The 115343-nt window shown below is 32.3% G+C and carries 133 protein-coding genes, 5 pseudogenes and 1 riboswitch (1 of these 139 running past the window's edge); of the genes and pseudogenes, 96 read left to right on the top strand and 42 right to left on the bottom strand.

All coding sequences use genetic code 11. The annotated features are described in order from the left end of the window. From ACWCL1_RS05295 to ACWCL1_RS05280, 4 genes are all read left to right on the top strand, one after another. On the top strand, positions 1 to 577 hold the 3' end of the coding sequence (locus ACWCL1_RS05295) for an APC family permease (protein WP_454545870.1). Its footprint begins 1031 nt before the window's first position; 577 of the gene's 1608 nt are visible here — the last part of the coding sequence; its start codon lies off the left edge, out of view; its stop codon occupies positions 575 to 577. Positions 578 to 582: 5 nt separating this feature from the next. Continuing rightward, a complete protein-coding gene (gene yaaA, locus ACWCL1_RS05290) occupies positions 583 to 1359 on the top strand; it encodes a peroxide stress protein YaaA (RefSeq protein ID WP_454545869.1) in 777 nt (258 codons plus the stop codon). A 3-nt stretch (positions 1360 to 1362) separates the two neighbouring features. Then, positions 1363 to 2148 (top strand): alpha/beta fold hydrolase, encoded by a 786-nt coding sequence (locus ACWCL1_RS05285; RefSeq protein ID WP_454545868.1) that lies wholly within the window; start codon positions 1363 to 1365, stop codon positions 2146 to 2148. Between the two features lie 78 nt (positions 2149 to 2226). Beyond that, positions 2227 to 2988, top strand: a complete 762-nt coding sequence (locus ACWCL1_RS05280) for a DUF1003 domain-containing protein (RefSeq protein WP_454545867.1) — start codon at positions 2227 to 2229, stop codon at positions 2986 to 2988. A gap of 118 nt (positions 2989 to 3106) precedes the next feature. On the opposite strand, the gene ACWCL1_RS05275 is transcribed toward ACWCL1_RS05280, so the two are convergent. Continuing rightward, positions 3107 to 3466 (bottom strand): tyrosine-type recombinase/integrase, encoded by a 360-nt coding sequence (locus ACWCL1_RS05275; RefSeq protein ID WP_454545866.1) that lies wholly within the window; start codon positions 3464 to 3466, stop codon positions 3107 to 3109. 88 nt (positions 3467 to 3554) lie between these two features. On the opposite strand from ACWCL1_RS05275, the gene ACWCL1_RS05270 reads away from it, so the two are divergent. The 6 genes and pseudogenes from ACWCL1_RS05270 (at position 3555) to ACWCL1_RS05245 (ending at position 8668) form a co-directional block, all read left to right on the top strand. Next, positions 3555 to 4880: a hypothetical protein gene (locus ACWCL1_RS05270; RefSeq protein WP_454545865.1), complete on the top strand. Its 1326-nt coding sequence runs from the start codon at positions 3555 to 3557 to the stop codon at positions 4878 to 4880. 375 nt (positions 4881 to 5255) lie between these two features. Further along, on the top strand, positions 5256 to 5402 hold the full coding sequence (locus ACWCL1_RS05265; protein WP_454545864.1) for a hypothetical protein: 147 nt from the start codon (positions 5256 to 5258) through the stop codon (positions 5400 to 5402). A gap of 1063 nt (positions 5403 to 6465) precedes the next feature. Then, on the top strand, positions 6466 to 6897 hold the full coding sequence (locus tag ACWCL1_RS05260) for a hypothetical protein (protein WP_454545863.1): 432 nt from the start codon (positions 6466 to 6468) through the stop codon (positions 6895 to 6897). Positions 6898 to 7091: 194 nt separating this feature from the next. Next, positions 7092 to 7379: pseudogene (locus tag ACWCL1_RS05255) on the top strand (hypothetical protein); the annotation flags it as partial. Between the two features lie 784 nt (positions 7380 to 8163). Then, a complete protein-coding gene (locus tag ACWCL1_RS05250) occupies positions 8164 to 8367 on the top strand; it encodes a hypothetical protein (protein WP_454545862.1) in 204 nt (67 codons plus the stop codon). A 73-nt stretch (positions 8368 to 8440) separates the two neighbouring features. Continuing rightward, positions 8441 to 8668, top strand: coding sequence for a hypothetical protein (locus ACWCL1_RS05245; RefSeq protein WP_454545861.1), 228 nt, complete (start codon positions 8441 to 8443; stop codon positions 8666 to 8668). A 391-nt stretch (positions 8669 to 9059) separates the two neighbouring features. Here ACWCL1_RS05245 and ACWCL1_RS05240 read toward each other — a convergent pair whose 3' ends face one another. After that, positions 9060 to 9335 carry a hypothetical protein gene (locus ACWCL1_RS05240; RefSeq protein WP_454545860.1) on the bottom strand — a complete coding sequence of 92 codons (276 nt, stop codon included), beginning with the start codon at positions 9333 to 9335 and terminating at the stop codon, positions 9060 to 9062. 1 nt (position 9336) lies between these two features. After that, entirely contained in the window at positions 9337 to 9663 is a 327-nt protein-coding gene (locus ACWCL1_RS05235; RefSeq protein ID WP_454545859.1) for a hypothetical protein, read from the bottom strand. Between the two features lie 150 nt (positions 9664 to 9813). Between ACWCL1_RS05235 and ACWCL1_RS05230 the strand changes: the two genes are divergently transcribed. From ACWCL1_RS05230 to ACWCL1_RS05210, 5 genes are all read left to right on the top strand, one after another. Further along, on the top strand, positions 9814 to 11292 hold the full coding sequence (locus ACWCL1_RS05230; protein ID WP_454545858.1) for a DUF5677 domain-containing protein: 1479 nt from the start codon (positions 9814 to 9816) through the stop codon (positions 11290 to 11292). Next, positions 11289 to 11555, top strand: a complete 267-nt coding sequence (locus ACWCL1_RS05225) for a hypothetical protein (protein ID WP_454545857.1) — start codon at positions 11289 to 11291, stop codon at positions 11553 to 11555. The genes ACWCL1_RS05230 and ACWCL1_RS05225 overlap by 4 nt, the downstream gene beginning before the upstream one ends. A 135-nt stretch (positions 11556 to 11690) precedes the next feature. Then, positions 11691 to 13427, top strand: coding sequence for an ABC transporter ATP-binding protein (locus ACWCL1_RS05220; protein ID WP_454545856.1), 1737 nt, complete (start codon positions 11691 to 11693; stop codon positions 13425 to 13427). Next, entirely contained in the window at positions 13420 to 15294 is a 1875-nt protein-coding gene (locus tag ACWCL1_RS05215; RefSeq protein WP_454545855.1) for an ABC transporter ATP-binding protein, read from the top strand. The genes ACWCL1_RS05220 and ACWCL1_RS05215 overlap by 8 nt, the downstream gene beginning before the upstream one ends. Before the next feature lie 13 nt (positions 15295 to 15307). After that, the gene (locus ACWCL1_RS05210; protein WP_454545854.1) at positions 15308 to 16690 is read left to right on the top strand and encodes a class II fumarate hydratase; all 1383 of its coding nucleotides are present in this window, start codon (positions 15308 to 15310) and stop codon (positions 16688 to 16690) included. A 38-nt stretch (positions 16691 to 16728) separates the two neighbouring features. Here ACWCL1_RS05210 and ACWCL1_RS05205 read toward each other — a convergent pair whose 3' ends face one another. Then, complete coding sequence (locus ACWCL1_RS05205) at positions 16729 to 17901, bottom strand: class I SAM-dependent methyltransferase (RefSeq protein ID WP_454545853.1); 1173 nt, start codon at positions 17899 to 17901, stop codon at positions 16729 to 16731. A gap of 196 nt (positions 17902 to 18097) precedes the next feature. Beyond that, a riboswitch (SMK box riboswitch) is annotated at positions 18098 to 18191 on the top strand. Between ACWCL1_RS05205 and metK the strand changes: the two genes are divergently transcribed. From metK to ACWCL1_RS05140, 13 genes and pseudogenes are all read left to right on the top strand, one after another. After that, positions 18189 to 19385 carry a methionine adenosyltransferase gene (gene metK / locus ACWCL1_RS05200; RefSeq protein WP_454545852.1) on the top strand — a complete coding sequence of 399 codons (1197 nt, stop codon included), beginning with the start codon at positions 18189 to 18191 and terminating at the stop codon, positions 19383 to 19385. (Overlaps the previous riboswitch by 3 nt.) Before the next feature lie 167 nt (positions 19386 to 19552). Next, on the top strand, positions 19553 to 20848 hold the full coding sequence (locus ACWCL1_RS05195) for a uracil-xanthine permease family protein (protein ID WP_454545851.1): 1296 nt from the start codon (positions 19553 to 19555) through the stop codon (positions 20846 to 20848). 180 nt (positions 20849 to 21028) lie between these two features. Beyond that, positions 21029 to 22309 (top strand): APC family permease, encoded by a 1281-nt coding sequence (locus ACWCL1_RS05190; protein ID WP_454545850.1) that lies wholly within the window; start codon positions 21029 to 21031, stop codon positions 22307 to 22309. Positions 22310 to 22534: 225 nt separating this feature from the next. Next, on the top strand, positions 22535 to 23761 hold the full coding sequence (locus ACWCL1_RS05185) for a NupC/NupG family nucleoside CNT transporter (protein WP_454545882.1): 1227 nt from the start codon (positions 22535 to 22537) through the stop codon (positions 23759 to 23761). 127 nt (positions 23762 to 23888) lie between these two features. After that, the gene (locus ACWCL1_RS05180; RefSeq protein ID WP_454545849.1) at positions 23889 to 25262 is read left to right on the top strand and encodes a DHA2 family efflux MFS transporter permease subunit; all 1374 of its coding nucleotides are present in this window, start codon (positions 23889 to 23891) and stop codon (positions 25260 to 25262) included. An 81-nt stretch (positions 25263 to 25343) separates the two neighbouring features. Then, on the top strand, positions 25344 to 25955 hold the full coding sequence (locus tag ACWCL1_RS05175; RefSeq protein WP_454545848.1) for an NADPH-dependent FMN reductase: 612 nt from the start codon (positions 25344 to 25346) through the stop codon (positions 25953 to 25955). 467 nt (positions 25956 to 26422) lie between these two features. Further along, complete coding sequence (locus ACWCL1_RS05170; RefSeq protein WP_454545847.1) at positions 26423 to 26683, top strand: hypothetical protein; 261 nt, start codon at positions 26423 to 26425, stop codon at positions 26681 to 26683. Positions 26684 to 26906: 223 nt separating this feature from the next. Next, positions 26907 to 27359: pseudogene (locus ACWCL1_RS05165) on the top strand (MFS transporter); the annotation flags it as partial. A 36-nt stretch (positions 27360 to 27395) separates the two neighbouring features. Beyond that, positions 27396 to 30257, top strand: a complete 2862-nt coding sequence (locus tag ACWCL1_RS05160; RefSeq protein WP_454545846.1) for a DEAD/DEAH box helicase — start codon at positions 27396 to 27398, stop codon at positions 30255 to 30257. Between the two features lie 219 nt (positions 30258 to 30476). Next, positions 30477 to 30671 carry a helix-turn-helix domain-containing protein gene (locus tag ACWCL1_RS05155; protein ID WP_454545845.1) on the top strand — a complete coding sequence of 65 codons (195 nt, stop codon included), beginning with the start codon at positions 30477 to 30479 and terminating at the stop codon, positions 30669 to 30671. Between the two features lie 311 nt (positions 30672 to 30982). Beyond that, a complete protein-coding gene (locus ACWCL1_RS05150; RefSeq protein WP_454545844.1) occupies positions 30983 to 31153 on the top strand; it encodes a hypothetical protein in 171 nt (56 codons plus the stop codon). Between the two features lie 127 nt (positions 31154 to 31280). Then, complete coding sequence (locus ACWCL1_RS05145; RefSeq protein WP_454545843.1) at positions 31281 to 32099, top strand: SDR family NAD(P)-dependent oxidoreductase; 819 nt, start codon at positions 31281 to 31283, stop codon at positions 32097 to 32099. A gap of 21 nt (positions 32100 to 32120) precedes the next feature. Then, entirely contained in the window at positions 32121 to 32624 is a 504-nt protein-coding gene (locus ACWCL1_RS05140; protein WP_454545842.1) for a YbhB/YbcL family Raf kinase inhibitor-like protein, read from the top strand. Positions 32625 to 32798: 174 nt separating this feature from the next. On the opposite strand, the gene ACWCL1_RS05135 is transcribed toward ACWCL1_RS05140, so the two are convergent. The 5 genes and pseudogenes from ACWCL1_RS05135 to ACWCL1_RS05115 form a co-directional block, all read right to left on the bottom strand. After that, positions 32799 to 33026, bottom strand: coding sequence for a hypothetical protein (locus ACWCL1_RS05135; protein ID WP_454545841.1), 228 nt, complete (start codon positions 33024 to 33026; stop codon positions 32799 to 32801). A gap of 69 nt (positions 33027 to 33095) precedes the next feature. Continuing rightward, positions 33096 to 34052, bottom strand: a pseudogene (locus tag ACWCL1_RS05130) (amino acid permease); the annotation flags it as partial. A 60-nt stretch (positions 34053 to 34112) separates the two neighbouring features. After that, positions 34113 to 35201, bottom strand: coding sequence for a site-specific integrase (locus ACWCL1_RS05125; RefSeq protein WP_454545840.1), 1089 nt, complete (start codon positions 35199 to 35201; stop codon positions 34113 to 34115). Positions 35202 to 35272: 71 nt separating this feature from the next. Then, entirely contained in the window at positions 35273 to 35998 is a 726-nt protein-coding gene (locus tag ACWCL1_RS05120) for a hypothetical protein (protein ID WP_454545839.1), read from the bottom strand. A 63-nt stretch (positions 35999 to 36061) separates the two neighbouring features. Further along, on the bottom strand, positions 36062 to 36736 hold the full coding sequence (locus ACWCL1_RS05115; RefSeq protein WP_454545838.1) for a LexA family transcriptional regulator: 675 nt from the start codon (positions 36734 to 36736) through the stop codon (positions 36062 to 36064). Positions 36737 to 36901: 165 nt separating this feature from the next. On the opposite strand from ACWCL1_RS05115, the gene ACWCL1_RS05110 reads away from it, so the two are divergent. From ACWCL1_RS05110 to ACWCL1_RS05085, 6 genes are read left to right on the top strand one after another with little or no spacing between them, the layout of a single operon-like run. After that, entirely contained in the window at positions 36902 to 37129 is a 228-nt protein-coding gene (locus ACWCL1_RS05110) for a hypothetical protein (protein WP_454545837.1), read from the top strand. A gap of 30 nt (positions 37130 to 37159) precedes the next feature. Beyond that, positions 37160 to 37882 (top strand): Rha family transcriptional regulator, encoded by a 723-nt coding sequence (locus ACWCL1_RS05105; protein WP_454545836.1) that lies wholly within the window; start codon positions 37160 to 37162, stop codon positions 37880 to 37882. A 13-nt stretch (positions 37883 to 37895) separates the two neighbouring features. Further along, complete coding sequence (locus ACWCL1_RS05100) at positions 37896 to 38114, top strand: hypothetical protein (RefSeq protein WP_454545835.1); 219 nt, start codon at positions 37896 to 37898, stop codon at positions 38112 to 38114. Positions 38115 to 38125: 11 nt separating this feature from the next. Next, positions 38126 to 38491: a hypothetical protein gene (locus ACWCL1_RS05095; RefSeq protein WP_454545834.1), complete on the top strand. Its 366-nt coding sequence runs from the start codon at positions 38126 to 38128 to the stop codon at positions 38489 to 38491. Positions 38492 to 38505: 14 nt separating this feature from the next. Further along, positions 38506 to 38733 carry a hypothetical protein gene (locus tag ACWCL1_RS05090; protein ID WP_454545833.1) on the top strand — a complete coding sequence of 76 codons (228 nt, stop codon included), beginning with the start codon at positions 38506 to 38508 and terminating at the stop codon, positions 38731 to 38733. Positions 38734 to 38747: 14 nt separating this feature from the next. After that, positions 38748 to 38903, top strand: coding sequence for a hypothetical protein (locus tag ACWCL1_RS05085; RefSeq protein ID WP_454545832.1), 156 nt, complete (start codon positions 38748 to 38750; stop codon positions 38901 to 38903). On the opposite strand, the gene ACWCL1_RS05080 is transcribed toward ACWCL1_RS05085, so the two are convergent. Then, positions 38900 to 39103: a hypothetical protein gene (locus ACWCL1_RS05080; protein WP_454545831.1), complete on the bottom strand. Its 204-nt coding sequence runs from the start codon at positions 39101 to 39103 to the stop codon at positions 38900 to 38902. The two genes, ACWCL1_RS05085 and ACWCL1_RS05080, sit on opposite strands and share 4 nt — an antisense overlap. 141 nt (positions 39104 to 39244) lie before the next feature. Further along, the gene (locus ACWCL1_RS05075) at positions 39245 to 39601 is read right to left on the bottom strand and encodes a DUF2513 domain-containing protein (protein WP_454545830.1); all 357 of its coding nucleotides are present in this window, start codon (positions 39599 to 39601) and stop codon (positions 39245 to 39247) included. Positions 39602 to 39657: 56 nt separating this feature from the next. Here ACWCL1_RS05075 and ACWCL1_RS05070 point away from each other — a divergent pair, with 56 nt between their 5' ends. The 51 genes from ACWCL1_RS05070 to ACWCL1_RS04820 all read left to right on the top strand — a co-directional run bounded on the left by ACWCL1_RS05070 (position 39658) and on the right by ACWCL1_RS04820 (position 75416). Continuing rightward, positions 39658 to 39930 carry a hypothetical protein gene (locus tag ACWCL1_RS05070; RefSeq protein WP_454545829.1) on the top strand — a complete coding sequence of 91 codons (273 nt, stop codon included), beginning with the start codon at positions 39658 to 39660 and terminating at the stop codon, positions 39928 to 39930. 294 nt (positions 39931 to 40224) lie between these two features. Continuing rightward, complete coding sequence (locus ACWCL1_RS05065) at positions 40225 to 40416, top strand: hypothetical protein (protein WP_454545828.1); 192 nt, start codon at positions 40225 to 40227, stop codon at positions 40414 to 40416. A gap of 3 nt (positions 40417 to 40419) precedes the next feature. Then, on the top strand, positions 40420 to 40932 hold the full coding sequence (locus ACWCL1_RS05060; RefSeq protein ID WP_454545827.1) for a host-nuclease inhibitor Gam family protein: 513 nt from the start codon (positions 40420 to 40422) through the stop codon (positions 40930 to 40932). A gap of 2 nt (positions 40933 to 40934) precedes the next feature. Continuing rightward, a complete protein-coding gene (locus tag ACWCL1_RS05055) occupies positions 40935 to 41651 on the top strand; it encodes an ERF family protein (RefSeq protein WP_454545826.1) in 717 nt (238 codons plus the stop codon). Further along, on the top strand, positions 41651 to 42325 hold the full coding sequence (locus ACWCL1_RS05050; protein ID WP_454545825.1) for a putative HNHc nuclease: 675 nt from the start codon (positions 41651 to 41653) through the stop codon (positions 42323 to 42325). The genes ACWCL1_RS05055 and ACWCL1_RS05050 overlap by 1 nt, the downstream gene beginning before the upstream one ends. After that, the gene (locus tag ACWCL1_RS05045) at positions 42315 to 43085 is read left to right on the top strand and encodes a conserved phage C-terminal domain-containing protein (protein WP_454545824.1); all 771 of its coding nucleotides are present in this window, start codon (positions 42315 to 42317) and stop codon (positions 43083 to 43085) included. The genes ACWCL1_RS05050 and ACWCL1_RS05045 overlap by 11 nt, the downstream gene beginning before the upstream one ends. Before the next feature lie 2 nt (positions 43086 to 43087). Next, positions 43088 to 43861, top strand: a complete 774-nt coding sequence (locus ACWCL1_RS05040) for an ATP-binding protein (RefSeq protein WP_454545823.1) — start codon at positions 43088 to 43090, stop codon at positions 43859 to 43861. 230 nt (positions 43862 to 44091) lie between these two features. After that, positions 44092 to 44310, top strand: a complete 219-nt coding sequence (locus ACWCL1_RS05035) for a hypothetical protein (RefSeq protein WP_454545822.1) — start codon at positions 44092 to 44094, stop codon at positions 44308 to 44310. Next, positions 44307 to 44774 (top strand): class I SAM-dependent methyltransferase, encoded by a 468-nt coding sequence (locus ACWCL1_RS05030; protein ID WP_454545821.1) that lies wholly within the window; start codon positions 44307 to 44309, stop codon positions 44772 to 44774. Before ACWCL1_RS05035 ends, ACWCL1_RS05030 begins: the two co-directional genes overlap by 4 nt. Then, positions 44774 to 44986: a hypothetical protein gene (locus tag ACWCL1_RS05025; protein ID WP_454545820.1), complete on the top strand. Its 213-nt coding sequence runs from the start codon at positions 44774 to 44776 to the stop codon at positions 44984 to 44986. The genes ACWCL1_RS05030 and ACWCL1_RS05025 overlap by 1 nt, the downstream gene beginning before the upstream one ends. 2 nt (positions 44987 to 44988) lie before the next feature. Further along, the gene (locus ACWCL1_RS05020) at positions 44989 to 45417 is read left to right on the top strand and encodes a RusA family crossover junction endodeoxyribonuclease (RefSeq protein ID WP_454545819.1); all 429 of its coding nucleotides are present in this window, start codon (positions 44989 to 44991) and stop codon (positions 45415 to 45417) included. Next, positions 45410 to 45700 carry a hypothetical protein gene (locus ACWCL1_RS05015; RefSeq protein ID WP_454545818.1) on the top strand — a complete coding sequence of 97 codons (291 nt, stop codon included), beginning with the start codon at positions 45410 to 45412 and terminating at the stop codon, positions 45698 to 45700. Before ACWCL1_RS05020 ends, ACWCL1_RS05015 begins: the two co-directional genes overlap by 8 nt. Further along, positions 45701 to 46366, top strand: coding sequence for an NUMOD4 domain-containing protein (locus tag ACWCL1_RS05010; RefSeq protein WP_454545817.1), 666 nt, complete (start codon positions 45701 to 45703; stop codon positions 46364 to 46366). A 948-nt stretch (positions 46367 to 47314) separates the two neighbouring features. Then, positions 47315 to 47692, top strand: coding sequence for a hypothetical protein (locus ACWCL1_RS05005; protein ID WP_454545816.1), 378 nt, complete (start codon positions 47315 to 47317; stop codon positions 47690 to 47692). Beyond that, on the top strand, positions 47673 to 47942 hold the full coding sequence (locus ACWCL1_RS05000) for a hypothetical protein (protein ID WP_454545815.1): 270 nt from the start codon (positions 47673 to 47675) through the stop codon (positions 47940 to 47942). The genes ACWCL1_RS05005 and ACWCL1_RS05000 overlap by 20 nt, the downstream gene beginning before the upstream one ends. Beyond that, complete coding sequence (locus tag ACWCL1_RS04995; protein ID WP_454545814.1) at positions 47935 to 48162, top strand: hypothetical protein; 228 nt, start codon at positions 47935 to 47937, stop codon at positions 48160 to 48162. Before ACWCL1_RS05000 ends, ACWCL1_RS04995 begins: the two co-directional genes overlap by 8 nt. Then, positions 48155 to 48370, top strand: a complete 216-nt coding sequence (locus ACWCL1_RS04990; RefSeq protein WP_454545813.1) for a hypothetical protein — start codon at positions 48155 to 48157, stop codon at positions 48368 to 48370. Before ACWCL1_RS04995 ends, ACWCL1_RS04990 begins: the two co-directional genes overlap by 8 nt. Positions 48371 to 48611: 241 nt before the next feature. Then, positions 48612 to 48998: a YopX family protein gene (locus ACWCL1_RS04985; RefSeq protein WP_454545812.1), complete on the top strand. Its 387-nt coding sequence runs from the start codon at positions 48612 to 48614 to the stop codon at positions 48996 to 48998. 1 nt (position 48999) lies between these two features. Then, the gene (locus ACWCL1_RS04980) at positions 49000 to 49368 is read left to right on the top strand and encodes a YopX family protein (RefSeq protein WP_454545811.1); all 369 of its coding nucleotides are present in this window, start codon (positions 49000 to 49002) and stop codon (positions 49366 to 49368) included. Between the two features lie 208 nt (positions 49369 to 49576). Next, a complete protein-coding gene (locus tag ACWCL1_RS04975) occupies positions 49577 to 49852 on the top strand; it encodes a hypothetical protein (protein WP_454545810.1) in 276 nt (91 codons plus the stop codon). 84 nt (positions 49853 to 49936) lie between these two features. Continuing rightward, a complete protein-coding gene (locus ACWCL1_RS04970; RefSeq protein WP_454545809.1) occupies positions 49937 to 50119 on the top strand; it encodes a hypothetical protein in 183 nt (60 codons plus the stop codon). A 13-nt stretch (positions 50120 to 50132) separates the two neighbouring features. Next, positions 50133 to 50351, top strand: coding sequence for a hypothetical protein (locus tag ACWCL1_RS04965; RefSeq protein ID WP_454545808.1), 219 nt, complete (start codon positions 50133 to 50135; stop codon positions 50349 to 50351). A 74-nt stretch (positions 50352 to 50425) separates the two neighbouring features. Further along, the gene (gene pnuC / locus ACWCL1_RS04960) at positions 50426 to 51193 is read left to right on the top strand and encodes a nicotinamide riboside transporter PnuC (RefSeq protein WP_454545881.1); all 768 of its coding nucleotides are present in this window, start codon (positions 50426 to 50428) and stop codon (positions 51191 to 51193) included. Between the two features lie 245 nt (positions 51194 to 51438). Next, positions 51439 to 51600 carry a hypothetical protein gene (locus ACWCL1_RS04955; RefSeq protein ID WP_454545807.1) on the top strand — a complete coding sequence of 54 codons (162 nt, stop codon included), beginning with the start codon at positions 51439 to 51441 and terminating at the stop codon, positions 51598 to 51600. 12 nt (positions 51601 to 51612) lie between these two features. Continuing rightward, entirely contained in the window at positions 51613 to 52500 is an 888-nt protein-coding gene (locus ACWCL1_RS04950; RefSeq protein ID WP_454545806.1) for a hypothetical protein, read from the top strand. After that, a complete protein-coding gene (locus ACWCL1_RS04945) occupies positions 52500 to 52952 on the top strand; it encodes an HNH endonuclease (protein WP_454545805.1) in 453 nt (150 codons plus the stop codon). Before ACWCL1_RS04950 ends, ACWCL1_RS04945 begins: the two co-directional genes overlap by 1 nt. A gap of 204 nt (positions 52953 to 53156) precedes the next feature. Beyond that, the gene (locus tag ACWCL1_RS04940) at positions 53157 to 53420 is read left to right on the top strand and encodes a hypothetical protein (protein ID WP_454545804.1); all 264 of its coding nucleotides are present in this window, start codon (positions 53157 to 53159) and stop codon (positions 53418 to 53420) included. A gap of 20 nt (positions 53421 to 53440) precedes the next feature. Then, a complete protein-coding gene (locus ACWCL1_RS04935) occupies positions 53441 to 53617 on the top strand; it encodes a helix-turn-helix domain-containing protein (protein WP_454545803.1) in 177 nt (58 codons plus the stop codon). Between the two features lie 28 nt (positions 53618 to 53645). Next, entirely contained in the window at positions 53646 to 54290 is a 645-nt protein-coding gene (locus ACWCL1_RS04930; protein WP_454545802.1) for a hypothetical protein, read from the top strand. Between the two features lie 289 nt (positions 54291 to 54579). Beyond that, on the top strand, positions 54580 to 55107 hold the full coding sequence (locus ACWCL1_RS04925) for a phage terminase small subunit P27 family (protein WP_454545801.1): 528 nt from the start codon (positions 54580 to 54582) through the stop codon (positions 55105 to 55107). After that, positions 55107 to 57002: a terminase TerL endonuclease subunit gene (locus tag ACWCL1_RS04920; protein WP_454545800.1), complete on the top strand. Its 1896-nt coding sequence runs from the start codon at positions 55107 to 55109 to the stop codon at positions 57000 to 57002. Before ACWCL1_RS04925 ends, ACWCL1_RS04920 begins: the two co-directional genes overlap by 1 nt. Before the next feature lie 10 nt (positions 57003 to 57012). Further along, entirely contained in the window at positions 57013 to 57192 is a 180-nt protein-coding gene (locus tag ACWCL1_RS04915; RefSeq protein WP_454545799.1) for a hypothetical protein, read from the top strand. Beyond that, positions 57192 to 58325, top strand: a complete 1134-nt coding sequence (locus ACWCL1_RS04910) for a phage portal protein (RefSeq protein ID WP_454545798.1) — start codon at positions 57192 to 57194, stop codon at positions 58323 to 58325. Before ACWCL1_RS04915 ends, ACWCL1_RS04910 begins: the two co-directional genes overlap by 1 nt. A 28-nt stretch (positions 58326 to 58353) precedes the next feature. Continuing rightward, positions 58354 to 60117: a phage major capsid protein gene (locus tag ACWCL1_RS04905; protein ID WP_454545797.1), complete on the top strand. Its 1764-nt coding sequence runs from the start codon at positions 58354 to 58356 to the stop codon at positions 60115 to 60117. A gap of 65 nt (positions 60118 to 60182) precedes the next feature. Further along, the gene (locus ACWCL1_RS04900; RefSeq protein WP_454545796.1) at positions 60183 to 60479 is read left to right on the top strand and encodes a head-tail connector protein; all 297 of its coding nucleotides are present in this window, start codon (positions 60183 to 60185) and stop codon (positions 60477 to 60479) included. Further along, positions 60460 to 60834 (top strand): phage head completion protein, encoded by a 375-nt coding sequence (locus ACWCL1_RS04895; RefSeq protein ID WP_454545795.1) that lies wholly within the window; start codon positions 60460 to 60462, stop codon positions 60832 to 60834. The genes ACWCL1_RS04900 and ACWCL1_RS04895 overlap by 20 nt, the downstream gene beginning before the upstream one ends. After that, positions 60821 to 61243: an HK97 gp10 family phage protein gene (locus ACWCL1_RS04890; RefSeq protein WP_454545794.1), complete on the top strand. Its 423-nt coding sequence runs from the start codon at positions 60821 to 60823 to the stop codon at positions 61241 to 61243. Before ACWCL1_RS04895 ends, ACWCL1_RS04890 begins: the two co-directional genes overlap by 14 nt. Continuing rightward, entirely contained in the window at positions 61244 to 61618 is a 375-nt protein-coding gene (locus ACWCL1_RS04885; protein WP_454545793.1) for a DUF806 family protein, read from the top strand. 12 nt (positions 61619 to 61630) lie between these two features. Continuing rightward, on the top strand, positions 61631 to 62320 hold the full coding sequence (locus ACWCL1_RS04880) for a phage tail protein (RefSeq protein ID WP_454545792.1): 690 nt from the start codon (positions 61631 to 61633) through the stop codon (positions 62318 to 62320). Positions 62321 to 62395: 75 nt separating this feature from the next. Continuing rightward, on the top strand, positions 62396 to 62779 hold the full coding sequence (locus ACWCL1_RS04875; RefSeq protein WP_454545791.1) for a phage tail tube assembly chaperone: 384 nt from the start codon (positions 62396 to 62398) through the stop codon (positions 62777 to 62779). 14 nt (positions 62780 to 62793) lie between these two features. After that, positions 62794 to 63012, top strand: a complete 219-nt coding sequence (locus ACWCL1_RS04870; RefSeq protein WP_454545790.1) for a hypothetical protein — start codon at positions 62794 to 62796, stop codon at positions 63010 to 63012. A gap of 37 nt (positions 63013 to 63049) precedes the next feature. Next, entirely contained in the window at positions 63050 to 66676 is a 3627-nt protein-coding gene (locus ACWCL1_RS04865; RefSeq protein WP_454545789.1) for a tape measure protein, read from the top strand. Positions 66677 to 66906: 230 nt separating this feature from the next. Then, on the top strand, positions 66907 to 67758 hold the full coding sequence (locus ACWCL1_RS04860; protein WP_454545788.1) for a phage tail domain-containing protein: 852 nt from the start codon (positions 66907 to 66909) through the stop codon (positions 67756 to 67758). 12 nt (positions 67759 to 67770) lie between these two features. Further along, positions 67771 to 69192 (top strand): prophage endopeptidase tail family protein, encoded by a 1422-nt coding sequence (locus ACWCL1_RS04855; RefSeq protein WP_454545787.1) that lies wholly within the window; start codon positions 67771 to 67773, stop codon positions 69190 to 69192. A 13-nt stretch (positions 69193 to 69205) separates the two neighbouring features. Continuing rightward, positions 69206 to 70474 carry a family 43 glycosylhydrolase gene (locus ACWCL1_RS04850; RefSeq protein WP_454545786.1) on the top strand — a complete coding sequence of 423 codons (1269 nt, stop codon included), beginning with the start codon at positions 69206 to 69208 and terminating at the stop codon, positions 70472 to 70474. Between the two features lie 67 nt (positions 70475 to 70541). After that, entirely contained in the window at positions 70542 to 71759 is a 1218-nt protein-coding gene (locus ACWCL1_RS04845; protein ID WP_454545785.1) for a hypothetical protein, read from the top strand. 143 nt (positions 71760 to 71902) lie between these two features. Beyond that, positions 71903 to 72085, top strand: coding sequence for an XkdX family protein (locus ACWCL1_RS04840; RefSeq protein ID WP_454545784.1), 183 nt, complete (start codon positions 71903 to 71905; stop codon positions 72083 to 72085). Positions 72086 to 72101: 16 nt separating this feature from the next. Next, positions 72102 to 73520: a pyocin knob domain-containing protein gene (locus ACWCL1_RS04835; protein ID WP_454545783.1), complete on the top strand. Its 1419-nt coding sequence runs from the start codon at positions 72102 to 72104 to the stop codon at positions 73518 to 73520. A gap of 16 nt (positions 73521 to 73536) precedes the next feature. After that, complete coding sequence (locus tag ACWCL1_RS04830; RefSeq protein WP_454545782.1) at positions 73537 to 73842, top strand: hypothetical protein; 306 nt, start codon at positions 73537 to 73539, stop codon at positions 73840 to 73842. Between the two features lies 1 nt (position 73843). Beyond that, complete coding sequence (locus tag ACWCL1_RS04825) at positions 73844 to 74254, top strand: phage holin (protein WP_454545781.1); 411 nt, start codon at positions 73844 to 73846, stop codon at positions 74252 to 74254. Then, positions 74238 to 75416, top strand: coding sequence for a GH25 family lysozyme (locus ACWCL1_RS04820; protein WP_454545780.1), 1179 nt, complete (start codon positions 74238 to 74240; stop codon positions 75414 to 75416). The genes ACWCL1_RS04825 and ACWCL1_RS04820 overlap by 17 nt, the downstream gene beginning before the upstream one ends. 439 nt (positions 75417 to 75855) lie before the next feature. Here the strand turns inward: ACWCL1_RS04820 and ACWCL1_RS04815 are convergent. Beyond that, positions 75856 to 76545, bottom strand: a pseudogene (locus ACWCL1_RS04815) (amino acid permease); the annotation flags it as partial. Positions 76546 to 76797: 252 nt separating this feature from the next. Beyond that, the gene (locus ACWCL1_RS04810; protein ID WP_454545779.1) at positions 76798 to 78729 is read right to left on the bottom strand and encodes a hypothetical protein; all 1932 of its coding nucleotides are present in this window, start codon (positions 78727 to 78729) and stop codon (positions 76798 to 76800) included. Between the two features lie 223 nt (positions 78730 to 78952). On the opposite strand from ACWCL1_RS04810, the gene ACWCL1_RS04805 reads away from it, so the two are divergent. The 6 genes from ACWCL1_RS04805 (at position 78953) to ACWCL1_RS04780 (ending at position 85843) form a co-directional block, all read left to right on the top strand. Then, on the top strand, positions 78953 to 79645 hold the full coding sequence (locus ACWCL1_RS04805) for a response regulator transcription factor (protein ID WP_454545778.1): 693 nt from the start codon (positions 78953 to 78955) through the stop codon (positions 79643 to 79645). Positions 79646 to 79755: 110 nt separating this feature from the next. Next, positions 79756 to 80424, top strand: a complete 669-nt coding sequence (locus tag ACWCL1_RS04800) for a VTT domain-containing protein (RefSeq protein ID WP_454545880.1) — start codon at positions 79756 to 79758, stop codon at positions 80422 to 80424. Between the two features lie 19 nt (positions 80425 to 80443). After that, a complete protein-coding gene (locus ACWCL1_RS04795; protein WP_454545777.1) occupies positions 80444 to 82393 on the top strand; it encodes a hypothetical protein in 1950 nt (649 codons plus the stop codon). Positions 82394 to 82398: 5 nt separating this feature from the next. Beyond that, on the top strand, positions 82399 to 83760 hold the full coding sequence (locus ACWCL1_RS04790; protein ID WP_454545776.1) for a sensor histidine kinase: 1362 nt from the start codon (positions 82399 to 82401) through the stop codon (positions 83758 to 83760). 775 nt (positions 83761 to 84535) lie between these two features. Next, positions 84536 to 85141, top strand: coding sequence for a PepSY domain-containing protein (locus ACWCL1_RS04785; protein ID WP_454545775.1), 606 nt, complete (start codon positions 84536 to 84538; stop codon positions 85139 to 85141). Positions 85142 to 85276: 135 nt separating this feature from the next. Beyond that, entirely contained in the window at positions 85277 to 85843 is a 567-nt protein-coding gene (locus ACWCL1_RS04780) for a redoxin domain-containing protein (RefSeq protein ID WP_454545774.1), read from the top strand. Positions 85844 to 85898: 55 nt separating this feature from the next. Here ACWCL1_RS04780 and ACWCL1_RS04775 read toward each other — a convergent pair whose 3' ends face one another. The 4 genes from ACWCL1_RS04775 to ACWCL1_RS04760 form a co-directional block, all read right to left on the bottom strand. Then, complete coding sequence (locus tag ACWCL1_RS04775) at positions 85899 to 87233, bottom strand: M20 family metallopeptidase (protein ID WP_454545773.1); 1335 nt, start codon at positions 87231 to 87233, stop codon at positions 85899 to 85901. Positions 87234 to 87249: 16 nt separating this feature from the next. Continuing rightward, positions 87250 to 88758, bottom strand: coding sequence for a YfcC family protein (locus ACWCL1_RS04770; protein WP_454545772.1), 1509 nt, complete (start codon positions 88756 to 88758; stop codon positions 87250 to 87252). A gap of 166 nt (positions 88759 to 88924) precedes the next feature. Continuing rightward, entirely contained in the window at positions 88925 to 89170 is a 246-nt protein-coding gene (locus tag ACWCL1_RS04765) for an ArsC/Spx/MgsR family protein (RefSeq protein ID WP_454545771.1), read from the bottom strand. Next, positions 89074 to 89301, bottom strand: coding sequence for a glutaredoxin domain-containing protein (locus ACWCL1_RS04760; RefSeq protein WP_454545770.1), 228 nt, complete (start codon positions 89299 to 89301; stop codon positions 89074 to 89076). The genes ACWCL1_RS04765 and ACWCL1_RS04760 overlap by 97 nt, the downstream gene beginning before the upstream one ends. A gap of 234 nt (positions 89302 to 89535) precedes the next feature. Here ACWCL1_RS04760 and xerS point away from each other — a divergent pair, with 234 nt between their 5' ends. After that, positions 89536 to 90588 carry a tyrosine recombinase XerS gene (gene xerS, locus ACWCL1_RS04755; RefSeq protein ID WP_454545769.1) on the top strand — a complete coding sequence of 351 codons (1053 nt, stop codon included), beginning with the start codon at positions 89536 to 89538 and terminating at the stop codon, positions 90586 to 90588. An 87-nt stretch (positions 90589 to 90675) separates the two neighbouring features. Here xerS and ACWCL1_RS04750 read toward each other — a convergent pair whose 3' ends face one another. The 8 genes from ACWCL1_RS04750 to ACWCL1_RS04715 all read right to left on the bottom strand — a co-directional run bounded on the left by ACWCL1_RS04750 (position 90676) and on the right by ACWCL1_RS04715 (position 95014). Next, positions 90676 to 91074, bottom strand: coding sequence for a DUF3021 family protein (locus tag ACWCL1_RS04750; RefSeq protein WP_454545768.1), 399 nt, complete (start codon positions 91072 to 91074; stop codon positions 90676 to 90678). Further along, entirely contained in the window at positions 91071 to 91280 is a 210-nt protein-coding gene (locus ACWCL1_RS04745; RefSeq protein WP_454545879.1) for a LytTR family DNA-binding domain-containing protein, read from the bottom strand. Before ACWCL1_RS04745 ends, ACWCL1_RS04750 begins: the two co-directional genes overlap by 4 nt. Next, complete coding sequence (locus tag ACWCL1_RS04740; RefSeq protein ID WP_454545767.1) at positions 91202 to 91525, bottom strand: ATP-binding cassette domain-containing protein; 324 nt, start codon at positions 91523 to 91525, stop codon at positions 91202 to 91204. The genes ACWCL1_RS04745 and ACWCL1_RS04740 overlap by 79 nt, the downstream gene beginning before the upstream one ends. 147 nt (positions 91526 to 91672) lie before the next feature. After that, entirely contained in the window at positions 91673 to 92263 is a 591-nt protein-coding gene (gene lepB, locus ACWCL1_RS04735) for a signal peptidase I (RefSeq protein ID WP_454545766.1), read from the bottom strand. A gap of 35 nt (positions 92264 to 92298) precedes the next feature. After that, complete coding sequence (locus ACWCL1_RS04730; protein ID WP_454545765.1) at positions 92299 to 92691, bottom strand: hypothetical protein; 393 nt, start codon at positions 92689 to 92691, stop codon at positions 92299 to 92301. 71 nt (positions 92692 to 92762) lie between these two features. Next, positions 92763 to 93593, bottom strand: coding sequence for a sugar phosphate isomerase/epimerase (locus ACWCL1_RS04725; RefSeq protein WP_454545764.1), 831 nt, complete (start codon positions 93591 to 93593; stop codon positions 92763 to 92765). A 76-nt stretch (positions 93594 to 93669) separates the two neighbouring features. Further along, a complete protein-coding gene (locus tag ACWCL1_RS04720; protein ID WP_454545763.1) occupies positions 93670 to 94545 on the bottom strand; it encodes a DegV family protein in 876 nt (291 codons plus the stop codon). Between the two features lie 31 nt (positions 94546 to 94576). Beyond that, complete coding sequence (locus ACWCL1_RS04715) at positions 94577 to 95014, bottom strand: MarR family winged helix-turn-helix transcriptional regulator (protein WP_454545762.1); 438 nt, start codon at positions 95012 to 95014, stop codon at positions 94577 to 94579. Between the two features lie 152 nt (positions 95015 to 95166). On the opposite strand from ACWCL1_RS04715, the gene ACWCL1_RS04710 reads away from it, so the two are divergent. Further along, positions 95167 to 96879 carry an NFACT RNA binding domain-containing protein gene (locus ACWCL1_RS04710; RefSeq protein WP_454545761.1) on the top strand — a complete coding sequence of 571 codons (1713 nt, stop codon included), beginning with the start codon at positions 95167 to 95169 and terminating at the stop codon, positions 96877 to 96879. A gap of 44 nt (positions 96880 to 96923) precedes the next feature. On the opposite strand, the gene ACWCL1_RS04705 is transcribed toward ACWCL1_RS04710, so the two are convergent. From ACWCL1_RS04705 to ACWCL1_RS04645, 13 genes are all read right to left on the bottom strand, one after another. After that, positions 96924 to 97481, bottom strand: coding sequence for a hypothetical protein (locus tag ACWCL1_RS04705; RefSeq protein ID WP_454545760.1), 558 nt, complete (start codon positions 97479 to 97481; stop codon positions 96924 to 96926). A 363-nt stretch (positions 97482 to 97844) separates the two neighbouring features. Next, positions 97845 to 98792, bottom strand: coding sequence for a DMT family transporter (locus tag ACWCL1_RS04700; protein WP_454545759.1), 948 nt, complete (start codon positions 98790 to 98792; stop codon positions 97845 to 97847). Between the two features lie 97 nt (positions 98793 to 98889). Beyond that, positions 98890 to 99756, bottom strand: a complete 867-nt coding sequence (locus tag ACWCL1_RS04695; protein ID WP_454545758.1) for a metallophosphoesterase family protein — start codon at positions 99754 to 99756, stop codon at positions 98890 to 98892. Between the two features lie 640 nt (positions 99757 to 100396). Next, positions 100397 to 100951, bottom strand: a complete 555-nt coding sequence (locus ACWCL1_RS04690; RefSeq protein ID WP_454545757.1) for a YfbR-like 5'-deoxynucleotidase — start codon at positions 100949 to 100951, stop codon at positions 100397 to 100399. A 140-nt stretch (positions 100952 to 101091) separates the two neighbouring features. Beyond that, entirely contained in the window at positions 101092 to 102000 is a 909-nt protein-coding gene (gene era / locus ACWCL1_RS04685) for a GTPase Era (protein WP_454545756.1), read from the bottom strand. Positions 102001 to 102012: 12 nt separating this feature from the next. Beyond that, a complete protein-coding gene (locus ACWCL1_RS04680; protein ID WP_454545755.1) occupies positions 102013 to 102408 on the bottom strand; it encodes a diacylglycerol kinase family protein in 396 nt (131 codons plus the stop codon). Then, the gene (gene ybeY, locus ACWCL1_RS04675; protein WP_454545754.1) at positions 102392 to 102862 is read right to left on the bottom strand and encodes an rRNA maturation RNase YbeY; all 471 of its coding nucleotides are present in this window, start codon (positions 102860 to 102862) and stop codon (positions 102392 to 102394) included. The genes ACWCL1_RS04680 and ybeY overlap by 17 nt, the downstream gene beginning before the upstream one ends. Positions 102863 to 102877: 15 nt before the next feature. Continuing rightward, positions 102878 to 103846, bottom strand: a complete 969-nt coding sequence (locus ACWCL1_RS04670) for a PhoH family protein (protein WP_454545878.1) — start codon at positions 103844 to 103846, stop codon at positions 102878 to 102880. A 122-nt stretch (positions 103847 to 103968) separates the two neighbouring features. Continuing rightward, positions 103969 to 104568, bottom strand: coding sequence for a DUF308 domain-containing protein (locus ACWCL1_RS04665; protein ID WP_454545753.1), 600 nt, complete (start codon positions 104566 to 104568; stop codon positions 103969 to 103971). A 49-nt stretch (positions 104569 to 104617) separates the two neighbouring features. After that, complete coding sequence (locus tag ACWCL1_RS04660; protein ID WP_454545752.1) at positions 104618 to 105181, bottom strand: 5-formyltetrahydrofolate cyclo-ligase; 564 nt, start codon at positions 105179 to 105181, stop codon at positions 104618 to 104620. Continuing rightward, positions 105178 to 106494: an APC family permease gene (locus ACWCL1_RS04655; RefSeq protein WP_454545751.1), complete on the bottom strand. Its 1317-nt coding sequence runs from the start codon at positions 106492 to 106494 to the stop codon at positions 105178 to 105180. The genes ACWCL1_RS04660 and ACWCL1_RS04655 overlap by 4 nt, the downstream gene beginning before the upstream one ends. A gap of 81 nt (positions 106495 to 106575) precedes the next feature. Next, positions 106576 to 107895, bottom strand: a complete 1320-nt coding sequence (locus tag ACWCL1_RS04650; RefSeq protein ID WP_454545750.1) for a threonine/serine ThrE exporter family protein — start codon at positions 107893 to 107895, stop codon at positions 106576 to 106578. A gap of 62 nt (positions 107896 to 107957) precedes the next feature. Further along, the gene (locus tag ACWCL1_RS04645; protein WP_454545749.1) at positions 107958 to 108380 is read right to left on the bottom strand and encodes an OsmC family protein; all 423 of its coding nucleotides are present in this window, start codon (positions 108378 to 108380) and stop codon (positions 107958 to 107960) included. Between the two features lie 84 nt (positions 108381 to 108464). Here ACWCL1_RS04645 and ACWCL1_RS04640 point away from each other — a divergent pair, with 84 nt between their 5' ends. Further along, positions 108465 to 109799 (top strand): MATE family efflux transporter, encoded by a 1335-nt coding sequence (locus tag ACWCL1_RS04640; protein ID WP_454545748.1) that lies wholly within the window; start codon positions 108465 to 108467, stop codon positions 109797 to 109799. 48 nt (positions 109800 to 109847) lie between these two features. On the opposite strand, the gene ACWCL1_RS04635 is transcribed toward ACWCL1_RS04640, so the two are convergent. From ACWCL1_RS04635 to arcA, 4 genes are read right to left on the bottom strand one after another with little or no spacing between them, the layout of a single operon-like run. Further along, positions 109848 to 111275, bottom strand: a complete 1428-nt coding sequence (locus tag ACWCL1_RS04635; RefSeq protein WP_454545747.1) for a basic amino acid/polyamine antiporter — start codon at positions 111273 to 111275, stop codon at positions 109848 to 109850. A 58-nt stretch (positions 111276 to 111333) separates the two neighbouring features. Then, positions 111334 to 112275 carry a carbamate kinase gene (gene arcC, locus ACWCL1_RS04630; RefSeq protein WP_454545746.1) on the bottom strand — a complete coding sequence of 314 codons (942 nt, stop codon included), beginning with the start codon at positions 112273 to 112275 and terminating at the stop codon, positions 111334 to 111336. Between the two features lie 27 nt (positions 112276 to 112302). Further along, positions 112303 to 113340: an ornithine carbamoyltransferase gene (gene argF / locus ACWCL1_RS04625; RefSeq protein WP_454545745.1), complete on the bottom strand. Its 1038-nt coding sequence runs from the start codon at positions 113338 to 113340 to the stop codon at positions 112303 to 112305. Positions 113341 to 113372: 32 nt separating this feature from the next. After that, positions 113373 to 114602: an arginine deiminase gene (gene arcA / locus ACWCL1_RS04620; protein WP_454545744.1), complete on the bottom strand. Its 1230-nt coding sequence runs from the start codon at positions 114600 to 114602 to the stop codon at positions 113373 to 113375. A 150-nt stretch (positions 114603 to 114752) separates the two neighbouring features. Between arcA and ACWCL1_RS04615 the strand changes: the two genes are divergently transcribed. Further along, a complete protein-coding gene (locus ACWCL1_RS04615) occupies positions 114753 to 114983 on the top strand; it encodes a hypothetical protein (RefSeq protein ID WP_454545743.1) in 231 nt (76 codons plus the stop codon). 193 nt (positions 114984 to 115176) lie between these two features. After that, positions 115177 to 115316 (top strand): annotated as a pseudogene (locus tag ACWCL1_RS04610) (IS3 family transposase); the annotation flags it as partial. Positions 115317 to 115343: the final 27 nt, after the last annotated feature.

The raw sequence follows: 115343 nt of genomic DNA, 5'->3' as shown, positions 1-115343 counted from the left end.
TGCTTTAATTATTGACGCAGTCATCAGCATCATTATGGTTTCGCTATTTAGAAATTGGAGTGTACTTGCAAGTGTTATTTCAACAGCGACTTTAATTGCTTTCTTAACTGGACCTGTTTCAGTAGTATCATTGCGTAAAATGGCTCCTGATTTTGTACGTCCAGTGAAATTAAAACATTTGAATATTATTGCTCCAGTTTCATTTGTATTAGCTAGTTTAGCTGCGTATTGGGCAATGTGGCCAACTACAATTGAGGTTATTTTAATTATCTTAGTAGGTTTACCAATTTACTTTTTCTACGAACATAAACTTGGATGGACCGAAACAAAGAAACAAATTAAGGCGAGTTTATGGTTAATTTACTATTTAATTGTATTAGCCATTCTTTCATATCTTGGAAGTCATCAATTTGGGGGAATTGGCTTAATTAAATATCCATGGGACTTCATTGTCTTAATTAGTATTTCACTTATTTTTTATAGATATGGAATTCGTTCTCATTTTAAATCTGAATATTTTGAACAAGCAAAATTGAGTAACTCACATGTAGACTTAAAAAATTTTAATGAGGACTGAGTATAATGAAAATAATTATATCACCAGCAAAACAAATGCAAGTTGATACTGATACATTTGATGTTTTATCTCAAGCAGCATTAATCAATAAAACAGTTGAAATTGAACAATATTTAAAAAGTTTATCTGATGATCAATTGCGTAAATTATGGAATACTAATGACAAGTTATTTGACTTGAACTTGAAGCGCATTAGAAAGATGAATTTGAACAGTAAGCATCAAACACCAGCTATTTTAGCTTTTTGTGGCCTTCAATATAAATATATGTCGCCAGATTTATTTACTCAAAATGCACTTGATTATATTCAAAAAAATTTGCGAATTTTATCAAGTTTTTATGGTGTTTTACGTCCATTTGACGGAGTTGTACCTTATAGACTAGAAATGCGAGCTAAAGCACATGTCAATGGTACTAAAAACTTACATGCTTTTTGGAGAGACAGTTGGTTTAAAAACTTAACTAAAAATAATGACTTAATCATCAATCTTGCTTCTGAAATGTATGCTAGACAAGTTTCACGCTACATTAAAAATGATAAAGTAAAGATGATTACATGTGTGTTTGGATACTTTAATAAACAAAAAAATAAAGTAGTTTCAGATAATACTTATGCCAAAATGGCACGTGGAGAAATGGTTCGTTATATGGCGGAAAAAAATATTTCAAATTATCATGAATTAATTAAATTTAATGACTTTGGTTACCAATACCACTCAGAATTTTCAAGTGATACAAAATTAACTTTCTTACGTGATCCAGAAAAGAAGGGACTTATTTAAAATTTGAAGTTACAACTACATGATCAAACTAATATTGACTACCATGATTATGGGAATGGACAACCCGTTATTTTAATTCATGGATTTGGAGGAATTGCAGAAATTTGGACTGGTCAAATTAATGATTTAATTACACATGGTTATCGCGTTATTGTTTACGACCAACGCAATCATGGCAACTCTAAAACAAAAAATCCAGCCAATATTCATTTATTAATTGACGATTTAGCTGAGATAATTAATTTATTAAATCTTGATAATCCATTTTTAATTGGTCATTCAATGGGAGCTGCCGTAATCTATGGTTTTCTTCAATTTTATCCGCAAATTAAAATTAAAGGAGCTATTTGCATTGATCAATCTCCTAAAATGCTTAGCAATGAACACTGGAAATATGGTTATTTGGATGTTACCGAAACAAATTATTCCGAAAAATTATTTGAAAAAAGAAAAGTTCATGAAACATTACATGGACTTGATGATACTGTATGGCAAAAATACCATGGCGCAAAAATTCAAAAAGAAGTTACATCAATTGACAATTCAAACTTATTATTAAGTCATGCGCAAGCTGATTGGCGTGATAGTTTACTACAAACAAAAATCCCACTATTACTTGTAGCTGCCAAGCAAAGTCCTTATTTTGATTATCATTATGCAATTGAAATGCAAAAAAATAATTCAAAATATATTGAAGTGAAACTTGTTAATAATTCTGGTCATGACATTCAAGCCGAAGTACCAAATGTTTTTAATGAAATCATGTTAATTTTTTTAAAGACCTATTAAAGTAGTTATTTTATTATTTTTTAATATTTATGTTACAATTCAAGTTACTTAAAGAAATAAAAAGAAAAGGGTGGTCATATGGCAACTAAGAAGAACGCAACTTGTATTATTTGTGGCAAACATTATTCGATTCTTGAAGGTTTTTATCTTCATAATCTGGGTTCTGATTTAGTTGAGCAAATCAAAGAACAATATAAAAATGTTAAACCATCCTCTTTTATTTGTTTAAGTGATCTTCAACACATTCGCTTAAGTAATCTCGAACGAACAATTAATGAAGATTTAGAATCTAATCGTAAAATTAATGCCAATTTGGAAAAAAATTTAAATAGTAATCACTATGTTGTTAAAAACACTAATAATATGAAACTTACTAAAGGACAAAAAATTGCTGATGCGTTGGCTAAATATGCAGGTAGTTGGGGATTTATCATTGCATTTTGTATCTTTTTATTTATATGGATGTCTGTAAATACCTTACATCCTTTCGGAATTCACTTTGATCCGTATCCATTTATCTTATTAAATCTATTTTTAAGCTGTTTAGCTGCATTACAAGCTCCTGTCATTATGATGAGTCAAAACCGACAAGCTGAACGTGACCGCTTTGATGCAGAAAATGATTATAAAACTAATCGCAAAACCGAAATGGAATTACGTAATTTACACCAAAAAGTTGATCAACTTAATGAAGTTCAGTGGCCACATTTGTTAGATATCCAAAAAACTGAAATTGAAGTTTTAACTGAAATTGAATATGAAATTCAACAAATGAAAATTCGGCAAAATGAACTACTAAAAGGGCGACAACATCAAACTAGACATCGTAGTAGAAAATAGAAGGGTTTATAGGGTGTTGTAACAGGATTAATTAGGTAGGGGCTTTAGAAAATCTTAATAAAATTTCTTAAAAATCTCTACCCTAGAAAAATAAGTGTAGAAAAAAGTGTAGTTTTTATTAGTTAATTTGATTTAAGTAGTTATCAAATTTTTCTAGTGATTGTTTTTCTAATTCTTTTGAATTAAACAAATAATAGTTATCAGTAGTATCTATTTCAATATGCCCTAATCGTTTACTGATATATGTTAAGGGTACACCTGCCTCTAATAATAACTGACTGTGTGTACGTCTGAAAACATGACTGGTAATCTTTTTATTTTGCATGTCAGATGGTAAATATTTTTTAATTGTCTTAATCCAACTATTGACATGAGCAGAACTATATAATCTATTATTTTTAGCAAATACATATTCACTTTTAGGATATTGAATTTCATTCCATTGCTCTAGTATCTTAACTAATGGCGGTTTAGACAAGATTAAGAACGGTTGGAACAAACTTTGGGAAAATATCATTAATGGTATTAAGTCAGCAGTAAAAAATGTAGGTCAACAAGTAGCCAACTTGGTAAACAATGTTATCAAACCTATTAATAGCATGCTTGATAAAGTTAAAGATGGTGTAAACTGGGTACTCGATAAGTTTGGTGCTGATAAGTGGAAAGGCTATAAAATACCAGAAGTTCACTTTGCTACTGGTGGTACAGTTGGTAAAGGTGGAACAATGGCAGTTGTTAATGATAGTGGCACTGCTAACTATCGAGAAATGTTTGCAACCCCTGATGGACGCATTGGAGCGTTCCCTAAAGAACGGAACTTTAGAACATTCCTACCAGAAGGAACTCAAGTTCTCGATGGAGAAAACAGTAAAGCACTAGCTGACATGATGGATATACCACACTTTAAAGACGGTACAGATAACAAAAACTTATTTGAAAAAATCTTTGATAAGACCTTTGATATTGTTAAGGATATTGGTAACGTTATCGCACACCCCGTTAAATTCTTAGAAAAGGTATTGTCAGATAAAATCAAAGTTAGCACGAATGTTAAATTTGCTAGCGACATGATAGCTAAAGCTCCTTCCTTCTTTGCTAAGCAAGGTGGTAATTGGTTAAAGAAACTTGCAGAAGATTTTAAGAAGAAAAAAGACAAAGAAAATAATTATGATGGTAAGGGTAGTGCTAGTTCCAAGAATGGAGTACTGAGCAAAGAAGAATTTGCTAAAATTGCTCGTGAGGCTGCGAAGAACATGCACCAAATCCTATCAGACCATGATATAGATTTACTTTATCATCAAGCTATGATTGAAAGTACCGCTAACCCTGCGACTGGTGGAGGATATGACGACCACGATGGAACAGGTTTGCCTTATGGTTTATTCCAGTACAAAATAGGTACGTGGAAAGCATGGGCAGTTCCAGGACATCAAAATATCTATAGTGCCCTCGACCAAATAATGGCTGTGCTTAACGATAGCTCATGGCGGTCTGACTTTGCACCAATGGGAGTAACCAGAGGTTGGGGTCCAACTGGTCATAAAATGATGGCAAACGGTGGCTTTGTCAACGGTTGGACTAATGCGGTCATTGGAGAAGCAGGACCAGAAGTTGTTGTACCTTTAAGTGCGAATAAACAACCTAGAGCCATAGCACTACTAACTCAAGCTGTTAATAAACTCAACCGTAACGCAGGCAACAGCACTCAAATTACTAATACTCAAGCTGAAAGTAATGTAGAAGCTAAATTAGATACCATGATAGGTTTGTTAGCAAATATTCTTGGCGTTAATCAAGAACAATTAAATAAAGCCTCTAATAATGGTAATTTAAATGCTTTTTACCAACAGATGCAAAGAGACCAGTCAATAAATAACTATCAAACGTTTTAATCCTTTGTTATACTAAAAGTGTACTATTTAATCTATAGTACAAATTACCTCTTTAATGAGAGATATTAGTCGTTTATCTTTTTTTTTAGCAGGTATTAGATTGCCTACCATATTAGAACATAGTATAGACCCTATGGTTTTAGGTAAGATTATACTAGGCTTTTCCAGACAGTCATTTAATGGCTGTCTTTTTTTTGTGTTATACTATAAATGCACTTATTAAAGTGCACATTCCTACTCCTTTTTAACGAATATTGCACGAAAGTATATCGTTTTTACACTTATTATGACAGTCGCTTAGGTGGCTGTCTTTTTTTGTGCTCTTTTTTAAAAAATTCGTTATAAATCTAGAAATCAATAAAGGAGGCAGGGAACATGAGTCTTAACGACTACTGGCTAAAGGTTAAAGTTGGTAATCAAGATGAGATTGATATTAATACAATTACACCAGATTTACATTTCGTGGAATTGACAACGCAACCAGCTTTTACTAATTCATATCAACAAATTACAGGGACTTAGCAAAGAAAAATAGCATTTCTAATTATAACATTGTATACGCAGGTCAAACATTATACTATTAATATGTAGGATATTTAAACTATCCTATTCTTTTTATTATTAATTATTCTTCACAGTCAAAGTCTTGTACCCTAATGACGGGTACAGGGCTTTTTTGTTTACGTTTATTGACATTTATATATAATAAAATACAGACAAGTTTTATGGACCTATTTTCCAAGTTTACTTATATATTTTGTATTAAGTATTATTGTATATGTACTTTTTCTATTGACTGTGAACGACAATTAAGGTAGTTCTATTATAGGTCCCTAAATTTTAATTATACCTTTTACTTAAAGCTCTACAGTACGTAGGGCTTTTTTATTTACGTTTTTAGTAGTTTATGTATAATTAAAGTATAGTTAAAATTTTTACAAAACCTTACTTTCTATCAACATAATCCATGTATTTTATTTAGATAAAATATGTGGATTTTTTTATTGACTGGAAATGACAAAACCTATACTATACATACATGGCAGAATTACTTCAATAAATTAATTACTTACTTTTTACTCTCACTATAAAGGTGGGAGTTTTTTTATGCTAAAATGAAAGCTGTATCCCTTGTGTATCAAGAAGTACAGCTGATTTTCTACACAAATAGGCTCTTGTGTAGTTTCCTGTGTAGTTTTGTACACTTATTTTAATATTTCGACACCTATAAAACCCTGTTAAATCAACGTTTTTTAAACCCAGAACAGTTTTAACTGAAATTGAATATGAAATTCAACAAATGCAAATTCGGCAAAATGAACTACTAAAAGGGCGACAACATCAAACTAGACATCGTAGTAGAAAATAGAAAATTTTCAATTATTTTAAGACTAATTTCATTATTAAAAACTACACAAAACTAATTTTATATAGCTTTGTGTAGTTTTTTTGCAAACTTTTAGCTTTTTGATAAATAACTATTTAACTTTTCTAAAAAAATTAGTGAAAGATTTGTCAGAAAATAGTAATATTGTAAACGAGATATTAAAATTTATAAAAATAATCATTAGAAAAGGGATAATTTATGAAAGAGATTGCAGGAATTACTTTAATTTTAGATATATGTATTTTTATAGTTACTTTACTCGGAACGTTTTTTAAAGACGATGCATTTAATTTTAAAATACTTTTTAATAAATATAAAACAAATACTTGGGTATTTATTCTTACTTCAATTTTTATTTTATTAATCTGTAATTTTAATATTTACTCTGGCTTATTTTACATTGAGTGTCTCGTTGTAGCTTTTATATTAATTTTTATCGCTATTCTTATAGGGAATAAGTTTGATGCTTATTTTAGCAATAGAAAACTAAATGTTTTTACTAAAATTGTGAAATTTTGCATTTATTTATTTTTGATTTTAATAATTGTTTTTGCAGTGCTGATTGTTTTGGAATTCCTATTTCTTTCAATTTTGCTTCTTTGTTCAATGGGAGGGGCTGAAATTTTTTAAGACTCATACTAGATTAGTTACTTATAACTTTACTGATTATTGTTATATATCTCTTTACTATTTGTTATAATTAAATTCGACCCAAGTCACGTCATAGAATTATCAACTAAATTTAAATCAATTATTTAATAATATATGATGGAGGACTTTTTATTGATTTTAATTAAAAGTAGTAACAAGTACATAAAGATAAACTAGTTAAAGAATACCAACAATTAGAGTGGGCGATTTTTGATCTTGAAAAATCACTTACAAGTCAAGATGAAGAAATATTAGCCGAAAAAGAATTGTTACAAAAACAATTAGACTCTATGAAAGAATGTCAAAATATTTTAGCAAAGCGCATTAACAAACTGCAAACTTCAGCTAGTTTTTTTACGTTTATGGCGACTTTACCATTGATGGTGCTACTTATAGCGTATATAAACTACTTGAAAATTGTAGAGTTATTACAAATTATCATAATCCCAAAGGTAAGTTAAAACCTAAAGAATCTTATTGTGTAGTAGATGAATCGAATAATGTTCAAATACTTAGTCCAAAAGAAGGTAAAAAGATGTTTAACATTTAACTTAAGGACTTGTATAATTGAAAAACTGTAACATAAGTTATAGTCTTTTTTATTGATTTTATATTTTTAAATGTGCATTATACTAGATGTAAGGAAATGAGAAGGTGAAACATAAAAAAGAGTCCTTAACCAAGATCGAGAAAATAATGGTTATGCTTTCAATCGTACAAATAATCATTCAACTACTCAGCATGGTTAAAGGCTAAAGAAACTATACCTAGTTTTATCAAATGTTTCACATTTTTCATGACTAGAGAAGAAAAGATTGTAATTTTAACTATTAGGTGATAACATGGCTATTTCAGAAGCTAAAAAAGAGCAAATGAAAAGTGGAAGAATAATAACAAAGACAAACAACGCAAATATCAAGCACAGTCAACTGCCAAAAAATATATTTTAAATTATGCAGATGAAAACGATTTGATTGCGTTAGAGGATTTGATTAAACAAAAAAGGCAAAAATTAAAAGGTTGAGTTCTTCTCAACCTTTTTTGTGTGGTTACCCACAAACCAACCCACATTAAAATAAAAACTAAACGTAATGACAATTATTGTGATGATATAGAAAACTTTGAATACATCTTTATCATATCTTTCTTTAAAGAAAATTAATAAATATCGATTTGCAAGTGTTTATATTACTACTAAAAATCTTTTTATTGTATACTTAAGATGTACTTAAGGAGGGATTGGTTATGAATAAAGACTATAAAGAATTAATTTCTGATTTAACAAAAGATGTTGAAGAAATTAATAAAAAGATCAAAGAATTGGACACTGTTACCGACAAAGTTGATTTACCAGAAGACGAGATGGAATTAATTGATCGTCAAGAAAAAATCATGCAAGACTATGCCGATATTATGATGGAAAGAGTTGAATTATATAAAACAAAATAATTGTTTTATATAATTACTTTAAGGTTGTGATTCAATTTCACAACCTTATTTTATTAATCGGGAAGTGAACAAAATGACAAAAATTGATTGGAAAACATGGGTTATGATTATCATTGCCTGTTTACAATGCTTTATTATGGGATTAAAAGCAGGTGGAGCTATTAGTGTTAGTTGGTGGTGGATTATGCTTCCAACTATCATTGTAGGAATTTATTTATTGTATGTTTTCTTTAAATTAACAGTTTTTACAACTAAAGTTGAGGAAGATAAATTCAAAGAAAATCATGAAAAAAAAGAATAAAAAAATGGAAATAGTCTTGATTGGATAAATTCTTGCATGCTGAATAAAAAGACTATTTCCAAAGGACAACCAATAAACATGTATGAGGTTGTTAAGTTAAGCAAGGAAAATTCCTTACATTCTAATTTTAAATGGCTATATTTTTGTTTTCAACTAGTACTAATATAATTTGCTTTAAAGTAAAAATAACAAAATCACATCTATCTTTTAAGTAGTTATTGGATATAGTAATTAGATTAAATGCGATTTTGTTATTTTAATATTAATGATGATGAATTGTAAGGTTTGAAAGAGGTGATAACCTTACATTTAAATTTTATGATATTAAGCACAAGCTTTCAATTAATTCAGGTTAGATGCAAATATACTTTGTAGCAACTAATTTATCAAATTATTTTTTCATTTTTATACTAGAAAAATACACTTTATGACTCCGCGGAAATTCTCGACTAAAAGCCGTTTTTAATAAGTGTTTAGCATTTGAACTATCTAAATTAATCGTTTCATTATGATACCCACTTTCAATTAATTGAGCGGATGAATCAGTTAATTGAACAATTACTGAGCGGTCTTTTTTAAAAGTATAAAATTGTAATTCTTCAAAATGCCTTTTTTTCAAATTTGAAAGCGCGGTTTTTTGTGCTTGTTTCAATTCTATTAATTTCATTTTATTTTCCACCTAAAAAATGTTCTAATTCATGTGTAAAATCAGCTTTTACAATATTAGTAGTCATGTAACACACCATGACTGTATTTTGGTCACGAATAAAAGCAATTCGAAGAGGCGGCAATTGTGGCGGATTGACCCTACATTCATAACATTTGTGACCTTTAACTTCAATGCGCGTAGCAAGTTTAACTTTAGCAAAATCGGTTTCTAATTGTCGAATTAACTGTTTTTCAATTGATTTCTTGATTACTTTTTCTTGATGTTTATATGTTTTAAAGGTTTTGCGACAACCTTTATTATCATAATTAATTTGATAACTTGCCATGTATATCCTTCCTTTACCAATACTACATTTAATTTTAGCATTTATATATCTATTCCACTATTAATATTGCTTTTAGCTAAATAAGCCTTTTTAATAACAAAATTAATGCAATTCAATTAAAATATTACTTAGAAAATAAGGTGAAACAATATGAACAATTTATTACAACAAATTCGAAAATTAACGACTGAAATTAATCAACAATGGAATCAAATTGATAGTTTAGTCAGTAAAACAATTACTCAAATGAGCTTATTAAATATTGATTTAGTTGAAGATTTTTTCACATTACTTGAAAATAACAAATCCATCGCTGCATGCATTGTTGCACGTCCCGTATATGAACGTAGTGTATTTCTTCAATTTATCTTGCATGATCGCCGTGAAATCAGTTCTAGAGCATTGTTATTTTATCACTCTAGTCGTTTACGCCAGTATTTATGGTTAAATTATATTTTGCGTGATGAAAATACATTTAAAAATTTTCACGCTGAATATAATTTCTTTGAAAAACAAAATCAAAAATTAGCGCAAAAAAATAATCAAACTTTAGCACAGTGGGTTAGTGATCAAATTGAAAAGGAAAAAGAAGCTTTCAACCGCATCGAACATTTAGTTCATTACTGTGATATAAGTATTTTTGATAGGGATGTCAGACGAAAAACTTGGTATCGCTTAGATCCTGAAACTTTTGGTGGTAACTTGAAACTTTCAACACTTTCAGATGTTTCTAAGTATGTTTTAAATGATTCTCAAAATTATTACTATAATTTATTTTATGGAATAGACTCCTTGTTTACCCATGGATACTTAGTACCTGAAATTTTCTTGAAAAAAACTGATGAATTTAAAATTGCACTACTGACACTTCTAATTGAAAATTTAAAAGCGTTATCTCAATATTTAGATTTAACTCAAAATCAACAAAAGCAACTTGCAATGCTTTCATCAAAAATTAGTCGCTTACGGTTTAATCCTGCTCCTATTAACACTCAATTTTTGGAGCAGTCTTTAAATGCTACTAATATTGCTCAGAATTTAAAAAAACAAATTGAAGAAAATTTTGCAAGCTACCATTTTCTAGCTAATAAAAAGCGTAATTATGCTTTATATATTTTATTAAGAACATTAAATGAACAAGTTTTAAGTTGGAAGTGGATGCACTTGAATCATCCTGAGATTCGCATTAAATTATTTGCACTAACCAGTCAAATTCAAGCAATCAATGATTTATATCGCTTTACACCTGATGGATCAACTTTGCAAACAAAATTGTCAGAATTACGGCAAAATAAAAAAGATACTTATGATGAGCTTGCTATTCCATTGATGCGTGAACATACAATCCATAAAGATAAGCAAAAACGTCGCTGGTTTGTATTAGAAAGTGAAGACAAAACCGTACATTCACTTCATCAACTTGAACAGTGTTTATTACCCAATGGAAAGTTTATTTATTTATATGCTAATGGCTTTCTTTCAGTTCACGTTCATGGAATTAATTTAGAACTACCATTTAAATTACATCAACAAGATGTATTTTTACTTTCTGGAACTTCTGATGCAAGTACTTGTCATCATGTAGCTTGTCATTTATGGAAATTATTTACATCGGAGGAACAAAAATGAAAGTTTTAAGTCCTACATCCTTAAAGAATCAACTTGAAAAAACATTTAAGGCACATTCAAATTGCCATGTAATTATTACTAATTTTAAGCATGATCGTCAAATTGATATCATCAAAAATAAAGATGACTATATTTACCATGAAAAAGGATTTCAAAACTTAAGAAAAAAGAATTTAACTAAAGGTAAGTTAATAAATTTAATTCAAAAACAACTTCTAGTTGAATTTGCTAATAGTAAAAAATTACATTATCAATTAAAATAAAATGTCATAAACTTCAAAGACTATGGTAGCATAGTCTTTTTATTTTTAATTCATAATTTTTTCAATAATTCTATGGTTTTGTGATGCATAAAAGAGTAAAATTTTATGTAATATGTTAATGAAAGGAGTTACCAAATGCTTCGTACACTAGCAAAATCTATTCGTGATAATAAAAAATTATCAATTCTAACGCCGATCCTAGTCATTTACGAATCATTAGCCGGTGCATTAATTCCATTTTTAATGGGGGATCTAATTGATAAAGGATTAATGCAAAAAGATCTTCCATACATTTTAAAATTAGGAACTTTTTTAATGATAGTTGCGTTATCAGCAATTATTGCCGGATGTTATGCAAGTTGGTTTGCGGGTAAGGCTGCTGCTGGATTCGCACAAAATTTGCGTCATGATATGTTTTATCATATCCAAGATTTTTCCTTCAAAAATATTGATCAATTTTCAAGTGCTAGTTTAGTAACACGTCTTACTACAGATACTAATAATCTTCAACAAGCATACCAAGGAATGTTAAGAATTGCTGTGCGTGCACCATCTTTACTAATTTTTGCATCCATCATGGCTTTAATTGTCAGTGTCAAAATGTCATTAGTTTTTGTGTTTACAATCCCACTATTAATTATTGGATTAGCCTTGATTATTAAACATGCACGTCCTTTATTTAGAAAAGTTTTTCAAAGGTATGATAAATTAAATCGGGTCATTCGCGAAGATGTACGCGGAATTCGGGTTGTAAAATCATATGTTCGTCAACAACAAGAAATTAATAAATTTGATGAAGCTGCAGCTGGCATTTATGGCGTCTTTTCAAAAGCACAACAAACAATGGCTTTAAATATGCCACTTGTGCAACTAACTGTCAACTTTACGATGTTACTTTTGTGTTGGTTTGGTGCTAAATTAATTGTCGGAAATCAATTAAAAGCTGGTCAATTAATCAGTATGTTTTCATACACTATGCAAATTTTAATGAGTTTAAACATGCTTTCGATGATTTTTAATCAATTATCTATGGCTCAAGCATCCGCTGAACGCGTTTCAAAAGTATTAAATGCTAAAAGTTCAATCATTTCTCCAACTAATGGATTGACTGCTGTAAAAAATGGGGATATTGATTTCGATCACGTTAACTTTAGTTATCTTCAAGATGAAGAGGCATTACAATTGACTGATATTGATTTACATATAAAAAGTGGTGAAGTCGTTGGAATCATTGGTAAAACAGGATCTGGTAAATCAACACTAGTTTCATTAATTCCACGCTTATATGACGCATTAAATGGAAAAGTCTGTGTTGGTGGACAAAACGTTAAAAAATATGATTTAAAAGTTTTACGCGATAATGTCTCAGTCGTCTTACAAAATAATGTTTTGTTTTCTGGAACTGTTAAAGACAATTTAAAATGGGGAAATCCTAACGCTACTGATGCTCAAATTGTTCAAGCATGTAAGCGGGCACAAGCAGATGAGTTTATTAAAAGTTTACCTGAGGGCTATGATACTGAAATTGAACAAAATGGAACGAATGTATCTGGAGGACAAATGCAACGCTTATGCATTGCACGCGCACTTTTAAAAAATCCCAAAATTTTAATCTTAGATGATTCAACCAGTGCAATCGATACTAATACAGATGCTCAAATTCAAAAAACATTTAAAGAAGAATTGCCACATATAACCAAAATTATTATTAGTCAGCGAATTTCTTCAATTTCATCAGCTGACAAAATTATTGTATTAGATCATGGCAAAATTATTGGTTGTGGAACCCACCAAGAGTTATTAAAAAATAACTCTTTATATCATGATATTTATGAATCTCAAAATTATGAAGGAAGTGAAGAGCATGCCTAAAAATAGTTCATCCCAAAGAACATTGTCAGCCAATATGCCAACTTTAAAACGGCTTTTAAAATTAATCTTTACTTCTCATCCAATTATCATTTTGATTTCTTTTTTAGGAATCATTTTAAATGCTATTTCTGGTGTAATTGGTTCACTTTTTATTCAAAAACTTTTTGATGATTATATTACGCCACTTGTAAAAAGTAATAATCCTAACTTTATTCACTTAATTCACGCAATTTTTGTGATGGGCGGAATTTACTTATTAGGCGTTATTGGTGCATTTGTTTATACACAATTAATGGCTATTTTGGCGCAAAAAATTCAATTAAATTTGCGCAAACAAATGTTTAACCATATGCAAACATTGCCAATTAGTTATTTTGATGAAAATAATTTTGGAGATATCATGAGTCGTTATACTAATGATATTGATGCATTATTACAAATGATTATGCAAAGTTTTCCTCAATTTGTAAGTGCAATCTTTAGTATTACATTTGTAACTGCTGGAATGCTTTATTTAAGTCCTTTTTTAACAATTTTTTCATTAATTATTTTTGGAATTAGTATTGTCTTTATTAAGTTTTTAAGTAAACGTAGTTCTCATTATTTCAATGCTCAACAAAAATCAATTGGAGCCTTAGATGCACAAATTGAAGAAGTGTTAAACGGACAAAAAGTAGTTAAAGTTTTTTCTCATGAAAAAGAAGTTGAGCAACAATTTGATGATTTAAATCAAACATGGGCAAATGCTTCTGGAAAGGCAAATGGTTATGCAACAATGCTTTTTCCTTTCATGGGTAATTTAGGAACCATTTTATATGTATTAATCGCCATTATTGGTGGTTTTGTAACGATTAAACATTTGGCGCCACTAACTTTAGGAACAATTGCTGCATTTTTACAGTTAAGTCGTTCTTTTAGTCGGCCAATCGCGCAAATTTCCCAACAATTAAATAATATTATTTTGGCACTTGCAGGCAGCAAACGTATTTTTGAACTTTTAGATGCCCAACCAGAAACTGATGAGGGATCAATTTCACTAGTTCGAGTTAAAACTATTGATAATAAATTAATAGAAACTAATGATCAGTATTATGATCATTGGGCATGGAAAAAACATGATCAATATATTCCTTTAAAAGGTAAAATCAAATTTAAGCATGTTGATTTTGGCTATAATAAAAATCAATTGATTTTGCATGATGTTAATTTAAAAGCAAATCCTGGACAAAAGGTTGCTTTAGTTGGACCTACAGGAGCAGGCAAAACAACTATTACTAGCATGCTTAATCGTTTTTATGACATTGATCATGGAGAAATCACTTATGATGGAATTGATATTAACCAAATTAAGAAAAATGATTTGCGCCGTTCATTAGGGATTGTTTTACAGCAAACTAATTTATTTTCGGGGACAATTATGGAAAATATTAGGTATGGACGTTTAGATGCTACTGATGAAGAAGTTATTGCTGCTGCTAAATTAGCTAATGCAGATTCATTTATTCAATCTTTGCCAAATGGATACCAAACAGTTATTACTGGTGATGGTTCGGATTTATCTCAAGGACAAAAGCAAATGCTTTCCATTTCAAGAGCTGCTTTAGCAGATCCACCAGTAATGATCTTAGACGAAGCAACGTCAAGTATTGATACTCAAACAGAACGTAGGGTTCAAAATGCAATGGATAACTTGATGAAAGGGCGTACTAGTTTTGTAATCGCTCACCGTTTATCTACAATTTTCAATTCAGATCTGATCGTTGTAGTAGAAGATGGAAAAATTATTGAAAAGGGTAATCACCAAGAGTTGATTAAACAAAAGGGAAAATATTATCAACTTTATACTGGTGTTTTAACCCTTGAATAAGGAGGAGATTTTTATGCAAAATTATCGAATTGAATCAGATACATTGGGAGAAGTTAAAATTCCTGCAGATGCTTTGTGGGGACCCCAAACTGAAAGAAGTCGCCATAATTTTTCTACCGGAGAATTAATGCCCCTTCCAGTAATTAAGGCAATGCTTAATATAAAAAAAGCTGCAGCTTTAGCAAACTTTGAATTAAATAATTTAGAAAAAAATAAAGCTGACTTAATTGTTGCAGCGGTTGATTTACTTTTAGCATTACCTGATTCAAAATTACGTGCGGCTTTTCCATTACATATTTATCAAACTGGTTCTGGAACTCAAACTAATATGAATGTAAATGAAGTAATCACAAATCAGGCTAAACAATTAGATTCAACTATTAAGATTTTACCTAATGATGATGTTAATCGTAGTCAAAGTTCTAATGACACATTTCCAACCGCGATGAATATTACTAGTTTTCTTGCTATCAAAAAACTAGAAAAAGAAGTTCAACATTTAATTGACCTCTTAAATGAAAAAAAAGCGCAATATTGGAAAATTGTCAAAATCGGTCGAACTCACTTACAAGATGCAACTCCACTAACATTTGGCCAAGAAATTGGCGGGTGGAGTAGTACGCTAGAACACGACTTACAATATCTCCAAGAATTGACGGGAACATTAACTGAGTTAGCAATTGGAGGAACTGCGGTTGGAACTGGCTTAAATGCTCCTAAAGATTTTGCATTTAAAGTAACGAAACACCTTAATCAAATTTACAGCGAATCTTTTACAAGTCGTTCAAATAAATTTTATGGTTTGACTTCACATTCTGGAATTAATGTTGTTCACGGCGCATTAAAAACACTTGCAAGTGATTTATTAAAAATTGCAAATGATGTGCGTTTTCTCGCAAGCGGTCCAAGAGCAGGGTATAACGAACTAAATATTCCTGCCAATGAACCCGGATCGTCTATCATGCCAGGAAAAGTTAATCCTACTCAAGCAGAAGCACTTACCATGGCTGCAGTTAAAGTAATGGGAAATGATACTACCATTACGATTGCAAGTTCACAAGGAAATTTTGAAATGAATGTATATAAACCTGTAATCATTGCTTCATTTTTAGAATCAGTTGAACTGCTTATTGGGACTATTCAAGGATTTTCCGATAAAATGATTAAAGGATTAACAATTAATCAAAAACGAATGCAACAATTAGTTGATCAATCCTTAATGACAGTAACATCTTTGTCACCTCATATTGGATATCATGCTAGTGCTGAAATTGCTCAACTAGCAGAACATGAAAATCTCACTTTAAAAGAAGCAGCATTAAAATCGGGTAAGGTATCTGAAAAACAATTTGATCAATGGGTTAATCCTTTAAAAATGACTAATATTGAAAATTAAAAAATGAGACTGTAGCTTACTTACTACAGTCTCATTTTTTAATTCATATATTCACGCGTCATTGGCATATTAATTTCACTTGGACCATTTGTTAATTGATACTGAATAACATCAATATTGCCTTCTTCAAAAGATGCCGCACATGCTTGTAGGTATAAATCCCACATACGAGCAAACCGTTCACCCATCATTTGAGTAATTTTTGCACGATGTTCATTGAAATTCTTATCCCAAATTTCAAGAGTCTTTTGATAGTGACGGCGTAAGCTTTCTAAATCGGCCACCTGTAATTTAGCATCAACAATATCACTGATATTTTCAACTAATCCTGGAATATAGCCACCTGGGAAAATATATTTGTCAAGCCAAGCGTTAGAAGCGCCACCTTGTTGTCTTGTAATCCCATGAATCAAGGCAGTTCCATTAGGTTTTAAGTACTTTTGAATAATTTTAAAGTACTTTGGTAATTCAGCATGACCAACATGTTCAAACATTCCTACACTTGTAATGTAATCAAATGGTTCATGTTTTAATTCACGATAATCTTCTAAAATTACTTCAGCTTGACCAACTAAACCGAGTTCTTTAATTTGTTGATTTACATATTCATATTGTTCTTCACTTAAAGTAATTCCTGTAACCTTAACACCATATTCTTTAGCTGCTGTTAACATTAAGGTTCCCCAGCCACATCCAATATCTAATAATGACTTTCCTGGTTTAGGATCAAGTTTTTTCAAAATATGATGAACCTTATTCATTTGAGCTTGTTCTAAAGTATCATTTGGATTTTCAAAGTAAGCACATGAATAGGTCATCGTTTTATCTAACCAAATTTTATAAAAATCATTCCCAATATCATAGTGACTTTGAATATCTTCTTTATTTTTACTTTCAGAATGATTTTGATGCGGATGATATTTAAGAAGTTTAGTGCTCCGTAAGAAACTTCCTTCAGAACGGTATGCAGATGCGATTACTTTTTGAATCGATCCTTGGATATCAATAATACCGTCCATATATGCTTCCCCTAAAGCAACTGATGGACTTTTAATAATTTTTTTGATCGGAATGTCATCATGAAAGGTAATTTCAACATCTGGAAGGCCTTCACCGCCATATTGTTTCGATGTTCCATCTGCATAGTTAACTTTTACTGGAAAATCGAACGAATGCTTCAAAATTTTCTTAAAAAGCATATTATCTAACATATAAAACGCCCCCGATGAGTTTAATAAAAAAGTTAATTATGTATAATAAAAAAGTAATGAATTCAATTCAAATTTTTTAATATAATAATTATTGTTCATTCTAACACTTCTGCCAAATCATGACAATTATATTTATTTTTGGGAATACTCTTTGCATTTTTAGAATTTTCAAGCTAAAATAGCAAGAGTACCAGTAAATAGTTACAATAATTCATTCCCGATAGGATTCACAATTGTGAAGATGCCTTGTAACCATTTAAATAAAATTTCAAATGGGGGACGTTTATATGTCAGAAAAATATTTATTTACTTCAGAATCTGTATCTGAAGGTCATCCAGATAAAGTTGCAGATCAAATTAGTGATGCAATTTTAGATGCTGTTTTAAAACAAGATCCGCAAGCTAGAGTAGCTTGTGAAACAACTGTTACGACTGGATTAGTAATGGTTGTTGGTGAAATGTCAACATCGGCATATGTTGATATTCAAAAAATTGTGCGCCAAACGATAAATGAAATCGGCTATGTCAATGGTAAATTCGGCTTTGATGGCGATTCATGTGCTGTTTTGACTGCAATTGATGAACAATCACCTGATATTGCTCAAGGTGTTGATGAATCAATCGAACGCCGCGAAGGTGATCATGATTCACTTGATGAAATTGGTGCTGGTGATCAAGGAATGATGTTTGGTTATGCAATTAACGAAACACCAGAACTAATGCCAATGCCAATTATGCTAAGTCACAAACTTATGCGTAAATTAACTGAATTACGTAAAAATAAAACGTTAGATTATTTAGGACCTGACGCTAAAGCTCAAGTCACAGTTGAATATAGCAATCAACATAAACCTCAACGTGTAGATACGATTGTGTTATCAACTCAGCATCTTGCAGATGTAGATTTAAAGCAAATTCGTCGAGATGTTATTGAAAAAGTTATTAAACCTGTCATCCCAGCAGATTTGCTTGATGATCAAACTAAAATTTTTGTAAATCCAACTGGTCGTTTTGTAATCGGTGGACCACACGGTGATTCTGGCTTAACCGGACGTAAAGTTATTGTAGATACTTATGGTGGAGCTGCTCATCATGGTGGCGGCGCTTTTTCTGGAAAAGATGCCACTAAAGTGGATCGTTCTGCTAGTTATGCAGCACGTTATATTGCTAAAAACATCGTAGCGGCTAACTTAGCTACTGAAGCTGAAGTTCAAATTGCATATGCAATTGGAGTGGCACGACCTGTTTCAATTTCCGTAAATACATTTGGAACAGGAAAAGTTAGTGAAGCTAAACTTGCTCAAGCAATTCGTCAAGTCTTTGATTTGCGCCCAGCAGGAATCATTAAAATGTTAGATTTACGTCGACCAATTTATAAACAAACTGCTGCATATGGCGCTTTTGGGCGAGATGATTTAAATCTTCCATGGGAAAAAACAGATAAAGTTGACGCATTAAAAGAAGCAGTCAACGCTTTAGACTAATTGACAAATAAATTTTTATATAGTAAACTACTGTTCAGTTAAAGTTCTTTTAATTTGGTCCTGTGAGGCCTCAAAAGACATGTACGGTATAAGAAATATATATGTGCAAAATAGCTTTTGGGTATCATAGGATACTTAAAAGCTATTTTTTGTTAGGAGGAAATCGCATGTCACATAAAAAACGTGATGTTGTGTTAGATGTTAATGAACGTCCGACTCCAGGTAAATGGTTAGGATTATCAATTCAACATATGTTTTCAATGTTTGGATCAACTGTTTTGGTCCCAATTTTAGTCGGATTAAATCCAGGAATTGCTTTATTTAGTTCTGGTATAGGTACGTTAATGTACATATTAATCACTAAAGGTAAAATTCCTGCATATATGGGGTCAAGTTTCTCATTTATTGTACCAATGATGGCTTTAATGAAAACAGTGGGATATCCTGGAATTGCTCAAGGTACAATCGCTGTTGGTCTTGTTTATTTAGTTGTTTCACTCATTGTAAGTTGGATTGGTTCAGATTGGATCGATCGGATTTTACCACCGATTGTAGTTGGACCAATTATTATGGTAATTGGTTTATCATTGGCTGGAACAGCGGCAACCGATGCAACAATTAACTCAGCAACTGGAAAATATGACTTAAAATTCTTCTTAGTTGCATTATTAACCTTGATGATCACTATTTTCTTCAACATGTATCTTAAAGGATTTATGGGATTAATTCCTATCTTATTAGGCATTGTTTTTGGTTATGGGGTTGCTTGTATGTTTGGATTAGTTGATTTTACACCAATTATCAAAGCTCCATGGTTTAGTTTACCAGACTTTGAAATTCCATTTATTAGTTATAAACCGCATTTATATTGGGGTGCGATCTTAAGCATGGCTCCAATTGCATTTGTTACAATGACCGAACATATGGGACATATTATGGTATTAAATGAACTTACAGATCGTAATTTCTTTAAAGATCCTGGATTAAATCATACCTTAGCAGGAGATGGAACTGCGTCTATCATTGCTGGGTTTGTAGGTGGTCCGCCAGTAACAAGTTATGGCGAAAACATTGGTGTATTAGCAATTACCAAAGTTCATAGTGTGTATGTGCTTGGGGGAGCGGCTTTATTTGCAATTTTATTTAGTTTTGTTGGTAAATTAAGTGCATTAATCGAATCAATTCCTAAACCTGTAATTGGCGGAATCTCGTTCTTACTTTTTGGTGTAATTGCATCAAATGGATTAAAGGTTTTAATTGACAATAAAGTTAATTTTGAAAAGAAACGTAACTTAATGATTGCGTCAACAATTCTTGTAATTGGAATTGGAAATGCTTATCTAAAACTTGGACAATATGAATTTTCTGGATTAGCAGTTGCTTCTGTCATTGGAATTATTCTTAATTTAATTCTTCCAGAACATGCTAATAGTGAAAAAGAACTTCAAGAGAAAAAAAAATAACAATATAACCGTCAAAGTTTATTTTTAAACTTGACGGTTATTTTATCAAAAAACCATTCATAACATTTACTTATATATCCTAAAGATATTGTAATATATTTATTTTTCTTATAAAATGTAAGTAACCTTTTGATGACACTCTCTCCTTAGCGCGAAAAAGATGGAGAGAAGGGATTTTTTATGAAAACCACCCATGAAAAAATGGGATACACTAGTATTATTTTATTTGGAATAAACGCAATTATTGGTTCTGGGATTTTTCTTTTGCCTAACCAAGTTTATTCTATTGTAGGCACATCTAGTATTTTTATCTTTATATTTGATGCGCTTGTTGTACTCGCTATAGCCTTATGCTTTGCAGAAGCAGCTACACTTTTCAAAAAGGATGGTGGACCATTCTTATATGCCCAAGCCGCTTTTGGAGACTTTTGGGGATTTGAAGTCGGCTTTGTAAAATGGATCGCTAATATGATTGCATGGGCAGTCATGTCAAATGGACTTGCAACTACTCTTGGAACTATATTTCCTGCACTCAAATCACATTTATCGCAACAATTGATTTTAATTGTCTTAATTACTGGATTAACTCTTGTTAATTTAGCCGGAGTTAACTCACTAACTTGGTTAAATAACATCTCTACAGTTTCAAAATTAGTCCCACTAATTTTATTTGTAGTAATTGGGATTTTCTTTATTCAAGGTCAAAATTATGTTCCAGTGATTTCACCCAAGTTAAATTTCAATAGTTTTGGTTCTGCTAGCCTTGTAATTTTTTACGCATTTGCAGGATTTGAGTCTTTTGCTGTTCCAGCTGAAGATATGGAAGATCCGGAAAAGACACTGCCACGTGCTATTATTATTGTAATGATTATCGTGCCATTATTCTACTTACTTCTTCAAATTGTTTCAATTGGAATTTTAGACAAAAACTTAGGTAGCTTCGATACTCCCATTCAAACAGCAATGCAACAAATTATGGGACAAAAAGGGTATATTCTAGTTGTGATTGGTGAAATCATTTCAATCACTGGAATTAGCACCGCTTTATCATTTTATACTCCTCGTTCTGCCGTTATCTTAGCAGAATACCAAATGTTGCCTAAATTTATGAATAATCGTGATAAAAAAGGTACTCCATACTGGTCAATTATTATTAGTGGCATTATTACTCTTGTAATTGCATTATCTGGTACATTTAAAACTTTAGTAGTAATTGTAGTTGTTTCTAAATTCGCTCAATATATTCCAACCATTTTATCAATTCCCGTTTTACGGAAGAAATATCCTAATCGGAAAAATTCTTTTAAAATTCCAGGTGGATTAATTGTGCCTGCATTTGCTTTAATTACAAGTATTTGGCTGCTATTTCATGCAAGTGCACGTGAGTTAATCTGGGGATTAGGCGGATATTTAATTGCAATCCCGTTTTACTTTATTGCCAAATCCAAAATTAAAGCTTAATTAAATTTCTAATGATCGTCTTTTTGAGATTGGTGCTTACCATTCATCTTAAAAAGACGATTATTTAGATCAAATGAACGGTATATACCAAACATTATTTATTCAAACCACCAAAAACGTTAACAAAATTTCCTTGCAAAATTTCTTTGCATTGAGTAAAATAGTGTTAGTTAATCAATTGATATAATTTCATTTTTATATTAAAAAAGTAGAGGAGGAGTCGTTCTGTATCTCGCAATTAATATAGTTGGGTTAGTTACGTTCTTACTAATTGGTTGGCTATTTTCAAAGGATCGTAAAAACATCAACTGGAAAGCAATTATTATTATGGTAGTCTTCAACTTATTGATGGCTGTATTTTTCACTAAAGTCCCATTTGGGCGTGATATTATCAAAGGACTAGCAACTGGTTTTGATGAATTAGTTCAGGTTGCTTATAAAGGAATTGCATTCTGTATTCCAAGTATGGTTAATGTTAAGAACATGGATTTCTTCGTAAGTGCTTTATTGCCAATTCTTTTAATTGTTCCTTTATTTGATATCTTGACATATATTGGAGTTTTACCATTTATCATTAAATGGATTGGTAAAATTTTATCATTCATTACGCGGCAACCTAAATTTGAATCATTTTTTGCTGTTGAAATGATGTTCTTAGGAAACACTGAAGCTTTAGCTGTTTCAACACTTCAATTAAAGCAAATGAGTGCAGCTCGCAATGTTACTTTAGCAATGATGTCAATGAGTTGTGTTACGGCTTCAATTTTAGGTTCATATATGCAAATGATGCCTGCTCAATATATTTTAACAGCTGTTCCAATTAACGTGATCAATGCATTAATTGTTACATCAATGTTAAATCCTGTGAATGTTCCTGAAGAAGAAGATACAATTGCTACAATGAATGGTTCAGCAGCTAAAGAATTAGGTGACATTGAAGCTGATGGCAAAAAAGAACCTTTCTTCTCATTCTTAGGTGATTCAATCTTAGGAGCAGGGCGCTTAGTATTAATTATTGCTGCTAACGTTATTACTTTCGTTGCTTTAGCGGCATTAATTGACAAAATTTTAGCTAGCGTTCATTTATGGTCAATGGAAAAGATCTTAGGCTTCATCATGTATCCTTTTGCATGGTTACTAGGAATGAATCCACATGATGCTTTACAATTAGGCCAATACATGGGAACAAAATTAATTACAAATGAATTTGTTGTTATGGGTAAAGTAGCACCAATCATTCATTCTTTTGCCCCACACTTTAAAGCAGTATTGACAGTTTTTTTAACATCATTTGCAAATCTTTCAACAATCGGAATGATCATTGGATGTTTCAAAGGAATTGTTAACAAAGAAAAGAATGATGCTATTTCAAAAAATGTAGGTTACATGTTACTTTCAGGGATTTTAGTATCACTTCTTTCAGCTGCAATGGTTGGCTTGTTCGTTTGGTAAAACCTTATTTTAATAACATTAAATTTTTAAGAGGCTGCGACTTATGTCATAACCTCTTGTTTTTTTTTTCTATAAATTGCTATAATACATAATTATGTGAAAAATTAAATTAGAAAGGGAGATTTACTTGAATAAAAAAACAATTGGCTCAATTTTAGCAACTGGAATTTTATCCTTTGCTGGAATTGTAATTGAAACCGCAATGAATGTGGCTTTCCCAACTTTAATGCGCGAATTCAATGTTTCAGTTGCATTAGTTCAATGGCTGACAACTGGTTATTTGCTTGTTTTAGCATTAATCATCCCAACATCATCATTCTTAAAAAGAAGATTCAAGACTCCTACATTATTTATAACTTCCAATCTATTATTTATTGCAGGAACGCTTTGTTCAATGTTTGCTCCTAGTTTTGGAATAATTTTATTAGGAAGAATTATTCAAGGATTAGGAACTGGAATCGCGTTACCATTGATGTTTAATATTATCGTTGAACGTGTTCATCCTTCAAAAATCGGAACAGTGATGGGCTTTGCTAATTTAATTATTGCCTTTGCACCTGCTGTAGGTCCTACAATGGGGGGATATATCGTTAAAACATTTGGCTGGCGTGTTATTTTTCTCGTCTTACTTCCATTATTAATTATTTCATTAATAATTGGTTGGAAGTCAATCGAACAAATTTCTGAACTTGAAAAATTAAAATTTAACTGGTTAAGTTGGTTTACTTTAGCAATTGCATTTAGTTGTTTAATTTTTGCAACTAATGACGCTTCTAGTTTTGGCTGGTTAAGTTTCCACGTATTATCATTACTTGTAATTAGTATAATTGCATTAGTTGCATTTTATTTTCATTCGAAAAAAAGTCAACACCCACTTATTCGCATTAACGTTTTTTCAAATTGGCGCTTTGATTTAAGTACAGTAGCATTAATGATTTCTCAATTTAGTATTTTAGGAGTCAGTTTATTAATTCCTAACTTTGCTCAACTTGTTCTTCATCAAAATGCATTTATAGCTGGTTTCTTACTTTTACCTGGAACTGCTCTAGGAATTATTATGTCTTTAGTTGGCGGAAAGACTTTTGATTATTTAGGTCCACAAAAACCAATTATGTTTGGCTTTAGTGCTTACGCAATTGCAATGCTTTTATTTAGTATTTTTCTTCCCCAAATTACAACTGGTTTAATTATTATTTTCTTTATAATTGCTGTAACAGGACAAGCGTTTAGTTCTGGAAATACATTAACAAATGGATTAAGACAACTTCCGCAAAACTTAAATACTGATGGAAATGCAGTCTTAAATACCGTACAACAACTTGCTGGTGCATTGGGAACTTCTATCGTTGCTACAGTAGTTGCAAGTGCTCAACAAACTGTTTCAAACTCTATTTCAGGAACTTTGTTAGGATCACGTAATGCATTTATTTTACTTTTTGGATTACAAATTGTTGCTTTAATCTTAAATCTTTTTATCTTTAGTAAAAAGAAGGATAATTAATTTTAACTGAAAACTAGTATTTTTTAGTTTTTGCATATTAATGCTATACTTGTCTTGATATCTGTAACAGGAGATGATTTTATGATTACAGTTAATGTAATTTTGGGAAGTACTCGAGAAATTTCAATTGGAAAGCGTTTGTTTAAATATCTTGAAAAAATGATCGCACCGGTTGTATCTGAAAAAGAAGAAATTAATTTTAAATTTATTACTTTAGATCAATACAACTTGCCATTTTTCTATGAAGACATTCCACCTGTCAATAACTCTAAAAGAAATTTAAATCCAAATGAACAACAATGGGTTAATGATATGAAAAATGCCGATGGCTATCTTTTCCTTACTCCAGAATATAATCATGGAATTCCAGCAGTTTTAAAAAATGCCATTGATTTTTTGGCACTTGAAGCTTCAGGAAAGCCAGCAAAAATCATTAGTTATGCTGATAGTATGCGTGCTGGTCAAATTGCTGCTGAAAGTTTAAAACCAATTTTACAACGATTAAATATTTTCACTTTACCAATGGTTACATCGGTTGGTAAAGTAACCACTAATTTCACTCCCAATGGATTTCTTGCGGAAGACGCTCCATCTGGGGCTTATTATCAAAAGAAGTTACTAGAAACACTTCATGAAATTGGCTTTTATAGTAAGTTATTTGCTGAAAATCCATATTTTCCATTTAATGATTAAAATCTAAAAAAGAAGTTGCAAACAGCAACTTCTTTTTTACTATCTTATTACTCTCAAGTCATAATAATATATTTAACTGGATAATCGTTTTAAAATAATGATGAATTTTATGTGAGGGTGATTAGTAATGAAAGTTTCAAAACAAAATTCTTTAGCAGTCACTTGTGGCAGTTGTTTAGGATTTATTGGAACATCTCTAGTGGTAACTTTTCCCACGTTAATTAAAGAGTTTCAACTGCCATTAACTATTATTCAATGACTTTGTCTGGATACTATTTAACTGCAACAATCATTATATGAGTACAACTGCATATATTATGAGCCATATTTCGCTTAAAAACATTTTTATGGTCTGCAAATCTGTTTATTATTGGATGTACAATTAGTAGCAGTGTACCGAATTTTATCATCCTTCTTTTGGGTTGCTTATTAAATGCAATTGCAACGAGGGGCTAGCAACGCCTTTAATGTATCAAATTGTTTTCTTCTTAATTCCTAAATCACAATTTGATAAATACAAGGAAATAGTTACAATAATTAAATCATTTGTCCCAACATATGGTGGAATTTTAACTTATTCGCTATCATGGCGCTTTATTTTTATTGGTGCCTTAATCTTATTAATAATAGTTTTAGCGCTTGGAATTAAAGTTATTCCTAATAATCGACCAACTTACTTACATCATAATTTTAATTATTGGAGTTTTATTTTTTTAGTAGTTTTTTAATTCTATTTAGTTTATTCATTAATAAGGTTGAAACTAGTCATCATCATGATAATTTACTAATCACTTTAATCATAACTGCAATACCTAGTTTTATTTTCTTTGTTATTATTCAAAGCTTATCTAGATTTTACAATCTTAAAAAAGCCAATTATTGCGATTCGTGGTATTAGTTTCTTTTGTCTTCAATTTATGAATTTAAGTTTAGCATTTATTTGCAGAAGAAGTTTTGCATTTCAACTCATTAATTGCATGCTTACTGTTACTTCCTGGAGCAGTAATTGGGGTACTGTTATCTCCATTTGCTGGCAAAGTTTATGATCAAAAGGGAGCATTTTTCACCTTAATGATCTTTTCTTTATTTTTAAGTGCCGGAGTAATTTTGTTTAATGTTTTTAAAGCCCTTAATATTATTTCAATTGTATGGATTTATACTGTCTTTAGGTTAGGGTATAACCTTGGATTTGGTAATATCATGGCAGATGTTGGACAATATGTAACTAATCAACAACATTCATCCTTAAGTTCATTATTCAATACATTTCAACAATATTCTGGAACGATTGGAACAAATTTAATGGCTACAATTATTGCATTATTTGAAAGAATCAATCGCTTTACTCAAAGGTGGAAAATTAGGCATGTTTTTGCTAATATTAGTTTCTGTAATTATTATTAGCATTACAATTTTAGGAAGACGATTAAAGAGAAAATAATGGAAAAAGAATACTTTAATAACTTTTTACAACATAGTTTAATTAACCAAGACATTACTACTGAAAATCAATTTTTAGAACCAAAATTAATTACTAATAATAAAAATAATACATTATGGGAACATTTAAAATTTGAATTACTTCATTGTAAATCATTTACTTGGACAGTAGCTTTTATTACTGCAGATATGCTTGTGCCATTAAAGGCAATTATGCAAGATTTAATCTCCAAAAATGTACATGGAACCATTATTACAGGAACTTATTTAGGATTTAATTCTCCTACAATTTTTCAGGAACTATTAAAGTTGCCTAATGTTGAAATTAAAATTTCACAAGATGAAGGATTCCATCCTAAAGGATATCTTTTTAAGTATGATCATTATCAAACTGCATACATCGGAAGTGCCAATTTTACCCGAAATGCACTCTTGAAGAATGTAGAATGGAATATGCGAATTACTTCACTAAATAATGGAGCTTTTCTTGCAAAATTAACTCAAGAAATTGAAGATATTACTGAACGCACTGAATCACTTTCTTTAAAATGGATTCATGACTATGAAAGAAATTATCAAAAGCCTTTGTTACAAACGTCATCTTCTCGTTCTTCAAAGCAAGCAATTAAACCTAATAAAATGCAGTTCGCTGCTTTAAATGAACTAAGTCATTTATATCAAAATCATGCTAAAAAGGCACTAGTTGTTTCTGCAACTGGTACAGGAAAAACGTACTTAGCTGCATTTTGGGCAAAGAAATTTAAACCAAAAAAATTTTTATTTCTCGTTCATCGAGAACAAATTTTGCAAAAAGCAAAGCAAAGTTTCCAGAAAATTATTCAAAAACCAAATACAGACTTTGGAATATTAAGTGGTCAACACCATAATACTCATGCTAAATATGTTTTTGCGACAGTCCAAACACTTTCACAAAATCAAACTTTAAATCAGTTTGATCCTGCTGAATTTGACTTAATCATTATTGATGAAGCTCACCATGCAAGTGCAACGAGTTATCAAAAAATTATGCAATACTTTACTCCAAAATTTTATTTAGGAATGACCGCTACACCTGAAAGAATGGATGAACAAAATATCTTTGAACTTTTTGATTATAATTTAGCATATGAAATTCGTTTAAGAGATGCTTTAGATGCAAAAATGCTTTGTCCTTTTCATTATGTCGGAGTGAGTGATTTTGAATACCAAAACCAAATTATTGACGAATTAACTCCGCTCAAATATTTAACATCTGATCAACGAGTAAACTATATTCTTGATGAACTTAATTACTATACCGATTCATCAATGGACATTCATGGACTTATTTTTTGTAGTCGAACCAAAGAAGCTGAAAAACTTGCTGAAATATTCAATCAGCATCATCATCCTGCCAAAGCATTAACTAATAATTCATCTGCAAAATTTCGTCAAAAAGTTGTTCAAGAACTTGAAAAGGGAAAAATTGAATATATTATCACCATTGATTTATTTAATGAAGGAATTGATATTCCATGTTTAAATCAAATTATTATGCTTAGAAACACTCAATCTAGTACTATTTTTACTCAACAACTAGGACGAGGATTGCGAAAATATCCTGGTAAAGACTTTGTTACAATCATTGATTTTATTGGTAATTACAAAAATAATTACTTAATTCCGATTGCCTTATATGGCAACACTAACATGCAAAAAGATGATATCAAAAAAGATTTACTTACACATACTGTAATTGATATTTCAACGATCAACTTCACAAAAATTGCTCAGAAACGCATTTTAGATTCACTTGAAAAGATTAAATTAAATTCATTAATGACTCTTAAAAATGCATATATTAACTTATCAAATAAATTAGGCAAAGTACCTACATTACTTGATTTTGAAAAATATAGTGATATTTCTGCATCCTTATTTATTGAAAATCAACGTTTAGATAACTATGCTAAATTTCTTTTAAAAATGAATGTTGAAGTTGAATTATCATCTTATCAGCAACAAGTTTTAACTTTCATTACTAAAGAATTAGCAAATGGAAAGCGGGTACAAGAATTACTATTATTACTTTACTTAATTAAGCATCAAACTATTTCATTTAATGAATTTCATGCCTTATTAAAGGAAAGAAGAATTTACTTCAATCATGATTTAATGGAATCAATTATTAGTGTTTTATCACTACAATTTTTTGATGTTAAAGCGGGTAAAACTACACGTAAAGCACTATATGGAGACACTTCTTTAATTGAATATAATTTATTTGAAATTTCATTAAGTTCAAAATTTCAAACTGCATTACATGATGCAGCATTTAAGGCATTAGTTCTTGATACATTACAAACGGGATTACTTTTAAATCAAAAATATGATAACTCAGCATTATTTACCAAGTATCAAAAATATTCTCGCAAAGATGTTTGCCGCTTATTGAATTGGCCTAAAGATGTTAGTGCACCATTGTATGGTTACCGGGTAACTGATACAGTTTGTCCAATCTTCATTACATTAAAAAAAGATGATCTAAAGAAAAGGAATGCACGCTATCAAAATAATATTAGTGCTAATTCAATTATTAAGTGGTATACACGTAGTCCACGGCATTTGTCTTCACCTGAAGTACAAAAACTTTTAGCAGGAGTTGATCAAGGAAATCCTCAAGTTAAAATTTATCTTTTTATAAAGTCAAGTGATTCTGAGGGAAAAGACTTCACCTATGTTGGAACTGGTCATATTTTACCGCATTCTGCTAAAGAAATTTCTCTTACTGACTATAAAGGTAAAGCTAAATCAACAGTTGAAATGCAAATTAAAATTGATCCACCGCTAGTTTTAAGTGAAATTCAAGAGTTATTTGAATAAGAAAACTTATTTATTAATACAGCTTTTATATTGCGTAACATCTATAATAAAAAAATTATCGTAATTAAAAGTATTTTTGATTGATTATCTCTAAGTTTTCATTCATAATATTCTATATAGTAGGGGTATAATTTAAGGGAAATTCAAACAAGCATGCTTGTTTGGGATTCAACTATAAAGTTTGTGGAAATTCACAGTTAATTTGGAAAGGGGTATATAATGAGGCTTGGAAAAAATTTAAAAGCTGCACGTATTAACTGCGAGTTAACTCAAGAAGAAGTATCTAAAACGCTTTATGTATCTCAACAAACTATTTCTAATTGGGAGAAAGAAATCAGTACTCCCGATATCAATAATTTAATTAAAATAAGTGAGTTATACCATGTTTCGATTGAAAGTTTGCTAAAAGAATAGCATTCTTTCTTCAAAACACAATGTGAATTCTTACAAACTTCAAGGGATTTAAGAGGTTGTAACATATTAGATGTAGTATGTTACAACCTCATTTTTGTATATCCATAATTAACTTTTTAATATAAAATGATCACTTGCAAATCTTTTTTGTATTGATTAGCTTTTAATATACATTATTTAAAATAAATGTTAAAACAGTTATATAAACTAGAAGATATTCTAGATTTGAAGGGCAAGTAAGTAGTTTTTTCAACATAATGGGGAACTTTTTTAATTGTTACTTTCAGGTTTTTATAGAAAGAGTGATTGAAATGTGGTTAATGATAGGATGTCAATCAGGTAAGGTTTACTTAAAGGCTAATACAAAAGCTGAATTGAACCAACTAGCAATTACAAAATATAAAAGAACAGATAACGCAACAACTCGGTTTCGGCAAGAATTATATCCCGAACCAATGCGTTATATGAGAGCTACACATTAAATTTAATCATTAATGAGATGATGTTTTTTTAGCATCATCTCATTTTTTGTATATGTGTTTTATTTTAATTTATATATTACAAGTGTTATATTAACTTACGTAATATCAATTGAAAGAGATGATTTGTATGAGTCAAAATATTATTAAAAATCGCTTCAAAGATAAAGTCATCATCATTACTGGAGCTGCTGGAGGGATTGGTAAAGCAACTGCAATTCGCGCTGCCAAAGAAGGAGCAAAGTTAATTTTAGCTGATAAAAAAGAAGAAATGAGTCACGAAACATTAGCTGAAATTCAAAATATTACACCAAATGTTAGGTTTATGGTCGCTGATTTAACCAAAGAAGAAAATTGTAAAAAATTGGTTGATTTAGCTGTTGATACTTTTGGCACTATTGATATATTAGTAAACAATGCTGGAATTACTGGAACACCTGCACCAGTTGATCAAATGCCACCTTCAATGTTTAAATTGGTAATTGAAACTAATATTTTTATTGCATATTACATGTCTCACTATGCAATTCCTGTGATGAAGCAAAATGACGAAGGGGCCGTTATTAATGTTGCTTCTGTTGCTGGATTAACAGGATTCCCTGGACATAGTGCTTATGTTACTTCCAAACACGGACTTAACGGATTAACTCGTAATATGGCATTAGATTATGCTAGCGATCATATTAGAGTAAATTCAGTTAATCCTGGTACCACAGCAACTCCAATGTTAGATGAAGCTATGGAATTTTTGAAAAATAAGCGCCAAAAAGCAGCTCAAAATGGCGATGAAAGTGGTCAAGAAATTGTTTCTGGAAAAACAACTTCTCCTCAAAATCGAGTTGCCCGTGCAGATGAAGTTGCAGATGTGATTTTATTCCTAGCTTCAGATGAGGCAAGTAATATGACCGGCGTATTTGTTCCCGTTGATGGTGGATTTACTGCATTTTAATTAAGAAAAGGGTGAGAAAAAATGAAAATAGAAGTTCCATTAAAAAGGGGTTTTTTGCCTGATAAGTATGGTGCAAAAACAGCTCCAGAGTTTCAGTTAGATGATCATCCAATTGTTTCATTTCCACTTGTTATTGAAGATGCTCCACTAAATACTCAAACTTATGCACTTACTTTAGTTGATTTTGATGCAATTCCTGTATGTGGTTTTGCTTGGATTCACTGGACTGCCGCAAATATTCCAGTTGAATTAAATCATTTACCTGAAAATGCTAGTCAAGAACTACATAACTTTATTCAAGGTAAAAATAGTGCTGCGGGAGCACTAGTAAATGGACCAACTGAGATTTCTCAAGGATATATTGGTCCTAAGCCACCTGAAGGAGTACATAATTATACTCTTTCAGTTTATGCACTAGATACCGCATTACCATTGGATAATGGTTTTTGGATGAATGAATTATTAGATGTAATGCAAGGTCATGTTTTAGCAAAAGCAAAAATTCAATTGCCATATGAATTATAAAAAAAGAGGCTGTGACGTAAGTCCAGCCTCTATTTCTATATCCATATAATCGTGCTCCAAAACAAACGGGCATGCCTGTAAGTTCAACCCCCTCCGAATCTTTACTACGTGATTCGTTCGGATTTTTTCTTACAGCATACTCGTTTCTAGTGTTTTGTCACAACTTCTTTTTATTTATTCAAAATCATCTTCAGTAGCTGTAATTTTTACAATTTTTAAATTGTACTTTTTAGCTAACTTTACGGGAGAATACTTTCCATCTTTGTCACCATCAAAATCCATAAATGGCTTGGCGTCCATCCAAAAATCACTGTACGTTAACTTTTCATTTCCTACTTCTCCAGTTATGTTACTAACATAACCTTGATTTCCTTTAAGAACAAATACACTATCTAAATTCATTACTCAAATCTCCTTTATTAGTTTATCTTAATTGTAGATAACTATGCTTAGTTATCCAAACAATCTTACTTATTTTTTTGTATACTCTTTTTTACCAATCAAAGCAATTAATCCTAACCCAATGATTGTAATTGCTAAAATATACCACCAACGCATTGCTAAATCAGTTCCACCAAGGTAAAAACTACTAATCATTGCAACTAATAAAACACTAAGCATTCCAAACCATTGAAGTTTAGTAAATGCTTCTCCGATTTTACTGCGTTGTTCTCTTCGCGTAATATAAGGCATAATAGCACCTAAGCCAATTAAAACAATAATAGAAATAATATTAATTACCAATTCATACCACCATGTATCCGAAAACATCGCTACGTCTTGAGGAGCTATTCCTAAAATAGTAGCAGTTGCTGTAACAATTAACATCCACCAGCCAACAGTTAAAGCAAATTTTCTATTTTTTATAAATACATAAGCAGAAGATAATTGTTTTTCGTTTTGGCGAACCTTTATAAATGCATAGAAAATCCAACATGTTACTCCTGGAGATACAATTCCATTTAAGTTAAGCAACCAATTAAAAATGTCATTCATATCAGGGAGAAAAATTCCTAATCCAATAATAAAAGCACTTAAGAAACAAGTTAAAAGATAACCATTAATAGGAAGTCCATTAGCATTTGTTTTTCTTAAAACCTTAGGCATATATTTAGAACCGGTATCTGAAATTAAAATTCGAGTCATTGCATCAAGTAAAACTGCAAGAAGGGCACATAAGTAAAAAACTTCAGTCCAAGCAAAACAATACATAAAGAAATTACCTACATGAAATTCTTGTCCTAAAGCTTGAAATGCATAATATGACCCATTCATTTTTAAGTCATTTGGTAAATTATGAGCATTAAAGAATACTCCCATTGAAAATGAACCAAAGATTGTTAAAAATGCTGTCATTACCGCAAGCATAATCATCGCTTTAGGGAAATCAGATTTAGGTTTCTTCATTCTAGTAACAAATGTATATATAGCTTATAATCGTTGATATATAAAGATTTATTAGAAAACAACCCACGAAGTAACCCACATTTACTCAAAATATCGATCTAGCAAATCGACCACTTCATTTGTTTTATCTTTGGTTATATGAGTGTAGATATCTAATGTAACGTCCACATTAGTATGACCTAATCGTTTCTGAACCTGTTTAATGTTTGCTCCAGCTTCAAATAATAAACTAGCGTGAGTGTGTCTGAAACCATGTATTCTGATTTGTTTCAACTCTTTATGTTTGTTGTAGAAGTTCCGTAGTTGCGTTCTAGGATACCAATAAGGAGTATATCCACCTTTATATTTAAACAAAATGCCATTGTGCTTTGATAATATATTGGCGCACTCATTATTGAATGAAACCTCTCTAATCGAACTTTGCGTCTTAGGCGCAGTAATAAAAGTCTCTTTAGTCCGCTCGTCATAGGCTACAGTATGACGCACTTTAATAATTTTGTGAGTATAATCTATATCATCATCAGTCAGCGCTAACAATTCCCCAATTCTCAACCCGGTAAAAGCTAGAAGGTAACAAACATCATATATGTATTGGTTGTCTTTTTTGGCTGCTGCTAAAAATTGTTTTAATTCTTTCTTTGAATAAAAATTAAAATCATGTTTATTAGTCTTAATAGGCGGATATTCTACTTTATCAAAAATGTTGCTGTCAATAAGTCCTAGTCGATAAGCATAATTAAACGCTTGCCTTAAAACGTTTATATATACACGATAAGAAGCTGGGTGGTTGTCGGATAATTCGTTTATTAATTGCTGCAAGTCGTAAGGTTTTACGGATTTTATTTTATTTTGCCCAAAGTGATTTCTAAAAAGTCGGTTATAATTGTTGAGGTTTCGAGCGTAAGTTTGTGGTTTAACTTTCTTTTTATAAGACACCAAATAATCATCAACTACATCATTAATCGTTAAGTTGTTATTTCCAGCATTCCAACCATTGACGTTATATTCAGCTTTAACAGCGTCTAAAGCTAACTTTGCCTCACGTTTTGTTTTAAAACCTTGACGTGATGTTTCAATCCGTTTTCCAGTTACTGGATCCAGTCCTAAATACACCTTAAACCTATATCTCACTTCGTTTTTTGCGTTTTTATATTTAATAAACTGTGCCATTTTATATCCTTTCTGGAATATACGTTCGATTAATGTGTTAAATAATAACCCTCCGAAGAGGGTCAGAATAATTATTCGGCTTGTAATTTTACGCCTTGTAGAGTAGAGTTGATAACTTCTCCATTATGTAATTGAACAGTTACAGATGTTACTTGTCCAGCGTCGCTATCTTCGCTTGTTCCTAAAATTTCATTAATATCGCCATTGGTAGATGAAAAATTACCACTTCCTGCAGTAGCGACAACTTTGTAACGTCCAGGTTTAATATCTTTACCTACAACCCATTGTCCCGCTGTTAATTGAGTTAAGTATTCTCTAGATGTAACAGGAGTAAAACTCGTTTGGTTAATGCCAGATATTTTAATTTTTGTTCCCTTTTTAAGATTTGTAGTATATGAATCAACTTGTCCCATATCGTTATCAACTTGTTGACCCAAAATTACATTAATATCGCCGCTTTCTGACGTTAAATTACCGCTACCACTAGCGGCTTTGATTACATAGCGTCCAGGCTTAATTTGATCTCCAACCGTATATTCTCCAGCTCCTAAAGTAACAGCTTGCCCAGTTTCTTCTTTTGAAGTTTTTTCTGAGTTTTCGTCAGTTTTTGCGTCAGAACTTTTTTGCTCGGTTTTTGCTGAACTATCAGATGAGCTACTATCGGATTCGCTGCCGCCAAATGCTGCAATGGCAATGATTGCAATGATTAACCAAAACCACCATTTTTTATAGAAAGGTTTTTTCTCCTTTACTGTATATGTTTTACCATTTTCGTCTTTAATGGTTTTTTTCGACATGAGTATCACTCTCCCAAATATATTTCCTAGCTTTTAACGTCATCAAGATTTGGACTATCGGAATTATTTTAAAATAACTTTACCAATACATTCAACATCTTCTGCCGGATAAACCATATCTTTATATTTATCGTTAACAGAAACTAATCTTACTTTATCTTTTTCACGATAAACCTTCTTACAAGTTACACCTTCATCTTTAATGCGTACAATCATAACTTGACCGTCTGTGTCCGGTGTAGGTTGGTAGTGAATAAACTGTTGTGAACCTTTAGGCAACAAAGGCTCCATACTATCACCAGCAATCGTGATAACTTCATCAGCACCCCGTGGAATTTCATCGCGATTTACTACCAAGTGCTGTTCTTCGCTATCTTGCGTTTCTCCACAAAGCGGATTACCCGCAGCAGTTGCACGACCAACTGTAATTGATTTTCCATTTTGTTCATCTAATTGTCGTTTTGCAAAATCATATACTTTGTTTTGGCGTGGTGTTGAAAGTTCCATAACAGTTTCTTTTATTTTATCTACTATATTAGTAGGCAATTTATGATCTGGGTCAATAATTTCTAAAGGACTCATTTTTAACGCTTTGGCGAGAGCCACTATTTTATCTCTACCCATATTCTTTATTGCGCCGGCTTCCCATTTTCTAACGGTTGATTTTCCGACACCAACTTTTTCGCCGACTTCTTCTAATGTTAAATGCAATTCTAAACGTCTATCTCTAATGTTCATTTGTTCACCTCTTCTCGTTATGGTTATATTATAGTACAAAAGTGTTAAAAAAGACACAAAAAAATCATTTTTACAAAAAAAGTGTCTTTTTGTGCATTTTTTTATTGACATCATTTTTTTATGGTGTATACTTGAAAGTGTCCTAAAGGAAACGAGGTGATAAAAATGGACTCAAATAAAATTATGGGGCTAATCAGAATGAAAGGTTTAAGAGTTACTGATTTGCTCAATAAAATGGAAGACGAAGGCGTTGAGATGTCTAAGTCAACTTTTTATAAAACAATTCGTGGTGAGAGACAAATTAACGCTGCTGAAATAAGAGCAATGTCAAAAGCTATGAACTTGTCACAAGATGAGGTAATGGATATTTTTTTTAAAGAATTAGTGTCCTAAAAGACACAGAATTAGAAAGAAGGATGTCAGATGACAGAATTAGTAATTATGAAAAATCAACAAGCAGTAACAACAAGTTTGAGAGTGGCAGAAAGTTTTGGACGGAAACACAAGAATGTTGTTCAAGCAATCGATAATCTACTTAGTACGGCTGAAAATTCAGCCCTACTAAAAATGTTTGTTCAAAGCGAGTACCGAGCAAGCAATGGCAAACACAATAAGATGTACTACATGAATCGAGATGGATTCACATTATTAGTAATGGGGTTCACAGGCAAACGAGCAATGGATTTCAAACTAAAATACATTGAAGCATTTAACGAAATGGAAAAAGCGATTAAATTGCAACAAGCATTACCACAGACTCCAGAAGGTCGGATTAATTTATTACTTCAAGCAAGTTCGCATATGGATGAACGCCTTGAAACAGCTGAACAAGAAATTGAAGATATTAAAAACCGCATGGGGTTACCGGGAAATTTAGTCGCTAAGTTCCGTAAAGCACGCAACAAGAAAGTAATCAATTTAGTTGGCGGTAAAGATAGCAACGCTTATCAAAATAAACCGCTTGTTCGTAAGATTTACCGAGCAATGTTTGATGTATTCAGAGATCAATTTGAGGTAGAACGATACGCTGATGTTCCGATGGCACAATTCGATGAAGCAATGAGTTTTGTGCATAACTGGTATTTGCCTTTCGAATTGCAAACGGAAGTGCAAAAAGCAAATGCACAAACAGAATTAACTATTTAAGGAGGTACACACAGTGATTGAATATGACAACGTAAAAGAGGCTTTGAAAGCGTTGATTGAATTGGCAGAAAGCGAAAGAATTTGCACTTACGCGAAAGGGAACATTCAAATGCTAGCTTCTCAAGAGGATGTTTTGGAAATGTTCAGAGAAAGAGCATATAACATCGCTGATTTATTGGGTATGGAAGATTTGTACTTAAAAGATATTAAAACTAGAAGAGATCAATTATAGGAGACTTGATTATGGATTTTGAAAACGAAGAAATTGTAACAATGACACGTTCTGAATTAAGGAAAATGATTTATGAAGAAGCCAAAAAGGTTGCTGATGAAAGAACGACAGGTAATGAACTTTCTAAAAAAATAAACGAATTTTGCGATGAGGTTTCAAGTAAACATATCGTAAGACCTCACACATACCAATGTAATAGAACCGATGTTTACTCTGGTAATCCAGAATACATCAGAGAAGCAGTAACCCGTTGTATTAGATTGGTTTTGAACATGCCTAAAGGAAAACGCATTGCAGAGCTTGGCTTTGATGATGCTCAAAAGGGAATGGAAATTCTAGATACAATCAAAGAACTTTACGACAAGTTCAACGATTAGAAAGGGAAACAGCTATGTCTTACAGATCGGAATTAGATAAAGCCGAAACGGTTGAAGAATGCCAACATCTTTACGAAGAAGAGATGAAGCGGCGTTACAACAAATATAAAAAACAAGGTCTTGCCGATCCGTTCGGGCAATGTATCTGCGATGACGCCAGCGTATTTTTTAAAGCCGAACACAGAGCGGTGCAACTTTTCGGCGAAAGAGAATATGACACTTGGATCAAGAGCAAGTATTAGAAAGGAAGATTTAAATGGCTAAATACATTGCGGTAGTGACTTATGAATTACAAGCGGAAGAAATACAAGGATTCATTCAAAAGTTGTCTACCAAAAAAATGACAAGTATTAACATTGCAAAAAAAGAAGAACCAACAACACTGTCAGCTCTTCTTAGAAATGAAAATTAATTCATTTTCTTGAGATGAGAGTAAAAAATATCAACCATATCGTTAACATTTTTAGTTGAAATTTTATTGAATACGCTCCCGCCGCCGTTTAAACCATTCATGTCATTTAAAACGGGGTGCATAGGTTTTTTTAAAGCGGATAAAGCGTTCAAGTAACTACATGTTAATTCAACGGCAAGTTCTTTATCGTTTTTGCTCATAATCTCACCTCCTTTCATAAGGAGATAACTAAATTATATCAGACGAATTTAAATGAAATTAGAGGAATCAATAAAAAAAGTCAGCAAATATAAAAAGTGCTGACTCTGCAATTCTTTATTGCAATTGGGAAGTTAAATCGGCTAACTAACCGCTTTCTTAGCTGAAATTCTAATTAAGTTTACCGAGACCGGCTTTCCAAGAGCTTTGATTTCATCTTTAACTTTTTTCCAAACGGCATCAGATTTTATTTGGGCATAAAGTTGTTGACCGGATAAAGTCATTTGACCTAAAAAATATAACGAAATATTACCGTTGTTTTTCCAGTTCAAATCAACATGCGCAAGTTTTTCTTCACTGATGACTTGAATTGTGTATTCAATTTCATCTTTTGAATATTTTTCGGTAATTTCTTTTGGAAGTGAATTTAAAAATTGCCCCATGGGTAATTTTGCAATCTCGGAAAGAATATCACGTAAACAATCTGGATTAAGTTCCATGTTAACACCTTCTTTCGTAAGTAGATAAACAAATTATAACAGAAAGGGAATTAGCTATGGTTTTAGAACTGTTTAGTGAAAGCGCAAAAAATGAGCTTACTAGCGAAATAATAGAGCTTCTCCAGGCTTTGAAAAAGTCTGTGGAAGCTGAAGAAAAAGACCGTTGGATGAAACAATACCAAGCGTGTGAGTACATTAAAGTGAGTCCTGCAATTTTTAAAAAACTTAGAGAAAGCGGCGAAATTAAACCAGTTCACATTGATGGTCATAGCATAAACAGGTATGACCGTAGATTGCTAGATCGTTTCATGGAAAGTCATCAACTTTAGGAGGTTACTGCATGAGAATGTGTAGAAAAATTGAAACAGCGTTAATTGGATCAGCGATCTTTGCTGGTTTAATCTCGCCGAAATTATGTGCTGGATTATGGATTGTTTATTTGAGCGTAATGGTAATACATTGTATCGCTAATAAAAAATACGCCCAAGAATGGGCGCATTACATCTTCAAATGAACAAATTCGGCACATTAAGAGGGGCTTAACGCCCGAAAATGCTAACAAATAAAAAAGAAACTTTTTTAAGTTTACCTCTTATTTGTTAGCTAGTCAAGAGGAGGATTAAATGAACACAACATACATTGAAACGTACCGTAAAGGTTTATATAACTGGGCACACGAAGCCTATAAGTTAGACCCACAAGGGACGATTGGTTTATTGAACACATTAACGAAATTAAACACAAACAAACAAATGGTACAGGCGGCTGATCAGGCGTTGTTTGTATACAGTGGGAAATACATGAAAGGGATGTAAATTATGAGTGAAATTTTAGAAAAACAAAATGAACAATTTGATGAAAGATTTGTTGTTGACGATCCGAGTAAGGCTGATTGGGCATTACGGAAGTTATCAGATGTCCGAAAGCAAATAAATGAGATTAAACAACGAGCAGAAGTTGAGAAAAAACGGATTTTAGACTGGGAAACAACAGAATTGCAAAAGTTGGGTGAAAGTGAAGAATACTTCGAATCACTTTTGAACGAGTTTATGAATGCTAATTTAGTGGATGATCCTAAATTTAAATTCAGTAGTCCATATGGAAAGATTAGTGTTTCTCATCGCAAAAAATGGACTCACGATGATAAGCAATTAATCAAGAAGTTTGAAGGAACTGATTTCGTTACAAACACACCGAAACTTCGTTGGGGCGATTTGAAAAAGCAAATGAAAGTCGTCAATGGCAAAGCAGTTCTGAAAGAGACCGGAGAATTAGTTGACGGTATTGTGGTTGATGAAACCGAAACAATTAACATCAAGACGGAGGGTTAATAATGAGTGAAGATAACTTAATTCAAAAATTATCAAAAGCAATGTTACAAATAACTCCCGTTGAAAAAGACGGACAAAATAAATATCAACACTATAGTTTCCAAAGCGAAGGGGCAATCAAATCGGTCGTTAAAAAAGCGTTATCTGATAACGGGATAATGATTATTCCAAAATACGAGATTATCCAACAATACGACCGCAAGAGCGCTAAAGGCAGCATTACTCACTATGTTGATGTAATGGGGACATTTACTATTACTGACGGAAATGAAAAGATTTTCGGAAAAATGGCTGGTAGTGGTCAAGATACTAGCGAAAAAGCGATGGTAAAAGCAGAAACGACCGCACAAAAGTATTTTTACAAACAATTATTCAACATTTCAGACCAAGAAGAAGACCCCGATAGTTCGGACAGCGCCAACGGTGGCCAATTCGTATCAATGAAATCAACTAAGCAACAAACAACAAATCAAAATGAATTGGAAAAAGTAAAAAAAGAAATGGGAGACCTTATGGCAGAAGTTTCTGTTTTATGTAAAATCCCCACTGCTGATTTACAAAATAAAGTAGTGGAGAAGATTAAACAAGCATATCCAAATTCTGACAATTTTACTCCAGTTGAAAAGTTCCAAGCCATGATTGCCGTATTGCGTGCGATGAAGAAAGAAAACACTGGCAAGAGTAGCCAAGAAATGACATTTGAAGAAGTAACTAAATAATGTTTGGCAAAGTAACTAAGATTAACGGAAATAAAATTGAAATTGAACTTGATGAAGAAATTGATATGTATCAAGTCCAAAGGTTGTCGAATGGTAAACAGCCAACTGTTGAGATTGCAATTTCAGACGGACGCATTATCACTCCGGATCAACGAAAGAAAATATACGCATTGATTAATGACTTATGCGATTATACCGGAGATTTGCCTGAATATTGGAAAATACGCTTTAAATTTGCGGTTGAAATGATTTTTAAAGTAAAACCGTTCAGCTTATCTAACTGCTCTGTAACGGTCGGAAATTACATGATTTTAACGATTTTGAATTTTATGTTTGAGAATAACATTCCGTTTAAGACTAAAACATGGGATGCAATTCCAGATGATTTTCCAAAGCAAATGCTTTGTTTAAAAAACAAGCAATGCGTCATCTGTGGCAAGCCGGCAGATATTGCTCACTATAACGCAGTAGGAATGGGAAGGAATCGAAACAAGATTGATCATGTTGGCATGTACATTATGACGTTGTGTAGGATTCATCATGATGAGCAGCATCATTACATGCGTTACAACAGGATTAATAATTTCTTTGAAAAATATCATATTAAGCCAATCAAGGTTACACCAGAGATAGCCAAGAGATTCAAGTTAGGGAGAGTGAAAGATGATGAGTGATTTATTGATTAGTGAACCACCATTACAAGTCTTGCCTAGTTTAGCCAATTATTTAAAATCTGCTGACAAAGCGATAATGGTTCAACAAATATTTTACTGGCAACAAAAATCGACCAATATTCATGACGGTCACAAATGGGTTTACAACACCGTTAAAGAATGGCATCAACAATTCCCGTGGTTAAGCGAAAAAACAGTCCAACGCTATTTAAAGGATTTGGAAGATAAGAAAATATTGATTACCGCCAATTATAACAAAGCTAAATTTGATCGAACAAAGTGGTATAGAGTCAACAAAGACGCATTAGACAATTTGGGTTCACGAAAGGGACTGCCAGTCCCCACGAAAGGAACTGATAGTCCCAATCTAAAAGGGACTAGTTGTCCTGACCTATACCATAGACTACCAGAGACTACCACAGAGAATACTACAGAAGATAATATGTCGAGTTCGCACTCGACCAAGTCTTATTCAGATGAAATCAAAATCATTGTTGATTATCTCAACCAGAAAGCTGGTACTAGGTATCGGAGTACATCTCAAAAGACGCAGCGATTAATTAAAGCAAGGATTAATGAAGGTGCTACTGTTGATGATTTTAAACAAGTTATTGATTTAAAAGTTAGTCAGTGGAGTAACAGTGCGAAAATGAGCAGATACCTTCGACCAGAAACGTTATTCGGAACTCACTTTGAAGGTTATTTGAATGAGAAAACACAAAACGCTAAACCACAAATAAATAATGAATTAGGGTGGTGAGTATGGAAACAGCGGATATTATCAAAGCGCTACAAAATAAGGACATTGCTAAAAAAATCAGATTAAAAGATATACCAGTGATGAGTCCAGAAGAGCAACAAGCGTGGAGAGATGAGTTAGAGCGCAAAGAAGTCGCTAAATATAAAGCGAAACGAGCAAAGACGTTCATGCAGCAGCGATCAATTTACAACGAACAAAATGTTTTAGCACACGAATTCAAAAACATTGAACCGACATCTGATGAGTTTGTTAAATTGGCAAAGCACGCTAAACAGATAACACTTGATTATTGTAACGGCAAACAATATAACACAGTGCTTCGCGGTAAGGCCGGCACAGGCAAAACGATGTTGTCAGTGTGCATGCTTAATCTTGTCAGGAAGCATGCGATAGAGCCGAAGAGTTGTTTATTTGTATCAACTGCGGAGATTGCTGAATTATCTTTTGCAAAATATCAACACGATTTTCGCAGAGAAGATCGGTTTAATCAATTTTTCAAAGACTTAAAAGAAACAGATTTGTTGGTGCTAGATGATCTTGGAACTGAAAGCAGTCTGCAAGGCGAAACTAGAGAGGCTAGCAATACAGTTCAACAGACAATGTTCAGGATTGGAGATTTAATGCAAGGCAAGCCAATTATTATCACAACCAACAATACGGGTGATGATTTGATCCGCATATACAATCAGAAGATTGTAAGCCGTTTGCTAACAAGCAATCCAGAGCATGTATTAGATTTCAGCAAAGTTCCCGATTATCGAATGGCACACAATTAGGAGGTTTTAAATGTACGAACGCAGCGCTGAATTTATGGCGGGGTTCTACCAATGGTTAGAAGAATCAGACAGACCCGGTCAGATACTTGATGAGATTTTTGGAGAAAACTTTTTTATGGAGGAAGGATAATGGCTAAATTTGTGAAGTTGGAAAATGGAAATTATATCAACGTTGACAAAATAATCAACATTGAACCTCAACAATATGAATATTTATATGGCAACNGATAATGGCTAAATTTGTGAAGTTGGAAAATGGAAATTATATCAACGTTGACAAAATAATCAACATTGAACCTCAACAATATGAATATTTATATGGCAACCGAGATCGTGAAACTAGCAATGATGATTTTGTGGTAAGTATATTTGTTGGATATGGTTCTCCAATGAATATAACCATCACTAGAACAGATCTCGAAAACATTTTGAAAGCGAGTGAAGAGTGATGCAGATATTAGACGCTTGCTGCGGATCACGGATGTTTTGGTGGAATAAAGACAACCCGGAAGTTACTTTCATGGATAAACGACGATATTACGAGAAATTAAAGTCTGGTCATGTTGTAGATGTTAATCCAGACGTTCAAGCAGATTTTACAGATATGCCGTTCGAAAACAATTATTTTGATTTAGTTGTATTTGATCCACCACATTTGATTCATGCTGGTAAAACGAGTTGGTTAGCTAAAAAGTATGGAACGCTTGAAAAATCAACTTGGCCAACGGTTATTCATGATGGGTTTAATGAATGTAATCGAGTTGTTAAACCGAATGGAACGATTGTTTTTAAATGGAATGAAGAACAAATTCCTTTTCGGAAAGTTTTAGATACGATTGGACGTGATCCGCTGTTCGGAGATAAACGTGGTAAAACACGATGGGTAGTTTTTGAGAAAGCGAGTGAAGAATAGTGACTGATGAAGAAAATTTATCTTTGTTGTGGGGCAACTCTGATGATTTTAAAGATCGTATGGAGCAATTAGATATATTGGTGCGTGAAAGTCCAGACGAATTAAAGAGATTAGATGTGTATAAGGACATTATGGATATAGCACAAGATATTTTAGGTACAGCGTGGGCGGGATATTCAAATATTGCACAAAGCCATTTACCAGAGCATTAATCATGAGAATGACAATACCGATTGAGCCTGTAGGACAGTTAAGACCCAGAGCAACACGTTATGGTCGTGGGATTAGATTTTACGATCCAAAGAAGGTTGCCGAGTTTAAAAAAGACGTAGGGGAATATGCCATTGGTGAGATGAACGCTAGAAATTTAAAAAGATTTAACGGTAAGCCATTGAAAGTAACATTGAAAATCTTTAGACCTATTCAACAAAGTATTTCTAACAGAGAGCGTTCAAAAAGGCTATCACACGTTCATAGACCGCAAGTGAAGAGTGATTTAGATAATTACATCAAAAGCATTTTAGATGCCTTAAACGGAATTATATGGGATGACGATAGAAACATCGTATCAATCGTAGCGGATAAATATTATGCAGAAGATCCCAGAATTGAAATTGAAGTGGAGGACATTAGTGATGAATGAAGAAAAATTACAAAAAGCATTGAGTACTTTAAGAAAGTTAAAGCACCCAATCAAACTAATGTATATTAAGGATTTAGACGCAAATAAGGACACTGGACAATGGTTTGATGATTTATACGAAAATGTTCAGGCGATTACATATTCAAAAACTCCTAGTCTTGTAAGTTCGGATTGCGATAAGTTTGAACAAAAAATTCGTGATTTTAAACGATATTCAAATAATCATCAATTAGCTATTTATTATCGACAAAATGGGGAATTAGTTGAAGTAGGAGTGTTATAGATGATTGAACAATGGAGAATGATAAAACAAGCACCTGATTATGAAGTAAGTAATTTTGGCAATGTACGAATCAAAAAAACTGGTTTCTTAATGAAAAGTAGAGTTACTCGTGAAGGTGTGGTAATCATCAAGTTAAAAAATCATGGCGAACCTAAGGTTTTTACGATTCCGCAGTTAGTTGCTAGAGCCTTTATCCCTGGCTTAGAAGATAGAAAACGATTTATAGTGCGACACATTAACGGTGATTCAAAAGATAACAGAGTTACAAATTTACGTGTTGCTAATCCCCCAAAAAAGAAAAGTAGCAACTCGGTCAAGACTAAGCGTAAGCAGTGGTTAATGGTATATAACAAACACAAAAAACCATTGCGAAGTTTCAGATCATTAGAAGAGATTTGTCGGACATATGGTTTAGCTAAAACGACACCCATTAATGAAATACAGATCAAATTATATAGCCGTGATTTGATTGTTAAGTGGATAGATGAAGTTGAAGCATTGCCATATTACAAACGTGAAATGAAGAAACGTGCAGAAGTTCAAAAGAAAATTGATTTATTTATCCATCACGTTGAAGGGAAATATGGTTTGGACTGGTATAAGAAAAATTTGAAGAACGACAAATTTGTACAAGAGCATTATAAATACATGCAATCTGTTAAGTAATAAATCAAGCCTAATGCTTGTCAAAGGGCTTTAGGCTATTGCCACACTGTCGATGGCAAAACGAATACTAAAAAACCTCTTTAAAATTTGGAGACTGTTATATAGTACGGTTATTTTTCGGCAGAGTCCGCCCAGTAGGACAACCGGTGTTCGAATCGCTGGCTGGGCTTTAAGGCTCACCACCTTGAACTGACGTAGCACAGTTTAAACGGTAATAACAAAACAGATTGGAGGCCTTTAGTTAAAGCATCAATGCTACATTTCTTCTTAATCCTAATAAAAAACTTTTTATTTATAACATTGCTCAACGATTGTCAAAGGTCATTGAGTAATTACCAACTGACAAACGGTGCCTAGTTGGTTGGTAAAAAATATTAAAGTCAGGAGGCACGCATCCTTTCTCCTGATTAATTCAGCAAGGCACCAAACAAGGTATTACAACCTTGAGGAAATCAGGGTAGTTCGTAAATCAGGCTCGGCTTAACAGTTGTCGAAGGCTGTTAAGTCATTGCTACCGCTACCGAGTAGCAAAACAAAAAATTAAAAATAACTTTGGTATATAAGTGGAATTATTTAAATGATTAACTAATAAATTGTTCTGTGTTTTTTCGGTAGAGTCTAGCCTAGCTAGGTAACACACAGCGTTCGAGTCGCTGACTAGGCTTTGGTTACACCGCCAAGTCGTTGGAGTGCAGACAAAGTGTGAATCTGTTAAGGATGTGTAACCACCTTCAATTTTTCTTAGCACTCCAGGATTTAATGATTATCAAAGGTCATTAAATCATTGCCAGCGGTGGGACTGGTAAAAATTTAATTAAGGAAGTGAATAGCTTCCGTTTTTGCATTCACTCCCACAAAATACACTCAAGGGCGAATGGTATTATCACGGTTCAACTCCGTGGCGTCCTGTTTATCCGGATAAAAATAATATTTATGGATGTGGTCAAAATGAGAGAAGTTAAAGTTGTTGAAAAAGGAACTTTCAAAGGTAGAAAATATTGGATTACCGAGCATAATTTAGGATCGTACCCACATTTTCCGGCATTACAAAGCAAATGGTATTGCGGATATGTTGAATATGAGCCAACGTGTGAACATGATAGTAAAGATTTTGACGTTTTCGGCGGAATAACTTTCGTTGGCAAGATTAACAGCTTAGACTTTGATGATCAAAACATTAATGTCATTGGATTTGATACAGCTCACTATAACGGCGAAGCAATGGGATTGAAAGCAACTAAAGAAGAAGTTATTAGTTTGATTGATCAGATGAATAGCTTGAAATTTGATGAAGGGACAGACAACAATGGCGAAAGCAACAATTAAAATTGATAACAGATACCGTATTGAAGTTGATAGTTACAACTATACGTTGATTAGACACGATCCAGCAACTAGCGAACGGAAAGAACGTGATGTGGTGATTGGATATTATCCAAGTCTACATCATGCTTTAACTGGATTGAAACGAGAAAAAGTAGCTACTGAATTAGACGAGTTAACGATTGATGATTATATCAATGCGTTGCGGAAATTAGAAAATTGGGTGGCTAGAAAGGAGCGTCAAAATGGCTAAATTTGTAAAACTGAGCAAGAAACGGATTATAAATATTGATAAAATTAATTGTATTTTTGAAGACGAGCGTAACAAAGGATTTTTAGCAGCTATGGATACATGTTCAGAGGGAAATTTTGATGATAGTTGCTATTTTACTGAACATACAAGATCTTTTTTAGTGCATTTAACAGAAAAGGAAGTCGATAAAATCATGAAAGCAAGTGATGAAAATGGCTAAATTTGTGAAGTTGGAAAATGGAAATTATATCAACGTTGACAAAATAATCAACATTGAACCTCAACAATATGAATATTTATATGGCAACCGAGATCGTGAAACTAGCAATGATGATTTTGTGGTAAGTATATTTGTTGGATATGGTTCTCCAATGAATATAACCATCACTAGAACAGATCTCGAAAACATTTTGAAAGCGAGTGAATAATATATGGAGAAAATATCAAAATTATTAATCGTTATTTTAGTTGCTTTAAAAGAATTTATGACTGGATTGATTTATCTTGGGATCGTAACCATAGCAGTATTATTTATTTTTATGGTTTTTTGGTGTAGTAGTACATCAGTTAAATTTATGGCGGTTATGTTTCTGATTTGTATAACTCTATCCTCGATTTTTAAGGCCTACTTAAAATGGACTGAATTAAAAAATATGGAGGAAAAATAAAATGCAAGATAGATTTAAATGCAGAGCTTGGGATAAGAAGAGACAAAAGTATATTTATAACATTCAAAACGGAGCTGAAGTCTACGATTATCATAGTGGGCACACAGATTACTTAGCTTACAACGAATTATTAGAGGCAGATAGCTTCATTAAAGAACAATGCACCGGATTGAAAGATAAAAACGGGAAGATGATTTATGAAGGGGATATTTTTAAATCTGTTTATACAAAAAATACTTATGTAGTTGTTAGAGAAAAGCATTTTGCTTGCTTCTCATACAAACACAAAAACGTTGGCACTATGTTGTCAGAAGGCGATATTGCTAATTATGAGTTAGAAGTTGTTGGCAACATTCATGAAAACCCAGAATTAATGGAGGAAAGATAAAATGGAAGATAGATTGAGATATAGAGCATGGGACAAAGAGAACAAGAAATACATTTACGGTGTTGAGAACGGATTACAATTTTACTCAACTGCAGGAAATTTACGTGTAATGACGTTAGCTGAAATTGAAGAGAGCGATAAATACGATCTTGAACAATGTACAGGTTTAAGAAATAAAGATAATACGCTAATTTATGAAGGGGACATTGTACAAGTAGATAGCATGGTTTATTATAGTGAGCCTTTAACGTTAGTTATTGGATTTCATAATGGTGCTTTTATGGCAGGTGATAGACATATCGATAATAATTCAATTTTTATGGAAATTATCGGCAACATTCACGAGAACTCGGAACTACTGGAGAAATAGCATGGATTTAATATTTGGAATTGCAATCGGAATAGTTATTGTAGCAATCGTTTTAGCTATTGGGTTTCCTATACTTTATAAGTGGTTGAAGAAATAGCGAGAATTATAACGAATAATCCATATATTTACTTTAATGTTGTATTTTTTAAAGTAGAAACTCATAAAAATGTATCGAACGAGTGATTTTTAGATTGGTGGAGGGATAACAATGAAAAAATATAAAATTGTTAAACTTATTGGATTTGAAAAGATGGTAAAAGAATTTATTGAAGAATATTTATTGGATGAATTTGAACACGAATCGTCTCAAGAAATAATTATGAATCAGCTTAAAGGATTTTCTGAATTATTAAAACCTGCGTTTATAAATGAGCTGGAAACAGACATCAATGATTATCCTGAAATTTTAAATAATTTTGAAAAAGAATCAGAAAATGTATATGTTTCAGAAGATGGGTATGGATTTGAGATTTCGGAGGGATAACATGGAAAATTTTGCATTAGTGGTATCAATCATCAGCTTAGTGGTTGCGATTATTACGGCTATAAATAGTTAAGGAGAGATAATATGAAATGTGTTTATTTAACTGAAGAAGAGATTGAGGTTATAAACGATGCTTTAGATTCAGTAGCGTTTGAGTATGGTTGGACTGATGTGCCTATGGATGAGAACGGGGTGTATTATGACGATGATTGCCCCGAAGATGCCAAGCGAGCCAATGCTATTGCTAGTATAAGAGAAAAACTTTAAAAGGGATGATAGTGTGGCACTGATAGAGTTTAAAGATGTGTGTGGGAATTATCACTGGCTCGAAGATAGCGAGTGTAAATATAACAAAATTCGAGCTTTGGGATATTCAGACGGAAAATATGGTTATTTCATGTTTGATACAGGCAGAGAGATTAAGGTTGATCTGGATGTGTATTTTGATGTGTGGAATAAGAAAGATAGAGAAATTTGTAATTGCGTATTGCAAAAATAACAAGATGTAGTAGAATTACAAGAGTTGAATACAATATATAGAAAGAGGCGCTTAGGTTGCAAGAAGAAGTTACAATGTTTAATCACCCGTTAAAATGGTTTAAGGAGCAAATTACAGGTTGGCACACAGCAAATTATTGCTTATTTTGGTTTGCGGCAGGATCACAATTAATGATTTATGTAACTGGTAAAATTAATTTATTATCAACCGTTACATTTTTTGGAACTGTTTTAGGTTGTTTATGTATTGTTTCAATCAATGCTGCTAAATCAGTTAATGGTATTTTAGGAATTATTTCAGCGTTATGTAAAATCTACGTTGGTTTTAGTGCTAAAAATTACTTAGTAATGGCAGAAGAAACGGCATACATATTAACTTTAGATTTACCAGTTATCATTTCAAGTTTTGTCAAGAATCCAGATAGTTTATTAGGTAAAATGTTCCACGGTTGGAATAGCGATACTAAAAACCACTTGAAGAAGTTATCAAGCAAAGGCTGGATCTTAGCTTTAACAGCAACTATAGTAACTTGGGTTGTATCAGCTCATTTAATTGGAACTTTAACAAACGATCCTAGACCATGGATTGATGGATTAAGTTTTGCTGTTAGTTTAACAGGTGGAATTATTTGTTTCTTGCGTTATCGCGATCAATATTTTTGGTGGGTATTCTCATCCATCTTTCAAATGGTTCTTTGGGCAGTTACCTTTGCACAAGGAGGAGCAACGATTGCTATGCTAGTATCTAGTTCAGTTTATTTTGTGAATGATATTATCGCCTTCACAGTTTCTCCGTGGTTTAACATGGGACGCCGTAAAATGGGACTGAAAGAAATTAAATAATTGTATATAACAAAATAGCTTAACAAAGCCTTGCAAACGTTGATTGGCAGGGCTTTTTTTGATATAATTGTATTATACAATAAATGATAACGACAAAGAAAAGGGGCTGTTATTTTGAATGAATTTTGGAAAAATTTAATCAGCTTTGTAGTTTGGGCGATTATATTTACCGCCTTAATAGTGATTTTGGAGTTTTTAGTCAAGATTTGTGTTGCGTTATGGATATTTGATTAAGAGGTGTGTACATGACTAGAGGTCTTTTGTGTTACAAAAAAAGTCCATTTGATGAATGGGAAGAAAAAGCAATGTTTAGACAAGCGCTATTAGCCATTGCGAATAAACATAAAGGAAAGTCCTTGGCAGAAGCAATGTTAAAAACTTTGTGGAAAAAGAAAATCTATTGTTAAAGAGGTGATTGAATGTTAGTTTTGAGTGACGCTGTCGCTGCGAATTTGATTAATTCTAGATGTTTTAAAACCAATGTACATAAGTTAGCCAATCGACTGCGTATATCTGACGTTGATGTGCAGACTGATATTTATTTCCAATTAACAGCATATAGGTTAAAAAACTACACGGAAGAACGTTTTGTCAACGAATGGAATGACAAAAAAGGACGCGAACTGCTGGAGTGGCAGATAACTCATGCTAAGCAAGACGTTCAACATTCTTTTTATGCAAAATACGAAAAAGAAAACGATAAGAAAGAGAGGCTTAAAATGTACGTACCGACTTTAGAAGAAATTAGACAATCAAGTGAACCAACAGTTATTGATTATGACGATGATTCAGACCACCAGTTGTCCGAATTGCTATTAGACAATTTAAGGAAAATTTTCCCTAAATCAGAAACGACATACAGAATGGTTAGCAATATCTTGAATAATACAGAACAATATTCAAGAAAAGAGTTAAATCAATTGCTCTGTGATGTACGCAAGGCGTGCAATAATAATAGAACTACGTTAGACAATATTTTTAATGTTGTTGCTAAAACAGAATATATTGAACGGTTAAAATTAATTGATTCAATTTTAGCGGTTGAAAAGTCCACCGCTAGTCTAGATGATAAAAATAAACGCATTCAAATGTTATTCGATAACAACACAAACGCTATTGATGATTTGATTGATGAATGCAAACGACATAATCCGAAATCAATCGGAAATGAAGTAACATTGATTAGACACTGGAATATAGCAAGTCCGCATGAGCAAATAGCTTTTATTGATTTTCTAGAACACAAACAACAGGAGTTAACCAAACGAATCGGCCATGGATTTACAATTGAGGAGCGTTTATTTTAATGAGAGTAAGAGAGTGTTCATACCCAACTTGTAACGAGCTCATAACGACAGATAAGCGTTATTGTAGCAAACATATTCAATACGAAGAAAAACGCACCAGAGAACGAAATAGGACGTATAACGAGCGTTTTAGGAATAGAGAACGCAATAGCTTTTATCAATCGAAACAATGGCAAAAGGCGCGGAATTATGTAATCAACCGTGATTGCTATATGTGCCAGTGCTGCGGTAGTGCGGTAAGCGACAAGAAGATAGTAGATCACATCGTGCCATTACGTGTCGATAAAACGAAGGCGCTTAATACATCTAATTTATGGAGCTTATGCGATAAATGCCACAATCGGAAAACGACATTAGAGGAGCAGATATTGCATAGTCCAAATGGAATAAATAAGATTAAACACCTGTCAAAAGATAGGTGGATTAAATATATTAAGGAGTTCAAGCAATGAGTTGTTTGTTAGTAAGCCTATTATTAATTCTGTTAGCAGTAGGAATAGTAGCAATCATAGCAGTGCCATTCGCATTAACCATCGCACTAGGCATTGGCTTAATATGGTTGACTGTATGGCTGCTACTACATCACACAATATGGGGAATATTATTAATCATTGTGCTGGTATTAATTAAGGCGTCATCTTAGGGAGGAATGCATTATGAAAAGTAGAATTGAAATTTTAGAAGACGAATACGAAGAAGTGTGTGGTAAGATTCAGTTGTTAAAGCGAGTAACAAAAGACATGACAACATCTGATGAAGCTGTTAATAAACAGCTCGAAGAATTAGTTAACAAAAAAGAAGAGTTGTCATTGAGTATAAAACGAGAAGAGGCTTACAGAACAAGGCTTATATTAGAAGGTATCGACAATAAGATAAATAAGTTAGCTGATGCAGTGCGTGATATTGCAAGAGATAAATAACGAAAGGGAGAGTAACATTAATGACAAGTGACAACAAATGGCTTACATATAAGCAAGCAATGGATTACTTGCAGATCAAAAGTTATACAACTTTATACAAGTTTATTGATGATGGCTTGAAAGTATCTGAGATCGGTAAAGTAAAGCGCATCTCAACAACAGCAATCGATGAATTTATGAACGAACACACGGTTTAAACAGACACAAAGTTAGGAGGGATAGATTATGAAAACATTACAAGGTATTGAAGAATTAATTGATAAAACGGACGGATATGATAAGCGACATCGTCAATCATATTTTGATAAAATGCGTCAAGAGTGTAGTGATATGATTGCTAAACGTTTTGAATTGCTGGCTCAACTACACGAAGAACACATGGCATTACCTGAAGAAGAAGCGGAGTACATTAAACGACAAGCCGAGATATTGAATACTTACATCTATACTTTGAGAGATAGAATCTACGCTGCTATGGATAGAGAAGAAGTAGAAAATGAGATGAACAAAGATGCTTCGGAAGAAGAAGTACACGCAGAGCAAACAGTCAACCGTCCAGCGAAAGAAACGAAAGTATCCTTCCAATTAGATACAACACAAGCACAGAAAGCATTGAGGATGTTAAGTGATACGGTGTCTAATATCAAGGATGAATATACAACTGATAGAAGGTATTCACTAGCAGAAGCATACAACATCTTAAAGGATAAAGATAATCATTACACTAAGATGATTGATGTGTGGGATCTAACTGAATGGGAATTGACTACAGATGGTGAGACTTTGATTTCACAAAACGATGAAGGGATTACAGCTTGGTTACCTTCTAGAGATGATTTATTAAAATCAACGAAATATAGAATTGAATAAAAAAGCAGAAATCGTCAAGAAAATAAAACTTGACGACTTTTTTGTTCACTCCAAAATAAAAGCCCCCGCCCTTACTCTCACAACGGAAAGCGCGCCATGGAACTTTTGCTCGTTAAAAATACATTTTTGAATACCAAAAATTTTCAGAACCTATCATAACTTAGCAAAACCTCCGCAAACATTGATATATCAATAAAAAACCTCATTTTAACAATCTACCATATATGCTTCAATTCCTACAAAATAGCGTTAAAGGTGTGAACAAAAATGCTGGAAAGGGTGAACAAAAATGTCGGGAAGAAAAATGAAACTCACTCGCGATCCTAATGCTCGTTCAGAGTTCAAGAAGAACACAGAACAGTTGGACAAGTTCCAAAGCGGTATGGAAGAATTGCAAGCTACTCCTAATAAAAATTTTAAAGGAACAAAAGCTGCATACATCTACAAACAGTTGGTTGTTCAATTAAAAGAGCAGGGTTTTGTCAAAGAATTGGATATGCACCTTGTAAATTTGTTAGCAATGCACATTGATATTTATTACACGGCATATAAGGAAATATCAGAACACGGCATTCAACAAGCTATATATAAACCCATCCAAGATGTTAACGGCGATGTGGTAGACCACGCTTTTCAAGGCTATAAAGCTAATCCAGCAGTAAACACGCTTAATATGTCGACCAACCAAATTAAGACCATATCTGACAAGTTGGGGCTTGACCCACGTAGCAGAGCGTCGATGTTGGCAAATATCAAGACTGAGGAAGATGACGAACCTAGTTTGTCAGACTTACTTAACAAAGGCGGTGGGTTTTAGTGCGCGAGATTGATTTAACAAAAGAAGATGTTATTCAACAATATCAAGCGGAATTAAACCGCTATAAATATGATGACGTTTTCGAAAAATATAAAGACCCAGCGACAATGTATTGTCGTGATGTTTTGGACGAGAAAATCATCACTTGTAACACCATTAAATTAATGGCTTTTAGACATTTGCAAGATTTGAGACGAATTACAGAAGATGACGACTTTGATTATTACTTTGATTTAAAAGAAGCTGCTAAGATACTCAATTTCAGCTCATTAATGATTGATATTAGCACAGGTAATCCGTTGAAGCTTATGGAGTGGCAAAAGTCATTATTGCTGATGATTAACGCTTGGAAATCGTCCAAAGATAATACTAAACGCTTTAATAAAGTTATTTTTTCTGTCGCGCGTACTAATGGTAAAACTGCCATTTGTGCCATTCAGATTTTATACAGCTATTTAATCGAAATGGATAACTTAACAGGGCAAGAAGCCATTTTAGTCGCCCCAAATAACACTCAAGCTACTAAGGGTTTCTCGTACTTACAACTCCAAAGTAATCGTTTAAGAGAAATTAAAGCATTTGATAAGCTGTTTAAAAGCAAAAACATTGATGTACAAACAGATCAAATTATTTCTAAAAAAACACAGAATAAAACTTTAAAGCTATCTTTTGAAGCTAAGCGTTTTGATAGTTTGCACCCTCGTATTGTTGTTGCTGATGAAGTGGCGGACGATTTAAGACAAAAGTTAATCAGCGATGGATTGGATAAATTGAGTTCCGGTCAAGTTCAGATTGATAGTCCTCAACTGATTCAAATATCCACTGCATATCCTGATTCTAATTGTGCTTTTCGCAAAACAGAACAAATCATGATTGATGCGATGAAGAAAGATTATGAACGTAAATTAGAGAATACGTTATGCGTTATCTATGAACAAGATAATGTGGATGAAGAAACTAGTAAACCTGAAACGTGGATTAAAAGCAATCCGATTCTGGCGCTTCCAGAAGTTGGAGACCATTTAAAAGAAAACATGCTGAAAGAGCGTGATAGCAAAGAAGCGGATGGAACGCTTTACTCATGGCAAAACAAGAACTTGAATTGCTGGTTAAACCGCTCAAATAACAATTATCTTGAATTGTCCGACATTGAACAATCTATCGTTGATAAGCCGCCGATTAATATTGAAGGACAAGACGTATACATTGGCTATGACGCTTCTAATTTTAGCGATGACACATCATTGTCATTTGTTTTTCCATATGTTGATGACGGTGTTGGTAAATATTATATCTACGAGCATTCGTTTATCCCATTGGCGCGCAGTCAAGGACGTATTGATTTAAAAGAACAACAAGACAATATCCCATATAGAGCAATGGAGAAAAAAGGTTTCTGTTCAATCACAAAAAACGCTCAAGGGTTTATCAATGTTGACGAAGTATATAACTATTTAATGAATTTTATATCTGACAACAAATTGAAAGTTAAGTGCTTTGTTTATGATCGTTGGAACACAGACACTATTATTAAAAAAATTGAACAAAATAATGATTTTCCATTATTAGCTTTGCAACAAACAGCGCCGCATTTAAATGACGCTACAAAAGAATTTCAACGGACAATAGCAGAAGGTAGAGTTACATTCCTACATGACGAAGTGCTGACAACCGCTTTAACAAATGCGGTATTGGTCGTTTCAAATGGATTTGTAAAAATTGACAAAGACGCAGCTACTAAAAAGATTGACGTTGCTGATGCCATTATTGATGCTTTTGAGCGTGCCAGATACTATTTTGACAACATTAATTTTGATAAAGACAAAAACAATCCGTTTTCTGGAATGGATGATGACGAAATTAACGATTACTTTATGAATGAATTTAGTTTCTAGGAGGGATAGCATGAAAAAACTCATGATTTATTTATTGGACGGAATGCCGCTTATTTTATTAGTTATTGGAATTGTTTTAATCTCACTAGGAGCGTTTTCGATTGGCAAAGTTGTGGGATTAGTCACAACTGGAATTATGTTAATTGCAGTTTCCTTAATCTTTGCTTATCAGAAAGGAGATGAGCGTTAATGCCATTTAACTTTTTAAAAGGATTAGAAAAGCGGGATATGACGCTAAGCAATGTCGTGCCTTTTATTCCAACTAAAAATCAAACATATCCAACGGAGTTAATCAGTCAAGATTTAGCGTTGCAAAATTCGGATGTATACGCAGTTGTTAATCGTATTGCTTCTGATATAGCAGCCTGCAATTTTGATTGTCCCAAACCACAATATACAGCTATTGAGAAACCTAATCCTGTTCAGAACAAATTTGGATTCTTCCAAACAGTGCTAGTTAGTATGTTACTCACTGGGAATGCTTACTGCACTATTCATCGAAATGGAAGCAATGTACCTGATTATTTGGAATTAGTGCCATCAGAAAGCGTACAACTAAATTTAATTACTGATGACAATGGTTTAAAAGATATTAAATATACATTCAATTATAGCGATGGAAGAGACCCTATCACGCTGGATTCAAACAATGTATTGCATTTTAAATTAATGTCTGGTGGATATGAAGGGAATATGTACACGGGACGCTCTCCTTTGATGAGTTTAGCAGATGAATTGGAGCTTCAAAAACAATCTCATCAGTTGGCTTTATCAACGATTGCCAATGGTATTTATCCACAAAATTTATTGAAGATTCCAGAAGGCAAATTGAACGCCAAAACTAAAGAAAAAATCAGAAATGACTTTGTTAAACAAAACGGTGGAGCTAACCGTGGTTTGCCTATTGTTTTAGATCAATCGGCAGAATATCAACAAGTTGGAATTAATGGCGATGTTGCTAAGTTCTTAAATAATTACAGTTTTTCTCAAGAGCAAATCGCAAAGGCTTTTGGTATTCCAGATAATTATTTAAACGGTCAAGGAGATCAACAATCAAGCTCTGACATGTTGCAAGAACAATATATCGCTTGTCTTAACACATATATCGCGCCAGTTGAACAAGAATTATCCAAGAAATTCAATGTTGATGTAAAAATTGATGTATCTACTGTGTTCGATCGCACACACAAACGGGTTATTAGTGATGTTAATTCGTTAATGCAAAGTGGAGCAATTACAGGTGACCAAGCACAAGAGATTCTATCTAATGAACATGTTTATGATTTAACGCCAGTTGAAAATAATGCAGTTCCTACTGAATGAAGTTAAAGGAACGAAAGGAGGCGAAGCAATGCCAAATGCTGATGATATTCGGACGCTTGATGATGTTGTCCGTGCACTCCCAACAGAAGATGGAAATTTAAAAATTCGTGGTACAGCCATTGTTTTTGATGAACCATCTCAAGACATGGGATTTATTGAATATATTGAACCAGAAGCGGTGCGTAGCTTAGATTTTTCAAAGACTATGCTACTTTACAATCACGAAACAGGTAAAATCTTAGCTCGTGCTAATGCTGGGAATTTAAAAATTGAAGTAACTGAACGTGGAGTGGATTTTGAAGCAGAATTGCCACAAACAACGCTTGCTAAAGACGTTTACGAAGATGTGCGTAGCGGCAATTTACAAGGCTGTTCTTTTGGTTTCAGAATTGCTAAAGATGGTGATGACTGGGACACAAGAGATGACGGTACAATCGTTCATACGATTAGAAAAATTGATAATGTAGCGGAATTGTCAATTACACCAATTCCGGCTTATCTCCAAACATCAGTGGGTGTGCAACGCTCATTAGAAAAAATGAAGGAGGAAATCAGAATGGCAGAAGAAAAGAAACAAGAAACTGCTAAAAATGAAGAATCTGAAGAAATTCGGGCTTTAAAAGAAAAAAACTCCAATCTTGAAAAAGAAAACGAAGATTTGAAAAAGAAACTGGAAGAATCTAAGAAAGAAGATTCCAAAGGTGCTAAAAAAGAACCTGAAAAGGTTGATGATGAAGGTTCGGGTGAATCAGAAAAAGAATCTGAACCTAAAAAGAAAGATGTTCCTAAAGATGAAAAAGCAAAGGAAGTGAAACGTAACATGGAACATAAAGTAGATATTACACCAGAATCACAAATCAACACTCAAGAAAAAGAACTTCGCAATTTCCGCGATTATTTAGAAAATGGCTCTAAATATGATACACGGGCGGTTACAGGTGTCGGATTGCCACAAGGTCAAGTTATTATTCCTAAAACAATCTTGACTCCAGAACATAAGGTATACCAATTCCCACGCTTAGGCTCATTGGTTCGCACCGTGTCTGTTAAAACAACAACAGGTACATTACCACTATTTAATTTAGTAGGAGATAAGTTGGCTGAACATACAGAATTCAGCGAAACAACTGGCAATAATGCTCCACAAGTTGATGAAATTGATTGGAAATTAAAATCATATACCGGTAAATATGTATTCTCCCAAGAATTAATCTCTGATTCGACATATGATTGGCAATCAGAATTATCAAATTGCTTGATTGAACTTCGTGATAATACAGAAGACGCTGGCATTATGACTGCTTTAACAACTAATCCAGCTCATAAGAAAGACGCTTCAACAGACGTTATCAAAGATTTAAAAACTGCTTTAAATGTGAACTTACAACCTTTAGACTCTGCACAAGCAACTATTGTTGTATCACAATCAGCATTTAATTACTTAGATAACATGGTTGACAAAATTGGTCGTCCATTGATCAACAGCAACCTTACTGAAGGTATGGGCAAACAATTGCTAGGACATCAATTAGTTGTTGTTCCAGATACATTATTCCCATCTGCTTCACAAGGCGATGCAAACTTTGTTGTTGCTCCATTGCAAAAGGCTGTAATCAACTTTAAGCAATCTGAAATTACAGGCCAATTCCAAGACACTTACGATGTTTGGTATAAGGCTTTAGGTATCTTCTTGCGTGAAGATATTGTCAGCGCTCGTCCTGATTTAGTAACTACTATTAAAGCTGACACAGATGCTTTAGCAGCGGCTGCTTCAACTCAATCAAGTAAATAAATTTAATATCTATCGCCTGCGAAATAAACAGTACCGTAAGGGGCGGTTATTAAGGAGGTGAGAAAGTGCCAAGTGATGAAAAAGTAACAGAAGTCTTAGATGAACTTTGTCTTGATGATGAACCAGAAACGCGTACTTTAATTGGTAACTTAATCAACCAAGCTGAAGTATTGATTTGCGATTCATTGAGCTCAACCGTTAAGCCGGAAGATTTGAGAGATATTCCTATCTACCAACGAACCGTAAATACTGTGGTTGCTCAAATGTATTACGAAAGAACATTGCCGGATGGTTTCTCAAGGGGCGTCATGGCACTTTTAAACCATTTGGAGGGATACATTGATGACGACTCAACGGATTAAATCAAGGTATCAACCATATCAAATGCGACACAAAGTTAGTTTCAATAAGGTTGAAGAAGCGGAAACGCCTATTGGCGATGTTGTTGAAAAAAATGTATTTTGGTTCTCGAAACATTGTGCTAAAGTGAAGGTTTCGTTAAATCAAAAATTTAGTGTCGCTGGAACAGAGGCGCAACATGATGTATATATCGCTGTTAAGCATGACAAGCGATTAGATACTGATTATCAATATTTAACCGCAACAATGAACGATGTGGATTATCGAATTATTGATATTGATTCAGTTGACGATAACTACTTAAGCTATGACATGCTGACTTTACGAAAGGTTGATGGTCGTAATGGAACTAGATGAAGCACTGAATGAATGGTATCAAGATGTTGTAAGGACAATGACATTAACTCCAGATGAACAAGCGGAAATCACAAAAGCTGGAGCTGATGTGATTGCTCCTGAATTGGCTAGGGTAACGCCAGAAAGCAACCGTAATAGCAAACACTTAAAAGATAGCATTGTCACGCAAGCAAAAGATATTGATGGGCAAAAGAATGGTACAAGTGTTGTAGGATATACCGAAGATAAAGGATATATCGCACGTTTTATGAATGACGGTACAAAGTTTTACCCTAACCGAAAAGGAAGCGGAAAAAGTCATATTGGTTTTTACAACAGATTTTTAACTAATCCAACTGTAAAAAATAAAATGCTAACAGCAGAGGCAAATAAACTGAAAGAAATCATTAATAGAAAAGGCGGTGATTAAATGGGTTGCATTGACGAAACAAAACAATTACTTACTAACTTTCCTGATATTGATGAAATCTATTTATATCACATTCCAGATTCAAAGATTGATGATACTAACTCAACTATTTTGCTTTTAAGAGAAATCCAAATCGAAACTGACGAAGAAGGTAATGATGACTTTTTCGCAATTAATACTGAATTACAATTACAAATTTTTTTCAAGCGAAACTTTTCAAGCGGATTTGATATGCAACAATTCCAAACAAAACTATTAAAACTATTAGTAAAAAACAAATATACAGTTAGCAGTTTAGGCGGGGCAATGTACGACCCTGATACGAAACAATACACGCTAACTTGGTATATCGAAAAAGAAAGCTATTTAAATTAGGAGGCGTATAATATGGCAACAGTCGGTATTGATCGAGTATATCTTGGATTATTTGACGAAAATGGCAATATTTTAACGGATGCAACTAAAGGCTTTGAAAGCGGATGTATTGAAATTACAGATAATATGTTGGGTACAAACGCAGTAAATGTCCAAATCTCTAAAACAAATGATGAAGTCGATGGGAACAATAAAGAAGTTTCTATGATTAAGTCACTTCCAACTTGTTCTTTCGATGTTACTTTCAATAACTTGCCTTTTGATATTCAAAATAAATTATTAGGTCGTGTAAAAACTGGTAGCGGTTATGTTGATACAATGGTCAACACTTATGCTGGTATCATTGCTCGCACGTCTACGATGGATTATAAGGACTATGTTTACTACATTATGGGCAAGTCAGTTCCAACTCCAAAAGGACGGAATATGCAAACTAATACTTCCAAGAAAACAAATGTCGCAACGGACGAATTTTCATTTGAAGGTTTAGCTTGTGACCGTACAAATGGCATGCCTTACATGTTAGCAAGCTCAACAGAGGATAGTTTCTCTGAAAAAGAATTATTCGATCAAATTTTCCCAGGTCAAACATTAATCACTAAAGCTGACCCAGGTTCTTCATCATCACAAAACGGTCAAGTGATTACACCAACAGTTTCTGACAGTTCATCAAGTGCATCTTCAAGCGGGGTTACTGCTTAATATATTTTCCAAGTAGGCTTTATGCCTACTTTTTTTAGTTAAAGAAAGGAATAAAGATATAAGGAGGGTTATATGATGAAGATTACTCTTGAATCATTGCCTTTAAAAAAGAAAAATTACGAAGTTAAACAAACCGTTAAAAATATGCGATTGACGCAAAAGTTACAAAAAGATTTTGCTGAAACAAACGAAAAAATTAATAATTTAAAAAAAGAGATTGATAATACTGAAAACGGTTCTGATAAAATGAGCGAATTGGGTATGGAAATGTTGTCTGTGCCAATGGAATCAACAGAAAAGGCGGTTAAATACATTGCCGATGTACTTAAATTAACAAATAAAGAAGTAGAAAAAATTGAAGATGCACTAGAACAAGACGAAGTCATCAAAATTGCTAACGAAATCTCAATGAAACTATTAGGAGTCAACCCAGCCGACTTAGAAGAGTCAAAAAAATAAAGGATAGCCGACATTTGCAATATCTCAAAGCTAAACATTCATATGATGATTTTTTAGTCTTTGAAAAGTCTGCTATCCAAAATCTAGGATGGACTTTGGAAGAAATAGAAAACCAAGATTATTTTTTGTTAATGGAAATCTTAGGCACAGATTCAGAAGAAGTTCAACAAGAAGAAGTTTACGACGACCCTATGGAGTTGTTTAACAAAATAACTCAAGAAGGTCATACCTAGAGGGCGTTTGCCCTCTTTTTTAGTAAGGAGGAATATTATGCCAGGGAGCAAAAAAGTATCTGCTCAAATGAGTACAAGTGTGGCGCTCGACACGCTGAAAGCTGCTGAAAGTTTAAAATCATTGCAAACAGCAATTACTGGAACGACTAATGCGTGGAAGGCACAAGCTGCTGCGTTAAAGAGTTCAGGCGATTCTCAAGGTGCTTTAAAAACCAAAATTGATGGTTTAAAAGATACCCAAGAAGCAGAATTACAAAAAATTCAAGCACTCATCAATAAACAAAAAGATTTAGATGTAACTACTCAAAAAGGGGCACAACAATATACTAAATATCAAGGACAAATTGATAAATTGGTTGCCGCTTATGAGAAACAGAATGTACAAATTGATAAGGCTAAGCAGTCTTTATCTTATTACGAAAGCGGACTTGCTAAATTACAAAACGAATATAACAAAAATAGTCAGTTATCAGCTAGTTATGTTAATCGTCTAAAGGCGGAAGGTAATGAAAATCAAGCAATAGCTGCACAAATCAAAAACTTAAAGAGTAGTTACTCGAATTTAGCTCAACAATACAAAATTCAAGAAACAGAATTAAATGATATTGCTGATAAATCAGGCAAGGCTAGTTCAGCTTACAAAACTCAAGCTACTAGATTGAATGAAACAGCAACAGCGATGGCTAAAACAAAGAGTCAATTAAAAGAAATGAATACATCATTTGCTAAATCAAATGACACTATCGCTAAAGCAAAAGACAAATTAGGGTTATTCAACAAATCAACGGAAGATGGTACGACTAAGACTGGTAAATTTACAACAAGTATTAAGAACACCGCTCTTGGGGTGGGGATTGCCAATACTGCTATGGCAGCAATGAATCTTGTTACAAATCAAATTGGCGATGCAGTTAGTCGGGTAGACACTTTAAATAACTCAAAGCGTGTTTTCCAAAACATGGGATATAATGCTAAAGACACTAATGCAGCAATGGACGGTTTAAACAAATCAATTAAAGGTTTGCCGACTGGATTAGATGAGGCTGTTCAAGGCGTCCAAATGGTCGCTTCTACAACTAACGATTTGAAGAAGGCTCAAAAAGTATGGAGTGCTTTAAATGACGGTATCATCGGTTTTGGTGGTTCAACCGAAAATGTACAAAATGCTGTATTGCAATTATCTCAGGCATTTAGTAATGGCAAGATTGATGCTGAAACGTGGAATAGCATGATGGATAGTCAATTAGGGCCTACATTAAACGCTATTGCAAAAGACATGGGAATGACTACCGCTCAGTTAAAATCAGGCTTGTCAGACGGTGCTATTTCAGTTCAAAAATTCCAAGACGAATTAATCAAACTGGATACTAAAGGCGGCGGTGGTCTTAAATCGTTAAGCAAGATCGCTCACGACAGTACAGATGGTATTAGTACATCAATTAAAAACGCTACAACAAGTATCACTCGTGGATTGGGTGATATGATTGTTAAGTTTAGCGATGCTTTAAAAAAGGTTACTGGTAGCAATTTATCGCAATGGATAACTAAATTTGGAGACACCGCTGAGAAGGTGCTGGGGAAAGTTGGTGATTCTATGGGTCAAATTCCTAAAGTGTTAAACAAAATGAAACCAGCTTTCGATCTATTTAAACGTGGGTTTGACGTTACTTTCGCTGGTATAAAACCTATTATAGATGCGATTAAAGACAGTTTCTCTAAATTATCCAAAAACAGCGGAGAATTAGGGAAAACTTTCAAAACGTTGGCTCCTATAATTCGCGCGGTTCAAGATGTCGCTAAGGTTTTAGCTACTGTTTTAGGCAAAACTTTAGGGGCGGCGATTAGATTAGTAACTGATTTAATTATTGGTTTAGTAAAGTCTTTTAACAATGTTTCTGGTTGGATCGGAAAACTCCACAAAGGATTCGATGATTTTGCTAAAAATGCCGCTAAAACATTCGTTAATGGTTGGAAAGATATGAAATCTAATATGAGTAAAGCTGTTGATGCCATGAATGACAAAAACAGCAAGCTGCATGATGAGATGATTTCTAAAATTTCAGATGCTACGGGTGTTTCTAAAGATACCTTAAATAACGCTTACAATACCATGGGTGATTTAACTCAAACTTGGAAAGATTTAATGAGTGGTAAGTGGGATAAATTAGGCGGAGATCTAAAAAATATAAGTAGTGATTTGTCTAAAACTGCAAAAAGCACTTTCCAAGACATGTATGATACGCTTAACGAAAAAACGGGCGGTGGACTTGATAAGATCAAACAAGGCTGGGACAATCTTTGGAAGAATATTATTAATGGTATTAAAAGCGCTATTAGTAACGTAAAAACAGAAGCGTCAAACTTGGTTAATGGTGTTATTAAGCCGATCAATAGCATGTTAGATGGAGTTAAAAACGGTGTAAACTGGGTATTAGATAAATTCGGCGCTGACAAATGGAAAGGTTACAAGATTCCAGAAGTTAAATTTGCTACTGGTGGTACAGTTGGCAAAGGTGGAACAATGGCAGTTGTTAATGATGCTCCAGGTGCTAACTATCGTGAAATGTTCGCAACTCCAGATGGGAAATTCGGTATGTTTCCAAAGGAACGGAACTTTAGAACATTCCTTCCAGAAGGCACTCAAGTATTAGACGGGGAAAACAGTAAAGCACTTGCTGAAATGATGGATATACCGCACTTTAAAGACGGTACGAAGGACAAGAACTTATTTGAAAAGATATTTGATAAGGGCAAAGATATACTAGATAGCATCGGAGATATTATCGCTCACCCTATCAAATTCTTAGAGAAAGTAATTTCCGATAAACTTAAAGTCAATACTAAGGTTAAGTTCGCAAGCGATTTAATCAGCAAAGCTCCTTCGTTCTTTGCAAAAATGGGGAAAGATTGGATTAAGAAACTTGCGGAGGATTTTAAAAAGAAAAAAGAAGAATCAATAGGCGGCTTTGGAAGTATTAAAGATATGAAAAACAGCGATGATTTGAAGAAACTTGTCAAAGCTGCTTTGGAAGCTAACGGTCTTTCAACCAGTCAAGATATGATTGACAAAGTTATGCGACAAATTGCTACCGAATCAGGTGGGAATGCCCACGCTGTGCAACCGGGAGCTGATCCAGATGGAGATGGTTCAGGTCCAGCCATGGGGTTAATGCAAACCAAAAGAAGTACATTTAATGCTTATAAAGCTCCGGGACACGATGACATTTTCAACGCTTATGATAACTTGTTAGCTGCATTGAATTATGCTAAACACAGATATGGTCCAAGTCTTAGTTTTTTAGGACAAGGGCATGGTTATGCTAACGGCGGTTTTATTAATTCTGAACAATTAGCGATGATTGGAGAAGGTAATAAACCAGAAGTGGTGATTCCTTTGTCTTCCGAAAAGCAAGGTAGAGCATTAAGTTTGTTAACTCAAACGGTTAATAAACTTAATCGCAATGCTGGTAACAATACTCAAATCACTAATAACAAATCTCAATCTAATGTAGAGGCTAAGTTAGATACCATGATAGGTTTGTTAGCAAATATTCTTGGTGTTAATCAAGAACAATTAAATAAAGCCTCTAACAATGGCAATCTCAACGCTTTTTATCAACAAATGCAAAGAGATCAGTCAATAAATAACTACCAAGCATTTTAATATCTTGTTATAATGATAAATGTACCATTTGTAAATGGTACACAGTCGCCTCTTTATGAGATGGTTAGTAATTATCTTTTTGCGTATAGGGTGGTCAATATGGTCGCCTTTGCTGTTATGCTAGACATAGCAGTTTCTCACATTAGGAAAATTTATACTAATTTTTTCCAAGCAGTCGCTATATGCGGCTGCTTTTTTATTTTAGTTAAAGATAGAGAGGAGGCTACAAAATGAGTTTTAAAGACCTTTGGCTAAAAGTTAAAATCGGCAACGAGGATGAGATTGATGTTAATACAATTACACCAAATTTAAACTTTATTGAGTTGACATCAACACCAGCTTTTGCCAACTCGTATCAGCAAATTACAGGCGTTAATGGAAGTGTTTATACTACATCTCAATTTGACAAAACAACAGTTAATTTAAAGTTTCTTTTGCGGTTTAAAAGTTGGGAAGATTTTAATTTAGCTAAGCATGATATATATAGATTTTTCATGACTAAAGAAGTGATAAGGGTTCGCTGCAATACTGCTCCTAATAAGGTTTACTATTGTAGATCAATGCCTTTTGAAATCACAATATCAAAAGTAGGTCAGTTAGGTGCGGTATTTACAATTCCATTAGACAATCCAAGTGGGCTTGCTTATAGCATTTGCAATTCTGATGAATTTAATAATTTGGAAAGATACAATAATTGGAGTTATGGAATGAATATCCCTAATAACTATCCATTACAATATCATTTTTCTAATACTAATAATTTTACGGTGTATAATCCATCAGACGTTGATATTAACCCTTATTTGCAAAATGATAAACTTTCTATTCAAGTTAAATTTAGTGGAAATAACATCACAATTAAAAACAATACAAATGGCTCTAATTGGACGTATAAAAAAAGTGGTAATGGTTCGGATGTTTTATTAATCAACGGAGTAAATAGCAGTCTAAATGGCACTCCTTGCAGTAAAGACACTAATTACGGTCATATTCAACTTGATAAAGGTATTAATGATTTTGCGATTAGTGGAGCAAATAGTAGCGATATTACATTTAGTTTTCCTTTTGTTTATATAGCTTAGGTGGTGTGTACTATGAGTTTAAAAGATAAGTTAGTTATTAAAAATAAAGATTATAGCGAACCGCTTAACTCCGTTTTGCCTGATAGCCTCCAAGAAACTAAAACCGTTAACCAATCATGGCAGTTACAATTTAGTGCTTATGATGATAAGAGTGTCGCTTTCAGTTTGCTCAAATCTCAAAACAGTGTGATGTGGAGAGGCCAAGAATTTATAATTAAACAAATTCAACCAACCTACACCAACTCACTGAATACAACGCAAGTAACTGCAACTCATATTGGGTATGAAGTCCAAAGAGTATTTCAACACAAATCGAATACAGGTACTAAGACATACTCTGTTAATGATGTGCTTAGTTTTTATCTAAGCGGCAATGATTTTGGCTATTCATGGGAAGTACATGGCAATTTTGATAACCAGCAAATCGAAAATCTGGGTAATAGTAACGGTCAAGATATGCTTTCTAAAATAACTAGCACTTGGAGTAATGCGGTTATCACTTTTGATAATAAAAAGATAAAGGTATACAACGTTAATGATTACTACAAGGATAATGGTAAGGTTATTACTTATTTAGGGAACACCAACCAAGTGCAACTTAATTATGATAGTACAAATTTAGTTAATAAATTGTATTGTTTATCCGACAATAGCGGCGATGGCGAAGATAGCAAACCAGCGTTTAATCCATTTTATGTAACTGATGACGATAGTATTAAAAAATATGGCGTATACGAAGGGCAACCGGTATCAGATAACAGATTTAATAATGCTGATGCGATGAAAAAATACGCTCAATCTCAATTACAGCCAGAGCCAAGTTTGAGCATTCAAGTACAATTTAATGCTGATGACGAAGATATTGATATTGGAGAAATCAGGACTTTAATTATTCCAGAATTAGACCTTACAACTCAAGTTAAAGTTACACAGACAACTACTTATCCTTTGTCTGATACACAACAAAGCCAAGCACAATTAGATAATACAGCTCAAACTATCCTTAATTATAATAATAGTTTGAAGAATGCTTTAAGTGGTCGAACTAGCGGATTAAGCAGCTCTAATACCGCAATTAATAATGCTATTCAAAATAACCAAGATGAAATTAACAAAATAAATGAAAGTCTTAAACAGCAGACACAATCTATATCAAATAGCGATGGCACAATCACATTCACACTTAATAATGGTGTGGTCTATGTTAATTGTGTTTTTACCACTGTTAAAAGCGGTGATATTTGGAATGTTCCGAATGGATATACTCCAAAATCTAGTATCAGCGGTAGTTTGATTGTTAATCTTGATAAAAATTACATTATTAATTATTCGATTACAAATGGTAATTTTACTATTCAAAACATTGCTGACTTGCAAGGAAACAGCATTAATTCAATTTCTAGTTGTACAGCAGACTTTAACTATTTAATATAAAGGAGGTCAGAGTATGTCATTAATTAATGAGTTAAAAAAGTATAAATACATGGGAATGCCTTTTCATAGTCCGTCATGGCCGACACCAACATACAGCCACTTAATCGCTTCAAATGACGGTTTTAATTGGACTAATCTAAAAGACTATTCATTCGGCTGGAGAGACACTGATGTTCGCTATATTGGCGGTTTGTGGTGGGTGTGCTTTACAACTTCGGTTCGATATACAACCGACTTTGAAACGTTTACCGAAATACCATTTAAACACCCGCAATTTAATTCAGTTTGGGCTCCAGAATTATTTAAAGATAATGACGGTCAATGGTATTTAATCTATTGTGGTGGTGATGGCACAGATAATAGTTGGTCTATTTATGTTAATAAATTTTATCCCGACGAAAAGCGATTAGATGATACCGTTACTAAAGTTAATATTAATGAAAATGAACACTGGATTGATGCTAATCTTAACTACATTAATGGTTATTACTATCTTTGGTTATGTTGCACCTCACGCGATCCTCACGAATTAAGATTATACAAATCAAGTTCATTACTTGGAACTTATGAAAGAGTGCAAACTAATATTACGGATAGAGTAAAAGAAGCTGGAATGGTGATTGATGAAGCTCCCGAAATGCTGTACAGAGATGGCCGCTATATTCTTTATTCAGATCCTTATTATCATGGTTTACCTGAACTTGATAGATGTGTACAATATTCTATCTCTAAAGATATGACAAATTGGAGTAGTCTTGCTAAAGTGTCATGCACAGGCAATTACAACCCTAGACACTTTACGCCGTATTATATTGGGGATATTAATTTGGATAATAGTAATGTTGATAGCGGCAATTCTAACGCAACCTTAAATGATATTAGTTTCAATCTATGGAATGGAGATCCTAATATTTTTTATAAAATAAATTTAGATAATTTTACTGTAATTCAAAGTTTTATTAATAATTGGAACGGATTAAGTAAAGTTAATGATCTATACGAACCGATAGGCGTTACGTTAGACATAACCGACTACGGAGAGGTCAACCGCAACGCATACGGACAGTTTATTGATAATGCAGAAAAGATTAATAGCTTTATTGTTCTTTACTGTAATAATTATCGAATTAACGATGATGAGTTTGTGATTATTAAGCCGACTATTCCATATGATACAGATTTTAATAAAGATAGCATCAATAAATATTGGCAAGATTTGCAACAAGATTTTAATTTTCTAATCAAACAAGCAAAAGCAAATGGAGTTGTAGAAGATATTTAAGAGTGAGTTTATACTCGCTCTTTTTTGCTTACAAAAAAACGTTAAAGAAGCAGAAAGGAGCGATCACATGGCAGATAATTTGATGCTTAAAAACATTCTGGGTGATGACTACGATCAATCTCCTAGAACTAATGCTGTTTATCTTAACGGCAAACTTAGATATTTCAATATCGACATCGACCAACCGGGGAAGTATTTTTTTAACCTAACAGACGCTTTCAACGCTTCGGTTGATGAAGGTAACAAGGTTATCCCAATTCGATTAAATCGTGGTGGTGAAGACATTAATCTTAACGGCTGGGTTATTAGTGCTGATGGTGTATATCCGGATGACACAACGCCGTTTAGTATCACTAGCTCTATTGTCAGCGCTAGTCCGGCGTATATTCGATTTAACTTACCATTAGGCTTATTTCAAGCAGTTGGAGTATATAAATTCCAATTTACTTTTAAAAACGCAACTACTGGGGAAATATTAAAATCTCCATGGCAATTCTTTAATGTTACTCAATCAGCCACCAACATGGCTTTAGATTTGAATAATGGGATTGAGCCTTACGACAGTGAATATCTTAAATGGAAAGATAAAGTCGAAAAGCAAATCAACGCTTTACAAGATCAACTGGGGAATATTAATGTTGCAGCTTCTCAAATGCAAGATTTGATTAACCAGTACATCTCTCAAGCTGAGCAATACGCCGAAAGCGCTTGGGGAAAGAAACTCCAACAAGATAATACTTGGGGTGGTACACAATCCTTCAATAAAGCGTCTATTAAAGATTTTAGTGCCGACAACGTAAATTCTAACAGTTTCAGTGGTTCTAACATGACCTTGGATGGATTATTAACTCTAAGTTCTGCACCAGCTCTTAAATATGTCGGTGGCAACGTTGCTAGAGGTTTCATGACCTTTGAAGATGAATTCTTTGTAGCTACTAACCCGGCGGACAATCGGGGAGGAGCTAACTTTGTCAACGGAGTAGAACCTGGCGCCGGCGGGCAAAACTACATGAATATCCGTGCATTTCGTATTCCTGATCCTAATGGAACTACAACGCACGTAATGACTAACATTCACGCCAACTGTAAAATCCCTGATTCAGCAGTTGGTAAGGCAATTATCCAATTTCCTTCAAGTACACACATGTTTGAAGGTATCGATCAAACACCGTTTTTCTTAGGAAATTGGGTATTGCAGTTTTCGGGAGCTGATAAAACCTTGCGTGTTCAAGGTAAGATTGACAGTTCTGGCACTAATAATTTACAAGATTCAAAAATGATTTAGAGGTGTAAACATGAAACATAAATTTGATAGAGATAAAAATATTAAGTTAGAAAAAGAAATCAAGCAATTAAAAAAAGAAATTGAAGCTCTTAAAACCATGATTAAAGCTCAAGCTAAGTGTAAATAGAAAGGATTGAAATATTATGATGAGTTGGTATGAAATTATTAAACAACAATGGCAATTAGGGTGCTATGATGATCCTTCACAATTGGATATTTATGTTCAAGTTGGTTGGATTACAGAAGAACAAAAAGAAGAAATCGTGCATAGTACAGACGTTTCACCAGAACAACCTGCAGAAAACCCAGCAGACATTCCTGATTAATAAGAGGTGTTTTTAGATGAAGAAATTAACTCTTTTAAATGATGATACGAACGTTAAATTGGGAGATACAGGCACCTTAATCCAATTCAAAGCTAGCATTAATGATACACCTGTATTTTTGAAAGAGGGACAAACCGCAAATTTTAGGATTAAAAATGATTTGGGCTTTTTAAAATCTATTGATGCAAATACAACCATGAATGGCTATGTGTTTGAGTTTGATACATCAAAACTTGATGGGCTAGTTCCTGGAACATACCAATTAGAATTAGCTGTATCTAGAACAGCTGATGACGTGGATATTTTCCCAGACAGAGGTTTTGTGCAATTTGCCATTACAGAAAATGCTTTAAGCGTTACTGGGGAACAATTACCTGTGATGAGTTTAGAAGCGTTTAAAAAAGAGGTGAACAGTTATGTTTCTACTAAAGTTGATGAAACCAAAAAAGACATAACTGATAACTTTCAAATTTATGTTGATGGAATTACCGATTCAACAACAGATATTGCCAATAAGGCTAGTCAAGACGCTACTAATGCGATAGGTGTTGCTAATCAATCCAACGCAAAGGCTCAACAAGCACTTGATATATCTGATAATTTGAATGATAAAGTTGCCGCTAACACTACACAAATTAGCGATTTATCTAATAAATTAATACCAATTTATAATAATCAGACTAATGTGTTAGTAAATTCCGAGTTAAAGAATTTTAATAGTTGGGTTCATGGATCTTCTGTAATATTGTCTAACGAAACATATAACAATAATGGTGTTATTCAATTAACTCCAGGCACATCATCTAATTATCTAGCACAAGACGTAAAAGGGATAGATAGCACAAAAGGATATACTTTTTACGTATATGCAAAGGGAAGTACGAATTCAAAACTTCACATAGAATTTAGAGCTGGTAGTAAGACTGATATTAATTTAACTTCTAATTGGCAATTAATGACTTTTTCAGGAAAGTTTGCAGATCCGTCGTATACACGCTTATATTTATGGAATTCTGGTACAAGAGATAATATCTATATTTCAACGCCTAAGCTAACTCAATGGTGTATGACTTTTGATATGTATAACAAGCTAGTCAACGCTACATCGTCCATAAACCTTCTTAAAGACCAAATGGGGCAATTAACTATACAACTTGCTCAATCACAAATGGCTCAAGCCGCTCAATCAAATACTGATTTAAATACTCTAACAAGTGATGGTAAATGGAGCTTTAATAATACAACTGTATCAAATGCTCCCGGCGGTGCTAAGACGTTAACAGGAACGCTAGAGGTTACTAATAATGGAACTAGCGGAGTACAAACTGTTGTTGATGCAGTCGCCGATATAATGTTTTGGCGAACTTGGAATGGAAGTAACTTTAATAAATGGCATGCGGTGGCTAATGACTCGTCAATTATTAGTCCGGCTTAGCAACGGAGGTGAAACTATGACTTTTTTCGGTTTTAGCATTGAAGATGTAGCGGCTTTTTGCACTGCATCAGGAGCTTTTTTAGGAGCTCTAGTATGGCTGTTTAAATGGGCGTTTAGAACCGAATATAAAAAAATTTCTGAAAATAAACAACGTGAATTTTATCGCCTAAAAGATATTATCGGAGAGTTAAAAAGTGCTATTGACACTTTAAGTAAAACAGTCGATGTTTTAAGCGCCGATACAAAGGTAATGGATGGGACAATTGGTAATCATGAAACCAGAATATCAATTCTAGAAGAAAAACATAGGAAGGATGATTGAATTGAATGATTTAATCACTATTGGAAGTTTTATTTTAGCGATTATTGTAACTGGATATATTTTATTCAAAAAGCCAGCTATGACAAACGAACTACTACAGGCATTAGAACAATTTGCAAAAGATGCAGTTGTAGTCGCTGAAAAAGCCGGATTAACAGATAAATTGTTAGATAAGAAACAATATGCCATTCAGAAACTTCAAGACATGCTAACTCATGCTGGCTTCACCAAACAAGATGAAGAATTGCTTAGCGATTGTATTGAACATGCTTACTGTGAACTTAAACAAGATATTGAAGCAGTTTACGCAAGCAAAAGCACTGATAAAGTTTATAAACTTTCAGAAACAACAGACGCAAATGGCAATATTAAACCAGAATTAGGAGGCGTTGTAAATGAAGAAAACAAGTAAATTAATTGTTGGCGCAGCAATGGTTGCTGGATTAACATTTGGTATCGGCTCAGTCAACGCAGCCCGTACAGACATGGTTGACGTATCAAATCACAATGGGAATATGACCGTTGGTGAATATGTATCAATGCGTAACAATTATGGTGTTAAAGCTATTACATGTAAAATCAGCGAAGGAACTTATTACCATGATCCTTACGCAAAGATTAACATTGCTAACTCACAAGCTGCCGGATTGTATATTAATGGATATTACTTCTGCCGGTATACAAATGTAGAGCAAGCTAAGGCAGAAGCACAATATGCAGTTAATATGGCAAAACAAGATGGCTTGCCAATTAATTCTGTATTAGTAGCAGATATTGAAGCAAGTCAACAACAAGGATTAGGCACAGCAACTAATAGTCTTGCCATTTCAGCAATGAAACAAATTGTAGAAAGTGCTGGATATAGATTTGACGTTTATACAATGGGGTCATGGTTAGGTTCCAATATCAATAGTAGCCAAGCTGGTTGGATTGCCAATTATCCTTATAATGTAAGTGTTGATAAATATACCGACAAGCATGGTTGGCAATGGACGGATAAACAACAATTTAAAGATAGTTATGGTGGTTTTGACGCTAGTCAGTTATACGATGATTATTACACTGGCGGTCAAAACAAAAACGCAGTTATTAGTAATGGTAATACTCATGATGTATCTCATGTATCTGGTAACGGTCAACAAGCACCGGATACAAACGCAAATATGACTGCAGAAGGTAGCAACAGCGATGAAGATTATGCACAAAATGGCACATTTACCGCTAATACAACATTGAACATTCGTACAGCACCAAGTACAAGTGCAAGCATTGTCGGATCATACGCACCGGGAGAAAGCCTTGTATACGATCATGTTTACATTAAAGGTAAATATGTATGGTTGCGTTACATGAGTTATAGCGGATCATATCGCTATGTTTGTGCTGGTGTTTTAGGTGGCGAAGAATACGGAACACGTCAAGCATATTCAGCAACTAAAACATATACAGTTAAGAGTGGTGATACATTAAGTGGCATTGCCAAAAAGTTAGGCGTATCAACATCTTACTTAACAAGCAAAAATGGTATTAGTAATCCTAACTTGATTTATGCTGGAGAAGTGTTAAAATATTAATACCGAAGTTTAGTGGGGCGTTGCAAAACGCCTCTTTTTTTTGTTGCGAAAAATATGGTATAATTGACTACATCAAATAGGCTAGAGATAGTTAGCTGCTATTATCAAAGCGCCAATGGCCTGTCGTGGTTAGCTACCATTAAAAAAGATGGGACGGCAGAAGGAATTTGCCTATTATCCTTGATGTATTGGCTATACACTGTCGAGCGTTATAAATAAAAAAATACCAAGTTAGTAAATCAAGTTTAAGGTATTTCTTGATTTCGGTGATCGTGTCTATAGATGGCACGGTCTTTTTTTATTGCAAAAAAATAATGTGGGTTACCCACAAAGCAACCCACACAAAAATTAATTCAATGACGTTAAATGAGATTTTATATCCGTAAAAGCACCTATTTATAGCCAAAATTAAACTCAATGATACTTAATTAAATTCTACTTTCATTCTAGTAACAAATGGAGCAACTAATTCAGCACCATTCATTGCATAAATCAACATTCCAACTGTAGCAAAGTATTTAAAGTCAAATTTTGGTAAAATTGCATGTAAATTAAATGGTTGAGTAGCAATATGACTACCTTTAGATAAGGCCGTAAAAGTCATAATTACAAATAACGCCGTCATGCCAAACATTGCAATTCCGCCAATTGTACTTAAAATTTCCAATGAGTTTTTAAAACGTGATTGGATAAAGATAAAAAGTACAAATACTGTTAAACTTAGCAATGCAAACATTCCATTTGAAAGATGTTTTTCAAGTGAATCATCCCCATTGAAACACCATCCCAAACCAACAACAATTGAATTGGCAGTATCTACAACGTAAGGAATTGAAGCAGCCCAGTAGGTCCATGCTGTAAAATACCCTAAAAACTCACCACTGGTTCCACGAATCCAAGAACTTAATCCACCACCTTCATGACTAAAAGTTGATCCTAATTGACCAACCATTAATGAATAGGGAATTACGTATAAAAATAGCATAATAACCCAACTAGAAATTACACTTAGTCCTTGATTTTGAAAATTATAAATTAAGTCATCAAAGCCAATTACTGTAACAAAATCCATTAATGCCAACACTGGCCATGCTATGTATGATTTTGATAACTTATTAACATCATCCATCATAATTTAACTTCCTCTAATTATAAATAACGATAAACCTTTAAAATTTTACTATAAATTTAAGTAGAAATAAATTAATATTCATAAAAAATTATAACCCGAAGTTATTTTTTCAATGTCGTCTAGAAGTGGAGTCTAGTAATCATAAAAAGCGCGACACAGGTATATAATACTTAGGTTAAACTTAAATCCACTCACATTTTTAACCTATGCTACATTTGTTTAAATGATCTTACTATATCGTATAAACTTTTATTCTTTTCGATACGTTTGATATTGTAAATAACATTTTGAATTCCCCTTAATTTGGTCTTTATCAATTGGGTAAGAGGATTTACCAATTTCAAGTTTCAGAGGAACTGAACTTAAGTTCGTTACTTTAACCTTTATTTTACCTTTATGTGCCTTTGAAATTGCAATATTATCTAATTCACTTGCCAGACATTTCTTATCAACTATTATTTTATTATTTTGAGTAATTTCAACTTTAACCTGATTTGACTCACCACTATAAACATCAATTACTAAACGATCAACTTTAATTGGAAGTTTAATCTGAGTAATCATGCTTTGATTTTTTTTAAAAGTTAATTTTTGACTATCAAAATAACTTCCAATATTTTGACCACTAATATAGTATTCTTGGACAGGAAGAGTCGTTGCTTGTTTTCCAACCAAGATTATACTAACTAAAATTAAATCTATGCCAATTAAATTAGCTGTTTTAGAATGCTTATTATTTTGAATTTTTTGTAATAAACTTTGCCAACCAAGAATTCCAAAAATTATTAGAATTGGTAAAAGCGGTAAACTGTACCTTTCTTCTACTTCCCAAATAAAAATATGAAACATTATTAAACCAATTGTAAAAATTACTAATAAAAGCTGAGAACCATCAATTTTTCGCGTAAATAAGTAAATTAAAGTTCCAAATAAAAGCATCAAATATCCAATCTGCAGAAGATTAGGGATCCAATATTGAATTTGTTTTCTTTGAGTTAGATACCAAGCTGGAACTTTTTGCCATTGTTTTGTGAGTCTTTGAAAGTCAAAGGTTGATGAAGTCATGAATAATTGTAACTTTTCAAAAGAATGCCGCACAAATCCCTTAACTCCCATCTTTTTATAATTTTCTTTAATTACTTTAATATCATGCTTACTCCGAGCATTTTTATTTTTAGTATCCATATCATCTAAAGTAATTTTCTTTAAATAATCGCCATGCGAATTAGGATCTGATGCCATCGCAATCCAATGGGTTACAGAGAAACTTTTATTAACGTTTTTTTGATACTTTGTTAAATTTTGTAGTCCTTTAATTCCTAAAGTACAAAGCACAAAAGTAATAATAAAAATTATGAAGTACTTAATTATCTTCTTCCATTGTTTTTGATGGATTGTTTGAATTCCAAGAATAATAAAGAATGCAATTACTAAAATCCAAAAATTGCCTTTTAATTCTGCTGCAAAAATCATTAAAAAACTAAGTAAAATTGGCTTGAATAGTTTATGCTTAAAATTAAATTCCCCAATAGCAGCTACCATTAAAACAACTGGCAATACCCAAATATCTGTATAATCATAGATTGCATAGGCATAAAATGGAATTGTAAAAATCCAAACTAAAACTAAGAGAGGAGTTAAATTTTCATGATGCCATTTTTTTAATAAAAAAAGTGCACTAGCTAATCCTAAATCAAGCCAAATAAATTGAATAATACTTATCATGATCCATGGAGTAGATAAATGAAAGAACATACTTAACTTAATTAATCCAGCATACATAATTGCAATATTGACATTATTAGAATAAATTTCAAAATATCTTTTCCATGCAAAATTTCCATGTGCTAATTTATAAGCTTGATCACGGACATAAAAACTATCTGCACGTCCATAATCAACAAAATGAAATGCAATATATATTTGCAATATAATTAATAAACCAAATAATATCCATTTACAAAATTTAATTTGTCTAGTAGTTAAAGTTTGTAAGACCTGAATTAAAAATACCATTACTACTCCTAATCCAAGTGCACCAATGGTAAGCACCAGTGGCGAAAACCATTGTGAGACTGCCATAAAATTGACCGGAACAAAAATTCCCATCAAACTTACAATTACTAAAATTAAAGTCAAAATAATAACACAAAATTGATTTAAACGTGAACTTTTATACATAACATTTCGTCCTATCGTATTGATTTTTACATACCATTCATTATAAAATTAGTAAAATAACAAGTAGATACTATATTTTGAATTTATCGTGAACTTTCTTCAAACTTTAAAGAAATAATTCAAAAAAATTCAGAAAAGTTTCAAATTTATTTTGCTTTATCGATACATAAATTAATTATAATGCATTATACATATATTTCATATTATGGAGGGGCCATACATAATGAATGATACAATTTTATTAGTAGAAGACGAAGAAGGTTTGCGCAACTCACTTAAAACTGAGTTTGAATTTGAAGATTATGATGTTTTAACAGCGGATAATGGAGAAGATGCATTAAAAATTTTTAATGAGAAGAGAAATAAAATTCATTTAATTGTCTTGGATTGGATGATTCCAAATTTAGATGGCTTGGAAGTTTTACGCCGTATTCGTAAAACAAGCGATGTGCCAATTATTATGTTAACAGCTAGGGATTATGTAGGTGATAAAGTCGCTGGACTAAATGGTGGTGCTGATGACTATGTAACAAAACCATTTGAAATTCAAGAATTACTTGCGCGAATTCGTGCAGCAATTCGGCATCGAACCATGCGTTCTGGATCATCAGATGCCATTTATCGCGTTAGGGATTTAACGCTAAACATGAAAACACATCAAGTTTTTCGAAATGGAGAAAGTATCCAATTAACACATCGCGAATTCCAATTATTAACTACCTTATTTGAACATCAAGGCGAAGTTGTTCCCCGCCAAGACTTACTTGATATTATTTGGGGTGAAAATTTCGATGGTCAACCTAATATTGTTGACGTATATGTTCGAATGGTACGTGACAAAATTCATGATAAAGACCGTTCAAATCGAATTATCAAAACAATTCGGGGAGTCGGCTATTCTTTAACTAACAATTAAATTGACAATTCTGAAAAAATTTCATTTAAATTTCATCTAAATTCGCTTTTTTCAAGGTTAGTTTCTATTTAAACTTAAAGTGTCAAGTTTGAAAGGAGATATAAACCTTGATTACAACTTTTATAACTTCATTACTTAATTTCAAAGACTTACTTCCAAACTTGATTACTCAAATGGGAGTAAGTTTTTATTTGCTTTTGTTCTGTTTGATTTTTATTGAAACAGGAGTTGTATTTATGCCATTTTTGCCAGGTGATTCACTTTTATTTTTATGTGGAACATTTGCTGCAATTTCATCATATCATTTAAATATTGGCATCCTTATATTGATTTTATCAGTTGCAGCGGTCCTTAGTGATAATGTAAACTTTTTTATTGGAGAAAAATTTGGTAAATATCTACTTCACCATCCTAAATGGCAAAAGTTCTTTAAACCAGAACATTTAAAACGAGCTGAAAAGTTTTTTGCTAAATATGGTAATTTTTCCATTTTTATGGGACGGTTTGTGCCAATTGTTCGAACAATCGTTCCATTTACAGCAGGTTTGAGTAAAATGAATCCACGTACTTTTAAAACATTTAACTTAATTGGTGGATGCAGTTGGGTAAGTATTGTTTTACTGAGTGGATACTTATTCGGTAATGTACCTTTTGTTAAAGATCATATCGAGTTAATTTTGCTTTCCATTGTAGTAATTTCACTCATTCCTGTAGTAATTACCTTTATCAAAGAACGCAATGCTAACAAAAAGGAAACAAATAAAGATTATAAATATTAGGATTTATTAGGAGATTATTATGTTGTATGAAAAATTAGGACTTTTTTTCAACTTTGTTTTAGTCCTCTGTATGTTAATTGGAATATGGTCAAATTTAGTTTATCCGTTAAATTTAATGGGAACTATTTGGATTATGGTTATTGTTGCCTTATTTTTTATTTTAAAAAAACATTTCAAAACCAAACCTCATATTGCCAATTTACTTGAAAAAAAGTCTAAATGGATCACACTATTAATGTTTAGCATGATGCTTTGTATTCAGTTAATTACACTGTTACATTTTAAAACCAACATGTATCATGATCCATTTCGTGTTCTCTACCAAGCAGAATTATTAAGTCATGGAATCATTGATTGGGATAAGACAATTTATTTTCAAGTTTATCCTAATAATGTAACTTTGACTGTTTTGCTAGCAGGATGGTTAAAAATAACACAATTTTTTCATATATCTGCAAACATATCGGTTCACTTATTAACTTTAATAACTTTAGACATATTCATCTTGCTTTGTCTAAAATTAGTTAAAGATGTAAGTAAAACTTGGCGTAAACCAATGTTTGTAATGTTATTTTTCCTCATAACACCACTTGCATACACATATTTACTTCAAGTATTTTATTCAGATATCATTGGATTAATTTCATTAACTGCAAGTTTGTTAATTTTAGTTAATTGGAATAAAGTATCAACAAAGCTAAAAGTCTTTTTAGGTATTTTACTTGTATTTGTTACTTGTATTGGACAGCTAGTTAAGCCTAACTTGCTTGTTTTTGAAATTGCCTTTTTAATAACCGTTTTATTGTTTAAACTTGCTAAGAAAAATATTAAGTTATTTATTCCATTTTTACTAACTCTAGTTGGTTGTATTAGTGCACCACTTGTAACTACTCAGATCCAAGAAAGAGTCAACTTTACTGGAAATGGTCAATATGAACTTCCCGTTACTTCATGGATATATATGGGATTAAATCAAAAAACGGTCGGCACATATGCAGAAGATGATATTTTTAAACTTGAAAAATCTTCTAATTTAAGTGAGCGTAAACAAACTACTCAAAAATTAATTGAACAACGCATTAAAAAAATGGGACCCTTGAAATTAATTAAACAATGGGTAGGTAAAATTGAAATTCTTGAAAATGTTGGCACGCTTCAAGGTAGCTATATGGGAGGAACATCTCAAGCACCTATTTGGTTCCTTAAAAATCAACCATTTTTAAGTGGAACTTTTTCAGTAATTTTTCGTAGTGCCATCATCATTATAATGATTTCTGTTATTTTAAAAGCACTTGCAATTAGTCAAAAACGCTATTTTAACTGGCAGTGGATTTTATTTACACTTACAATTTTAGGAATCATTGCCTTTCATGGATTACTATGGGAAACAGAAGCACGCTATGGCTTACTGTTAATTCCAATTTACTTTACTTTGCTAGCTTTTCCTGAAAGACAAGTAGAACTAAAGCATTTAAATAAATCCTTCATTTGGTGGGGATTACTTATTTTGGTCTTTCCTTTATGGAATTTAATTAGTGGAAACGTAAGTGCTAATATTGAAATTAATCCTCATATTGTTTCTGAGCAACGGAGTCAATTGTCTGAGAAATATCAAGCTCCGATTGCTTATATTCACCCCAATGAAACAATTACTGAACGTGTTAATTTAAACTGTAGTGCAGAAACATTTTCATTACTAGCTCCTCAAAATTCTAAATTAGAAGGAACATTAATTAATTTAACTACGCATAAAACATACAAACTACACCTAGATAAAAAAAGCTTACAATATACTGGTCATCTAACTTCAGGTAAATATTTGATTAAACTGACTAATCTCTCTGATAAAAAACAAAAAGTATGGATTGTTAATCCATTAAATTACCGTTTAGCACAATATCCACTTAAGGCAAGTGACCAAAATATTAAGAATGGATATTTTATTTACAAATTTGAAGATCAGAGGTAATCATTTTGAAAAAAAGAAACTTACCACAAACAACTGATCATATTATGTCTTATAAATTAATATGGTTTGTTATCATCAGTATGTTTATTTTATGTGGTTCACTCGTCGTTGGAGTAGGGCATGAAATGATTGAACAAGAGGCTCAATCAACTGATCAAACAATGGATGCTCTCCAAAATACTCAAATTGATAGTAAGCATGATTGGAAGATCTGGGAAAAGAATAGTTTGTTAAATGATGATACTGAATATGTTCACATTCATGGAGAAAGTACTAAACATGGAAAAATTAATTTTTATTCTCCTAATACAAAAGAATTGATTGAAGATAAGTTATTTAAAATTCCATTTACTGAACATCTTTACTATAATGATGATTCTGGTATTTTATATTATCAAGAAGCTAGCAATGATGATATTCATTTTAACTTGTGGACTAGTATGGAATATCAAACTAAGTTATTAAAACGAATCATTGTTGTTTGTGCGATTATCTTTATTGTTTCAGTTTTAGTCAGCATTATTTATATTCGTCTTATTACAGTTCAACTAACTGAACCATTAAGTCGACTCACACGTAATGTTCAAGAACAAACTAAAAATCATACGCGGAATTTATTACCAGTTCCTAGTCAGCCACTTGAAGTTTATACTTTAGCAACTACTTTTAATGCTTTAATTAAACAATTAAATCGCCAGTATGAAAAAGAAAAGAGTTTTATTTCAAATGCTACTCACCAATTAAAAACTCCAATTGCAACGATTAAAAGTAACGTTCAACTGATTGAACGTCATGGCAAAGAGCATCCTGAAATTATTGAACGTTCTTTAAAATATATTGGTGAAGAATCTAACATCATGCAAAAATTAATTGATCAACTTTTGATGTTATCCAAAAATGATCAATTAAAAATGAACTTTAAAAAGTATAATTTAAGTCAAGAACTAAAGTATCAGGTTGAAAAACTGCAATCTAATTTAAAACAACAACTAATATTAGATTCACAAGAGGATCTCTTCATTACCGCTGATGAGGCTCTTGTAAATCAAATTATTATTAATGTAGTTTCAAATGCAGGCAAATATTCACCAGCAAATTCAACTATCCAACTTCATTTATTTAAAAATGAAAACAATCTTCCTCAACTCGATATTATTGATGAGGGCAGTGGAATTTCTGATGAAGATAAGAAACATATTTTTGAACGGTTTTATCGAAGTTCAAGTGTTCGTGGCAAGATTAAAGGAACTGGATTAGGGTTAACATTAGCTTTCGAACTTGCAAAATTAAACAATATAAATATTTTAGTTGCAGATAATCATCCTCAAGGAACGATTTTCACACTAATTTTTTATTCAAGGAAGTGAATGCTTTGAATTTTGAAAAAAATAAGACTTAGCAAAAAGAAATATTTGGAGCAACACTTAGTTTTATTTTATTTATTTTTTTAGCACTTTGTGTATATTTTAAGGCATCTTTTGTTACACACATTGATGCTTTTGAACAGCATGCTTTAGCTTTTAAAGCAACTTCTACCCAAATTGCTCAAATTAACTTTTTTTCAACTGTAGGTAGTCCAATAATTAGTTTTATTATCATTAGTTTAATTGCAATATACTTTTGTCATACAAAAGAATTCATTAACGCATTTTGCTGTGAATTTTCCGTTGTAATAGGCGATATCTTACTAGAGACATTTAAGATTATTATTGGAAGAAATCGTCCTGTTCATCAACTTATTCCAGATACAGGTTTTAGTTTCCCTAGCGGACATGTTTTTAATACAACACTATTAGTGTTAATTTTAATCACACTGATTTTGCCCCGCTTAAAAAATCCAACATATGAAGTATTAGTAGGTGCCTTGTTAATTTTATGAAATGGATTCGTAATTTTTTCACGAATTTTTCTAGGAGATCATTATTTTACTGATACACTGGGTGCAGTTTTATTGGCATTTTCAGTTTGGTTATTCACTTTAATTTTAAAGAATAAAATCGAAAAAACAAAAAAAACAAAGCAATTAATTCACATTTTATTCATATTCATCGCAAAAGTTTCATATGAAATTGAATGCTTTTGTTTGTTTTAGTTATATTAAACGCATATTATATAGTCATAAGGATTTAGGAGGTAATTATTATGAAAAAAAATAGTAAATTAGTTTTATTAGGAGCTGCATTATCTGTCACTGCTAGTGTTGGTTTGTTTGGTGCTAGCGTAAACGCTGATGAAGTTATCAATGCTGGTAAATACACAGAAAATGTTCAACAATTACAAAAAATCTTCATAGATAAGAATAAAAACTTTACTTTAGAAAAAATTAAAGTTGAAAATAACAAAGATAACAGTCAAGAACCTATCTATAAATTAGAAGGCTTTGATTCAAAGAAAAATAAAGAAGCTGAAATGAAAGTTAATGCTGATAAAACAAGTGATGTTTTAAAGAATAAGACTGAACGAATGGACTCAGAAGATAAGAAAGAAGCAACTGCACTTAATGCAGATAACGTTAAAAAAACTCCAGAAGATGCCATTAACTTAGCTAAGAAGTATGCTAATACTCAGGATAATGCAACTGAATGGAGCTTATCAACTGAAAAAGTTAAAGGAAAAGAAGTACCTGTTTATAAAGTAGAATTTGAAAAGAAGACAAGTTCTGCTAGTGATAAGACTAAGACAACTAAAGTTAAATTAAATGCAGAAACTGGCGATAAGATTTCTGTTAAAACTGAAAATGACGACTAATTTTTGTAAAAAATAGTAATTTATACTCATTTCAATCAAACAGACTATGATCATAAAAATACCGTTTGTTTTTATTTAATATAAAATTTGTATTGTTTAAGATATTTATTTACAATAATGGTGAGGTGATATTTTATGAATAATTTTATTGGAGCAACTATTGATGATTTTCATGTAAAAGCATATCAACATAACAAAATTATTGATATATGCAAAGAAGATTTATTAGGTCATTGGAGTATTTTACTTTTTTATCCTGCTGATTTTTCATTTGTCTGTCCTACAGAATTAGAAGCACTACAATCCATTTATGAGAATTTTAAAGCAATTGACACAGAAATATATTCATGTTCAGAAGATACTGAATACGTCCATAAGGCATGGGCAGATGCCTCATCTGAAATTGCTAAAATTCAATATCCAATGCTTGCTGATCCTGCTGGTAAACTCGCACGTTCGTTTGGAGTTTTAGATGAAGATTCTGGCCAAACGTATCGTGGTGTTTTCATTATTGATCCAGAAGGAGTAATTCAATCATATACAATCAATAACATGGCAATTGGACGAAGTGCCGATGAAATACTACGTACTCTTGAAGCTGCTCAATTTGTCCATGAACATGGCGATCAAGTATGTCCAGTAAATTGGAAACCAGGTGACCAAACATTAAAACCTGGAGTAGATTTAATTGGTAAATTATAAAAATAAAAGGACTGTGACAATAAAAACATCACAGTCCTTTTATTTATTATAAATTCTAGTCAACACATAACCGTTTAACTGCTTGGGCATATATATCCATTGCTTTATTAAAATCAGCTACAGACCATTGTTCATTCATTTGATGCATATAGTCTGGAGTTGTTGGTAACATTGCACCAAAGGCAACACAATTATTCATTGTTCGTGCAAAAGTAGCTCCTCCTGAAATTTGAGGTTGAGCATCTTTGTCTCCAGTTTCAGTTCGATAAACATCCATTAATGTTTGAACTAAGGTTGAATCTGCTGACACATGCAATGGGGCAAGGTAGTCAAAATGTTTATAATGCAAATCGTATTTTTCAACTATTTTACTTAGTTTTTCAATTAACTTGTCATGATCAATAGTTGAAGGAATGCGCATGTCAAGTTGCATTCTGGTTTCTTTTTCATTAATTTCTAAACTTGAAATATTAAATGTTAAATCTCCAGTTTCATCTGAAACTTTACCTAAAACATTTGTCCCAGTGGCATCTTCTTTAACTAATTTACCAATGAAATCAAGTGGTTTAAAATCAAAAACTTCATCCAATGCCATGCCTAATCTCAAAACAGCATTAGTTCCTTGAGGAGCAAGCATTGCATGCATTGTTTTTCCTAAAACTAAAATTCCATCATCTTGGTTTTTATATTCAAATCCCAATTGATCTAATGCATCTTTGACTTCTGCTAGTTTAGGTCCATTATAAAATGCTTGTGCAGGAACAGCATTAAATGCACCTTTATCATCTACAAATAATTGATTAGTACCTGGTCCAATTAAATATGCTTGTTGGAGGCCTTTTTCGGCATATGTAACTGGAAACTCCGCATCTGGAGAAAAGCCTAGAGTAATAGGGGATTCTTTTTCATTGTATTTAGCAATCCCGCGCCATAAAATTTCTTCATCAGTACCAAAAATAAATCTGATTTTTCTATTGAATTTAAATCCATCATCCATTAAAGCTTTAACTGCAAATAACGCAGCAATTGTTGGACCTTTATCATCTTGAGCACCACGACCATAGATAACATCATTTTCAACAATTCCTTTATAAGGATTACGTTCCCATTCACTGACGTTTTCAGCAGGGACAGTATCTAAATGACCAATGATTCCAAAAATTTCAGATCCTTCGCCAATTTCTGCATAACCATAATAGCCTTCTGGATCTTCATATGTAGTAAATCCAAGTTTTTTACAAATTTCCATCATTTTATCTAAAGCTAGTCGAATATCCTTTCCAAATGGAGCATTTTCTTCAGCTTCTTGGTTAAAAGATGGTTGTGAAATCATTGCTTTTAAAGCTTCAAGTGCTTGATTTCTAATTTCATTACTAATTAAATCTTTCATTTTAAAATCTCCCTAATCATAATACCGCTAAAATTCCAAGGTAAACACATGTAACCACAAATAGAATTACCATCAACTTAGCAATCCACTTCCACCATTTATTAATATTAACGCGTGCAATTGCTAATGCTCCCATAATAACTGCTGAAGTAGGGGTAATTAAGTTTACCCAACCAGAAGCAGCTTGAAAGGCTGTTACGATAACATTACCAGCAACATGTGCAAATTCACCTAATGGTCCTATAATTCCCATAGTTGCAGATGCTAATCCTGAAGTTGAAGGAATCAAAAATGACATTGGAATATAGAAAATATAAGCAATGATACTAAATGCACTACTTGATAAATTCTTAAGTCCTAATTCACCCCAATATAAGACTGTATCTGTAATCATTCCATTGTTCATAATTACTTGAATTCCACGAGCAACCGCAACAATCATTGCAACACTAATAAAATCAGCCATTCCGCTTAAAAATGTATTTACAAAGTCTTCTTCACTCATGTTGTAAATAAATTTAATTAGAACTGCCATGAAGAGGAATAGCATTGTGATTTCAGTAAAGTACCATGAACCAAATGGGACAATATCTTTTCCTAATACTGTTCCCACGACTGGTAAGTTTGTTAACCATTTAGTAAATGAATCAAAGAAAGTAAAGTTCTTGTTGATACTGCTCCAAGGAATTAATCCTAAGATCATAATAATAAACGTTAATGCAAAAATTGCAATTACTTTCTTTTGACGCTTATTCATTTTAACTTCATCATCTGTCATGTCTGCAATATTGAAATATTCATAATCTAATTCGCGTTGATCATAAATAATTGATTTTTTAGGGTCTTTTTCAATTTTTGATGCATAACGATAAACATAAATGATACTAATTGTTAACGTAATTATTAATAAAATTACCCGTGATCCTAAACCATCACCTGGAGAAATTCCTAAACTTTGAGAAGCTACTCCAGTTGCAAAAGGATTAACAGTTGATGCTAAACATCCTACTTGTGATCCAATAATAATAATTCCCAATGCAACCATTGAGTCAAAACCACAACTGATCATTACTGGAATTAAGAGGGGATAGAAGGCCATTGTTTCTTCAGACATCCCAAAAGTAGTTCCCCCCAAAGCAAATAAAATCATTAAAATTGGAATTAATGCTTTTTCTTTTCCTTTATACTTGCTAACAATTGAACTAATTCCTTCATCAAGAGCACGAGTTTTGTTTACAACTGCCAAAAAGCCTCCAATAACTAAGATAAATAGTGAAATTGAAATTGCTCCTTCAGTTGTTTTATCACCAATCATTCCAATAATCGGAGCCATAAAAATATCCCAAATTCCTTGTGGGTGTTGGGCTACCCGATGATATGATCCTGACACAATACTTCCATTTTTAGTTTGATATGTACCTGCCGGAATGATCCACGAAAGAATTGCCATGATAATAATAATTAAAAATAAAATAGTAAACGCAGAAGGCATCTTGAAATGATGCTTCTTTTTTTGTTGATCCATAAAAATCCAAATCCTCCTTAAACTACTGTAACATTATTATATCAAAAAAATAGGATCTTAAGGAAACGCTTCCTAATTATATTAAAATTAATACAAAAGGTAGTCTTATAAAAAATACAATGTTACTTTTACCAAAACAAAAAATAGACTGTAATAAAATAAAAGATCATACAAAAAAACAGCCATTTTCTTTATTTCCATGTATCGTTATACATTTTTCATTAAATCCAATGGTAACATGATCCTGATTAACCGCTAATGGACGTTTAATCAACATACCATCTTGAGATAAAAGTTCACAAGTCTCATCTAAAGTCATTTGATCAACTTTATCTTTAAGATTTTGTTGACGATAATGTTGACCACTAATATTAAAAAATTTTTTAATGGCAAATTTGACACTGTAATCCAATTTTTCAAATTTTCTTTCGTTGGCGGATTCTTTAATAAGTCATGCAATTGGTATTCAATTTGATTTTCATTTAACCACTTAATTGCTTTTTTACAAGTACTACAACGTGAATGATAATATACATCGATCATTTAATTTTCCTCCTTAAATTAACTAGCAATAGATTGCGTATTTATTTTTATATTATATACTAGAATTAATTTAAACACATGAACAAACAGAAGTGTTTTGCTAAAAGTTCAAAATCAAACCCCCTTTTTTTAACTTGACTATGTCGGTCATTAAAACTATAATTTTAATAACAGGTTAAATTTAAATAATCAGCCCCCTTTTCCAAAACTATCAATTTTAGAAAGGAATTTTTTATGGATCATGATCGTTACTTACCATTAATTCAAAATGAATTAAAACAAATGCCAGATTATATTCGTGATTTTTATTTGCAAACAAATCATTCTGTGACAACCATTTATCAATATTTAACTGAATTTCGTAGATTTTTTAACTGGTTACGTGAATCTGGAATTTCAGATGCAACTAAAAATGCTGATATTAAAGTTGAAACACTTGCTCAATTAAGACGTACAGATATTATTTTATACATTGATTTTTTAAAGCATAGCAAAAACAAGCAAAATCGGACAAATTCACCAACATCAATTAACCGTTCAATTAATGCATTACGTTCATTGTTTAAATTTTTAACGGTAACTGCTGATACTATTGATGGCAAACCATATTTTACCAATAATGTAATGTTAAAAATTGACTCTTTAAATACAACTGAAACACTTAATTATCGTGCACATAATCTTGAAACCCATATGTATACTGGCGAACGTAAATATGATTTCATTAATTTCATTGAAAATGATTTTGCCAAAAATTGTGATCCTCGTGCTTTAACTGCATTTAAAAAGAATAAAGAACGTGATATTTGTATTGCTGCATTAATTTTAGGGACTGGTATTCGTGTTTCTGAAGCTGCTAACGTTAACGGTGAAGATGTTCATTTAGAAGATGCAATGCTTGATATAATTCGTAAAGGTGGCAAGCGCGATTCTGTTCCAATTGCTCCTTGGACCTTACCATATGTACATCAATATGCTCAAATTCGTAAAGAACGTTACCATGTTCCTAAAGAACAAAAGGCCTTTTTTGTAACTGAATACCATGGACAAATTAGAAGGATTACTTATAATTCAATTGAAAAATTAATTAAAAAATATTCAACTGCATTTGGGCATCCATTAACTCCGCACAAATTACGTCACACCTTAGCTTCTGAATTATATGAAATTACCAAAGATCAGGTACTTGTTTCTCAACAATTAGGACAAAAAGGGACATCTGCAACTGATTTATATACCCACGTTAATCAAGAAGCTCAAAAAGATGCACTTAGCAAATTAGATTAATATTTAAGTCTCCCCTTTCACCCTTCTATTAAAAATAACTGTAACTTTATTTGTAAGTTACAGTTATTTTTATATCTAATTAAAACTTTAATCTTTATCTCTATTCTTTGGGATAGCCTTATTCATTTTATTAATATCTATTCCTTTCATAAAACGTATTAATAACCAAATGAGAGCGTAAAGTATTAAAAAAATTTCAATTATTTTTATCAAATTCATACCATGGATTACGTCTTTAAAAAAGAAAAGGACCGTTATAAGGGATAAAAACATATGAGTTAAAAATGCCGTCAAATAGTTTAATTTATCATTATCAAAAACTAAAGTATAAATTCCAATCAATGCACTCATAATAGTTATATCAATAATATTATTCAATGAAATTATTGATGGTGAATGATAATATAGATTTATCCATAAATAACAAACTGTGCCAATTCCTATTCCGATAATTGTTTTCTTTAAAATTTTTATGATTAATCTCATTGATTTAAGCCCCTTTCTTTCACCATTTTCCAAAAGCGTCGAGAAATATTTACCAAAGTGCCATCATTCAAAATTGCAACTGAGGTTCCTGAGAAACTATTTTTAAATTTTTCAACGTAATTTAAATTTAAAAGTGTATTTCTTGATACTCGAATGAAAGATTGATCCTCAATTTGCTGTTCAATTGCTTGTAAACTTTGATGAATTCGAATATCCTCATCAATTGTATGAATTGTTGTATAATCTCCAAAAACTTCAATCCTTCATATAAAATTTCCCCAGCTGTTGGCTCAAATGTGCCAATTAGCATCGCAATTGTCGTTGATTTACCAGCTCCATTTGATCCTAAATATGCTGTAAGTTCTCCTTTTTTTATAGAAATATTCAAATTACTTACTGCAGTAAATTCACCAAATTTCTTAGTTAAATTATTTGCTTGAATAATTACCATTTTATTACCTCCTTTTCTCAGGATAATAAAGAAATCCTTGTAATAAAATATCTTTTCGCTAAGTGGATCAAATTGAACGTTAACTGGTAATTTTTCCAAAATAAAAAACGCAAGAAGATTTTTCTTCTTGCGTTTTTTATTCTTAAATTAATTAGTAGCAGGTTGATAATCATTAATTAATTTATGATTTTTACTCCAAAATGGAGCCTTAGCAATACCAATAACTTTATCCTTAGGAACAAATCCATAATAACGACTGTCATTTGAGTCACTTCGATTATCACCTAAAACAAAGTAAGAATCATTCGGAACTGTAAATGTCTTTCCTGTTCCTAAAGTTACTCCTTTGGCTTCTGGCAATAATAAAGTTAAAGTACCACTTGTTCGTTCCTCTTTTGAAATGTATCCTTGGGGTTGATATTTTCCATTTACGTATAAATCACCATTATTTTTGTATTCGATCTTATCACCAGGCATTCCAATTACCCGCTTAACATACTTTGTATTCTTTTGAACGTTTGGATTATTTTTATCAACACCATACGCATCAAAAACAATTACTGAATCTTCTCTTACCTTACCAAGTTTCCAAACAAAAACATGCTCGTTATTTTGTAAGTTAGGATACATTGATGTTCCATCAACTTTAACTATTTGGAAAACAAATGTAATAACTAATGCTGCAATTGCTAAGCCTGTAGCAATTGGAACAACTATATTTTTAAAAAAAGATGACACTATAATTAACCCCTTATTATAACTAATATTTATTTTTAACTTTTTTGTTTTCTTTCTGAAATTAAGTATAATGCAAATAATATTAAAAAGATACACTCAATTGTAAAAATAAGCACAGCTTGGTCATCAAAATTAACAGATGGCATAAATATTCCTACCAAACTAAAAATGACTCTCAATCCAAACTGTGATTCTTGAATTTGAATAAAGTTTGCGATTAATGCAATACATGCCAAAATGATCAATAAAATTCCCATTAAAACCATCCAGTCAAAAATAATTTTATGATTATTTGCAATTATTTCTGCTTGTTTTTGGGTTTTCCCTTTAATTAATATTAAATATTGAACGATTCCATAATAGGTCACGCGACCAGCAATATAAAAAATTCCAATAATACCTATTAAATTATTTAGAACTTTCGCCACAATTTTACCTCTTCTAATTTTCAATTTATAAAAATTTGAAACATATATCAAATCACAGATCTCAATTAGACTTATTTTATTTCTTTAGCAATTCTTTTTAGATATTGATGACTTTCAATTTGTTCTTTAGCATTATTTGGATCTGCTAAATTTATTTCATAAATACTTGTTGCCTTTGAGTTTTCTTGAATAATTGGCAAAATTTTTCTCCAATTGATTTTCCCAGTTCCAAGAACTAAACTATCATGCTTAACGCCCATTGAATCAACTAAATGATAATGATAAGTTGCATTTAATAAATGTTTCAAAGATGCTGAAAGCTTTTCATTGTCTCCATGTTCTGCAATAAAACAATGCGAAACATCAAAGGCAAGACGATAACCATGTGCTAAAATTTGATCCTCCATTGCAGGATTACCATATTGAAAAATTGGTGAGATACTATTTTCAAACATAATATGTTCTTCGCCTAATTCATTAAAGTGATCCATTCGTTTAAAAGCTGCGTCTTGAGCTGCCTCAAATGAAGGATACATTGCAATATATTTAGGTGTTTGTCGCAAATATGCTCCATGTACTAAAACTTGAACATCAAAATCATATGCAACTTGTAACAAATCAATTGTACTTTGTTCAATAAATCGATATAAATCCGGACAACGTTTTTCAGGTGCAATCAACTCTGTAAAAGTTGTTTTTTGAAAACGCATTGGATGATGAATTACAATCTTATCAGTTGCTTCACTTTGAATCACTTGAATTGCATACCTTAATTTTTGTAACCCATCCTTAGTAAAATCATCTTCTTGAGTAAAAAACTCGTAAACATCTGGATGATACTTTAGTCGATCTTTATACTGACTTTCATCCGTACTTCCCTTTAATCCTAATTGAACCTTCATTTAATCACCATCTCTCAAATAATTATATATTAATTCTCTCATAAATTATCTAAGAAGGTGATTAATTTGCATTCAATTAATCTTTAGAATCTTTTTCAATATCTCGAATATATCCTAATGCAATCGCACCTTCACCTAAGTGAACTGCAATTACCGGATCAAATTCACTTAGTGAAACTGGGATTCCAGGATGTCTTTCTTCTAATTCAGCAACTAATTCTTCGCCACGCTTTTTTGAATTAGCATGAATGACCATCAATCTTACTGGATAATCTGCATCTGCAATTTCTTCAAAAATAAGTTCTTCTGCACGCTTCATTGCACGCTTAATTGAACGAACCTTTTCAAATGCTGTAATTTTATCAGTTTCCTTATCAAAATGAAGCAATGGTTTAATTTTTAGCACTGTACCAATAAAAGCAGATGCATTTGATAAGCGACCGCCATGTGCTAGATTTTTTAAATCATCCACTACAAAAATTGCATCATATTGTTTTTCTAATGTATGTACTTCATCGACAATTTCTTGAGGAGCTTTACCAGCTTGAGCCATTTGAGCTGCTTTAATTACCATCCAACTCATTGGTACTTCAGTAATCGAAGAATCTACTGGATAAAGATCAATGTTATCCAATTGATCTTTTAAATTATTTAATGTTTGGATTAATCCTGAAATTGTTCCGGCTAAGTGAATACTTACAACTGCATCATAACCTTCTTCTGCTAATTGATTATATACTTTAATCATTTCACCTACAGGAGGTTGAGAGGTTGTTGGAAATTTCTTTGCCTTACTTAATTTATCATAAAATTCCTTATTAGTAATATCAATTCCATCATGATATTCATGTCCATCAATAATAAATGGGATTGAAACTACTTTGATTCCATATTTATCTACAATTTCTTGGCTTAATTTAGCTGTACTGTCTGTCACAACAGCAGTTTTCATATAACTCACACCTACTTTAATAAAATTTATTTTAATTTAGTTTAACTCTACTCATACTTTGAGTTAGTCGATTAATTAAGATCTTAAGGAAATTTTTTTCTTCATCGCTCCATTGAGCAAATACTTTTTGACCAAACTCATTAAAATCTGTATTCATTTGAGCAAGAACTTTCTTACCTAAATCGCTTAATCGATACTGATAACTTTTTCTTGTACGCACATTAGGTTGATTATTCACCTTTGAGATCAACACATATGCTTTTTGGGTTAATTTTCCTAATTGTCGACTAAGTGTAGAGGTATCTAAACGCATTTCCTCAGACAAAACTTCTTGTGAATCTTTACCAGCGGAGATTCTTTGGAGTAATTGCCATTCAGCAATTGTTAAATCATGTTTTTTAGCTAATTTTTGAATAAACCGCTGATATTCGCGTTGTAAATCAAGCAAATTATCTAATGGCTCTTTCAAAAAGAAGATCACCTCTTTTATATTCTTATTTGCATAATACAACTATACCGCATTTCTTTCAAGTTAACCAATACTATCTATGAAAATTCTTTGCAATTTTTTATTCTCCAATTAAAATAAATATAAAGACTATTAGAAAAGGATGAACCATTATGGCTTTTGACGGAATGTTTACTCATGCAATGATTGCTGAATTAAAGGGTAAGCTATTAAATGGCCGTGTAATGAAAATTTCACAACCATATTCAAATGAAGTAATTATTACTATTCGTGCTAATCGTAAAAACTATCCTTTACTATTATCAGCACACCCTAATTATGCTCGCTTTCAGATCACTAATATTCCATATAAAAATCCACAAACTCCTACTAACTTTACCATGACCTTGCGTAAATACTTGGAAAATGCTCGTTTAGTTGCTATTAATCAATTTGAAAATGATCGTATTGTTTACTTTAGTTTTGAAACCCGAAATGAATTAGGTGATCGATTACCATTACTACTTTCAATTGAAATTATGGGACGATATAGTAATGTAATTTTAATTAACCAACAAAAACAAATTATTATTGATACAATTAAACATATTGGAATGGATCAAAATCGTTATCGTACCCTTTTACCTGGAGCAACTTATCGACTTCCACCTAAACAAAACAAAATTGATCCATTTATAGATCACTCAACGTTAATCGAAGAATTAGTTAATCAATACCCTAATCGCGAAGTTTTAGCTCAAAATATTCAAAAAAAATATCAAGGTTTTAGCAAAAATTCTGCATTACAATTAGCAGATACTCTTCATTTAGATAATTCACAAAATTTTCAAGACCGCTTGCAAGCTTTTTTAAGTAGTGCTAATTGTCCCACTCCAAGTTTAATTTTAACTAATAATAAGCTTGATTTTACTTTTACAAATTATGGTAAAAATGTCACTGATAAAGGTACTGCTTTTAATTCATTAAGTGCCCTTTTAGATGATTATTATGCTGAAAAAGCTACCCGTGATCGCGTACGTCAACAAGGCGCTAAATTATTCCATCTTGTAAATCAAGAGTTAAAAAAGAATCGCATCAAGTTAAAAAAACTTACTTTGGAACTCGAAAATACTAAACATGCTGATGAGTTTAAAGTTAAAGGCGAATTGCTTACAACTTATCTTTATCAAATTAAACGTGGAATGACGGAAATTACCTTACCTAACTATTATGATAATGATGTTCCTACTAAAATATCATTATCTAATCAATTAGGACCTTCTCAAAATGCTCAACGTTATTTTAAAAAATATCAAAAATTAAAAAATGCAATCTCATATATTAAAACTCAAATTGAGTTAACTCAAAATGAAATTAAGTACTTTGAGGAAATTCAATCTCAACTTGAATTAGCATTACCACAAGATTTAAATGACATTCAAATTGAATTAGAAAATGAAGGGTATCTTAAGAAAAAAAATCTAAAGAAAAGAAAACAAAGAACTAAAGTTAACCAACCAGAAATATTTTGGGCAAGTGATGGAACTAAAATTTCAGTTGGAAAAAATAATCTTCAAAATGAAAAACTTACTTTACATACAGCTAGAAAAAATGAATATTGGCTTCATGTCAAAAATGTTCCTGGATCACATGTAATTGTCCATACAGCTGATCCTAGTGAGGAAACTTTAGTTGAAGCTGCTATTTTGGCTGCATATTTTTCTAAATCAAGAGATTCTGCTAATGTTCCAGTAGATTATGTTCAAGTACGGAAAATTCGCAAACCAAATGGTGCTAAACCTGGATTTGTTATTTATGAAGGACAAAAAACACTATACGTTACTCCTAAAAAAGAGATTGTAGAACATTTAAGGAATAAAGTTTAATTCTTATAAATAAAAAAGATTGTGATTGAAAAATCGCAATCTTTTTATTTGCTGTAAATTTGCGGATCAGAATCTTTAAATTTATGTGGTTTAAACTTTTCTGGATGCGCAATTTGATTTTTACTATCTAATAGTTCTTTTTGAATTTCTTTACGCTCACTTGGTTGATATAAAGAGATGATTTTTTGTAACATTTCATTTAAAGCACTTGAATTTAAATGCTTAATTAATTGATCGCTAATTTCAAAATCACGTGTCTTACTATCTATCTCCATTGACACACTACTTTTACCCGAATATGTCGAAAGTGCACGTAAATAAATTACTGCTGTAATATCTTTATATGGAAAACAATTTACACGATGCATTAATTCTTTAATATATATTGCATCTTTCGTGAAAACAAATCCTTCTTTTCCATTTTTAAAAAAGGACGTATCGATTAATGCAATAATTGATTCTCGCCCTTCTTGCGGACAAAATGTACGCCATGCCTTATTTAAAATTTTACGTGGAATATTTGGAACTAAATAAGTAACTGCACCTTGTCTTGAAAGAGCGATTTGTGAAAGTGATGATTCTAAAATATCATATAATTCCATACTGATCGCTCACTCCTCGCTAATGGCTATTTATAAAATTAATATTAGTAAACTACTATTATATTTTAAAAAAATTATTTTAATTTTTTCTACTTATATTGTGAAGAAAAATTAAAGAATTATTATATACTGACTTGGATTAATATTGAGTAGACTAGTAATGATTATCTCCTTACTACTCTTCATTATATCAAGAATGATTACAGGTTTAAAAAGATAGCCCTGAAGTTATCTTAAATAATTTTCTATACATTCTTTACCCATTTACATTTTTATTGTTTTTCACTTCATGTTATAATAATTTTCATTGACCTGCCATGATCAATGATAAAGAGGCTGTAACGATCGTTACAGCCTCTTTATTTATGCATCTATATGATAATTCTCAGCTTTCTCAATATTTTTTCTACCCTTTTGAAGAATATAAACACCAATAATAACTAAGAAAATTCCTAAAACTTCTATCCAATTTATTGCCATACTAAAGCAAATCACACTTAAAATTGAAGTTGTAATTGGTTGAACTGCATCCATAATACTAATTACATCTGATGGAGCATAGTGAGTAGCATAAAGAAGTAATCCAAATGGAATAATTGTTCCTAATAAAATTACGGTTGACATTGATGCTACTAATGTTGGTGTAATTGGAGGAGTATTTACCCAAACTGGTTGGTGTAAATTAAAGAATACTCCTGCAATTAGTGTTCCCCACCCTAAGACTACTAAAGGTGGATTATCTGGATCTTTCACGATATTTCGTGGTAAAACCACATAAAAGGCAGCTGTTAATCCTGAACCTAATCCCCATAATAAAGAACTTGTAGAAATTGATAGTTCAGAAATATCTCCCTTAGTTAAAGATAAAAATACCCCAATTAAAGCAATCGCAAATGCAATGATATCAGATTTGTAAGGCATTTGCCGCTTAAATATAATTGTTCCTAAAACAATAAATAATGGACTTAAATATTGTAAAATCGTAGTAGCAGAAGCATTTCCACCAAACTGAATTGAACGATAAAAAGTATATAAATTAGCCATTAAACCTAATGTAGCATATGCAAAAAGCCATCCAATATTTTTCCAAGATTTAAAAACATGAAACGTCTTTCCGCGATATACAATTAAACTAATAATTAATAAAACCGTTCCGGCTCCTAATGTCCTTGCAGAAAGAAACCATGATTCAGGAATATTTTGATTTTGTGAAATAAATTGTAACACTGTTCCAGATATTCCCCACATCACTGATGCAATTGCAGCAATTATGATTCCTTTTGCAATCTTGCTAGAAGATTTTTTTGCCATTTATTTCCCTCCGTGATTTTAAAATACCGTGAAACATTATAGCATAAAATTAAAATAAAAAATAGATCCCATGTTATTTTTTATAACATATACTGTCTTATTCATAATCTTTTTTCTCTTTAATTGCATGTTTTTCATTATATTCTTTTACTTCTCTTAAATAACCAAATTTTTGATTCATTCTTGAAAGTAAAGGATAGTCATGAGTATGCACTTCACCAGTTTCTAATTGTTTTTGGTAAAGTTGAATATAAGGAATATTAGCTTTTGCAGCTCGCATTAACTCATCTGCATGACTATATTTCACTTTTCGAAAATCAATGCCACTAACACCATTAGAATCAATTGTTAAAATTAAATATTCTGCCCGTAAATCTCGTTGAAATTTTTGATGTTTAAAGAAGGGTTGTCCAACTGATCCTGGATTTAAAACTAATTGTTCATCGCTACTATACCGCATAATTGGATGATGGACATGTGCATAAATTGCCATATCAAGTTCTTTTTCAACAAATAATCGATTAAAACTTTCAGTAGGTAATGTTGGATATAATTGTTGACCAAAATTTATTTCAGGTAAATTATGCGTTAATGCGATTTGAACTCCTTCAACATTGATCTCCACTCGAAGTGGCCATGTTTTAATTTCACCAATTACCTTTGCATCTAGTTTTGTACCTAGGTCTTGTGTTAATTTAGCCATATATACTTTACTAGGCTTCTCTGGAACGATTTTTCCATTAATCCCCTTAATTAAAAGATCATCCCAATTTCCGCGAATATAAAGTTGCGGATTAATCTCTTTAAAAAGTTCCCATAAATCTTGTGCACCTGAACCAGGAGCAAATAAATCTCCCATAAACCATGATTCTGTTATATTATGTGCCTTCATATCATCATAAACTGCTTTAAGAGCAGTATAATTTCCGTGAACATCTGAAAAAATCGCAATTTTATGCTCCATGATGACCCTCTTTTCTTCTAAATTAAATTTATTTTATCTTATCACAAAAAATTAAAAATTCGAAAGTGCCAACTTTGCGCTATAGTTGCAGTAAAGTACTTGTAGATGAAAGGAAATGTTTTTATGAGATCACCTAAAAATCGTTATATATAACCGCAAAGTGTAAGTGAGGCAATGGATATTATTCAAAATTTATTCAATCAATATCGTCATCAACCACTTACTGGAGAGTTGTTAAATTACCATCTTAATTTAACTAAACATCTTTAAACTGACATTTACATTGCCGCACTAAAAGAAAATAATAAACTCCAACTTACAACACTAAAACAAATGATTATGGTCATGCAAGACTGAACTAAAATTAGAACTGCTAACCGTTCTTTTAACTACAAAATGAAAAATTATAAATTAATTCCTGAAAACTCGGTTAAGTTTAAGAAACGTGCTCATCAAATTAAAGGTCAACATAATTATCATTCTGCCCGACATTAAAACATAAAAAAAAGCTTCGTTCCTTTCCTTAGAAGAACGAAGACTTCAGTTGAATTGCTTTCACTCTCCTACTAGAATAAAAGCTTTCTTCATCAACCATCTTTATTATATGAGCATCGTTTATTAAATGCAAAAAATACGCTTTTTATTTTTCTTTTACTAATTTTTGTAAACGCGTTAAATAATTGTCTAAATTATCATAAGTTTGATCAATCACTTTCAAAAGTGTAGGATCTTGATTTCCAAGTGAACGTTCTGTTCTTAAAAATTGAATTAATGCAATAATATCAGCTAATTTAATTATAATTCCAATCAAATCACCTCGTTCTTCGTGTTTACGTAATTCTTCAAACTCATTTCGAATCTCAGGAAAATATTTATTAACTGCAAAATCTTCGGCCTTATCTAACATTTGCTTTAAACCAGGAACTTGATACTTCACATTACTTGGAACATCAGAAGATGAAGATTCAGCAATATCATGAATTAATGCTTGAATTGTAATTTCACCCTTAAGTTCTTCATCTAAGTTTAATTTTTTAGCAATTTTTAATGCATAGTATGCTACGAAAAAGCTATGTTGAGCAATATTTTCTGCTTTAATTGTTGTAATTGTAGATTGACGGTGAACACTATTCATTGACGCAAGTTTTTCATTAATGACATCATCAACAAAACGATTCATTTCTTCTTTTTCCACCTGATCTCTTCCCTTCAAATGTTGATTTTATTTCTTAATTTTCGATGATACACTTTCTTACATCAGAATGCAAGTTTTACTAAAATTAGCCAAAATAAAAAGATCGTAACTCATGTTACAATCTTTTTACTAATATTCAATTATTCATAATCATCTTGTTTATAGCCGAATGCTGCAAGATCTGTTTTTTTATCTTTCCAATTTGGTTGAACTTTTACCCATAATTCTAGGTAAACTTTATCACCTAACATTAACTCAATATCTTTTCTAGCACGCATTCCAATTTCCTTGAGCATTTTACCGCCTTTACCAATAATAATTCCTTTTTGGCTATTACGTTCAACAATAATCGTGGCCTGAACTAAAACTTTTTCATTATCTTCGCGTTTAATTCGATCCACTACAACTGCAACTGAATGCGGAACCTCTTCACGAGTTAATTCAAGTACTTTTTCACGAATTAATTCTCCTGCAATAAATCTTTCAGGATGATCCGTGATTTGATCTGCAGGATAGTATTGAGGGCCTTCTGGTAAATCAGCAATTAAGTTATTAATTAACTCGGGAACATTATTTCCTTGTAATGCAGAAATTGGATAAACTTCTTTATAATTAATCGTATCTTTATAATCGTTAATAATTTCAAATAACTTATCCGGATGAATTTTATCAATTTTATTAATAACTAAGTAAATCGGTTTTTTAACTTTTTTCAACCGTTCAATGATAAAATCGTCACCTTTACCACGTTTTTGAGTCGCATTAACCATAAATAAAATGGCATCAACTTCATTTAACGTTGATAAAGCAGATTGAACCATAAAGTCACCTAATTGACTATGTGGTTTATGAATTCCAGGAGTATCTATAAATACAATTTGAGCATCTTTTTGAGTATAAATTCCTTGAATTTTGTTGCGAGTAGTTTGGGCTTTATTACTCATAATTGCCACTTTTTCTCCTACTACCCGATTTAAAAATGTTGATTTTCCTACATTAGGTCTACCAATAATAGCCACAAAACCAGAATGATAGTTATTTGTTTCCATACTTATTACCTCTTAAAATAATGTTATCACCTTAGGAATAAAAATAATTGCTGCGACAATAATTGCAAAGATTGAAGCAATTAAAACCATCCCTGCAGCAATATCCTTTGCCTTTTTGGCATATTCGTTAGGATGCAAGCCACTTGCTAAATCCGTTAAGTTTTCAATTGAAGTATTTGCAGCCTCAGCTACTAATACAATTGCAGAAGCAACTAATAACCATAGCCACTCCATATTCTTTAAATGGAAAATCAAACCTGCGATTACGACCAAGGAAAGACAAATTAATTCAAAGCGAAAATTTCGCTCTTCTTTGAATACTGTTTTAATTCCTTCACAGGCATGTTTCAATGAATGAATAAATTTTCGATTTTTCCACTCATTAGTAAATTTATCTTTGAAGTCCATAGCCATCCAAAATTTCAGTTTGTAAGCCAAACATTTCTTTTTCATCTTCTATTTTCATGTGGTCGTATCCATTAAGATGCAGGAAACCATGAATCGTTAAAAAACCAAGTTCACGATCAGTTGAGTGACCTAAATATTCAGCTTGTTCTACAACTTTTTCCATCGAAATCATTAAGTCACCTAAATTTTTAGGCATTTCAAAATCCGCTGGCAAAAAGATGTCACTTTCATCTCCATCTTCTTCCATTGCAAAACTAATAACATCAGTTGGTTTATCAATTCCACGATATTTTTTATTGATTTGATGGATATGCTCATTATCCATTAAAGTCACAGACATTTCAGTATTTTCAGGTAAATCTAGATAGTCTGCAGCATATTCTAACACACCTTGTACCAATTTTAATTGATGTTGTGATACTTTTTGTGTTTCATCAATAATTTGTAAATCCATTTAATTCATCCTTAATCATGATTTTTTACTATTAGCATGATCTCCATGCTCATAAGCTTTAATAATCTCTGAAACAACTGGATGGCGTACTACATCAGTTGCATCAAAATGAACAAAGCCAATATGAGGGAGCCCTTGAAGTAATTTCTCAGCATCAACTAAGCCACTTTGTTGATGTCCTTTAGGTAAATCAATTTGTGATTTATCTCCGTTGACAATCATCTTAGAACCAAATCCCAATCGCGTCAAGAACATTTTCATTTGAGCTCGAGTTGTGTTTTGCGCTTCATCTAAAATAACAAAAGCTTTTTCTAACGTTCTTCCACGCATATAAGCCAAAGGAGCAATTTCAATTACTCCTCTTTCAATTAACCGTTCTGTATGTTCTGATCCTAAAATTGCATATAATGCATCATAAATTGGTCTTAAATATGGATCTACCTTTTCCTTTAAATCTCCTGGTAAAAATCCAAGTGATTCTCCAGCTTCTACAGCTGGCCGAGTTAAAATTAAGCGTTCCACTTCTTTTTTCTTCAAAGCTGCAACGGCCATTACAACTGCTAAATATGTTTTACCCGTTCCAGCAGGACCTATTCCAAATGTGAGGTCATTATTTTTGATTGTTTGAATATATTGACGTTGACTAAAGTTTTTAGCACGAATTGGTTTTCCAGTTCGATCTTTAAGCAATGTAGTTGTATATAAATCAGAAAGATAGCTAAGGGTTCCTTTTTCTTCCATCTTAACTGCTGAAATAATATCAGCATCACTTAAACTAATCCCACTTTTCAATAATTCAAGTAATTTTTCAATAATTTTTATAGTTGCTTCAATATTTTGATTGGTACCAACAATTTTAATATTATCGCCAAATGGACGAATTTCTACATTTTTACTCTCCTCTAATAAATGTAAAAAACCATCATTTATCCCAAATAATGCGGGTTCTAAATTAGGTTCAGAAATGTGATAATCTTTTTGCATTATCTTTTCTTCTGTCAACCAACTAACCTCCTATAATCGTCAGTTTATTCTGACCATCTAAACTTATATACATTATTATACAACGTTACTTATACTTTTAGTTAATCATAAGTTTAATTACTCTATTGGACCACATCGACTTTTGGTTGTCCATCTTTAGCAGAATAAATTACTTGATCACTATTAGGTTTCAATAGTTCAACTGTATATCCTGATCCAAGGGCTTTTTGTAGTTGCTTTGATGTATTTAAAATTCCAGTAGTTAAGTCATTATATCCACTTTCTGCTGCTTTTGCTGGATTTTGTAAAACATAGTTAATTGCTTCAACATTTTGTGAATTAGTTGGTGAAATAATGTAAGTCTTTGTTTGATTATTAAATTTCACCGTTCCGACTTTTTGAAAATTTTTCTGCATATCAGTTAAAACATCTTGTTCATTTTTATCTTGCTCAATTCCGGCATCAACCGTTTGTAACCTATTATCAATTATTGAAGATGAACTTGCTTGATTAATATTATCGCTTTGACTTGTTTGTTGTTGGGTTGAATGATAATTGTTATAAATATTAATTCCGCCAATTACACCTACTGCTAAACTTCCAATAATTAAACAAAGTGGTGTAAACCATTTACCATAACGATGTACTGAATTTACTAAATAAAAAATTGCTAATATTAATATAATTACAGCCATTGCAGTAATTGCAATCCAAACAGCCATAAGATTCTCTCCCTTACAATGATATTAATATTAGTAATTATCCCTTAATTTAATGTCTAGTACAAGAAAAATCCGTAATTATTTGATTAATCATAAAATCTGTTTCTTCGTATTCCCATGTACATTTTTCGACAATTTGTTCAGCAAAAGCCAATGAAATCGTTTTTCCTGAAAAAGAACACAAAAAGCGGTCATAATAACCGCCTCCAAATCCAATTCGCTGATGATTATCCAATGCAAATACAATTCCGGGGACAATCATTAATTCAAATTGATTTTGTATTTTCTTTTCAATTCTTTCAGGCTCCCAAATTCCAAAACTACTTTTAATAAAGTGAGTATTTTGATCAATTTTAATAAAATCCATTTTGTGATTAGGCACTACCTTAGGACAATAAATTTCTTTACCCTGTTTCCACATGCACTCAATCAAATGATGAGTATCAATCTCTGGAAAATTACTAATTGTTACCCCAATTGTTTGAGCATTTTGAAATCGAGGATCTTTTATTAATTTTTCTATTATTCTTTTTGTTTTAATTTCTCTTTTTTCAATTGGCAAGTGCTTTAATTTATCTAGAGTATTTCTTCTTAAAAATTCCTTTGATCTCAATTTGTTTTTTGTTCCTTATCTTGAATTCTTTTTTCAATTACTTTATCTACAAAATATAATCCAATTCCAAATGCCAAGGCGATTGCACCAAAAATAATTACCTTTAAGTCTAAGTTAATTAAAATATATATACAAATTAAAATTGAAACTAATGGAACGAAAATTCCTCCCCGTAAATTAAATGAACCTGCAGGAATTACACTTGGATCTTTTCTCTTATCCCATTGTTTTTTAAACATTACAATTGACGTTGAAAGATATTGTACAAGTGAAATAATAATAGTACAAGGAACCAAGAATAAGTAACTTCCACTTAAAATTAGTAACATACATAAACCAGCAGTTAAAATAATTGCAACATATGGTGAGCCATCCTTTGATTTTTTACCAAAGAAACGTGGAAGTAAGCGGTGTTCATTTGCAAGTGAAGATGCAACATATGGAGTACTATATGAAAGCGAAATTGCAACTCCTAATACTGATCCAACCGTCCCAATTGTAATAATAATTTTACCAATATTTCCAAAATGTTTTCCAAAAGCAATTGCTAGTGGTAAACTGCTATGAGCAATTGATGGCCCTAATGTTCCAATTGCAACCACAACTGTTGCAATATAAATCACGGTTACAGAAATAATAACTGCTAGTAATTCTTTAGGCAAATTTTTTCGTGGATTTCTCATTTGTGCAGCTGCAACTGGCAAAAATGCAAAGCCCATATACATGTAAAATGCATTACTAAAAGCATTATTAACGGATCCAAGCGAATAATGTGCTGTTGATACAAAATTAGCCTTATGAATAAACCATACGCCTACTAAAATAAATATTAATAAAACTCCAATTTTTAAAAAAGTTGCAATGTTATCAGCAATACTTGAGACTCGATCACCTAAAAGTCCAATAATTGCAATAATCAAAATAATACTCATTCCTGCAACATCATATATCCATTTAGTAGATAATTGTGGAATAAATAGTTTCATTGAAGTTAGAAATGCCGCTGTTTCTGTTGAAATCGTTGCAACTCCTTGAAACCATGTGAAAAAACCAACTTCAAATCCAGCAAATCTTCCAAACTCTTTATATGCATATAACCAAGCTGCACCATTTTGTTTTGTTTGACTAGATAACGCAGCATAACATAATGCTAAGAACAAAGCAGATACACCAGATAAAAGTAGTAATCCGATAAGCCCATTTCCAGCCTTTGAATATAAACTTCCTGGTAATAGAAAAATAGCAGAACCAACCATCCCGTCGACACCAAGTAAAAATGCAGAAAACGGACTGATCTTTTTATCTTTAGCCATAGCAAGGCCTCCCTGTGAATATAATTCCTCTACTTTTAGTGTATCATTATGACCACAAAATTAAAGTCTTTAAATGACCAATTAATTTGTATGTCTCCATTTTTTATCTGTTATTAATCGTGCAACCATTAAGCCTAATGGTAAAAATAAAGTGATTAAACCTGCTTTTACAAGCCAATTCGTCCCAGTATATAATGACATATTACCTAATTCATATGCTGCACGATACATATATAGTCCTGGAACCATAATTACAATTGAAGGTACTGTAATGGAAATTCGAGGATAACCACATCGTTTTTGAATTAATGATGCCAAAATTCCAGCAATAAATGCTCCTATAAAAGCTGCCAAACTAGCTGGAATTGCGGTTAAATCAATCAATTCTAGTCTTACTGTATTTGCAATTGCTCCTACTATTCCAGCAGTAAATGCCATTTTAGGAGTACTATCAAACATCAATGAAAAACCTACTACTCCAATCAAACTTGCTGGGATTCTTAGTAGTATCCTTTCAAATGAAGTTAAATTCAAAGCCATAAAATTAGCAGGTTTTAAATTAACAACTAGCGCGATTGACCATCCTACAAGAGTGGCTACAATAATAATCATCAATGCATAACTCATTCGCTCTAAACCTGAACGCATGTCACTTTTAGCAAAATCTAAACCACTAGTAATAAACGGAAAACCTGGAATTACAAATAACATCGCGCCAATGTATCCGGCTTCATGTGCGTAAGATAAATTAAAGCAATATTTTAGTAGTCCAAAAATAATAGAATATGAAAAACACGCTATGGCAACACTTGTTGCAATTGTCGCAAGTATAGCGATTCTTTTTTCACTCATTGTTTTTTTAATATAGCTTCCTCCCAAAGCAGCAATAAAGCAGCAAATCATTTCAACTAAGCCACCACCTAGTAAAAAAACAAAAGCACTACAAGCAAAAGCCGTTGCACAAGAAATTACTAATTTAGAATAGTGATTTGAACTTTTCTGAATTCGATCTAATGCTTGATTGATTTGCTTATCAGTCATTTTTTTACCTTGGTTTTGAAATCGTTTAACAAATGCTTCCAGCTCATCAAGTTTTACCATATTTATTCCTGAAGAAGGCAATGCAAGTGCTTGAGTACAACTATGTCCATTCTCATAACATGTAAATTCTAAAGATACCAGTCCAATATCAGCAGAACATTTTACTTTTAAAGTTTTAGCCATAGAATTCATTGACTCACGAACACGCCATGCTTCTGTTCCACAAGATAGCATCATTAATCCGACTCGTCCTATTAAAGTGGTTTTAGTTTGTAAATCTGTATTAATTGCAAGCATTTCATTTTCTGTAAAATCATGCCATGGAATATTCATGTGATGTTGTCCTACTATTTTATTCATATTAAACTTCCTTAAAACTTTTAACTAATTTGTTATTATAGCACAATATCACTTTTATGCTTTTAATAATCCCATTTAATATCAGTTGCATTCTCAATTGTTTCATGAACAGGACAGGCTGTCATACATTTTTGTAAAAATTCTTCTTTCTTTTCACTTGGAATATTTGAATCCATCTCAATTTTTAGTTTCAAATTATAAAATCCATTACGGATATTTGAATTAAAAATACCAGCTAATTCAACATCACCAGTAATAATTATCTTTAATTGTTTAACTTCAAATCCCTCTCTTTTAGCCATTGAACGAATTGTAATGTTTAAACAAGATCCTAAAGCCCCCAATAAATAATCAGTTGGTCTAGGATACTGACCACTTCCACCAGCAGCTTTAGATTCATCACATTTAAAAATCATTTCGCCAGTATCATTCGTTACTTCATATCCATCATTACTTTTTGTTGAAATCATTTTCATTTTTCTCATGTTAATCCCTCATTTCCTTATAGATATTTTCTCAATTTTGTTAAAATGAAGTAAAGAAATATGCTTTAGTTGGGAGAATCATTAATGGATATTGATGCTAAGCTTTCAAAACAATTAAGTCAGTATGTTTTTCGTGGGATTTTAAGTACAGTAGGAGCTTCCATTTACGTTCTTGCTGATAGTTTTTTTGTTGCTAAAAGCATTGGAGTACTTGGAGTAGCTGTGATGAACTTAACCATGCCACTTTTTAATATTATGGAAGGTTTAGGTTTACTTTTAGGTATGGGGGGAGGAACTTTATTTACTATTTATCATATTAAACACCAAGAAAAGGCCCGCAGCTTTTTTACTCAAACATTTATTATTGGATTACTTTTAGGATTATTTTTTACTTTGTGTGGCATTTTCTTTGCTCCATTTATCGCTCATTTACTTGGAGCTGATACCACAACTTTTAGTTACACACTTGAATATGTCCGTATTGTGCTTTTATTTGGCCCTTTTTTTGTTTTTAATAACCTATTACTTAGTTTTGTACGCAATGATAAGGGAACTCAAATTGCGATGATTGCAATGATTATTTCCAGCCTAGCTAACATTTTTTTAGATTGGCTATTAATTTTACAATTTAATTTAGGAATGTTTGGTGCGGGCTTTGCTACTAGTATGTCTCCAATTATTAGCATTGCAATTACTGCAACTCACTTTAGGAAAAAGGACAATCATTTAAAGTTTGTCCACTCTAAAATATCGTCTAAACAAATTTTTAAAGCACTTGCCATTGGTTTGCCTTCATTTCTAACTGAAATGAGTACTGGCGTTGGGATTTTTATTTATAACTGGGTCTTTTTAACTGTTAGTGGCAATGATGCCGTAGCTGCTTATGGAATTGCAGCCAATGTTTTATTAGTAGCACTTGCCTTGTTTACTGGAGTAGCGCAAGGAATTCAACCAATTGTTAGTCATCAATATGCACTTAAAAATTTCAAAAACATCAAATTTAGTCTTCGTTTTGGTTTAATTGTTGCTGAAGTTCTTGGAATTTTATGTTTAATCTTTGTATGTTTCAATCCTAACTTAATCATTAACTTCTTTAATGCCTCTTCTAATACTAATATAGTCCATTTAGCAGAAAATGGGATGAAAATTTTATTAACAAGCTTAATTTTCTCTAGCTTAAATGTTGTTTTTAACATTTTCTTTTCTGCAATTGATAACTCAAAAGTCTCAATTACAATGGTAGTTTTAAGAGGTTACATTTTACCAATTTTGATTATTTTGCCATTAGCTAAATTCATGGGACTTCATGGGGTTTGGATTAGTCTTTTAATTATTGAAATTTGTTCATTTTTAATTGAATTAACTACTTGGGCATTTATGAGACGTAAGTTAAAACAATCCATTTTTACCATTGACTAAAAAAGCTGTGATTTTACAATCACAGCTTTTTAATATATATCAAATTCTCTAGCCATTAATTGAAATTTTTCCAGTAAATAAGAAAATAATTGCTAAAATCGCTAAAGCACATGTAATTACCATTACCACTTTTTCACGACTTGTAATTTTATGTTTACTTTCTTTTGCTGCCATGTAATACAAAATAAATCCTGGCAAGAATGAAACCGTCAATAGCAATAAATCTTGCCAACCTGATAATATGGCAGCACAAAGTTCAAAACCTGCACAAATTAATCCAATGATAAATTGTCCCCATTCTTTGTGTTGGTATGAATATTTAATTTGATAGACACCAACTAACATATAAGAAACTAAAATTGCTGCAGCAGCTAATGTTGATGCAAAGTTATATGCTGATGTTGTAAAAAGCATTGAAAAAAGGAATAATGTTTGCAAAACAGCTGTTACAATTAATGAAAATTGAGGAGCTTTCTTTTTATTTAATTTACCCCAAGATGCTGGCAAGGCATTATCTTGAGCTAATAAACGAGTTGTTTCTGCTGGCAACATTGTCCATGATAACCATGAACCAATTGTTGAAATAATAACTCCAATGTTAATTACCATTGCAGCCCATTTACCAACTGCAATTTCTAAAATACTTCCCATCGCTGGTTGTGATACAGTAGCTAATTCATGTTGACTCATCACACCATATGGAAGAATCGTTGAAAATACATAAATTACTACTAATGAAATAAATCCAATAATGGTTGCTTGACTAGCAGCTTTTTGGGATTTTGCACGACTTGAAAGAACCGAAGCACCTTCAATTCCAATAAATACCCACATAATTGACATCATACTGTTTTTTACTTGGCCAAAAACAGTTCCATTAATTCCGCTTGCTTCTACATTAGCAGCAAAATTTTCCCAAAAATGAGCGGTGAATACGCCAAACTTAAAACTAATTGCAACTAATATAATAAACATAAATAATGGAATTATTTTGCAAATTGTAACGATCGTATTAACAAAATTAGCACTTTCAACCCCATTATTTACAAAGAAAGTTAATACCCATAAAAAGATAATTGCTGCAATAATTGATGCGAGATTTTGGCCGCCTTTAAATACACCAATAAAATTGCCAATCGCTGACATTAAAAAGGTTGCAAAAGCTAAATTTCCAATCCATGCAGAAATCCAGTATGTCCAACCACTCATAAATTCTCCTAAAGGACCACATGCTGCATTAGCATATCCAAATAAACCAGATTCAATATCAGGTCTTTTTTTAGCTAAATTATTAAGTGATAAAACTAATGCCAATACACCAATACCACATACTAACCAAGCAACTAATGCTGGTCCTGGTGCAGTAACTTGTGCTAATTGAGAAGGCAATCCAAAAATTCCAGTCCCAATTGCAGAACTTACAATTAAAGCTGATAAGCCAAATGCATTAATTCCATTTTTATTCTCATTTTCCATTATTATCATCTCCATTAAAATAAAGCGCCAACAATGCTGACGCTTTATTGTTTGATCACTATTTAGTAATAACAGTTCCCGTACCGCCAGCAATTAATTTTTTAACATTATTTAATGAAGTAATAACAGCTTTTTTACCTGTTTTTTCAACAAAATTAATTACTGCACGAACTTTAGGAAGCATGCTTCCTGCGGCAAACTGACCTTCGTTAATGTATTCTTTTAATTCATCAACGGTAACTTCAGTTAAGGCTTTTTGATTTGGTTTATTATAATTTACAAAAACATTATCAACTGCTGTTAAGATGATTAATTCATCTGCATTGATATTTTCAGCCATCTTTGATGCACTAAAATCTTTGTCAATTACCGCTTCAACACCTTGTAAATCTCCATTTTCTTGGCGAACTACTGGAACTCCACCACCGCCGGCAGCAATTGGAATTACATTACTTGCAAGTAAATCTTCAACAATTGGAGCTTCCAAAATTTTAATTGGCTTTGGCGAAGGAACTACTCGACGATATCCTCGTCCAGCATCTTCTTTAAAAACATAATCTGGATGTTCTTTTTGCCGTTCCTTAGCCTCAGCTTCTGAATAGAAAGGTCCAATTGGTTTGCTAGGATTTTCAAAGGCTTCATCTTGACCATTAACCTCAACTTGAGTAACTAAAGTTACAGTACTTTGATTAAGACCTTTTTCTCTTAAAACCTCATCCATACTCTTTTGCATCCAGTATCCAATGCTTCCTTGTGTCATTGCAACTGCTGTATCTAATGGCATTGGAGGATTTTTTTCCGTGCTGCCATTTAGTTGTTGCAATAATAAGTTACCTACTTGTGGACCATTTCCATGAGCAATTACTACTTGGTCCCCATTTTCAATAAAATTCACAAGAGTTTCCATTGTTTTCTTGATTGAACGCATTTGTGATTCTGCCGTTCCATCTTTTGTAACAATAGCATTTCCACCTAGAGCAATTACAAGTCTTTTGCCCATTACAATCTTCCCCTTAAAAATTATATTTTATTCATCAATTTTTACAGTAGGAATATAAAGGTTTCCTAATGTGGCTGCCATAATCGCTTTGATTGAGTGCATTCTGTTTTCTGCTTCAGTAAATTGCCATGCATATTTTGAACGGAAAACTTCATCTGTTACTTCCATGCATGTTAAACCATATTTTTCATGAATTTCTTTACCATATTCAGTATTTGTATCATGGAATGCTGGCAAACAATGCATAAAGATAATATCATCATCTGGTGTACCACTCTTCTTAATCATATCCATATTTACTTGATATGGTTTAAGTAATTTAACACGTTCTTCCCAATCATTTTCACCCATTGATACCCAAACATCTGTGTAAATGATATTTGTATCCTTAACACCTTCATCAATGTTATCAGTAATCAATGGCTTAGCTCCTGATTGTTTAGCAAATTTTTCTGCCATTTCAACAATTTCTTTAGCTGGGTGCAATTCTTTTGGAGCTAAGATGCGAACATTAACACCTAACATTGAGCCTGTAACTAATAAACTATTTGCCATGTTGTTACGACCATCACCAACAAATGTTAGGTTTAAGCCTTTCAAATGACCAAATTTTTCTTTAATAGTCATAAAGTCAGCGATCATTTGAGTTGGATGCCATTCATCTGTTAAACCATTCCAAACAGGAACACCTGCATATTTAGCTAATTCTTCAACATCTTTGTGGGCAAATCCACGGTATTCGATTCCATCGAACATACTTCCCAAAACTTTACCTGTATCTTCGATAGATTCCTTTTTACCTAATTGTAAATCATCTTTTCCCATGAATTCAGCATTTGCACCTAAGTCATGAGCAGCAACAACGAATGATGAACGTGTCCGTGTTGATGTCTTTTCAAATAGTAAGGCAATATTTTTACCTTCTAAGTAATGATGTGGAATATTTCTTTCCTTTAAGTCTTTTAAATGTAACGAAAAATCAATTAAATAGTTGATTTCATCTGGTGTAAAATCTTTGCAAGCTAAGAAACTGCGGCCTTGAAATACGTTTGTAAATTTACTCATTTTAAATTCTTCTCCCTTTCGGCTATTTTAATTTAGATATCTTCACGAACAATTGGCATTGACATACAACGTGGACCACCACGACCACGAGCCAATTCGCTTGAACGCACTTCGTGAACTAAAATGTCATGTTTACGTAACAATTCATTTGAAACATAGTTACGATCATAGGTGACAACTTCACCTGGAGCAATTGCTAATGTATTTGAACCATCATTCCATTGTTCACGTGCAGCAACAACTGGATCACCATTTCCTGTTGGAATTAAGTCTAAATCATCTAATCCCAATGCATTCTTCAATACTTCTTTTAAATCATCATTGTAAATAATTTCTAAATCTCCATCTTTACCTGGATGAAGAGTATAAGTATCAACTTTACCATCAGCTAAAATTGCTGGATGAACTGTAAATTTATCATAATCGATCATTGTAAATACAGTATCCAAATGCATCATGGCATGATTATGTGGAATCTTAATTGCAATTACAGTATCAAAACTTGACTTATGATCTTCAAACAAGTGTTTAGCAATATCTTCAATTGCGTTTGCAGTTGTTCTTTCTGAAATTCCAATTGCAAATACATGATCACTTAATACCAGTTCATCGCCACCTTCAATATGTGAATGATGATTGCGACTACGCCATACATGCAAGCCCTTATTAGCGAAACGTGGATGGTAATTAATAATGTACTCCATAAACATTGATTCACGCTGACGTGCTTTGAAAGTCATTTTATTAATTGATAACCCATCACCAATTGAGGCTGCAGGATCGCGTGTAAAGTATAAGTTAGGCATTGGATCCATATAGAATGGGTATTCAGAATCTTCTGCCATTTCTTGAAGACTCTTGTACGTAAGGTCAATTTCATTCTTACGAATACCAGCCATAATCTTTTCAACCATTTCTAATGTATCAAAAGAAAGTAAATATTCTTTCAAAGCATCATGTAATGGTCCACTAATGTATCCAGATTCTGCAACCATTTGTTCAAGGAATTTATCCTTAACTTCTGGATCTTCAATGGCTTCTGCTGCCAACTTTTCAAGGTACAATACCTCAGTACCAGTTTGACGCAATGTATCAGCAAAATAATCATGCTCTTCTTGCGCAATTGGTAAATATGGAATGTCATCAAAAAGTAGCCGTTCCATTGTGTCAGGTGTGATATTTTCAACCTCATGACCAGGTCGTTTTAAAATAACAGATTTGAGCTTCCCAATTTCTGAAGTGATATGGATTGGACTCACCATAAAATCATCTCCAATTTTTAAATATTCCTTACATATTATTTATAACATTTAATGGTAACGTTTTCAATAGCAGAATTAAAATATTTTCAAAAAAAATATTTAGTATCTTCTTTGCTAATATTAGTGTAAAAAAAATAAAGAGCAATGACATTGATACGCACCCAAAATCTTGGACAAAATAATTCAAGATTTGAGGTGTTTTTTTCAAAAGAAGACAAAATAAATATGTATCAAAAAGGATCAAAAATACAGGAATATTATCCTATTTCAAGACGACATTATATTTACTTAATGAAAATATTAAACCGTTATGACACTACTTGGCTTGATAGACCTCATCATAAGCGGAAAAAAGAAGAAAAATTAGACGACATTCATTAGACGTGTTCTAATTGAACATGAATCAATCATCAAAGTATCTTTGATCTGGGGGTATCTTCAACTGAAATGTTAGCTAATTGGATTAACGATTATCAAGAAAATGCTTATAATATAATTAATAAACCAATAGGAAGCCCGAGGAAAAAGACCATTACAAAAAATATCTAAAGATGAGGAAAACAAAAAACTTAAGGATGTTACTGAATTTAAATTGCGTTATGGAAAAAAAAGGTTTACTTATCACCAATTCTAGATGGATGTAATGAAGAAATTATTGCCTATGATGTTTCAACTTCTCCAACACTACATCAAACCTTTAATATGTTAAATAAACTTAATTAATATGGATCATTAGATGAA

Source organism: Ligilactobacillus sp. LYQ135, assembly GCF_053711055.1.
This window is presented reverse-complemented; position numbering and strand designations above follow the sequence as displayed.

Bases quoted from the DNA above. Each gene is read 5' to 3' on its own strand.
- yaaA (WP_454545869.1), top strand. From the start codon at position 583: ATGAAAATAATTATATCACCAGCAAAACAAATGCAAGTTGATACTGAT.
- ACWCL1_RS05280 (WP_454545867.1), top strand. From the start codon at position 2,227: ATGGCAACTAAGAAGAACGCAACTTGTATTATTTGTGGCAAACATTAT.
- ACWCL1_RS05265 (WP_454545864.1), top strand. From the start codon at position 5,256: ATGAGTCTTAACGACTACTGGCTAAAGGTTAAAGTTGGTAATCAAGAT.
- ACWCL1_RS05260 (WP_454545863.1), top strand. From the start codon at position 6,466: ATGAAAGAGATTGCAGGAATTACTTTAATTTTAGATATATGTATTTTT.
- ACWCL1_RS05250 (WP_454545862.1), top strand. From the start codon at position 8,164: ATGAATAAAGACTATAAAGAATTAATTTCTGATTTAACAAAAGATGTT.
- ACWCL1_RS05245 (WP_454545861.1), top strand. From the start codon at position 8,441: ATGACAAAAATTGATTGGAAAACATGGGTTATGATTATCATTGCCTGT.
- ACWCL1_RS05240 (WP_454545860.1), bottom strand. From the start codon at position 9,335: ATGAAATTAATAGAATTGAAACAAGCACAAAAAACCGCGCTTTCAAAT.
- ACWCL1_RS05235 (WP_454545859.1), bottom strand. From the start codon at position 9,663: ATGGCAAGTTATCAAATTAATTATGATAATAAAGGTTGTCGCAAAACC.
- ACWCL1_RS05230 (WP_454545858.1), top strand. From the start codon at position 9,814: ATGAACAATTTATTACAACAAATTCGAAAATTAACGACTGAAATTAAT.
- ACWCL1_RS05225 (WP_454545857.1), top strand. From the start codon at position 11,289: ATGAAAGTTTTAAGTCCTACATCCTTAAAGAATCAACTTGAAAAAACA.
- ACWCL1_RS05220 (WP_454545856.1), top strand. From the start codon at position 11,691: ATGCTTCGTACACTAGCAAAATCTATTCGTGATAATAAAAAATTATCA.
- ACWCL1_RS05215 (WP_454545855.1), top strand. From the start codon at position 13,420: ATGCCTAAAAATAGTTCATCCCAAAGAACATTGTCAGCCAATATGCCA.
- ACWCL1_RS05210 (WP_454545854.1), top strand. From the start codon at position 15,308: ATGCAAAATTATCGAATTGAATCAGATACATTGGGAGAAGTTAAAATT.
- ACWCL1_RS05205 (WP_454545853.1), bottom strand. From the start codon at position 17,901: ATGTTAGATAATATGCTTTTTAAGAAAATTTTGAAGCATTCGTTCGAT.
- metK (WP_454545852.1), top strand. From the start codon at position 18,189: ATGTCAGAAAAATATTTATTTACTTCAGAATCTGTATCTGAAGGTCAT.
- ACWCL1_RS05195 (WP_454545851.1), top strand. From the start codon at position 19,553: ATGTCACATAAAAAACGTGATGTTGTGTTAGATGTTAATGAACGTCCG.
- ACWCL1_RS05190 (WP_454545850.1), top strand. From the start codon at position 21,029: ATGAAAACCACCCATGAAAAAATGGGATACACTAGTATTATTTTATTT.
- ACWCL1_RS05175 (WP_454545848.1), top strand. From the start codon at position 25,344: ATGATTACAGTTAATGTAATTTTGGGAAGTACTCGAGAAATTTCAATT.
- ACWCL1_RS05170 (WP_454545847.1), top strand. From the start codon at position 26,423: ATGTATCAAATTGTTTTCTTCTTAATTCCTAAATCACAATTTGATAAA.
- ACWCL1_RS05160 (WP_454545846.1), top strand. From the start codon at position 27,396: ATGGAAAAAGAATACTTTAATAACTTTTTACAACATAGTTTAATTAAC.
- ACWCL1_RS05155 (WP_454545845.1), top strand. From the start codon at position 30,477: ATGAGGCTTGGAAAAAATTTAAAAGCTGCACGTATTAACTGCGAGTTA.
- ACWCL1_RS05150 (WP_454545844.1), top strand. From the start codon at position 30,983: ATGTGGTTAATGATAGGATGTCAATCAGGTAAGGTTTACTTAAAGGCT.
- ACWCL1_RS05145 (WP_454545843.1), top strand. From the start codon at position 31,281: ATGAGTCAAAATATTATTAAAAATCGCTTCAAAGATAAAGTCATCATC.
- ACWCL1_RS05140 (WP_454545842.1), top strand. From the start codon at position 32,121: ATGAAAATAGAAGTTCCATTAAAAAGGGGTTTTTTGCCTGATAAGTAT.
- ACWCL1_RS05135 (WP_454545841.1), bottom strand. From the start codon at position 33,026: ATGAATTTAGATAGTGTATTTGTTCTTAAAGGAAATCAAGGTTATGTT.
- ACWCL1_RS05125 (WP_454545840.1), bottom strand. From the start codon at position 35,201: ATGGCACAGTTTATTAAATATAAAAACGCAAAAAACGAAGTGAGATAT.
- ACWCL1_RS05120 (WP_454545839.1), bottom strand. From the start codon at position 35,998: ATGTCGAAAAAAACCATTAAAGACGAAAATGGTAAAACATATACAGTA.
- ACWCL1_RS05115 (WP_454545838.1), bottom strand. From the start codon at position 36,736: ATGAACATTAGAGATAGACGTTTAGAATTGCATTTAACATTAGAAGAA.
- ACWCL1_RS05110 (WP_454545837.1), top strand. From the start codon at position 36,902: ATGGACTCAAATAAAATTATGGGGCTAATCAGAATGAAAGGTTTAAGA.
- ACWCL1_RS05105 (WP_454545836.1), top strand. From the start codon at position 37,160: ATGACAGAATTAGTAATTATGAAAAATCAACAAGCAGTAACAACAAGT.
- ACWCL1_RS05095 (WP_454545834.1), top strand. From the start codon at position 38,126: ATGGATTTTGAAAACGAAGAAATTGTAACAATGACACGTTCTGAATTA.
- ACWCL1_RS05090 (WP_454545833.1), top strand. From the start codon at position 38,506: ATGTCTTACAGATCGGAATTAGATAAAGCCGAAACGGTTGAAGAATGC.
- ACWCL1_RS05085 (WP_454545832.1), top strand. From the start codon at position 38,748: ATGGCTAAATACATTGCGGTAGTGACTTATGAATTACAAGCGGAAGAA.
- ACWCL1_RS05080 (WP_454545831.1), bottom strand. From the start codon at position 39,103: ATGAGCAAAAACGATAAAGAACTTGCCGTTGAATTAACATGTAGTTAC.
- ACWCL1_RS05075 (WP_454545830.1), bottom strand. From the start codon at position 39,601: ATGGAACTTAATCCAGATTGTTTACGTGATATTCTTTCCGAGATTGCA.
- ACWCL1_RS05070 (WP_454545829.1), top strand. From the start codon at position 39,658: ATGGTTTTAGAACTGTTTAGTGAAAGCGCAAAAAATGAGCTTACTAGC.
- ACWCL1_RS05065 (WP_454545828.1), top strand. From the start codon at position 40,225: ATGAACACAACATACATTGAAACGTACCGTAAAGGTTTATATAACTGG.
- ACWCL1_RS05060 (WP_454545827.1), top strand. From the start codon at position 40,420: ATGAGTGAAATTTTAGAAAAACAAAATGAACAATTTGATGAAAGATTT.
- ACWCL1_RS05055 (WP_454545826.1), top strand. From the start codon at position 40,935: ATGAGTGAAGATAACTTAATTCAAAAATTATCAAAAGCAATGTTACAA.
- ACWCL1_RS05050 (WP_454545825.1), top strand. From the start codon at position 41,651: ATGTTTGGCAAAGTAACTAAGATTAACGGAAATAAAATTGAAATTGAA.
- ACWCL1_RS05045 (WP_454545824.1), top strand. From the start codon at position 42,315: ATGATGAGTGATTTATTGATTAGTGAACCACCATTACAAGTCTTGCCT.
- ACWCL1_RS05040 (WP_454545823.1), top strand. From the start codon at position 43,088: ATGGAAACAGCGGATATTATCAAAGCGCTACAAAATAAGGACATTGCT.
- ACWCL1_RS05035 (WP_454545822.1), top strand. From the start codon at position 44,092: ATGGCTAAATTTGTGAAGTTGGAAAATGGAAATTATATCAACGTTGAC.
- ACWCL1_RS05020 (WP_454545819.1), top strand. From the start codon at position 44,989: ATGAGAATGACAATACCGATTGAGCCTGTAGGACAGTTAAGACCCAGA.
- ACWCL1_RS05015 (WP_454545818.1), top strand. From the start codon at position 45,410: ATGAATGAAGAAAAATTACAAAAAGCATTGAGTACTTTAAGAAAGTTA.
- ACWCL1_RS05010 (WP_454545817.1), top strand. From the start codon at position 45,701: ATGATTGAACAATGGAGAATGATAAAACAAGCACCTGATTATGAAGTA.
- ACWCL1_RS05005 (WP_454545816.1), top strand. From the start codon at position 47,315: ATGAGAGAAGTTAAAGTTGTTGAAAAAGGAACTTTCAAAGGTAGAAAA.
- ACWCL1_RS05000 (WP_454545815.1), top strand. From the start codon at position 47,673: ATGGCGAAAGCAACAATTAAAATTGATAACAGATACCGTATTGAAGTT.
- ACWCL1_RS04995 (WP_454545814.1), top strand. From the start codon at position 47,935: ATGGCTAAATTTGTAAAACTGAGCAAGAAACGGATTATAAATATTGAT.
- ACWCL1_RS04990 (WP_454545813.1), top strand. From the start codon at position 48,155: ATGGCTAAATTTGTGAAGTTGGAAAATGGAAATTATATCAACGTTGAC.
- ACWCL1_RS04985 (WP_454545812.1), top strand. From the start codon at position 48,612: ATGCAAGATAGATTTAAATGCAGAGCTTGGGATAAGAAGAGACAAAAG.
- ACWCL1_RS04980 (WP_454545811.1), top strand. From the start codon at position 49,000: ATGGAAGATAGATTGAGATATAGAGCATGGGACAAAGAGAACAAGAAA.
- ACWCL1_RS04975 (WP_454545810.1), top strand. From the start codon at position 49,577: ATGAAAAAATATAAAATTGTTAAACTTATTGGATTTGAAAAGATGGTA.
- ACWCL1_RS04970 (WP_454545809.1), top strand. From the start codon at position 49,937: ATGAAATGTGTTTATTTAACTGAAGAAGAGATTGAGGTTATAAACGAT.
- pnuC (WP_454545881.1), top strand. From the start codon at position 50,426: ATGTTTAATCACCCGTTAAAATGGTTTAAGGAGCAAATTACAGGTTGG.
- ACWCL1_RS04955 (WP_454545807.1), top strand. From the start codon at position 51,439: ATGACTAGAGGTCTTTTGTGTTACAAAAAAAGTCCATTTGATGAATGG.
- ACWCL1_RS04950 (WP_454545806.1), top strand. From the start codon at position 51,613: ATGTTAGTTTTGAGTGACGCTGTCGCTGCGAATTTGATTAATTCTAGA.
- ACWCL1_RS04945 (WP_454545805.1), top strand. From the start codon at position 52,500: ATGAGAGTAAGAGAGTGTTCATACCCAACTTGTAACGAGCTCATAACG.
- ACWCL1_RS04940 (WP_454545804.1), top strand. From the start codon at position 53,157: ATGAAAAGTAGAATTGAAATTTTAGAAGACGAATACGAAGAAGTGTGT.
- ACWCL1_RS04935 (WP_454545803.1), top strand. From the start codon at position 53,441: ATGACAAGTGACAACAAATGGCTTACATATAAGCAAGCAATGGATTAC.
- ACWCL1_RS04930 (WP_454545802.1), top strand. From the start codon at position 53,646: ATGAAAACATTACAAGGTATTGAAGAATTAATTGATAAAACGGACGGA.
- ACWCL1_RS04925 (WP_454545801.1), top strand. From the start codon at position 54,580: ATGTCGGGAAGAAAAATGAAACTCACTCGCGATCCTAATGCTCGTTCA.
- ACWCL1_RS04915 (WP_454545799.1), top strand. From the start codon at position 57,013: ATGAAAAAACTCATGATTTATTTATTGGACGGAATGCCGCTTATTTTA.
- ACWCL1_RS04910 (WP_454545798.1), top strand. From the start codon at position 57,192: ATGCCATTTAACTTTTTAAAAGGATTAGAAAAGCGGGATATGACGCTA.
- ACWCL1_RS04905 (WP_454545797.1), top strand. From the start codon at position 58,354: ATGCCAAATGCTGATGATATTCGGACGCTTGATGATGTTGTCCGTGCA.
- ACWCL1_RS04895 (WP_454545795.1), top strand. From the start codon at position 60,460: ATGACGACTCAACGGATTAAATCAAGGTATCAACCATATCAAATGCGA.
- ACWCL1_RS04890 (WP_454545794.1), top strand. From the start codon at position 60,821: ATGGAACTAGATGAAGCACTGAATGAATGGTATCAAGATGTTGTAAGG.
- ACWCL1_RS04885 (WP_454545793.1), top strand. From the start codon at position 61,244: ATGGGTTGCATTGACGAAACAAAACAATTACTTACTAACTTTCCTGAT.
- ACWCL1_RS04880 (WP_454545792.1), top strand. From the start codon at position 61,631: ATGGCAACAGTCGGTATTGATCGAGTATATCTTGGATTATTTGACGAA.
- ACWCL1_RS04875 (WP_454545791.1), top strand. From the start codon at position 62,396: ATGAAGATTACTCTTGAATCATTGCCTTTAAAAAAGAAAAATTACGAA.
- ACWCL1_RS04865 (WP_454545789.1), top strand. From the start codon at position 63,050: ATGCCAGGGAGCAAAAAAGTATCTGCTCAAATGAGTACAAGTGTGGCG.
- ACWCL1_RS04860 (WP_454545788.1), top strand. From the start codon at position 66,907: ATGAGTTTTAAAGACCTTTGGCTAAAAGTTAAAATCGGCAACGAGGAT.
- ACWCL1_RS04855 (WP_454545787.1), top strand. From the start codon at position 67,771: ATGAGTTTAAAAGATAAGTTAGTTATTAAAAATAAAGATTATAGCGAA.
- ACWCL1_RS04850 (WP_454545786.1), top strand. From the start codon at position 69,206: ATGTCATTAATTAATGAGTTAAAAAAGTATAAATACATGGGAATGCCT.
- ACWCL1_RS04845 (WP_454545785.1), top strand. From the start codon at position 70,542: ATGGCAGATAATTTGATGCTTAAAAACATTCTGGGTGATGACTACGAT.
- ACWCL1_RS04840 (WP_454545784.1), top strand. From the start codon at position 71,903: ATGATGAGTTGGTATGAAATTATTAAACAACAATGGCAATTAGGGTGC.
- ACWCL1_RS04835 (WP_454545783.1), top strand. From the start codon at position 72,102: ATGAAGAAATTAACTCTTTTAAATGATGATACGAACGTTAAATTGGGA.
- ACWCL1_RS04830 (WP_454545782.1), top strand. From the start codon at position 73,537: ATGACTTTTTTCGGTTTTAGCATTGAAGATGTAGCGGCTTTTTGCACT.
- ACWCL1_RS04820 (WP_454545780.1), top strand. From the start codon at position 74,238: ATGAAGAAAACAAGTAAATTAATTGTTGGCGCAGCAATGGTTGCTGGA.
- ACWCL1_RS04810 (WP_454545779.1), bottom strand. From the start codon at position 78,729: ATGTATAAAAGTTCACGTTTAAATCAATTTTGTGTTATTATTTTGACT.
- ACWCL1_RS04805 (WP_454545778.1), top strand. From the start codon at position 78,953: ATGAATGATACAATTTTATTAGTAGAAGACGAAGAAGGTTTGCGCAAC.
- ACWCL1_RS04795 (WP_454545777.1), top strand. From the start codon at position 80,444: ATGTTGTATGAAAAATTAGGACTTTTTTTCAACTTTGTTTTAGTCCTC.
- ACWCL1_RS04785 (WP_454545775.1), top strand. From the start codon at position 84,536: ATGAAAAAAAATAGTAAATTAGTTTTATTAGGAGCTGCATTATCTGTC.
- ACWCL1_RS04780 (WP_454545774.1), top strand. From the start codon at position 85,277: ATGAATAATTTTATTGGAGCAACTATTGATGATTTTCATGTAAAAGCA.
- ACWCL1_RS04775 (WP_454545773.1), bottom strand. From the start codon at position 87,233: ATGAAAGATTTAATTAGTAATGAAATTAGAAATCAAGCACTTGAAGCT.
- ACWCL1_RS04770 (WP_454545772.1), bottom strand. From the start codon at position 88,758: ATGGATCAACAAAAAAAGAAGCATCATTTCAAGATGCCTTCTGCGTTT.
- ACWCL1_RS04760 (WP_454545770.1), bottom strand. From the start codon at position 89,301: ATGATCGATGTATATTATCATTCACGTTGTAGTACTTGTAAAAAAGCA.
- xerS (WP_454545769.1), top strand. From the start codon at position 89,536: ATGGATCATGATCGTTACTTACCATTAATTCAAAATGAATTAAAACAA.
- ACWCL1_RS04750 (WP_454545768.1), bottom strand. From the start codon at position 91,074: ATGAGATTAATCATAAAAATTTTAAAGAAAACAATTATCGGAATAGGA.
- ACWCL1_RS04740 (WP_454545767.1), bottom strand. From the start codon at position 91,525: ATGGTAATTATTCAAGCAAATAATTTAACTAAGAAATTTGGTGAATTT.
- ACWCL1_RS04725 (WP_454545764.1), bottom strand. From the start codon at position 93,593: ATGAAGGTTCAATTAGGATTAAAGGGAAGTACGGATGAAAGTCAGTAT.
- ACWCL1_RS04720 (WP_454545763.1), bottom strand. From the start codon at position 94,545: ATGAAAACTGCTGTTGTGACAGACAGTACAGCTAAATTAAGCCAAGAA.
- ACWCL1_RS04710 (WP_454545761.1), top strand. From the start codon at position 95,167: ATGGCTTTTGACGGAATGTTTACTCATGCAATGATTGCTGAATTAAAG.
- ACWCL1_RS04705 (WP_454545760.1), bottom strand. From the start codon at position 97,481: ATGGAATTATATGATATTTTAGAATCATCACTTTCACAAATCGCTCTT.
- ACWCL1_RS04700 (WP_454545759.1), bottom strand. From the start codon at position 98,792: ATGGCAAAAAAATCTTCTAGCAAGATTGCAAAAGGAATCATAATTGCT.
- ACWCL1_RS04695 (WP_454545758.1), bottom strand. From the start codon at position 99,756: ATGGAGCATAAAATTGCGATTTTTTCAGATGTTCACGGAAATTATACT.
- era (WP_454545756.1), bottom strand. From the start codon at position 102,000: ATGGAAACAAATAACTATCATTCTGGTTTTGTGGCTATTATTGGTAGA.
- ACWCL1_RS04680 (WP_454545755.1), bottom strand. From the start codon at position 102,408: ATGGACTTCAAAGATAAATTTACTAATGAGTGGAAAAATCGAAAATTT.
- ybeY (WP_454545754.1), bottom strand. From the start codon at position 102,862: ATGGATTTACAAATTATTGATGAAACACAAAAAGTATCACAACATCAA.
- ACWCL1_RS04670 (WP_454545878.1), bottom strand. From the start codon at position 103,846: ATGCAAAAAGATTATCACATTTCTGAACCTAATTTAGAACCCGCATTA.
- ACWCL1_RS04665 (WP_454545753.1), bottom strand. From the start codon at position 104,568: ATGGCTGTTTGGATTGCAATTACTGCAATGGCTGTAATTATATTAATA.
- ACWCL1_RS04655 (WP_454545751.1), bottom strand. From the start codon at position 106,494: ATGGCTAAAGATAAAAAGATCAGTCCGTTTTCTGCATTTTTACTTGGT.
- ACWCL1_RS04650 (WP_454545750.1), bottom strand. From the start codon at position 107,895: ATGAATAAAATAGTAGGACAACATCACATGAATATTCCATGGCATGAT.
- ACWCL1_RS04645 (WP_454545749.1), bottom strand. From the start codon at position 108,380: ATGAGAAAAATGAAAATGATTTCAACAAAAAGTAATGATGGATATGAA.
- ACWCL1_RS04640 (WP_454545748.1), top strand. From the start codon at position 108,465: ATGGATATTGATGCTAAGCTTTCAAAACAATTAAGTCAGTATGTTTTT.
- ACWCL1_RS04635 (WP_454545747.1), bottom strand. From the start codon at position 111,275: ATGGAAAATGAGAATAAAAATGGAATTAATGCATTTGGCTTATCAGCT.
- arcC (WP_454545746.1), bottom strand. From the start codon at position 112,275: ATGGGCAAAAGACTTGTAATTGCTCTAGGTGGAAATGCTATTGTTACA.
- argF (WP_454545745.1), bottom strand. From the start codon at position 113,340: ATGAGTAAATTTACAAACGTATTTCAAGGCCGCAGTTTCTTAGCTTGC.
- arcA (WP_454545744.1), bottom strand. From the start codon at position 114,602: ATGGTGAGTCCAATCCATATCACTTCAGAAATTGGGAAGCTCAAATCT.